The sequence below is a fragment of the Mesorhizobium sp. M0189 genome, from assembly GCF_040322135.1.
GTDB lineage: Bacteria > Pseudomonadota > Alphaproteobacteria > Rhizobiales > Rhizobiaceae > Mesorhizobium.
Genome location: NZ_JAMYSW010000016.1, coordinates 53,359 through 151,267, shown reverse-complemented (window position 1 = coordinate 151,267; position 97,909 = coordinate 53,359). Strand labels below are relative to the sequence as shown.

General features: G+C 63.2%; 94 protein-coding genes and 1 pseudogene (1 of these 95 cut by a window edge). 47 read left to right on the top strand and 48 right to left on the bottom strand.

Annotation, left to right across the window (positions count from 1 at the left end; genetic code table 11):
- The 4 genes from NKJ09_RS25375 to NKJ09_RS25360 all read right to left on the bottom strand — a co-directional run.
- The coding region (locus tag NKJ09_RS25375; RefSeq protein WP_352764030.1) for an ATP-binding cassette domain-containing protein at nt 1-340 on the bottom strand (340 nt) is incomplete at its 3' end.
- Complete coding sequence (locus tag NKJ09_RS25370; RefSeq protein ID WP_023722306.1) at nt 337-1,167, bottom strand: ABC transporter permease; 831 nt, start codon at nt 1,165-1,167, stop codon at nt 337-339. The genes NKJ09_RS25370 and NKJ09_RS25375, both read right to left, overlap by 4 nt.
- Nucleotides 1,164-2,150, bottom strand: a complete 987-nt coding sequence (locus tag NKJ09_RS25365) for an ABC transporter permease (RefSeq protein WP_352495530.1) — start codon at nt 2,148-2,150, stop codon at nt 1,164-1,166. Before NKJ09_RS25365 ends, NKJ09_RS25370 begins: the two co-directional genes overlap by 4 nt.
- Nucleotides 2,151-2,432: 282 nt before the next feature.
- Complete coding sequence (locus tag NKJ09_RS25360) at nt 2,433-4,043, bottom strand: ABC transporter substrate-binding protein (protein WP_352495529.1); 1,611 nt, start codon at nt 4,041-4,043, stop codon at nt 2,433-2,435.
- 364 nt (nt 4,044-4,407) lie between these two features.
- On the opposite strand from NKJ09_RS25360, the gene NKJ09_RS25355 reads away from it, so the two are divergent.
- Nucleotides 4,408-5,595, top strand: a complete 1,188-nt coding sequence (locus tag NKJ09_RS25355; protein ID WP_352484965.1) for a M24 family metallopeptidase — start codon at nt 4,408-4,410, stop codon at nt 5,593-5,595.
- 12 nt (nt 5,596-5,607) lie between these two features.
- On the opposite strand, the gene NKJ09_RS25350 is transcribed toward NKJ09_RS25355, so the two are convergent.
- The 3 genes from NKJ09_RS25350 to NKJ09_RS25340 are packed head-to-tail and all read right to left on the bottom strand — an operon-like array spanning nt 5,608 to nt 8,091.
- The gene (locus NKJ09_RS25350; protein WP_023722310.1) at nt 5,608-6,027 is read right to left on the bottom strand and encodes a cupin domain-containing protein; all 420 of its coding nucleotides are present in this window, start codon (nt 6,025-6,027) and stop codon (nt 5,608-5,610) included.
- 16 nt (nt 6,028-6,043) lie between these two features.
- Entirely contained in the window at nt 6,044-6,883 is an 840-nt protein-coding gene (locus NKJ09_RS25345) for a phosphoenolpyruvate hydrolase family protein (RefSeq protein WP_352495528.1), read from the bottom strand.
- An 11-nt stretch (nt 6,884-6,894) separates the two neighbouring features.
- Nucleotides 6,895-8,091, bottom strand: coding sequence for a Tm-1-like ATP-binding domain-containing protein (locus NKJ09_RS25340; protein WP_023722312.1), 1,197 nt, complete (start codon nt 8,089-8,091; stop codon nt 6,895-6,897).
- A gap of 107 nt (nt 8,092-8,198) precedes the next feature.
- On the opposite strand from NKJ09_RS25340, the gene NKJ09_RS25335 reads away from it, so the two are divergent.
- The 8 genes from NKJ09_RS25335 to NKJ09_RS25300 all read left to right on the top strand — a co-directional run bounded on the left by NKJ09_RS25335 (nt 8,199) and on the right by NKJ09_RS25300 (nt 15,458).
- Entirely contained in the window at nt 8,199-8,894 is a 696-nt protein-coding gene (locus NKJ09_RS25335) for a TetR/AcrR family transcriptional regulator (RefSeq protein ID WP_023722313.1), read from the top strand.
- A gap of 359 nt (nt 8,895-9,253) precedes the next feature.
- Nucleotides 9,254-10,570, top strand: a complete 1,317-nt coding sequence (locus NKJ09_RS25330; protein ID WP_023722314.1) for an ABC transporter substrate-binding protein — start codon at nt 9,254-9,256, stop codon at nt 10,568-10,570.
- Nucleotides 10,571-10,644: 74 nt separating this feature from the next.
- Complete coding sequence (locus tag NKJ09_RS25325; protein ID WP_023722315.1) at nt 10,645-11,550, top strand: carbohydrate ABC transporter permease; 906 nt, start codon at nt 10,645-10,647, stop codon at nt 11,548-11,550.
- A gap of 1 nt (nt 11,551) precedes the next feature.
- Nucleotides 11,552-12,511: a carbohydrate ABC transporter permease gene (locus tag NKJ09_RS25320; RefSeq protein ID WP_023722316.1), complete on the top strand. Its 960-nt coding sequence runs from the start codon at nt 11,552-11,554 to the stop codon at nt 12,509-12,511.
- Nucleotides 12,508-12,729 carry a hypothetical protein gene (locus tag NKJ09_RS25315; protein ID WP_023722317.1) on the top strand — a complete coding sequence of 74 codons (222 nt, stop codon included), beginning with the start codon at nt 12,508-12,510 and terminating at the stop codon, nt 12,727-12,729. The genes NKJ09_RS25320 and NKJ09_RS25315 overlap by 4 nt, the downstream gene beginning before the upstream one ends.
- Nucleotides 12,726-13,829: an ABC transporter ATP-binding protein gene (locus NKJ09_RS25310; protein WP_352495526.1), complete on the top strand. Its 1,104-nt coding sequence runs from the start codon at nt 12,726-12,728 to the stop codon at nt 13,827-13,829. The genes NKJ09_RS25315 and NKJ09_RS25310 overlap by 4 nt, the downstream gene beginning before the upstream one ends.
- Nucleotides 13,829-14,932 (top strand): ABC transporter ATP-binding protein, encoded by a 1,104-nt coding sequence (locus tag NKJ09_RS25305; protein WP_352495525.1) that lies wholly within the window; start codon nt 13,829-13,831, stop codon nt 14,930-14,932. The genes NKJ09_RS25310 and NKJ09_RS25305 overlap by 1 nt, the downstream gene beginning before the upstream one ends.
- 244 nt (nt 14,933-15,176) lie before the next feature.
- Nucleotides 15,177-15,458 carry a hypothetical protein gene (locus tag NKJ09_RS25300; protein ID WP_023721992.1) on the top strand — a complete coding sequence of 94 codons (282 nt, stop codon included), beginning with the start codon at nt 15,177-15,179 and terminating at the stop codon, nt 15,456-15,458.
- Between the two features lie 12 nt (nt 15,459-15,470).
- Here NKJ09_RS25300 and NKJ09_RS25295 read toward each other — a convergent pair whose 3' ends face one another.
- Nucleotides 15,471-16,451, bottom strand: coding sequence for an AraC family transcriptional regulator (locus tag NKJ09_RS25295; RefSeq protein ID WP_352495524.1), 981 nt, complete (start codon nt 16,449-16,451; stop codon nt 15,471-15,473).
- Between the two features lie 91 nt (nt 16,452-16,542).
- Here NKJ09_RS25295 and NKJ09_RS25290 point away from each other — a divergent pair, with 91 nt between their 5' ends.
- Nucleotides 16,543-17,766, top strand: a complete 1,224-nt coding sequence (locus tag NKJ09_RS25290; RefSeq protein ID WP_352515841.1) for an MFS transporter — start codon at nt 16,543-16,545, stop codon at nt 17,764-17,766.
- Here NKJ09_RS25290 and NKJ09_RS25285 read toward each other — a convergent pair.
- Nucleotides 17,763-18,110: a GFA family protein gene (locus NKJ09_RS25285; RefSeq protein ID WP_352495522.1), complete on the bottom strand. Its 348-nt coding sequence runs from the start codon at nt 18,108-18,110 to the stop codon at nt 17,763-17,765. The two genes, NKJ09_RS25290 and NKJ09_RS25285, sit on opposite strands and share 4 nt — an antisense overlap.
- Nucleotides 18,111-18,229: 119 nt before the next feature.
- On the opposite strand from NKJ09_RS25285, the gene NKJ09_RS25280 reads away from it, so the two are divergent.
- Nucleotides 18,230-19,525, top strand: coding sequence for an amidase (locus NKJ09_RS25280; RefSeq protein WP_352483635.1), 1,296 nt, complete (start codon nt 18,230-18,232; stop codon nt 19,523-19,525).
- Between the two features lie 14 nt (nt 19,526-19,539).
- Here NKJ09_RS25280 and NKJ09_RS25275 read toward each other — a convergent pair whose 3' ends face one another.
- From NKJ09_RS25275 to NKJ09_RS25255, 5 genes are read right to left on the bottom strand one after another with little or no spacing between them, the layout of a single operon-like run.
- Nucleotides 19,540-19,923 (bottom strand): hypothetical protein, encoded by a 384-nt coding sequence (locus NKJ09_RS25275; protein ID WP_023721986.1) that lies wholly within the window; start codon nt 19,921-19,923, stop codon nt 19,540-19,542.
- 49 nt (nt 19,924-19,972) lie between these two features.
- Nucleotides 19,973-20,953: a hydroxyacid dehydrogenase gene (locus tag NKJ09_RS25270; RefSeq protein ID WP_352483634.1), complete on the bottom strand. Its 981-nt coding sequence runs from the start codon at nt 20,951-20,953 to the stop codon at nt 19,973-19,975.
- Nucleotide 20,954: 1 nt separating this feature from the next.
- Nucleotides 20,955-21,671 carry a FadR/GntR family transcriptional regulator gene (locus NKJ09_RS25265; RefSeq protein ID WP_352483633.1) on the bottom strand — a complete coding sequence of 239 codons (717 nt, stop codon included), beginning with the start codon at nt 21,669-21,671 and terminating at the stop codon, nt 20,955-20,957.
- Nucleotide 21,672: 1 nt separating this feature from the next.
- Nucleotides 21,673-22,842 (bottom strand): mandelate racemase/muconate lactonizing enzyme family protein, encoded by a 1,170-nt coding sequence (locus tag NKJ09_RS25260; protein ID WP_352495521.1) that lies wholly within the window; start codon nt 22,840-22,842, stop codon nt 21,673-21,675.
- A gap of 55 nt (nt 22,843-22,897) precedes the next feature.
- Nucleotides 22,898-23,785: a sugar phosphate isomerase/epimerase family protein gene (locus NKJ09_RS25255; protein WP_352495520.1), complete on the bottom strand. Its 888-nt coding sequence runs from the start codon at nt 23,783-23,785 to the stop codon at nt 22,898-22,900.
- A gap of 395 nt (nt 23,786-24,180) precedes the next feature.
- On the opposite strand from NKJ09_RS25255, the gene NKJ09_RS25250 reads away from it, so the two are divergent.
- From NKJ09_RS25250 to NKJ09_RS25240, 3 genes are all read left to right on the top strand, one after another.
- Nucleotides 24,181-25,236, top strand: a complete 1,056-nt coding sequence (locus NKJ09_RS25250) for a sugar phosphate isomerase/epimerase family protein (RefSeq protein WP_031194931.1) — start codon at nt 24,181-24,183, stop codon at nt 25,234-25,236.
- 153 nt (nt 25,237-25,389) lie between these two features.
- Nucleotides 25,390-26,577 carry a Gfo/Idh/MocA family protein gene (locus NKJ09_RS25245; protein WP_352495519.1) on the top strand — a complete coding sequence of 396 codons (1,188 nt, stop codon included), beginning with the start codon at nt 25,390-25,392 and terminating at the stop codon, nt 26,575-26,577.
- Nucleotides 26,578-26,754: 177 nt separating this feature from the next.
- On the top strand, nt 26,755-27,606 hold the full coding sequence (locus NKJ09_RS25240; RefSeq protein WP_352495518.1) for a sugar phosphate isomerase/epimerase family protein: 852 nt from the start codon (nt 26,755-26,757) through the stop codon (nt 27,604-27,606).
- A gap of 23 nt (nt 27,607-27,629) precedes the next feature.
- Here NKJ09_RS25240 and phnE (NKJ09_RS25235) read toward each other — a convergent pair whose 3' ends face one another.
- From phnE (NKJ09_RS25235) to phnG, 11 genes are all read right to left on the bottom strand, one after another.
- On the bottom strand, nt 27,630-28,997 hold the full coding sequence (gene phnE, locus NKJ09_RS25235) for a phosphonate ABC transporter, permease protein PhnE (protein WP_352495517.1): 1,368 nt from the start codon (nt 28,995-28,997) through the stop codon (nt 27,630-27,632).
- A 2-nt stretch (nt 28,998-28,999) separates the two neighbouring features.
- Nucleotides 29,000-29,956 carry a phosphonate ABC transporter, permease protein PhnE gene (gene phnE, locus NKJ09_RS25230; protein ID WP_031194926.1) on the bottom strand — a complete coding sequence of 319 codons (957 nt, stop codon included), beginning with the start codon at nt 29,954-29,956 and terminating at the stop codon, nt 29,000-29,002.
- A gap of 52 nt (nt 29,957-30,008) precedes the next feature.
- Nucleotides 30,009-30,917: a phosphonate ABC transporter substrate-binding protein gene (gene phnD / locus NKJ09_RS25225; RefSeq protein ID WP_023721976.1), complete on the bottom strand. Its 909-nt coding sequence runs from the start codon at nt 30,915-30,917 to the stop codon at nt 30,009-30,011.
- A gap of 87 nt (nt 30,918-31,004) precedes the next feature.
- Nucleotides 31,005-31,853, bottom strand: coding sequence for a phosphonate ABC transporter ATP-binding protein (gene phnC / locus NKJ09_RS25220; RefSeq protein WP_023721975.1), 849 nt, complete (start codon nt 31,851-31,853; stop codon nt 31,005-31,007).
- A 221-nt stretch (nt 31,854-32,074) separates the two neighbouring features.
- Nucleotides 32,075-32,692 carry a DapH/DapD/GlmU-related protein gene (locus NKJ09_RS25215; RefSeq protein WP_352483629.1) on the bottom strand — a complete coding sequence of 206 codons (618 nt, stop codon included), beginning with the start codon at nt 32,690-32,692 and terminating at the stop codon, nt 32,075-32,077.
- The gene (phnL, locus tag NKJ09_RS25210) at nt 32,689-33,396 is read right to left on the bottom strand and encodes a phosphonate C-P lyase system protein PhnL (protein WP_023721973.1); all 708 of its coding nucleotides are present in this window, start codon (nt 33,394-33,396) and stop codon (nt 32,689-32,691) included. The genes NKJ09_RS25215 and phnL overlap by 4 nt, the downstream gene beginning before the upstream one ends.
- A 211-nt stretch (nt 33,397-33,607) precedes the next feature.
- Nucleotides 33,608-34,384 carry a phosphonate C-P lyase system protein PhnK gene (gene phnK, locus NKJ09_RS25205; RefSeq protein ID WP_352495516.1) on the bottom strand — a complete coding sequence of 259 codons (777 nt, stop codon included), beginning with the start codon at nt 34,382-34,384 and terminating at the stop codon, nt 33,608-33,610.
- Nucleotides 34,381-35,292, bottom strand: a complete 912-nt coding sequence (locus tag NKJ09_RS25200; RefSeq protein ID WP_352764021.1) for an alpha-D-ribose 1-methylphosphonate 5-phosphate C-P-lyase PhnJ — start codon at nt 35,290-35,292, stop codon at nt 34,381-34,383. Before NKJ09_RS25200 ends, phnK begins: the two co-directional genes overlap by 4 nt.
- Nucleotides 35,289-36,401, bottom strand: coding sequence for a carbon-phosphorus lyase complex subunit (locus tag NKJ09_RS25195; protein WP_352495515.1), 1,113 nt, complete (start codon nt 36,399-36,401; stop codon nt 35,289-35,291). The genes NKJ09_RS25200 and NKJ09_RS25195 overlap by 4 nt, the downstream gene beginning before the upstream one ends.
- Before the next feature lies 1 nt (nt 36,402).
- A complete protein-coding gene (gene phnH, locus NKJ09_RS25190; RefSeq protein WP_352495514.1) occupies nt 36,403-37,014 on the bottom strand; it encodes a phosphonate C-P lyase system protein PhnH in 612 nt (203 codons plus the stop codon).
- Nucleotides 37,014-37,475 (bottom strand): phosphonate C-P lyase system protein PhnG, encoded by a 462-nt coding sequence (gene phnG, locus NKJ09_RS25185; RefSeq protein WP_352495513.1) that lies wholly within the window; start codon nt 37,473-37,475, stop codon nt 37,014-37,016. The genes phnH and phnG overlap by 1 nt, the downstream gene beginning before the upstream one ends.
- 134 nt (nt 37,476-37,609) lie before the next feature.
- On the opposite strand from phnG, the gene phnF reads away from it, so the two are divergent.
- The gene (gene phnF, locus NKJ09_RS25180; protein ID WP_352483624.1) at nt 37,610-38,353 is read left to right on the top strand and encodes a phosphonate metabolism transcriptional regulator PhnF; all 744 of its coding nucleotides are present in this window, start codon (nt 37,610-37,612) and stop codon (nt 38,351-38,353) included.
- A gap of 18 nt (nt 38,354-38,371) precedes the next feature.
- On the opposite strand, the gene NKJ09_RS25175 is transcribed toward phnF, so the two are convergent.
- The 5 genes from NKJ09_RS25175 to NKJ09_RS25155 form a co-directional block, all read right to left on the bottom strand.
- The gene (locus tag NKJ09_RS25175) at nt 38,372-39,388 is read right to left on the bottom strand and encodes a zinc-binding alcohol dehydrogenase family protein (RefSeq protein WP_352764016.1); all 1,017 of its coding nucleotides are present in this window, start codon (nt 39,386-39,388) and stop codon (nt 38,372-38,374) included.
- A 70-nt stretch (nt 39,389-39,458) separates the two neighbouring features.
- The gene (locus NKJ09_RS25170) at nt 39,459-40,424 is read right to left on the bottom strand and encodes an ABC transporter permease (RefSeq protein ID WP_352483622.1); all 966 of its coding nucleotides are present in this window, start codon (nt 40,422-40,424) and stop codon (nt 39,459-39,461) included.
- Nucleotides 40,421-41,974 (bottom strand): sugar ABC transporter ATP-binding protein, encoded by a 1,554-nt coding sequence (locus NKJ09_RS25165; RefSeq protein WP_023721964.1) that lies wholly within the window; start codon nt 41,972-41,974, stop codon nt 40,421-40,423. Before NKJ09_RS25165 ends, NKJ09_RS25170 begins: the two co-directional genes overlap by 4 nt.
- A gap of 103 nt (nt 41,975-42,077) precedes the next feature.
- Complete coding sequence (locus NKJ09_RS25160) at nt 42,078-43,073, bottom strand: ABC transporter substrate-binding protein (RefSeq protein ID WP_352495511.1); 996 nt, start codon at nt 43,071-43,073, stop codon at nt 42,078-42,080.
- 333 nt (nt 43,074-43,406) lie between these two features.
- Nucleotides 43,407-44,912: a UxaA family hydrolase gene (locus NKJ09_RS25155; RefSeq protein ID WP_031194923.1), complete on the bottom strand. Its 1,506-nt coding sequence runs from the start codon at nt 44,910-44,912 to the stop codon at nt 43,407-43,409.
- Nucleotides 44,913-45,167: 255 nt separating this feature from the next.
- On the opposite strand from NKJ09_RS25155, the gene NKJ09_RS25150 reads away from it, so the two are divergent.
- The 6 genes from NKJ09_RS25150 to gnd all read left to right on the top strand — a co-directional run bounded on the left by NKJ09_RS25150 (nt 45,168) and on the right by gnd (nt 50,981).
- Nucleotides 45,168-46,070, top strand: coding sequence for a GntR family transcriptional regulator (locus tag NKJ09_RS25150; protein WP_352483619.1), 903 nt, complete (start codon nt 45,168-45,170; stop codon nt 46,068-46,070).
- 119 nt (nt 46,071-46,189) lie between these two features.
- A complete protein-coding gene (locus NKJ09_RS25145) occupies nt 46,190-46,546 on the top strand; it encodes a DUF2946 family protein (protein WP_352483618.1) in 357 nt (118 codons plus the stop codon).
- Between the two features lie 99 nt (nt 46,547-46,645).
- The gene (locus NKJ09_RS25140) at nt 46,646-47,182 is read left to right on the top strand and encodes a copper chaperone PCu(A)C (RefSeq protein ID WP_352483617.1); all 537 of its coding nucleotides are present in this window, start codon (nt 46,646-46,648) and stop codon (nt 47,180-47,182) included.
- A gap of 25 nt (nt 47,183-47,207) precedes the next feature.
- Nucleotides 47,208-47,726, top strand: coding sequence for a YcnI family copper-binding membrane protein (locus tag NKJ09_RS25135; protein WP_023721958.1), 519 nt, complete (start codon nt 47,208-47,210; stop codon nt 47,724-47,726).
- Nucleotides 47,727-47,778: 52 nt separating this feature from the next.
- A complete protein-coding gene (locus NKJ09_RS25130) occupies nt 47,779-49,416 on the top strand; it encodes a copper resistance CopC/CopD family protein (RefSeq protein WP_502901328.1) in 1,638 nt (545 codons plus the stop codon).
- Nucleotides 49,417-49,556: 140 nt separating this feature from the next.
- Nucleotides 49,557-50,981, top strand: coding sequence for an NADP-dependent phosphogluconate dehydrogenase (gene gnd / locus NKJ09_RS25125; RefSeq protein WP_352495509.1), 1,425 nt, complete (start codon nt 49,557-49,559; stop codon nt 50,979-50,981).
- Nucleotides 50,982-51,294: 313 nt separating this feature from the next.
- Here the strand turns inward: gnd and NKJ09_RS25120 are convergent, their stop codons facing one another.
- The 3 genes from NKJ09_RS25120 to NKJ09_RS25110 all read right to left on the bottom strand — a co-directional run bounded on the left by NKJ09_RS25120 (nt 51,295) and on the right by NKJ09_RS25110 (nt 54,459).
- Nucleotides 51,295-52,122: an SDR family NAD(P)-dependent oxidoreductase gene (locus NKJ09_RS25120; RefSeq protein WP_352495508.1), complete on the bottom strand. Its 828-nt coding sequence runs from the start codon at nt 52,120-52,122 to the stop codon at nt 51,295-51,297.
- Nucleotides 52,123-52,231: 109 nt separating this feature from the next.
- Nucleotides 52,232-53,254 (bottom strand): AraC family transcriptional regulator, encoded by a 1,023-nt coding sequence (locus NKJ09_RS25115; RefSeq protein WP_352495507.1) that lies wholly within the window; start codon nt 53,252-53,254, stop codon nt 52,232-52,234.
- A 122-nt stretch (nt 53,255-53,376) separates the two neighbouring features.
- Nucleotides 53,377-54,459, bottom strand: a complete 1,083-nt coding sequence (locus tag NKJ09_RS25110; RefSeq protein WP_352495506.1) for a type 1 glutamine amidotransferase family protein — start codon at nt 54,457-54,459, stop codon at nt 53,377-53,379.
- A 175-nt stretch (nt 54,460-54,634) separates the two neighbouring features.
- On the opposite strand from NKJ09_RS25110, the pseudogene NKJ09_RS25105 reads away from it, so the two are divergent.
- Nucleotides 54,635-54,820 (top strand): annotated as a pseudogene (locus NKJ09_RS25105) (tyrosine-type recombinase/integrase); the annotation flags it as partial.
- A 310-nt stretch (nt 54,821-55,130) separates the two neighbouring features.
- On the opposite strand, the gene NKJ09_RS25100 reads toward NKJ09_RS25105, so the two are convergent.
- Complete coding sequence (locus NKJ09_RS25100) at nt 55,131-56,201, bottom strand: LacI family transcriptional regulator (RefSeq protein ID WP_352495505.1); 1,071 nt, start codon at nt 56,199-56,201, stop codon at nt 55,131-55,133.
- A gap of 396 nt (nt 56,202-56,597) precedes the next feature.
- Here NKJ09_RS25100 and NKJ09_RS25095 point away from each other — a divergent pair, with 396 nt between their 5' ends.
- The 7 genes from NKJ09_RS25095 (at nt 56,598) to mgrA (ending at nt 64,072) form a co-directional block, all read left to right on the top strand.
- Nucleotides 56,598-57,836, top strand: coding sequence for an ABC transporter substrate-binding protein (locus NKJ09_RS25095; RefSeq protein ID WP_031194918.1), 1,239 nt, complete (start codon nt 56,598-56,600; stop codon nt 57,834-57,836).
- A gap of 107 nt (nt 57,837-57,943) precedes the next feature.
- A complete protein-coding gene (locus tag NKJ09_RS25090) occupies nt 57,944-58,837 on the top strand; it encodes a carbohydrate ABC transporter permease (protein ID WP_352495504.1) in 894 nt (297 codons plus the stop codon).
- A complete protein-coding gene (locus tag NKJ09_RS25085; protein WP_352495503.1) occupies nt 58,830-59,765 on the top strand; it encodes a carbohydrate ABC transporter permease in 936 nt (311 codons plus the stop codon). The genes NKJ09_RS25090 and NKJ09_RS25085 overlap by 8 nt, the downstream gene beginning before the upstream one ends.
- A gap of 5 nt (nt 59,766-59,770) precedes the next feature.
- On the top strand, nt 59,771-60,901 hold the full coding sequence (locus NKJ09_RS25080; protein ID WP_051409752.1) for an ABC transporter ATP-binding protein: 1,131 nt from the start codon (nt 59,771-59,773) through the stop codon (nt 60,899-60,901).
- Between the two features lie 87 nt (nt 60,902-60,988).
- Nucleotides 60,989-61,735: a sugar phosphate isomerase/epimerase family protein gene (locus NKJ09_RS25075; protein ID WP_352495502.1), complete on the top strand. Its 747-nt coding sequence runs from the start codon at nt 60,989-60,991 to the stop codon at nt 61,733-61,735.
- Between the two features lie 12 nt (nt 61,736-61,747).
- Entirely contained in the window at nt 61,748-62,896 is a 1,149-nt protein-coding gene (locus NKJ09_RS25070; protein WP_023721946.1) for a Gfo/Idh/MocA family protein, read from the top strand.
- A 129-nt stretch (nt 62,897-63,025) separates the two neighbouring features.
- Complete coding sequence (mgrA, locus tag NKJ09_RS25065; protein WP_352495501.1) at nt 63,026-64,072, top strand: L-glyceraldehyde 3-phosphate reductase; 1,047 nt, start codon at nt 63,026-63,028, stop codon at nt 64,070-64,072.
- An 81-nt stretch (nt 64,073-64,153) separates the two neighbouring features.
- Here the strand turns inward: mgrA and NKJ09_RS25060 are convergent, their stop codons facing one another.
- Nucleotides 64,154-64,453: a DUF2934 domain-containing protein gene (locus tag NKJ09_RS25060; protein ID WP_023721944.1), complete on the bottom strand. Its 300-nt coding sequence runs from the start codon at nt 64,451-64,453 to the stop codon at nt 64,154-64,156.
- A gap of 191 nt (nt 64,454-64,644) precedes the next feature.
- Between NKJ09_RS25060 and NKJ09_RS25055 the strand changes: the two genes are divergently transcribed.
- Nucleotides 64,645-64,995: a hypothetical protein gene (locus NKJ09_RS25055; RefSeq protein WP_023721943.1), complete on the top strand. Its 351-nt coding sequence runs from the start codon at nt 64,645-64,647 to the stop codon at nt 64,993-64,995.
- Between the two features lie 73 nt (nt 64,996-65,068).
- Here the strand turns inward: NKJ09_RS25055 and NKJ09_RS25050 are convergent, their stop codons facing one another.
- Nucleotides 65,069-66,202, bottom strand: coding sequence for a S1 family serine peptidase (locus NKJ09_RS25050; RefSeq protein WP_352495500.1), 1,134 nt, complete (start codon nt 66,200-66,202; stop codon nt 65,069-65,071).
- A gap of 351 nt (nt 66,203-66,553) precedes the next feature.
- Here NKJ09_RS25050 and NKJ09_RS25045 point away from each other — a divergent pair, with 351 nt between their 5' ends.
- Nucleotides 66,554-67,636, top strand: coding sequence for a trypsin-like serine peptidase (locus NKJ09_RS25045; RefSeq protein WP_031194911.1), 1,083 nt, complete (start codon nt 66,554-66,556; stop codon nt 67,634-67,636).
- A gap of 151 nt (nt 67,637-67,787) precedes the next feature.
- Here the strand turns inward: NKJ09_RS25045 and NKJ09_RS25040 are convergent, their stop codons facing one another.
- The 3 genes from NKJ09_RS25040 to NKJ09_RS25030 all read right to left on the bottom strand — a co-directional run bounded on the left by NKJ09_RS25040 (nt 67,788) and on the right by NKJ09_RS25030 (nt 71,173).
- Complete coding sequence (locus NKJ09_RS25040) at nt 67,788-68,492, bottom strand: DUF4760 domain-containing protein (protein WP_352483605.1); 705 nt, start codon at nt 68,490-68,492, stop codon at nt 67,788-67,790.
- Nucleotides 68,489-68,860 (bottom strand): hypothetical protein, encoded by a 372-nt coding sequence (locus NKJ09_RS25035; protein ID WP_352764033.1) that lies wholly within the window; start codon nt 68,858-68,860, stop codon nt 68,489-68,491. The genes NKJ09_RS25040 and NKJ09_RS25035 overlap by 4 nt, the downstream gene beginning before the upstream one ends.
- A gap of 111 nt (nt 68,861-68,971) precedes the next feature.
- Entirely contained in the window at nt 68,972-71,173 is a 2,202-nt protein-coding gene (locus NKJ09_RS25030; RefSeq protein ID WP_352483604.1) for a caspase family protein, read from the bottom strand.
- A 211-nt stretch (nt 71,174-71,384) separates the two neighbouring features.
- On the opposite strand from NKJ09_RS25030, the gene NKJ09_RS25025 reads away from it, so the two are divergent.
- The gene (locus NKJ09_RS25025) at nt 71,385-71,789 is read left to right on the top strand and encodes a Fur family transcriptional regulator (protein WP_023721937.1); all 405 of its coding nucleotides are present in this window, start codon (nt 71,385-71,387) and stop codon (nt 71,787-71,789) included.
- Nucleotides 71,790-72,017: 228 nt separating this feature from the next.
- Here the strand turns inward: NKJ09_RS25025 and polA are convergent, their stop codons facing one another.
- On the bottom strand, nt 72,018-74,966 hold the full coding sequence (gene polA / locus NKJ09_RS25020; RefSeq protein ID WP_352495499.1) for a DNA polymerase I: 2,949 nt from the start codon (nt 74,964-74,966) through the stop codon (nt 72,018-72,020).
- A gap of 445 nt (nt 74,967-75,411) precedes the next feature.
- Between polA and NKJ09_RS25015 the strand changes: the two genes are divergently transcribed.
- The 6 genes from NKJ09_RS25015 to NKJ09_RS24990 all read left to right on the top strand — a co-directional run bounded on the left by NKJ09_RS25015 (nt 75,412) and on the right by NKJ09_RS24990 (nt 81,748).
- Entirely contained in the window at nt 75,412-76,797 is a 1,386-nt protein-coding gene (locus NKJ09_RS25015) for a M20/M25/M40 family metallo-hydrolase (protein ID WP_352483602.1), read from the top strand.
- 103 nt (nt 76,798-76,900) lie between these two features.
- A complete protein-coding gene (locus tag NKJ09_RS25010; RefSeq protein ID WP_031193995.1) occupies nt 76,901-77,521 on the top strand; it encodes a ribonuclease D in 621 nt (206 codons plus the stop codon).
- 204 nt (nt 77,522-77,725) lie between these two features.
- Nucleotides 77,726-77,977: a hypothetical protein gene (locus NKJ09_RS25005; protein ID WP_352483601.1), complete on the top strand. Its 252-nt coding sequence runs from the start codon at nt 77,726-77,728 to the stop codon at nt 77,975-77,977.
- Between the two features lie 291 nt (nt 77,978-78,268).
- Complete coding sequence (locus NKJ09_RS25000) at nt 78,269-80,521, top strand: transglycosylase domain-containing protein (protein WP_352495498.1); 2,253 nt, start codon at nt 78,269-78,271, stop codon at nt 80,519-80,521.
- Between the two features lie 73 nt (nt 80,522-80,594).
- Nucleotides 80,595-80,909: a hypothetical protein gene (locus NKJ09_RS24995; protein ID WP_352495497.1), complete on the top strand. Its 315-nt coding sequence runs from the start codon at nt 80,595-80,597 to the stop codon at nt 80,907-80,909.
- Nucleotides 80,910-80,995: 86 nt separating this feature from the next.
- Entirely contained in the window at nt 80,996-81,748 is a 753-nt protein-coding gene (locus NKJ09_RS24990) for an SDR family NAD(P)-dependent oxidoreductase (protein ID WP_023675240.1), read from the top strand.
- A gap of 114 nt (nt 81,749-81,862) precedes the next feature.
- Here the strand turns inward: NKJ09_RS24990 and NKJ09_RS24985 are convergent, their stop codons facing one another.
- Nucleotides 81,863-83,635, bottom strand: a complete 1,773-nt coding sequence (locus NKJ09_RS24985; RefSeq protein ID WP_352495496.1) for a cation:proton antiporter domain-containing protein — start codon at nt 83,633-83,635, stop codon at nt 81,863-81,865.
- 451 nt (nt 83,636-84,086) lie between these two features.
- Here NKJ09_RS24985 and NKJ09_RS24980 point away from each other — a divergent pair, with 451 nt between their 5' ends.
- Nucleotides 84,087-84,584, top strand: a complete 498-nt coding sequence (locus tag NKJ09_RS24980) for a GNAT family N-acetyltransferase (RefSeq protein ID WP_023718935.1) — start codon at nt 84,087-84,089, stop codon at nt 84,582-84,584.
- 418 nt (nt 84,585-85,002) lie between these two features.
- Here NKJ09_RS24980 and NKJ09_RS24975 read toward each other — a convergent pair whose 3' ends face one another.
- Entirely contained in the window at nt 85,003-85,452 is a 450-nt protein-coding gene (locus NKJ09_RS24975; RefSeq protein ID WP_023718936.1) for a baeRF12 domain-containing protein, read from the bottom strand.
- Between the two features lie 440 nt (nt 85,453-85,892).
- On the opposite strand from NKJ09_RS24975, the gene cysG reads away from it, so the two are divergent.
- From cysG to NKJ09_RS24945, 6 genes are all read left to right on the top strand, one after another.
- Nucleotides 85,893-87,344 (top strand): siroheme synthase CysG, encoded by a 1,452-nt coding sequence (gene cysG, locus NKJ09_RS24970; protein WP_352495495.1) that lies wholly within the window; start codon nt 85,893-85,895, stop codon nt 87,342-87,344.
- Nucleotides 87,341-87,646, top strand: coding sequence for a DUF2849 domain-containing protein (locus NKJ09_RS24965; protein ID WP_023718938.1), 306 nt, complete (start codon nt 87,341-87,343; stop codon nt 87,644-87,646). The genes cysG and NKJ09_RS24965 overlap by 4 nt, the downstream gene beginning before the upstream one ends.
- 73 nt (nt 87,647-87,719) lie before the next feature.
- Nucleotides 87,720-89,390, top strand: a complete 1,671-nt coding sequence (locus NKJ09_RS24960) for a nitrite/sulfite reductase (protein ID WP_352495494.1) — start codon at nt 87,720-87,722, stop codon at nt 89,388-89,390.
- Entirely contained in the window at nt 89,365-90,129 is a 765-nt protein-coding gene (locus tag NKJ09_RS24955; RefSeq protein WP_023718940.1) for a phosphoadenylyl-sulfate reductase, read from the top strand. The genes NKJ09_RS24960 and NKJ09_RS24955 overlap by 26 nt, the downstream gene beginning before the upstream one ends.
- A gap of 216 nt (nt 90,130-90,345) precedes the next feature.
- Nucleotides 90,346-90,882 carry a DUF934 domain-containing protein gene (locus NKJ09_RS24950; RefSeq protein WP_023718941.1) on the top strand — a complete coding sequence of 179 codons (537 nt, stop codon included), beginning with the start codon at nt 90,346-90,348 and terminating at the stop codon, nt 90,880-90,882.
- Between the two features lie 137 nt (nt 90,883-91,019).
- On the top strand, nt 91,020-91,640 hold the full coding sequence (locus NKJ09_RS24945; protein WP_352483597.1) for a DJ-1/PfpI family protein: 621 nt from the start codon (nt 91,020-91,022) through the stop codon (nt 91,638-91,640).
- A gap of 146 nt (nt 91,641-91,786) precedes the next feature.
- On the opposite strand, the gene NKJ09_RS24940 is transcribed toward NKJ09_RS24945, so the two are convergent.
- Nucleotides 91,787-92,809 carry a fatty acid desaturase gene (locus NKJ09_RS24940; RefSeq protein ID WP_352495493.1) on the bottom strand — a complete coding sequence of 341 codons (1,023 nt, stop codon included), beginning with the start codon at nt 92,807-92,809 and terminating at the stop codon, nt 91,787-91,789.
- A gap of 121 nt (nt 92,810-92,930) precedes the next feature.
- Nucleotides 92,931-93,134 (bottom strand): hypothetical protein, encoded by a 204-nt coding sequence (locus NKJ09_RS24935; RefSeq protein ID WP_023718943.1) that lies wholly within the window; start codon nt 93,132-93,134, stop codon nt 92,931-92,933.
- 236 nt (nt 93,135-93,370) lie between these two features.
- Here NKJ09_RS24935 and grpE point away from each other — a divergent pair, with 236 nt between their 5' ends.
- Nucleotides 93,371-94,006 carry a nucleotide exchange factor GrpE gene (grpE, locus tag NKJ09_RS24930; RefSeq protein ID WP_352495492.1) on the top strand — a complete coding sequence of 212 codons (636 nt, stop codon included), beginning with the start codon at nt 93,371-93,373 and terminating at the stop codon, nt 94,004-94,006.
- Nucleotides 94,007-94,125: 119 nt separating this feature from the next.
- Here the strand turns inward: grpE and NKJ09_RS24925 are convergent, their stop codons facing one another.
- Together NKJ09_RS24925 and NKJ09_RS24920 are read right to left on the bottom strand one after the other, a co-directional pair.
- Nucleotides 94,126-94,905 (bottom strand): quercetin 2,3-dioxygenase, encoded by a 780-nt coding sequence (locus tag NKJ09_RS24925; protein WP_352495491.1) that lies wholly within the window; start codon nt 94,903-94,905, stop codon nt 94,126-94,128.
- Between the two features lie 53 nt (nt 94,906-94,958).
- Complete coding sequence (locus NKJ09_RS24920) at nt 94,959-95,609, bottom strand: TetR/AcrR family transcriptional regulator (protein ID WP_084642653.1); 651 nt, start codon at nt 95,607-95,609, stop codon at nt 94,959-94,961.
- Nucleotides 95,610-95,684: 75 nt separating this feature from the next.
- Between NKJ09_RS24920 and NKJ09_RS24915 the strand changes: the two genes are divergently transcribed.
- Nucleotides 95,685-96,317: a trimeric intracellular cation channel family protein gene (locus tag NKJ09_RS24915; protein ID WP_023718946.1), complete on the top strand. Its 633-nt coding sequence runs from the start codon at nt 95,685-95,687 to the stop codon at nt 96,315-96,317.
- Between the two features lie 9 nt (nt 96,318-96,326).
- Here the strand turns inward: NKJ09_RS24915 and olsB are convergent, their stop codons facing one another.
- Together olsB and NKJ09_RS24905 are read right to left on the bottom strand one after the other, a co-directional pair.
- A complete protein-coding gene (gene olsB, locus NKJ09_RS24910) occupies nt 96,327-97,202 on the bottom strand; it encodes a l-ornithine N(alpha)-acyltransferase (protein WP_023675251.1) in 876 nt (291 codons plus the stop codon).
- 149 nt (nt 97,203-97,351) lie between these two features.
- A protein-coding gene (locus tag NKJ09_RS24905) for a hybrid sensor histidine kinase/response regulator (RefSeq protein WP_352495489.1) crosses the window boundary here: on the bottom strand, nt 97,352-97,909 show its end. 1,731 nt of this gene lie beyond the right edge of the window; 558 of the gene's 2,289 nt are visible here — the last part of the coding sequence; its start codon lies off the right edge, out of view — the gene reads right to left on this strand; it ends in the stop codon at nt 97,352-97,354.

Below are 97,909 nucleotides of genomic sequence, written 5' to 3'. Positions count from 1 at the left end.
CCCGTCTCCCCGCTGGCCCCCCACCGCCGCCCCGCCCCCCCCCCCCCCCCCCCCCCCCTCCCCCCCCCCCCTGCCCCGCCCCCACAGAGGGGGGTGTCTTGGCACCAGACATTGGCGGCGGGCGCAAGAGCCAATCGATGCGGCCTTCGATCCTGGCAGAACCCGGCAGCAGCCCGGCAATGGCAAGCGCCAGCGTGCTCTTGCCCGAACCGCTCTCGCCGATGATGGCAAAGCGCTCGCCGGCGGGAATGTCGAGGCTGACACTCTTTAGTGCCGTCACCTCGGAGCCATCGCGGCGATAGGTCACCGTCAGATTGCGGATCGAAAGCAGCGCCGTCACGACAGGCCCCTCCTCACCGCCGTCGTCTCGACGACGCCTTCGCCGGCGAGATACACACCTAGCACCGTGAGCACGAGTGCTATTCCCGGAACGATCGACAGGAACGGCGCGGTGCGCAGCACGGCACGGCCTTCGGCGATCATGCCGCCCCAGGTAACGCGGTTGGGGTCGCCGAGGCCGAGAAAGGACAATGCCGCTTCGGTGAGAATCGCCGCGGCGACGATCACCGACGACAATGCCAGTACCGGCGGCAATGCGTTGGGCAGCACCTCGCGAAAGGCGATCTCCAGCGGATGCATGCCGATGACGCGGGCGCCCGCTACAAAATCGCGCTCGCGGATCGACAGCACTTCGGCTCGCGCCACGCGTGCCGGTCCGGTCCAGGCGCCCAGTGCGATCGCCGCGACGACGACGCCGAGCGACGGCCCGACGATGCTGACGAAAGCCAAAGCCAGCAGAAAAGCTGGCACGGTCTGGAAAGCGTCGGTGATGCGCATCAGCACTTCGTCGATAAGGCCGCCGGCAAAGCCGGCCAGCGTGCCGATCACTGCGCCGACGGCAAGGGCGGCGGCGGCGGCCGCCAGGCCGACCGCCAGCGAGGTGCGGGCGCCGTGGAAAAGCTCGGCCAGCATGTCACGGCCGAGGCGGTCGGTGCCTAGTGGTAGCGACCAGTCCTGGAACGGTGGCAGCAATGCCGGCCCGGCAATGGCCTGCGGATCGCCGGGAAAGAACAAAGGTGCGGCAAGCGCCACGGCAAACAGCGCCGCCAGGATGACAATGCCGGCGATCGCTTCCGGCGTCCGGAGAAAACGGCGAAGCGGGTTCACGCGCCGGCCTCATTGGCTCCGACGCGCGGATCGAGGACGGCGTAGGCGATGTCGACGAGAAGGTTGATGATGACGACCAGAACGGCGCTGACGAGAATGATGCCGAGCAGCAACGGCGTGTCGCGTGCCGCCACCGCTTCCTGCGCCAATCGGCCAAGGCCTGGCACCGAAAAGACGCTTTCGATGACGACGCTGCCGCCCAGCATTTGCGCGGACTGCAGGCCAAGCATGGTGACCAGCGGCAACAGCGCGTTGCGGGCGACATGGGCGAGCACGACGCGACGGCGGGAAAGTCCCCTGGCGCGAGCGGCGAGGACAAAATCCTGCCGCCAGACCTCGGCCATGCCGGCGCGCATCATGCGCAGATAGAGCGCGAGATAAATGAAGCCGAGCGCGGAGACCGGCAGGACGAGATGGCGGGCGATGTCGCCAGCGCGATCAAGGCCGGTCCTGGCCGAGGCGATGCTCTCGATGCCGCCGATCGGAAACCAGCGCAGGTCGACGGCAAAGACGATGATCAGCACCAGCCCGAGCCAGAAGCCCGGTATGGCATAGACCGCCAGCGAGCCGATAGACAGGAAGCGATCACGGACGCTGCCGGGTCTGGCGCCGGCATAGATGCCGAGCACCGAGCCGAGTCCGAAGGAGAGCGCGGTGGCGCTGCCCATCAACAGCAGCGTGTTGGGCAGGCGCTCGGTGATGACATCGCGGATCGGCCGCGAAAAGGTGACGGACAGGCCAAGGTCGAGATGGAGCAGCGCCCAAAGGTAATTGGCCAGCCGCGTCAGCTCAGATTGGTCGAGCCCCCAGCGGTGACGCAACAGCTCGATCATGCCGGCGTCGCCGCCGGTCGAGACGATGTAGGCATCGACCGCATCGCCGGGAGCGGCTTCGAGCAACAGGAAGGTGCCGATGACGACAATCAGCAACACGAAGATGCTGCCGACGAGGCGACGGCGAAGGAGGGTGAGGGCGCGGCTCATGGCGGCGCCGGGTGCTTGGCGCAGTGGCAATTAGGAGATGCGGTGTTTCTTCCCACCCCCCTCTGTCCTGCCGGACATCTCCCCCGCAAGGGGGGAGATCGGATGTCATTAGCGATTTCGCCAATCTTCAACGCAGCAGGCAAATAAGCCGACGTTGCGGCCAGCCAATCTCCCCCTTTGCGGGGGAGATGTCCGGCAGGACAGAGGGGGGTGTGAAGGAACTCGGTATTTGACCAAGTTTCCACACGGATTTCGGCGCGAATTTTCATCCGCCAGAATGTGTCACGATTCTAAATAGGTGTCCGCCCAGTTCGACACCGCCCAGCGCGGGGTGTTGGCGATGTTCTTGACCGTATCGCGGGCGACGCTGATGAAACTCCATTCGGCGACGTTGATCAGTGGCAGGTCGGCGGCAACTTTTCTCTGGAACTCCTTGTAGAGTTCGGTGCGGGCGGCGGTGTCAAGCGTCTCCGATGCCTTGGCGATCAGAGCGTCGAGATCGGCGTTCTTGTAGCCGCCCTGGTTGGAGAAAGGCACCCCGTCGGGAATGCCGCTCTGCACCAGGATGGTGGTCGAGATCGCCGGATCGCCGCGGAACACCGGCGGCCCGACCGCAAGGTCGAAGGCGTGGTCGGTGTAAACCGCCTTGATATGCGCGGCAGAGTCGTTGTTGACCAGCTGGGCGTCGATGCCGATGGCGGCGAGCGCCTGACGAAGATAGTCGCCGAACTGCTTGGTCTCGTTGAAATAGGGCGCCGGCAGCAGTTTCAGCGAAAAGCGCTTGCCATCATCGCCTCGGCTGTAGCCGGCCTCGTCGAGCAAGGCGTTGGCCTTGGCGACGTCGAAAGCATAGGTCGGCACGTCGGCGGTGTAGAATTGCGGGTCGTTTTTCGGCACCGGGCCAGTGGCGGTGGCGGCATAGCCGAGAAACACCGTCTTGACGACGAAATCCTTGTCGATAGCGTGAGCGATCGCCTGGCGCACTTTCAGGTCGGCCAGCTCCTTGCGGCGATGGTTGATCTCGACGACCAGTTGGTAAGTCAGCCCTTCGTATCCTTTGGTGATCACCTTGAGGCCGGGCACTTTGGAGATGCGGTCGAGATCGGCCAGGGGCACGGCGGAGAAGGCGGCGAGCTGGATCTCTTCGGCCTCGAGCGCGCTGGCCGCCGACGTGCGGTCCGGCAGCACCTGATAGATGATCTCATCGAGATAGGGCTCGTCCTTGCCCCAATAGTCGGTGTTCTTCTCCAGCCGGTAATATTCGCCGGGCTTGTATTCGGCAAATTTGAACGGTCCGGTGCCGACCGGGGCGTTGTTGGCCGGGTTGTCCTCGATCTTTCCGGTCTCGTAGATGTGCTTGGGCACCACGCTGCTCAGCGCCGGCAAGGCGTTGCGGATCAGCTGGAACGGGGTCGGCTTGGCGAATTTGAACACGGCGGTCGCCTCGTCCGGCGTGTCGACCGCCTCCAGATCCTTGAACACGGTGCGGCCGAGATTCTGCAGCGGTTTCCAGACCTGCAGCGCCGAGAAGGCGACATCGGCTGAGGTGAAGGGCTTCCCGTCATGCCATTTGACGGCCTCGCGCAGTTTGAACGTCACCGACAGGCCGTCGGCGGCGCCTTCCCAGCTGAGCGCCAGCCGTGGCTCGAGCCCGTCCTTGCCGCCGAAGGAGGCCTCGGCCAAGGTTTCCACGATCTTGCTCGAGATGAAGAAGACGCCGTTCGAGGCGACAATCGCCGGATTGAGATTGCGCGGCTCGGAATCAGCGGCGACAACCAGTCGTCCGCCCTTTTTCGGCGTCTGCGCCCAGCCGATCGTCGGCATGGCGGTGGAGGCCAGCAGCAATGCCGAACCCGCAAGCATCGTACGCCTGGAAATGGTGAACTCTGGCATGATCGAACTCCGTCCTCTCCGCGACCCGGCCGGGTGCGCCGTACCCCTCGGACGCTCGTGAGCATCCTGCAAAGCTGATTATGGCCCTTGTCCGGGGTTTCGCCAGAGACGGAATTGGCGCATCCTCACGTGGCTTTGAAATTTCCGTCCGCTGGACCAGTTACAGGGAAGCGGTCCAATGCGCTGATCTGGCCGGACCAGATTAGACCATGCCGGTAGCGGAATGAGCTTTTGGCGCCCGCTCGACCCATTCTGGCTGGACCAGACCGGGCAAAATGATGCAGATTTGAGGGGAGCCAAGGCTCTAAAACCAGAAAGGCCGGCGCCACGTGCGGTCGGTCATGGCACTTCAGGGAGAGAGACAATGAACGTTGCTCCGGGCAAGAATGTCGTCGGCAGCGTGCCGTTCGACCAGGCCAGGGTGGACGGGCTGATGGAGGAAGCCGGCATCGACGTGCTGCTCGCCACCTCCAAGCACAACACGCAATATCTGCTTGGCGGCTACAAGTTCATCTTCTTCGCCGCCATGGATGCGATCGGCCATAGCCGCTATCTGCCTGTCGTCGTCTACGAGAAAGGCGGGCCGGAGCATGCCGCCTATATCGGCAACCGCATGGAGGGCGGCGAGCACCAGAACCATCCGTTCTGGACGCCGACACTGCATGCCGCCTGCTGGGGCACGCTCGATGCCGCCAACCTGGCGGTCGAGCATTTGCGGAAGATCGGCAAGGGCAATGCCCGCATTGGCATCGAGCCCGCCTTCCTGCCGTCCGACGCCTATATGCTGATCCGCAACGCGCTGCCGGACGCCAAGCTGATCGACGCCACGCACATGCTGGAGCGCATGCGAGCAATCAAAACCGAAGCCGAGCTGGAGAAGCTGCGCATTGCTTCGGAGCTGATCACCGATTCCATGCTGGCGACCATCGGCTGGGCACGCGAAGGCACAACCAAGAGCGAGATCATCGAACAGCTCAGGCGCGAGGAGACCAATCGCGGCGCGCATTTCGAATATTGCCTGTTGACGCTAGGCTCCAGTCACAACCGCGCGGCCTCGCCGCAAACGTGGAAGAAGGGCGAGGTGATGTCGATCGATTCCGGCGGCAACTACCACGGCTATATCGGCGACCTTTGCCGCATGGGCGTGCTGGGTGAGCCTGACGCCGAACTCGAGGATCTGCTGGCCGAGATCGAGACGGTGCAGCAGGCGGCCTTCTCCAAGGTAAAGGCGGGCACGCTGGGCGGTGACATGATTTCTCATGCCGAAGGCGTGCTGAAGAAATCCAAGGTTGCGGCCTATACCGATTTCTTCGCGCATGGCATGGGGCTGATCACGCACGAAGCGCCGTTCCTGATGACCAACCATCCGGTGACCTATGAAGGCACCTATGCCGCAAAGCCGCTGGAGAAGAACATGGTGCTTTCGGTCGAGACGACCATGCTCCACCCGACGCGCGGCTTCATCAAGCTGGAGGACACGGTGGCGGTGACCGGCGCCGGTTACATTATGTTCGGCGATCGGGGTAGGGGCTGGAACAGGGGCGGGGCTTAGGCGCCGTCTATCTCAATTCCCACCTGACGGCAGCAGCCTGAAATCCGGCAGGTCGCGCAGTGCCAATTCCGGCCCGGCCGGCGAATAGACGACGAAAAGCTGCATCGGCGCGTCGCCGGTATTGAGCGTCGAATGGAAGCGGCTTTCCGGCACATAGATGGTGCAACCGGGGCCGACCTTCTCGACGACCGGATTGCCCTTCTCGTCTTCGACCATCTGCTCGCCATTGCCTGAGATGACGAAAATGATCTCCTCGGCACCCGGATGGTTATGACGCGTATGGCCCTTGCCCGACGGCAGGTCGACGACACCACCGGAAAAGCGCTTCGCGCCGTTCACTTCGGGAGCGACCGTCAGCGACAGCCTGCCCCAGTCGAAGCCGAAGGCGCTGACGTCTTTTGGGTATACGAACACCTTGCTGTTGTCGGTCATCGTCTCACCCCTTCTTCTACGCAGCGCCGAACGTGACGGCCTTGAAATCCGCCGTTTGCCTGGCGATCGAAGCTTCCGCCGGCAGCCGTTCCATCGAACTCGCGCCGTAGAAACCGTGCAGGCCCTTGCAGCGCTCGAGAATATATTTGGCGTCGTCCGGCATCGAGATCGGCCCGCCATGGCAAAGCAGGATGATATCCTCGCGCACTGAGCGTGCCGCTTCGGCAATGGCGTCGATCTCCTTCACACAATCGTCCAGCGATTTAGCCGAGGTCGCACCGATCGAACCGCCGGTGGTCACCCCCATATGGGCGACGACGATGTCGGCGCCGGCATGTGTCATGGCGCGAGCCTCGTCTGGATTGAAGACGTAGGGCGTGGTCAACAGGTCGAGTTTGTGAGCCTCGGCGATCATGTCGACCTCGAGCCCGAAGCCCATGCCGGTTTCTTCAAAACTCTGCCGCATCTGGCCGTCGAACAGGCCGATGGTCGGAAAGTTCTGCACACCGGAAAAGCCCATCGTCTTCAACTCGGCCAAAAGCAGCGGCATGATGACGAAGGGATCGGTGCCGTTGACGCCGGCCAGCACCGGCGTCTTCTTCACTACCGGCAGCACTTCGTAGGCCATCTCCTTGACGATCTCGTTGGCGTTGCCATAGGCGAGCAGGCCGGCGGCCGAGCCGCGCCCGGCCATGCGGTAGCGGCCGGAATTGTAGATGATGATCAGGTCGATGCCGCCAGCTTCCTCTGCCTTGGCCGACAGGCCGGTGCCGGCACCGCCGCCGACGATCGGAACGCCGTCCGCGATCATCTTGCGGAATTTCTCCAGGATTTTCTTGCGCGGTATGGCGGCCATATCTTGGTGTCTCACTGTCTGGCGATGTCGAGGAAGGCCGTTGTGGCGGCCCAGGCGAATTCGGGGTCGTTGATATGCAGCGGCAGGCGCAGAACGCGCCGCGTTTTGGCGGGTTTGATGGTGCGCTCGATCGCCTCGAACAAAGCTGCATCGGCTTCAGGGTCGAAGAAGGCGCCGCCTTCGATGTCGAGCGCCGACACGCCTTTCTCCGGAATGAGGAAACGAACCGGACCCTGGCAGAGGCTCAGCCTTGTACCGATCCATTCGCCGATCATTCTGCTTTCGTCGGCGGTGGTGCGCATCAGTGTGACGTTTGGATTGTGCTCATAGAATAGCCGGCCGCGATAGCGTTCCGGAATTGTTGGCGGCGCCCAGAAATTGACCATGTCGAGCGCGCCGACCGAGCCGACATAAGGCAGCCCGGTGCGGGCGATGGCACCAAAGCGATCGTCCGTCGCCGGCAGCACGCCGCCAAACAGCAAGTCGCAGACTTCGGTCGTGGTGATGTCGATGACGCCGGACAACAAGCCGCTGTCGGCCAATTTTTCCATGGTGCGGCCGCCGGTTCCAGTGGCATGAAATACCATACAGTCATAAGTCGAACGAAGTTCGTCGGCGATGGCGGTCACGCACGGCGTGGTGACGCCGAACATGGTGAGGCCTATCGAGGGTCTGCCGTCGGCCGGCGGCGCCGGCTTTGCCGCCATGCCTGATATCGCCTGGGCGGCATTGTGGAGCACGACACGGGAAAGCCGGTTGAGGCCGGCCATGTCGGTCACCGACGGCATCATGACGATGTCGGAGACGTCGACATAAGGCGCGGTGTCGCCGGAGGCCAAGGTCGAAACCATGATCTTGGGCAGGCCGAGCGGCAGCGTGCGCATGCCTGTGGTGATGATCGAGGTGCCGCCGCCACCGCCGATGCCGATAATCCCGGCAATATCGCTACGCGATTGAACAAATCGGGCAAAGGCGGCAGCCATCGCCGCCACTGCGGTGCCGTGGTCGTCGACGCCGAGCACGGCATTGCGACCCTCTGAATGGTGGCTGGCGACCTCGTCTGCCGAAACATCGACCGGCACGGTCGCGCCGCGTGTTCCGATGTCGACACGGGCAATCGAAGCGCCGGTTGCGGCGACCGCATCGGCCAGAAAAGCGAGTTCCTCGCCCTTGGTGTCGGCGGTGCCCACCACATAGATGCGCTTCATCGCGTTTCCCCGGTCCTGGGCGTGTTCGACGCTGCCGTCCCTTTGCCCGGCCATTCGACGGCGCGAAGGGCCATTGCAATTTTTTGAGACGCGCGTATCGTATTGACATGAATGTCTCACGTCAACAAGCGGCAACGGACGACGATGCCGGCCAGGGGCCGAACCCGCGGGTAGAGCGCGGGGCCCGCGCGCGCACCAGGCGGCTGATGCTGGAGACGGCGACAAAGCTGATGCAGGCGGGCGCCACGCCGTCGGTCAGCGAGGTGGCGGAGGCGGCGGAAGTCTCACGCGCCACCGCCTATCGGTATTTTCCGAGCCAGGCGGCGCTGGTGCAGGCGGTGGTCGATGAGGGGCTCGGACCGATCCTTACCTGGAAATCGAGCTCTGCCGATCCCGAGCGCCGGGTGGCCGAGCTGTTCGAGACCGCCATGCCGCGCATCGAGGCCTTCGAAGCGACGTTCAAGGCGGCGCTGAAACTGTCGCTCGACCAGTGGGCGCAGCGACAGGCAGGCACGTTTGACGGCGAACCGGCGTTCACGCGCGGCCATCGCGTCGATCTTTTGAAAGATGCGATTGCGCCACTCAAAGGCCGGTTGCCGCCGCGCGAATTCAAGCGGCTCGCGCAGGCGCTGTCATTGATCTTCGGTGTTGAGATGCTGATCGTACTGAAGGATATATGGGGATTGGACAGCCGCAGTATGATGTCGGTCGCGCAATGGGCCGCCAGCGCGCTGGTACGCGCAGCTGTGACGGAATCGATGATTGAAGGAGATGGGATCGCACCGATGACAGCCGCTAGATGACGCCAATCTGGTTCGACCAGATTTGCACCCTGCCTACTCATACTATTGGCGATGCAGCGGCCGAGGCAAGGCCCCTATGTATCAAGGAGTAGGAAAATTCAGGGAAAACAGGCAGATATCGCAGAAACCAACTTGTCTGCGTGTCCGCCACCGTCCAAGAAAGGGCTTGACGTTCGTCTGAAATTGGTAATACCAGATCAGGACAAATAAAGCGGATCAAAGGGTGAAGGCTAATATCCGTTTCGGTCGAACGAGGAGGCTCAAAAACCGGAACGGTGCCGTCACGGGAGGACTACCAGGGCCGGCCTCGCCGCCGGCTCGCATGACGCGGTAGAATGCGCACAAGGGAGGAAATCATTATGCGCAAGACAATGACCAGCTTGCTTGCTGGTATCGGCTTAGTGCTAGCCTGCGGAACGTCCGTCTACGCGCAGGAAAAGGAACTTACAATCTTCTGGGCGGAATGGGATCCGGCCAATTACCTGCAGGAACTCGGCAACGAGTACGAGAAGGAAACCGGCGTGAAAATCACGGTGGAAACCACACCGTGGCCCGACTTCCAGACCAAGGCCTTCACCGAGTTCAACGCCCATGGCGATGCCTATGATATGGTCGTCGGCGACTCGCAATGGCTCGGTGCCGGCTCGACTGGTGGCCACTATGTGGACCTGACCGACTTCTTCAACAAGCACAAGGTCGGCGACGTGATGGCACCGGCGACGGTGAAGTACTACGCCGAATATCCGGGCGGCAGCAGCAAGTACTGGGCCATCCCGCTTGAAGGCGACGCTGTCGGCTGGTCCTACCGCAAGGACTGGTTCGAGGATCCGAAGGAAAAGGAAGCCTTCAAGGCCAAGTATGGCTACGATCTCGACGTGCCGAAGGATTTCAAGGCGCTGCGCGACATCGCCGAGTTCTTCTACCGGCCGGACCAGAAAAAATACGGCATCGCCATCTACACCGACAATTCCTATGACGCGATGGCGATGGGCTTCGAAAACGCGCTGTTCTCCTTTGGCGGCGAGCTGGGTGACTATAAGACCTACAAGGTCGATGGCTTCATCAACTCCGACAAGGCGATCGCGGCGCTCGACGCCTACAAGGAACTCTACAAGTTCACGCCTCCGGGCTGGGCCAAGTCGTTCTTCGTCGAGGACAACCAGGCGATCACTGAAAACCTGGCGGCGATGAGCATGAACTACTTCGCGTTCTTCCCCTCGCTGATCAACGAGGCGTCGAACCCGAACGCCAAGAACACCGGCTTCTTCGCCAATCCTCCCGGCCCGAACGGGGACCAGTTCGCCGCACTCGGCGGTCAGGGCATCTCCATCGTTTCCTACTCGCAGAAGCAGGAAGAGGCGACCAAGTTCCTGGAATGGTTCATCAAGGACGAGACCCAGAAGAAATGGGCAGCGCTTGGCGGCTACACCTGCAGTGCCGCCGTGCTCAAGTCGCCCGAATTCCAGAACGCCACGCCCTACAACAAGGCGTTCTACGAGACCATGTTCAAGGTCAAGGACTTCTGGGCGGTTCCGGAATATGCCGAACTGCTGCAGCAGCTCAACCAGCGCATCTACCCCTACATGATCGGCGGCGAAGGCACCGCCAAGGAGACGCTGGACGCACTGGCAGCCGACTGGAACGCGACCTTCAAGAAATACGGCCGCGGCCAATAAGTATGAAGCTTCACGGAGGGGGCGTTCGTGCCTCCTCCGTTTCTTTTTCTGATTCTTGAACCGGGAGCAGGGTCTTGGCGACCACGATGATCACCACGCTGGACAGGTCCTCGCGGGCCGCTGCTCGCGGTCTAAGCGACATTTCGATCCGCAATCTCTTCATCATCCCGACGATCCTGTTTCTGATCGTCTTCAACATCTTCCCGCTGATCTATTCGCTGGGCTATTCGTTCACCGATTTCCGCGCCTCGACCAGCGCGGCGGCGAATTTCGTCGGGCTGCAAAACTATCGCGACCTGCTCAGCGATCCCTATGTCTGGTCCAACTTCGCCATCACCGCAAAATACGTCATCATCTCGGTCGCCGGCCAGCTGCTCGTCGGCTTCGGCGTGGCCATGCTGCTCAACCGCGACATTCCGCTCAAGGGCCTGCTGACGACGCTCCTGTTGTTGCCGATGATGCTGTCTATGGCCGTCGTCGGCCTGTTCTGGAAACTGCTCTACGATCCGTCCTTCGGCATCATCAATTATGCGCTGGGCCTCGGCACCTTCGAATGGCTGTCGGATCCGAAAATGGCGCTCTATGCGGTCGCGCTGACCGATATCTGGATGTGGTCGCCCTTCGTCATGCTGTTGTCGCTGGCCGGCCTGTCGGCCGTGCCCAAGCATCTCTACGAGGCCGCCGCGATCGACAGGGCCGGGCCGTTCTACACCTTCTTCCGCATCACGCTGCCGCTGGTCGCGCCGATCCTGATGATCGCGGTCATCTTCCGCACCATGGAAGCGTTCAAGACCTTCGACCTCGCCTATATCCTGACCAGCCAGCCGACGGCGGAGCTGATCTCGATCCGGCTCTACAAGATGGCGTTCCAGGAATGGCAGACCGGGCGCTCCTGCGCGCTCGCCTACATCGTGTTGATCATGGTGCTGGCGATCACCAACATCTATGTCAAATACCTCAACAAGGTGAAGGAGCGCTGAGATGGCCGCAGTCCGCACTTCTTCCGAAATCACCTTCAACCGGGTCGCCATCGTCGCCGTCCTGCTGGTGACGATCATCTTCCTGGCGCCGATCTACTGGATAGCCTCGACGGCGTTCAAGCCGCGCAACCTCGCCACCACCATTCCGCCGACGGTGGTTTTCCAGCCGGAGATATCGCCCTTCGTCAAGTTGTTCACCAAGCGTTCGCAGCTGCGCAGCCCGCCATCACCGGAGGAGTACGCGGCTGCGCCGTGGTGGGAGCGCGTCGTCTTCAATGGCGGCGAAAAGATCGTGCGCGACGGCAAGGGCCAGGTGCAGTGGTCGGGCTATCCGAGCCGTTTCATGAACTCGCTGATCGTTGCCATAACCTCGACCGTCCTGGCCGTCGGCATGGGCACCTTCACCGCCTATGGGTTCTCGCGCTTCAAGGTGAAAGGCGAGGCGGACCTGCTGTTCTTCATCCTGTCGACGCGCATGCTGCCGCCGGTGGTCGTCGCCATTCCGATGTTCCTGATGTACCGGGCGGTCGGCCTCAACGATTCCCATGTCGGCCTGATCATCCTTTACACCGCCTTCAACCTGTCCTTCTCGGTGTGGCTGATGAAAGGCTTCATGGACGAGATCCCCAAGGAGTATGAGGAGGCGGCCCTCGTCGACGGCTATACGCGCATGGAGGCCTTCTTCAAGATCGTGCTGCCCGAGGCCGCCACCGGCATCGCCGCCACCGCCGTGTTCTGCTTTATCACGGCGTGGAACGAATATGCCTTCGCACTGATCATGACCAGCCGCCGTGCCCAGACGGCGCCGCCTTTCATTCCCAGCCAGGTCGGCGCCGGCCTGCCGGACTGGACGGTGATTGCCGCCGGAACCTTCCTGTTCCTGCTGCCGGTTGCGATCTTCACCTTCCTGCTCCGCAACCACCTCTTGCGCGGCATGTCCTTCGGAGCGATCCGCAAATGAGTTTTCGCGACATCAATCAGAAATATCTTGAACCGGGCAGCCAGGTGCTGATGGTGCTCGGCATCATCGCGCTCTGCCAGCCATGGCACATGCTGCTGCACAGCTACGGCGTGACCATCATCCTGATCGGCCTGATCGGCTTCAACATCACCTCCAAGATCGCGCCGGAGGAGAAGGCCGGCACCGGGCAAGGGGCAAACCCGGGGGCACAGCATTGACCCAGATCGAGCTTCGCGGCGTCCAGAAATATTTCGGCGCCGTCCAGGTCATCAAGGACCTCAACCTGAAGATCGACGATAACGAGTTCATCGTGCTGCTCGGCCAGTCGGGCTGCGGCAAGACGACGACGCTCAGGGCCGTTGCCGGACTGGAGACGATCGACGGCGGCGACATCCTCATCGACGGCAAGCCGGTCCAGCACCTCAAGGCCGCCGACCGCGACATCGCCATGGTCTTCCAATCGTTCTCGCTCTATCCGCATATGAGCGTCTACGAGAACATCGCCTTTCCACTGAGGGCGACGCGCAAGAGCAAGGCCGAGATCGACAGCGAGGTGCGCTCGGTCGCCAAGACGCTGCAGATCAGCGATCTCCTCGCCAAGAAACCATCCGCCCTGTCGGGCGGCGACATGCAGCGCGTCGCGATCGGCCGAGCCTTGGTGCGGCGGCCGAAGGCGATGCTGATGGACGAGCCGATCGGCGCGCTCGATGCCAAGCTGCGCGAGGAGATGAGGGCCGAGATCAAGCGGCTGCACATCAAGCAGGGCTCGACCAGCATCTACGTCACTCACGACCAGATCGAGGCGATGAGCCTCGCCGACCGCATCGTCATCATGCATGAGGGCGTACTGCAGCAGGTCGGCTCGCCGGACGAGGTCTATTCGCATCCGGCGAATCTTTTCGTCGCGCAGTTTGTCGGCAGCCCGGTGATGAACGTCGCCGACGCTTCGGTGACCGAGAAAGCCTCGTCGGCCTCGGTCACGGTCGGCGATGCGGCCGCCGGCTTCGAATTCCCGCGCACCTTGCTGTCGAAGCTCAACGGCCATGTCGGCGGCCAGCTCGCGCTCGGCATCCGGCCGGAAGGCGTTCTCGTTCGCCGCGAAGCCGCCGAGGGGTTCTTGCCGGTGGAGACGCAGATCGTTGAGCCGCTCGGCTCCTTCGATATCGTCGACCTCAAGGTCGGCTCCAAGATGCTGCGTGCACGCACCAAGAGCGGCTTCATCGGCGGCCCCGGCGAAAGGGTCTTCGTCAGAATCGATCCCAGCCAGGCGCATTTCTTCGACACGGCGAGCGGCAAATCGCTGGGAGTGAGACTCTGATGGCCCACATCCAGCTCAAGAACATTTCGAAGAAATTCGGCAACCACACCGCTTTGACCGGGCTCGACCTCGACATCGCCGACGGCGAGTTCTTCGTCCTGCTCGGCGAGACCGGCGCCGGCAAGACGACGACGCTGCGCATGATTGCCGGCCTGGAAAAACCGAGCGAAGGCCAGGTCTTTATCGACGGCGTCGATGTCGCCGATTGGGGCGCGGCCGAGCGCGACGTGGCGCTGGTGCTGCAGCAATATTCGCTCTATCCGCGTTATACGGTGCGCGAAAACCTCGAATTTCCGCTGAAGCCGAAGATCCGCCGGTTGCCCGATGCCGAGATCAAGGATCGTGTCGACCGCGCTGCCAGGACACTGCGGATCGAGCATCTGCTCGACCGCAAGACCGACCGGCTTTCAGGCGGCGAGATGCAGCGCGTCTCGATCGGCCGCGCCATCGTGCGCAAGCCGCGGGTATTCCTGATGGACGAGCCGTTGTCGGCGCTCGACGCCAAATTGCGCGAGGCGCTGCGCACCGAATTGAAGAACCTGCAGATGCAGCTCGGCGCCACCTTCCTGTTCGTGACGCACGATCAGGTCGAGGCGATGTCGATGGGTGACAAGGTCGGCGTGCTCAACCATGGCCGCATCGTCCAGACCGGCACGCCGTACGAGATTTACAACAATCCGCGCGACACCTACGTGGCGAGCTTCGTCGGCTCGCCGCCGATGAATCTCATCGACGGCAAGCTTGTTAACGGGCGTGCGGTGATGGCACCGCTGAATTTCGAATTGCCGTTTGCGGGGGGTGCCAAGACTTCGGGGGGTGCCAAGACGGGCGCGGCGACCGACGGTCGCCCGCTCGTCTTCGGTATTCGTCCCGAGGACGTCTATCTCGAGACCGGCGCGCCGGTCGAGGCGCGGGTCCATGACGTCGAGAACCATGGCGTCGAGAAGATCCTGACGCTGCGGGTCGGCGACGCCATGCTGCGCGCCACTGTGCCGGCCAGGACCGACGTGCAGATAGAGCAGCCGGTGCGCTTTGCCTGGAACCCGGACAAGGTGGTGCTGTTCGATAAGGGCAGCGGAATAAGCCTGCGTCACGCCGGCTAAGTACAAGCCTCTTTACTGCAGCTAGAGCGGGATGCGTTCAAATTGACCGTGCATCCCGCTCTATCTATCTGTTTTAGTCGCATTTGTGCGACGCCGTGTGATTCCACTTGGCTGCGAAATGCTCGAGTCTTCCCGTCATCCCCCGTACGGGGGATGCGGATGCTTCGATTTGTCGAATAGGCTGGTCCTTTGGTCCCAAACGGGCTTTGAGCCCAATTTGGAGGCCCAAAATGGAGGGTTGGCTATGGGAAATCTGTTCCGCAGTTTTGCTGCGATCCTGCTTGTCGCCGGTATGGGATTGTCGGCCGCACATCTGGGCGAGGCGCAGGCAGCCAAGAAAGTTGTCGCCGGCGCGAAGGTCGACGCCAAGAAGATCAAGGATCTCAACGGCACGGTCAATCTGTCCACCAGTGACTGCAAGCTGTTGTTGAGCGGCACCGTTGTCGAAGTCTCGGATGGCAGGTGCGGGGCTTCCGGCAAATATTGCAAGAGCAGCGCCGGCTCGGCCTGCATCACCGAGCAATAACCCGGCCAACGTTTAGCCGGCCTGGCGGATCTCCGCCTGTTCCTCGGCCCGGAAATGGCTGGGCGGCGATCCGATTACCCGCTTGAAGGCGCGGCTGAAGGAGGCGTCGGATTCGTAGCCGAGGCGCGCCGCGACGACGGAAATCTTGAGCCGGTCGCGGACCAGCCATTGCCGCGCCTGGTGCATCCGTACCTGCGTGACGTACTTTGCCGGTGTTTCGCCGACAATGGTTGCGAAGCGCTCGGCGAAACCTGATCGCGAGGCGCCCATCATCTTCGCCAGAGCCACCACCGTCCAGTCGCGGCTCGGTTCCAGATGGATCGCGGCCAGCACCCGGCCGATCTCGCGGTCCCTCACCGCCGCGATCCATCCGGAAGAGTCGCCGCAGCCGCGCTCGACCCATGAGCGGATGACGGTCGCGGCGAGCACATCGGCCAGCCGCGCCAGGATGCCGCCGGAGCCGACGCGCTCCATCGTCACCTCGCGGGCCATCGCCTCCAGCAAATGCGGGATACCTGGCTCATAGGCTTCCAACTCATGCGCGCGCATCACGTCCGGCATCATGCCGAGCAAGGGGTGCAAGCCATCGAGATTGAAATACATGCTGCCGAAAAACAGCAAGGTGCCCGGACGGCAGCCGGGCACGCCGTCGTTCGACATGCAATAGACACCCTTGCAGATCTCCTCGACCTCATAGCCGTGGATCGGCGCCGCCTCGATACCCGGCTCGCTCGCCAGCGTGTGGGCTGAACCGCGCGGCAACAACACCGCGTCGCCCGCCTTGAGCTCGACCCATTCGCCGGGCGGCTGCAGCAACCAGCAGCCTTTGCGACCGATGAAATGAAACCGTGCCGCCGCCTGAGCCGGAAAATGGATGCCCCAGGGTTCCCTCATCTCGCAACGGCCGTAATCGACGCCTTCGAGGCGCAATCCGCGCAATATGTCTGTCAGCGGATCACCGGTGACAGGGATTTTGGACGAACGGTCAAGCATAATGGTGTTTCTAGCATGGAAACTCCGGACAGTCACTCCCTATGTTGCACTGCAGCCAGATGCTGCGCTGCAACCAGATCGGAGATCCCTCATGACCGAACCCGCGACAGGCGTCATGGACGCCGTTCTCGACCTGACGGAAACCGGCGAACGATCCGAGCCCGCATGGGGGGCGGTGGTCTCCTTGGCGCTCGGAGTCTTCGGCCTGGTGACCGCGGAATTTCTGCCTGCCAGCCTGCTGACGCCGCTTGCGCAGGATCTCGGCATCACCGAAGGCGCCGCAGGGCAGGCGGTAACGGCCACCGCCGTCATTGGCGCGATTGCGGCGCCGACAATGGCCATTGTCACCAAGCGGCTGGACCGCAGGCTGGTCATGTGGGCGCTGACGGTGCTGCTTGTGCTGTCAAATCTGGTAGCCGCGTTTGCGTCGTCGCTTCCCGTTCTTCTGATCGCCCGTATCATGCTTGGCATTAGTCTCGGTGGCTTCTGGTCGATGTCGGCAGCCATGGCGATGCGGCTCGTTCCGATGCGGCTGATGCCGCGCGCCATGTCGATCATCCTCACCGGCGTTTCGGTGGCGACGGTCTGTGCGGCTCCGGTCGGCGCCTATGTCGGCGACATCTGGGGATGGCGGACGGCCTTCATGATCGCCGCCGTGGTCGGCGCGCTAGCGCTGCTCGTGCAGGTGGCTACCATTCCGAAGCTGCCGCCGGCAGGTACGGCAGGTTTTCGCACGCTGCTGGAGGTGATGAAGCGGCCGATGATCAGGGTGGCACTGCTGGTGGTGCTGCTGGTCGCCTCGGGACACTTTGCCGGCTTCACCTATGTCCGCCCGTTTCTCGAGAAGGTGCCCGCGCTGGACATCGAGACGATCTCGCTTGTGCTGCTCGCCTACGGCATTGGTGGCTTCTTCGGCAATTTTGCCGGCGGCTTCATGGCGGAACGCAGCCTCAAGGCAGCCGTCAGCCTGGCGCCTCTGCTGATCGCGTTTTCGGCGCTCCTGCTGCTGGTGGTCGGAGGCTCACCCGTCGTGGCTGCAATAGCGGTGGCCAGCTGGGGCTTTGCCTTCGGCGCCGTCCCAGTCGGGCTGCAGACCTGGCTGGTGCGAGCCGCCCCCGATCAGGCGGAAAGCGCCGGCGGGCTGATGGTCATGACGTTCCAGGTCGCCATCGCGTTGGGCGCCGTCTTCGGCGGCCTGCTGGTCGACAATACCGGCGTTGCCAGCGCCTTCGCGTATTGCGCGGCGGCGACGTTGCTTGCGGCATTGGCGGCGTTCTTCCTTGGCCCCAAGCCGATCGACGACCCCAATTCCTAAACGGAACGGCCGTCGAAGTCGAAGACCGGCACGGCGGCGACGTCCAACGCCTCGATGCAATGAATGTTGATATAGGCACTTCGCCCGCTCCCTTCGCCGACATCCTCGGCGAAGGGGTGAATGCCGCAGCTGCGGCAGAAGCGGTGGGCGATGACATGGTTGCCGAAGCTGTAGCGGCCGAGATCATCGCCCCAGGCAAGCACCCGCATGCTCTCATGCGGCACTGCCCATAGCAGTGCACCCTTGCGCGTGCAGATCGAGCAATTACACCGTACGGCTCCGGTCAGCTCGCCTTCGACCTCGAACGCGACCTTGCCGCAGTGGCAGCTGCCTTCGTAGAGCATCGGGCCTTCCTCGTGCGGTTCGACAGGTGCAAACCTGACCGTGCCGGGCTATGTCTCCTGCGGCCAGTTTGTGGCTGCTACATTAAGACGTTGCAAGCGTGCGGAGTCCGACACCGAAAATGCAATCAGCCCGTGATCGCCTGGAAGCAATTGTTTCGCGTCTTGCTGCTCGCGTGGGCGATGAGAGCGTTTTCGCAAAGCTCTATCCTGAAGCAGCACGGGCGGCGGCCGACGCCGCCGATGCGCGGCGAAAAGCCGGCGTCACGCTCGGGCCGCTCGATGGGGCGATCACCTCGATCAAGGATCTGTTCGATGTCGCCGGCGAGCCGACGACGGCGGGCTCGCTGCTGCTCGCCACGGCAGCGCCGGCGTTGCGGGATGCCATTGTCGTGGAACGGTTGCGCCAGGCCGGTGCAGTCATCCTCGGCAAGACCAACATGACCGAGTTCGCCTTCACCGCGATCGGCGTCAATCCGCATTACGGCACGCCCGGCAATGCAAGTGATGCCCGCCGTATTCCGGGCGGCTCGTCCTCAGGCGCCGCGGTTTCGGTCGGCGAAGGCACCAGCGAAATCTCCATCGGTTCCGATACCGGCGGATCGGTGCGCATTCCGGCATCGTTGAATGGCGTCGTCGGTTTCAAGCCGACGGCGCGGCGCGTGCCGCTCGCGGGTGCGTTTCCGCTGTCGGCCACGCTGGACTCGATCGGTCCGCTGGCCCGCACCGTCGCCGAATGTGCGGCGGCCGACGCAGTGATGGCGGGCGAAAACCTGGCGGCACTGTTGCCGCTTCCGCTGGACGGCCTGCGCATCGGTATTCCGCGCGGCGTGCTGTTCGATGATACGGAGGAAGAGGTCGCGACGACGTTCGACCGGTGTCTTCGCAAGATGGAGCTTAGCGGCGCACGGCTTGTGGAGTTGTCGATCGACGACCTGCTTGTCGATCTGCGCGCGGCAACCAAACGCGCCTCGATCGCGGCAATGGAAGGGGCGGAGATCCATGCCGACTGGCTGGCGACGGGAGCGACGATGCCGGTCGACCCGCGGGTAAGCGGGCCATTGTCGCGCGCCGCCGCCATTCCGGCCACGGTCTATATCAGAGCAATGCGCCGTCGCGCAGCACTTGCCGCCGCGATGGATGACCGGCTGGCGTCGGTCGACGTGCTGGCCCTGCCGACCACGCCGATGACCGCGCCGACGATCGTCTCGATGACCGGCGACGAGGCCCTGTGCGACAGGACGGAAGGCCTTCTGCTGCGCAACACGCAGGTCGCCAACCAGTTCGATCTTTCAGCCATCTCGCTGCCGATGCCCGGGATGATGCGTCCGGCCGGGCTGATGCTGGTGGCGCGCAATGGCCATGACCACCACCTGCTGCGGATCGCCGCTGCGGTCGAGGCACTGCTTGCAAATTGATCCGATAGCGCGTGTCAGCGCGACGAGCAGTGGCCGCGCTCGTTGTCCTTGGCGGTGCGCTCGATGCTGGTGGCAACCAGCCAAGGCAGGGTGTATCGCTTGCCGTTGAAGGTCCGGGTGCGGTTCTCGATCGAGCCGACAACAACGACCTTGCCGGCATAGAGCTTGTCCGAAAGATCGAGGCCCTTGTCTTGCTGCGGCAGGCGATCGATGTCGATCGAAACGCCTTTGACGAACTTGCCGGTGTCGAGGTCGAGCGCGCTGTTCGATGGACAGGGTGCCATCACGCAGCGCAAGCCGTTGTCGCAGAACACGTAGCTGCCCTGTCCGTTGGCCAAGGCATGCGCCGCCGCCATGCAGACACTGGCGGTCAGCAGGAATTTTGTGGTGTTTCCCATACCGGCAACGTCGCTGGCGAATTCGGGAAAATTGAGGCGTAGCCTTTGCTTAGAAATCGGCAGGGAACCGCCGCCGGTAGTGCTCGACCACTTCGGGATTGCGCAGATTGACCGGCAATCTGTTGGCCAGCACCAGCAAGGCTTCGCCAGCCGCGCCGACGCCCATGCGCATCATCGACTGTTCGGTGATCCCGGCCATGTGCGGGGTGACGATGACGTTGTCGAAGCCGAAGTAGGGATGGTTGGGCGGCAGCGGTTGTGTCGCAAAAACGTCGAGCGCGGCGCCGCCGATGCGGCCCTTCTGCAAGGCCTCGATCAGCGCGTCGTCGTCGATCACCGGCCCGCGCGAAACATTGATTAGCAGCGCATCCGGCTTCATCCGGTCAATACGTTCCCGGCTAATCAGCCCCCGCGTTTCGGGCGTCAGCGGGCAGCACAGAACGATGATGTCGCTCTGCTCGATGAGCGCATCGATCGACAAGAAGCCGACGCTGTCCGGCGCCGGCTGCATGCTGCGCGTCGTTGCCACCACATTCAGATCGAAACCATGGGCGGCGATGTGGCCGACCGCCTGGCCGATTGCGCCGAGGCCGACAATGCCGATCGTCTTGCCGGCAAGCTCATTAGCCACGACGGTGTGTTCGCGGCCGGCCAGCCAGCCCTTCGCCCGCAAGTCGCGGTCCAACACACGAAAGCGCCGAAGCAGCGCCAGTGCCGCGAACATCACATATTCGGCGACCGAGCGCGCGTTCACTCCCGGAACGTTCGCCACCAGCACGCCCGCCGCGTTGGCCGCTTCCATCGGTACCATGTCGAGCCCGGCGCCGTGGCGGATCGCGGCCCTGAGCTTGGTCGCGCCTTCGAAAAGCGCCGCAGGCAAAGGAGCGCGAACGATGATGACATCGGCGTCCCTTGCCTCGGCGGCCAGCGTGGCCGCGTCGAGAGCGGAAGCAACGACGAGTTCGCCGGCCCCTGTCAGCATGGAAGAGGCACGGGGGTGCAGTCTGTGTGTCGACAGGATCTTGGGCATTTCAGGCCTTTTCGAGCGCTGGGCTTTGCGGTTCCGCCTCACGCCCCTCGATCAGCCCCTTCCAATAGCTTTCGGCGCCTTGCAGATGAGCGCTCATCAGCGCCTGGGCGAGGTTGCCGTCGCGGCGCAGCAGCGCCTCGTAGATCTGGATGTGCTCGGCATGCGAGCGCACGCTGCGTTCGGGATCGTTGAAATAGATCGGCAGGCGCATCTCGCCCATCATGTAGTAGACGCTGCAGACATTGTGGAACACACTGTTCTTGGTCGCCCGCACGATCTCGAGGTGGAACTCGCGGTCTTCCCTGGCAAGGCCTTCGCCGGCCGCTATGCGATCCTCTGAGGCCTTCAGGATCTCGCGCAGCCGCTCGAAATTCTCCTCGGTGGCGCGGGAACAGGCAAGTTCGGCGGCCTTGATCTCGTGGATCTTCCGCAACTCGACCGTCTCGTAGATCTGGACAGGATCGAGCGGCAGGCCGGCGCGGGCGAACAGCGCCATAGCCTCGACGCTCGCCTGCTTTGTATCGATGTAGATGCCGGACTTCGCCCGTCGTTCGACGATGCGCATGGCCTCGAGAATGGCCAGCGCCTCGCGGATCTGACCGCGGCTGACGCTGAAATGCTCTGCCAGTTCGCGCTCCGACGGCGTGCGGCCCGTCTCCTTGTCCGAATGGGAGAACAGGTAGGCGGCGAGTTCCGCGAGAAGGTTCTTTTCTTTCATGTCAGCCGTGTTGCGCGTGCGCCTCCAGGAACCGCTCCGAAATAGTGAATCCCAGCCCGGGTCTATCAGGGATCGCTACCATACCGTCCTTTGCTTCGACAGTCTCTTCGATCAGATCGTGGATCATCGGGTTGGCCCCGAGTGAATATTCGACGGTGAAGCTCGCCGGCGAAGCGGCGCAAACATGCAGCCCGGCAAAAAAGCAGGGCGCGCCCGCCCAAAGGTGCGGCGCAAAGCGCAGATTGAAGGCGCTGGCGATGGTTCCGATCTTCATCGCCTCGCTGATGCCGCCGCAAAAGGCCGGATCCGGCTGGAAGATATCGGCGGATTTGAGTACGGCGAGATCGCGGAAGGCGTAGCGCGTCGCCTCACTCTCGCCGGTGGCAATCGGGATCGAGCCGCAGGCGCGCACCTCAGCCATGCCGCGCTTGTCGTCGGCGATCACCGGCTCCTCGAACCAGGCGAGATCGAGGTCGCCGGCGAGATGGATGAAGCGCTTGGCTTCGGCCACCGTGTAGGTGCCGTGCGCGTCGACCATCAGGTCGATGTCGGGACCGAGCGCCTGTCTTGCAGCGCGGACGCGGGCGGCGGAGACGTGCGGGGCGCCGTCCATGGCGCCGACGCGCATCTTCAGCGCCTTGAAGCCGCCCTTGGCGACGTAGGATTGCAGCTGATCGCCGATGGCTTCCGCAGTGGCCCAGCCGCCGGAAGCATAGGCCGGCATGCGGTCCAGCTTGCGGCCGCCGAGCAGTCGCCAGACCGGAACGCCGAGTGATTTGCCGAGAATGTCCCACAATGCGATGTCGACGGCGCTGATAGCGGCGATGCTCATGCCGCGTCGCGCCAATTGCGGCATGGCGTGGCCGGCGCGGGCGGCGCTGTCGTGACGCGCGCCATTGTAGAGCATCTCCCAGATGACGCCGATGTCGGCCGGGTCGAGGCCGACCAGCTGCGGCCCGACCTCATGGTTCAGCAAATGGACAAGGGCGCCGTAGCTGCCGGCGCTGCCGGCGGCGTTCTTGCCTTCGCCCCAGCCGACAAGCCCGTCGTCGGTTTCGATGCGCAGGATGGCGGCGTCGAACGTCGCCACCTGACCGAAGTCGCTGCGGTGCTGCTTCGCGGCTTCGATCGGTATGCGAACCCACCAGGCTTGGACCGTCTTGATGCGCATGTTCATCCTCGGCCCGGCCGCGGTGAGGCGGAAGGGCTCTTTCCAAACGGCTTGGCTACTTGATCAGCGGCAGCAGCGTTTCCGCATTGATGCGCATCTGGTCAGTGTAGAATTTTTCCGTGAGCACGCTGGAGCCGTGGTCCTGAATGAATTTCAGCTGCTCTGGCGAGATGTCGACCGGATTGCGTTCGACCATGTCGGGATAGGGGGCTGCCGGCGTGCGGTCGACTGGGGCGACGAATTCATTGGTCAGCGCGCCGTCATAGCCGATCTCCTTCAGCGTGCCGACAATCTTCGGCCAGTCGATCTGCCCGAGGCCGGCAGCGAAGCGGTTGTTGTCGGCGACATGGAAGTCGTACAGGCGCTTGCCGACCTGCCGGATGGCGTCATAGACGTTAAATTCTTCCATGTGGATGTGGTAGGCGTCGAGGCAGACGCCGCATTCGGGGCTGACCGCATCGGCAAGGGCCAGTGCCTGGGCGCCGCGGTTGAACAGGTAGGTTTCGAAGCGGTTGAGCGGCTCGACCGCGATCTTGACGCCGACCTTCTTGGCGTGGGTGAAGCATTCCCGGGTGGCGTCGACCACCCATTTCCATTCCTCTTCCTCGGTGCCGTCCGGCACGACCTTGCCGACGGTGGCGGGAACCAGCGTGATGATCTCGCCGTCGAGCTCGCTGACCATGGTCAGCACGTCCTTGACATATTGCACCGAGCGCTCGCGCTGGCTCTGGTCCTTGGCGGCGAGATTGCGCTCGCCCAGCATCAGCGTCACCGCTCCCCAGCAACGGATGCCGTACTCGTTCAGCAGCGCGCGTGTTTCCTTGGTCTTGTACTGTTCGGGTTCGCCGGAAATCTCGATCGACTCATAGCCGAATTTCTTGATGCGCTTGAGCGTCGTTTCCAGCGGCTCCGCCCGCATCCAATTGTGCGTCGAAAGATGCATGGTCTATCCTTCCCAGAATCGCCTGTACCAGTTCGCCTGCGACGCACTCTGCCGAAGTGCGCTGCATGATTCCTCCCCAAAGGCCTCCCAGCATTTTTTTGGCAAACTGGTTCGACCAATTGGGCTTAATGGGAGGTCTACAGTAATTTCATCTGGACGGCAAGAAGTGCTACCATCAAGCGCCGTCTCTTGCTTACAGCATTGATTACGTTGAATTATGTTGGGCAGCTCGGCATGGTTGCAGGACTGCGGCCGCGCGTCAAATGGCTTGACCAGATTTCGGCATTTGGTAATACCAGAATAGCGGCGCCGAGCGCGCTGTGCAAAGAGACCAAAGAGGCTGGCCCTGTTTTCAATCGGCGCTATGCTTGGTCGCGAAACATAGGGAGATGCCGATGCCGACGACGATGAAGGGGCCTGGTCTGTTCCTGGCGCAGTTTGCGGGCGACGCCGCTCCGTTCAACTCGCTGGCCTCGATCACCAAATGGGCGGCCGGTCTGGGCTACAAGGGCGTGCAGATCCCGACATGGGACGCCCGGCTGTTCGATCTCGAGAAGGCAGCGTCGTCGAAGGCCTATTGCGACGAGGTGAAGGGCATCTGCGCCGATGCCGGCGTCGAGATCACTGAACTGTCGACGCATCTGCAGGGTCAGCTGGTGGCGGTGCATCCGGCCTACGACGCACAATTCGACGGCTTCGCTCCACCTGCGGTGCACAACAATCCAAAAGCCAGGCAGCAATGGGCGGTCGAGCAGATGAAGTTCGGCGCCAAGGCGTCGAAGAATCTCGGGCTCAAGGCGTCGGTGTCGTTTTGCGGGGCGTTGGCCTTCCCTTACCTCTACCCGTGGCCGCAGCGGCCGGCGGGATTGATCGAGGAAGCATTTGCCGAACTCGGCAAGCGCTGGAAGCCGATCCTCGACGTCTATGACGAGAACGGCGTCGATGTCGGCTACGAAATCCATCCGGGCGAGGACGTGTTCGACGGCGCGACATTCGAGATGTTCCTCGATGCGGTCGGCGGCCACAAGCGCTGCAACATCAACTACGACCCGTCGCACTTCCTGCTGCAGCAGCTCGATTATCTCGAATTCATCGACATCTACCACGAGCGGATCAAGGCGTTCCACGTCAAGGATGCCGAGTTCAATCCGACCGGGCGGCAAGGCGTCTATTCGGGCTACCAGAGCTGGACCAACCGTGCCGGGCGGTTCCGCTCGCTCGGCGACGGACAGGTGGATTTCGGCGGCATCTTCTCCAAGCTTACCCAATACAACTATGATTCATGGGCGGTGCTGGAATGGGAATGCTGCCTGAAGCACCCGGAGGATGGTGCTGCCGAGGGCGCTCCCTTCATCCAGCATCATATCATCAGGGTTACGGAAAAGGCATTCGACGATTTCGCCGGCGGCACGACCGACAAAAAGGTGCTGCGCGGGATGATGGGGATCTAACACAGCTTTCCCTCCCCCTTGAGGGGAGGGTCGATCCGCGCAGCGGATCGGGGTGGGGTCGCTGGGTTGAGCTCGGCATTGACCGACCCTCCCGGCCCTTCGGGCCACCCTCCCTCAAGGGGAGGGGTATCTCAGACAACGAGGGAGAAAATCATGGTCGGCGCATCGAAGGCGGAAACCGGGGGCGGTCCGATCCGCTACGGCATGGTTGGCGGCGGACAAGGCGCCTTTATCGGCGCGGTGCACCGCATCGCGGCGCGCATGGACAACGAGTTCGTGCTGGTCGCCGGCGCGCTGTCATCGAATCCGGAGCGCGCCAAGGCCTCGGCGGCCGAGCTTGGGCTCGATCCGGCACGCAGCTACGGCTCCTATGCCGAGATGGCCAAGGCGGAGGCCAAGCGGCCGGACGGCATCGAGGTGGTCGCCATCGTCACGCCGAACAATGTGCACGTGCCGGCTGCCAAGGCTTTTCTCGAGGCCGGCATCCACGTCATCTGCGACAAGCCGCTGGCGACGACGCTGGCCGAGGCAAAGAAGCTGGCGGCGCTGGTCGAAAAGACCGGCAAAGTGTTCGTGCTGACGCATAACTACACCGCCTATCCGATGGTGCGGCAGGCACGCGAGATGGTGGCCAAGGGGCAGCTCGGCGATATCCGCATCGTGCAGTTGGAATATCCGCAGGACTGGCTGACCGAGGACCTGGCCGCCACCGGCCAGAAGCAGGCTGCGTGGCGCTCAGACCCCAAGCAGGCGGGTGCGGGCGGTGCGCTGGGTGATATCGGCACCCATGCCTATAACCTTGCCCGTTTCGTCTCCGGGCTGGAGCTCGATTCGTTGTCGGCCGATCTCGATGCCTTCGTGCCGGGGAGGCTGCTCGACGACAACATCAATGTGCTGCTGCGCTTCAAGCCGGTCGGCGGGTCGCACCCGGCCAAGGGCATGGTCTGGGCCAGCCAGGTGGCGCCCGGCCACGAGAACGGGCTGAAATTGCGTATCTACGGCTCGAAGGGCGGGCTCGAATGGGTGCAGGCCGACCCGAACTATCTCTGGTACACGCCGTTCGGCGAGCCGAAGCAGTTGATTACCCGAAATGGCGCCGGCGCGCTCCCCGTCGCGGGGCGCGTCAGCCGCGTCCCGCCAGGGCATCCGGAAGGCTATCTCGAAGGTTTCGCCAACATCTACCAGGAAGCCGCGCGGGCTATTCGTGCGGCGCGCCGGACGGGCGGCAAGCCGGCTAAGGATGTCGTCTTCCCAACCGTGCAAGACGGCGTCGAAGGCATGGCCTTCATCGAAGCCTGCGTGAAGTCGTCTAAGAAGAATGGGGCGTGGACGAAGCTTTGAAGGGGTGGTGATATTCAGGTGAGGCCGGCCTGCAAATGGCAGTTTTCCTGCGCTTCCGGTGCTCACGTACCAAAAGTACGCTCCGCTCCGGTTCTCGGAACCTACCATTTTCGGCTCGGCCTGACCTGAATCTACCACTCCTCGGGCGCGATCGAGCGAATGAAGGGAGGGGCGTCGATGAAGATCGGCATGTGCATGCTGTTGTGGACGACGGCCGTGTCGAAAAAACACGAGCCGCTGTTGAGAGACATCAAGACGACCGGCTTCGACGGCGTCGAAATACCGGTCTTCTCCGGCGCGCCGGACGGCTACAAGAAGCTCGGTGATCTGCTCGACCGAATCGGGCTGCAACGCACCGCCGTCTCGGCCATGGGCGATCCGGCGATGAACCTGATCTCGCCGGATGCCTCGACGCGCAAGGCCGGTATCGACTACATGAAATGGGCGATCGACTGCGCGCAGGCGCTTGGCGCAGACACGTTGAGCGGCCCGTTGCATTCGACGCTCGGGGCCTTCTCGGGCAGCGGGCCGACGGCGGCCGAGAAAAAACGTTCGATCGCTTCGCAACGCGCTATTGGCGACCATGCCGGCAACAAGAGCGTCACCATCGGGCTGGAGGCGCTCAACCGCTTCGAATGCTATCTGCTCAACACGATGGACGATTTGTCGGAGCATATCGACGCGATCGACCGGCCGCACATCAATGCGATGTACGACACCTTCCATGCCAACATCGAAGAGGCCGACCCGATCGGCGCCTATACACGCAACCGCAAGAACGTCGTCCATATCCACATTTCGGAGAACGACCGCGGCGTGCCGGGCCGCGGTCACATCCCCTGGAAGGAGACTTTCTCCGCCATCCGCGAGAGCGACTATGACGATTGGCTGACGATCGAGGCGTTCGGCCGCTCGCTGAAGGATTTGGCCGCGGCCACCAAGGTGTGGCGCGACTTTTCCGAAGGCCCGGAAGCTGTTTACCGCGACGGCTACAGGCACATCAGGAGCGGCTGGAAGAAGGCGGCCTAACTGCCGCCGGCGCAACGCGGCCGTCACCCCTGGCCGGCCTGGATCCTGTTGTAGTCGTGGATCGTCCTGCTCAAGCGGCGGCGCAGGAAATTGGAAATGTTGTCGAAGATGAAAACGACGAGCAGGACCAAGAGCACCATGTAGAAGACATTGGCCCAGTTGGAGTTGGTGCGCATCGCTTCCCAAAGCTTCAGGCCGATACCGCCGGCACCGACAGCGCCGATGATCGTTGCGCCCCTGGTGTTGGATTCCCACTGGTAGAGCGTCTGGCTGATGAAGACCGGAATCACTTCCGGCAGCACGCCATAGCGCTGCACCAGCAAGCCGTTGGCGCCGGTCGACTGGATGCCCTCGCGCGGCTTGTCGTCGATGTTCTCGAGGCCTTCCGAATAGACTTTGCCGAGCGTGCCGATCTCGGTGAAGAAGATCGCGGCGCTGCCGGCAAGCGGGCCCGGGCCGAAGGCGCGGGTGAAGAACAGCGCCCAGATCAGCATGTCGACCGAACGCATGAAATCGAAGAAGCGCTTGAGCACCTGACTGATCACGCCGCTCGGGGTGATGTTGCGGGCGGCAAAGAAGGCGAGCGGGAAGGCGACGATGCCGCCGAGCAAGGTGCCGAGAAATGCCATTACGATGGTCTGGAACAGCTTCGTCCAGACATCGCCATGCTGCCACTGGGCGTTGTACCAGATATTGTCGGCGGCCAGCGTGATGTTAGATGTGCCCGGCTTGAGCTGGGGTCCGGACATCAGCAACGAGACCACCTCGCCGGGCGACTTGCCGAAGAAGGGCGAGCGTGTGTCGAAGACGAAATTCGCCCAGCCGAGGAAGCGCTTGCGGACCTTGACGCGATCGACGGTTATGCGGACCTCGCCGGCAAAGCCCATCCTGGCGACGATTTCGTCGTCGTGTGCGGTGATCCAGTCCGGCACCAGGCCGGATATCACCGGCTTGCCGCTGGCCAAGGACACCGGCACCGTCTGGCCATTGGCGACCAGCATCGCCTCGGTCTTGTCGAAGGTAACCGATTTGGCCCGGCCGTCGATCAGAATGGTGTAGGAGCCGTTCGCATTGGTGATAACCCAGTCGGGATGAGGATCTTCGCCCAGCGCGGAAAAACGCGGGTATTTGGGCGTGATCTGAGGCTGATCGAGACGGAATTCCGGCTGCAGATCGTAGCTGATCCATTGCGTCAGAAAGAGCGGCAGGCGCTCCCAGTGGGATTCCCTCAGAACTTGCGGCAGGCTGAAGAACCACAAGGTGTAGACGAGGTAGAGCAGGATGCCGGCGAACAGGACCAGCGGGCCGAAGCGTTTGTACAGGGGCCGCCGGAACACATGGGGGAAGCGCTCCTCGATCGACTGCATCTCATCGGCGGTCATTGCGGCCATGCTCAGGCGCCCATCATGAAAGCCTGCTCGCCGACGAGCTTGCGGCGAAGCCAGGCAGAGAACTGATCGACGAGGAAGATGGTGGTGAACAACAGCAGCACCAGAGCCAGCGTCTTGGCGCCGAAGCCGCGCGAGATGGAGAGCTTCAGCTCCTCGCCGATGCCACCACCCCCGACCGCGCCGATGATGGTCGAGATGCGGACATTGATCTCGATCCTGAGCAGCGTGTAGGACGTGAAATTGGGCAGCACCTGCGGCAGGGCAGCGAAGCGCATGCGCTCGAACCAGTTGGCGCCGACGGCGCGCAGGCCTTCTTCGGCGCGCATGTCGATGTTTTCGTTGATCTCGTAGAAGAGCTTGCCGAGGGCGCCGATCGAATGCAGGCCGATGGCGATGATGGCTGCGACCGGGCCGGTCGAGAGGATGGCTGCGAACAGGCCGGCAATGACGATCTCCGGGAAGGCGCGAAGCAGTTCCATGAAGCGCTTGACGACGAGCCTGAGCACCGGACTGGGCGTCAAGTTGCGCGCCGCGATGAAGGAGAAGGGCACCGCAAAGACGAAGCCGATGAAAGTGGAAACCAGCGCCACGTTGAGCGTAGTGAGCATCAGCTCGAAATATTCGGGTAGATAAAAGCCGCGCCAGAGATAGACGCGGCCAAGCGGGAAGTTGAACTCCTGGCTGCCTTTGTCGTGCGGCGATGCGATGTCGAACAGCGCGCGCCAGACGTCATTCCAGTCCTTGGGAACAAGCCAGCTAAGGAAATCCAGTATGTGCGGCAGCCGATCGAAGAAATGTCCGGCATTGGCCTCGTCGGCGAACCACATGGCTGTGCACATGGCAACAAGCAGCAAGCCGATGCCGAGCGCGGTGTAGAACCGGCGCAAGGACGTCTGGCGTCGCCAGGTGTCGGCCGTCCGCCGGGTCGCGTCTGAACGGATCGTGGCTGAGATGGTCATGATCGGCATGCAAAAAGGGCGGCGCTGGTAAGGCCGCCCTTTTCAATTGCATTCACCCGCCGATCGCGGCTTTGCGGGCTTCGACGATGACGCTGTAGAAGTCCGGCTTCACTGGAACGTAGCCAGTGAAATCGCCGCCTTCGATGGCTTCGAAGCAAGGCTTGTCCTTGGCCGGCAAGCTGGTGAAGAAGTTGGCGAGCTTGGCGCTCATATCGCCGCCGAGCGCGGTGCGCACGACCAGCGGGCCATTCGGGATCAGGCCGGAGCGCCAGACTTCGACGAAGTCGTTGGGGTCGACGGCGCCCTTGGCGACTTCCTTGTGGAAGGTGCCGGACGTGTAACCGTTCTTGAAGTCGCCGATGCCCGAGGAGTCGTCAACCGCCACGTCGACCTTGCCGTCGCGGACGGCGAGAAGGTTGTTCTCGTGGCCGCCATTGAACTGGGTCGAGGCGAAGAAGGTTTCGTTCGAAGCGCCGGTGTCCTTCGGGATCTGGGTCAGCGGGATCAGATAGCCCGACGTCGAATCCGGGTCGGCATAACCGAGCTTCTTGCCCTTGGCCGATTTGATGTCGGTGATGCCGGACGACTTCAGCGCCAGGCCTATCGAATAATAACCGGTCGCACCGTCGGTCTGCTGGGTGGTGAGGATCGGGGTCACCGCGTTCGGATCCTTGAGGTAGACGCTGGCATAGCCCGACGCACCAAGCTCGGCGAAATCGAGCGTGCCGCCGAGCAGGCCCTGGATGACGCCGTCGTAGTCGGCGGCCGGGAACAGCGAGACCTTCTCGAAGCCGAATTCGGACGTCAGGTGATCGGCGAGGCACTGAAAATTGCGCAGCCGGTCCGCTTCATTTTCACCGCCAAGGATACCGATGCGGAATTCCTTGATATCCTGGGCGTGAGCGGCACTGGCCGCGATGGCGAGCAATGAAACCGCGCCAAAAACCATCTTCCTGAACATTGGGTCTCTCTCCTTTGATCCGGCCTCGCGCCGGTTGCGATCGAATTTTGACGAGTGCCTTTGACGCGGGCGGCGATCAGGCCGTTCTCAATAACCAGGAAACGCTGGCTCGAGCGGTCCGGCGGATGCAGCGATTTTCTGTTTGATGGCGACACTGGTCGAGGTGATGGCCTCGGAGATTTCGCCGCCATTGCTGTCGGCGCCATAGACCATGCGCACCGCCTCGCGATTGAGGTCTTCGGGCGGGCCGTCGAAGACGACCTTGCCGGCGGCCATGCCGATGATGCGGTTGCAATAGTTGCGCGCCGTATCCAGCGTATGCAGATTGGTGATGACGGTGATACCCTCGCGCAAATTGATATCCTGCAGCGAATCCATCACCACTTTGGCGTTGAGCGGATCGAGCGAGGCAATCGGCTCGTCGGCGAGCAACACCTTCGGCTGCTGCATCATGGCACGCGCGATCGCAACGCGCTGCTGCTGGCCGCCGGAAAGCGTGCCGGCGGGCTGCAGCGCGGTGCGGGCGATGTCCAGGCGCTCGAGGGCTGCAACCGCCTCGGCGCATTCGTTGCGGGAGAACATGCCGAACAGGTTGGACAGGGTCGAGCGGTGGTTGAGCCGGCCGAGCAGCACATTGGTCAGCACATCGAGGCGCGGCACCAGATTGAACTGCTGGAAGATCATGGCACAGTCGCGTTGCCAACGCCGGAGCGGCGAGCCGCGCAACCCGGAAACCTCGACGCCGTCGAACAGGATGGATCCCTGGCTGGGATCGATGAGGCGGTTGATCATGCGCAGAAGGGTCGATTTGCCGGCGCCGGAGCGGCCGATGACGCCGACCATCTGTCCTTGCGGGATCGAGATGTGAACATTGCTGACGGCGGTGTTCTTGCCGAACCGGCGGGTGACGCCGCGGATTTCGAGCGTAGCTGACATGGTGCAGGCTCCAGTCCAATCGCAATTGAAGGTCTGTTAACCCTCGCTAGCGCAGCTACGTGAACCTGCGGTGTCTGATTGATGTCAGTTTTGTTACCGCCCACAGCCTGGAGCGGGGCGGGATCAACTCGGCGCGAGAAGCTCGAACGGTGAATGGTGATAAGAAAGGCTTTCCTGAGCCTCGAAATTTATTCGCTGCCCGCCATTACCATTCACGATCCTTAGCCACCATACTTCTCCAGAAAAGCCTCCGCCGACAGCTCCCGGAAATCGTCGAGCGCGGCGCGCAGCCTTGCATGATCCCAATCCCACCAGGCGAGCGCCTGATAGCGCTCCGCGGTGCGGCGGTCGAAGCGCTCGCGGATCGGCTTGGCCGGTACGCCGCCGACGATGGTGTAGGGAGCGACGTCCTTCGATACCACTGCGCCGGCACCGACCGCCGCACCGTCGCCAACGGTGACGCCGGGCAGGACGGTCGAGCCATGGCCGAGCCAGGTGTCGTGGCCGATGGTGACGCGTTTGGCGCGGCGCTGAGCGAAGAATTCGCTCTCGTGCTCGGCGTCGTCCCAATAGTCGGAGGCGCGATAGGTGAAATGGTGCAGCGTCGGCCGCCAGGTCGGATGATTGGTGGCATTGATGCGGACGCTGGCGGCGATGTTGGCGAATTTGCCGATTGTCGCGCACCAGACGCTGCAGTCCTGCATCATGTAGGAATAGTCGCCGATCATGCTTTCCGAAACCCGGCTTCGGTCGGCGATCTCGGTCCAGCGGCCGAGCGTCGAGTTCTCGATCTCCGCCGTCTCGTGGACCAGCGGGGCCTCCGACAATTTCCTGGTCATGCGGCGATTTTCCCAGCGGCGAAGGCGGTCACGTCTATGATGCGATCGGCGACGGCTTCGCGCACGTCGTAATCGTGGAAGATGCCGAGCAAAGCGACGCCCGCCGCCTTCTTGGCAGCGATCAGGGAAATCACCACGTCCCGGTTCTTCGCATCAAGCGAAGCGGTCGGCTCGTCGAGCAGCAGGATCGGATGCTCGGTGATGAAGCCGCGCGCGATGTTGACGCGCTGCTGTTCGCCGCCGGAGAACGTCGCCGGCGGCAGCGCCCAGAGTTTTTCCGGCAGGTTCAATTGGGCCAGCAAGTCGCGTGCCTTGCCGCGCGCGGCTTCGCGCTCCTCGCCGCGCTCGACCAGCGGTTCGGCGACGACATCGAGCGCCGAGACGCGCGGCACGGTGCGCAGGAACTGGCTGACATAGCCGATCGTGAGCCGGCGCACGGCTAGCACGGTGCGCGGGCTGGCCGTGGCGAGATCGATGAGCCCGTCCTCGTGCTGGACGATGATCTGGCCTGCGTCGACGGCATAATTGCCGTAGAGCATTTTCAGGATCGAGCTCTTGCCGGCGCCGGACGGGCCGCCGAGCACGGAGCATTCGCCGGCCCTGATCGCGAAAGAGACACCGGCGACGACAGGCAGTTTGATGCCGTCGCGCAGATGCATGGTGAAGCTCTTGGCGACATCGGAGACGACGAGCGGGGTTGCCATCAGAGGGTGCTCCATTCGCCAGTCGTTTGCGGGCCAACACCCCCCTCTGGCCTGCCGGCCATCTCCCCCTCAGGGGGGGAGATTGGCTGTCGCATTCGGTTTCGCCATTCTCCTGTGTCGCAGAACGGGCGGGACATAAAAGCTGCCGATCTCCCCCCTTGAGGGGGAGATGGTCGGCAGGCCAGAGGGGGGTACGCCGGAGCAATCATCGTCACACCTGCAGAATCGAGGAGACAAGCAACTGGGTGTAGGGCGCGCGCGGATCGTCGAGGACGCGGTCGGTGAGGCCGCTTTCGACAACACGGCCGTCCTTCATCACCATCATGCGCTGCGACAACAGCCGCGCCACGGCGAGATCGTGGGTGACGACGATGGCCGCCAGGCCGAGATCGGTGACCAGCCCCCACAGCAGATCGAGCAGGCGTGCCTGTACCGAAACGTCGAGGCCACCGGTCGGCTCGTCCATGAACACCAGCCGCGGCCCTGTGACCAGGTTGCGGGCGATCTGCAGGCGCTGGCGCATGCCGCCGGAGAAGGCGCGCGGCTCGTCGTCGATGCGGTCCTCGTCGATCTCGACGCGCGACAGCCAGTCGACCGCCGTCGCGCGGATCCTGCCATAGTGGCGGTCGCCGACCGCCATCAGCCGTTCGCCGACATTGGCGCCGGCCGACACCGTCATGCGCAGCCCGTCGGCGGGGTTCTGATGGACAAAGCCCCAGTCGGTGCGCATCAGGAAGCGGCGCTCGGCCTCGCTCATGCGGTAAAGCTCACGGAACTGGCCGTCGCGCATGCGGTAGCTGGCGGTGCCGGAAGAGGGCAGCAGCCGAGTCGACAGGCAGTTGAGCAAAGTCGTCTTGCCGGAACCGGATTCGCCGACCACCGCCAGCACTTCGCCCGGCCACAGATCAAAGGTGACGTTCTCGCAGCCGACGCGCGAGCCGTAGAATTTGGACAGCGCCGAAACGCGCAGCAGCGGTTCGTCGGTCATTCAGCCGGCTCCATTTTTCCTGGGGCAAGATGGGTCTCGGGCGCGAGATGGCCGCGGTGGCCTTCGGCGCGCCGCTTCTCGCAATAATCGGTGTCGGAGCAGACGAACATGTGGCCGCCATGGTCGTCGAGGATGACCTCGTCGAGATAGACGTTCTCGGCCGCGCACAGCGCGCAGGGCTGGTCGAAGGTCTGCACTTCGAAGGGATGATCCTCGAAGTCGAGGCTGACCACGTCGGTAAAGGGCGGCAGCGCATAGATGCGTTTTTCGCGGCCGGCGCCGAACAACTGCAGAGCCGGCGAACGGTGCATCTTGGGATTGTCGAATTTCGGCGTCGGCGACGGATCCATCACATAGCGGCCTTCGACCTTGACCGGGTAGGCATAGGTGGTGGCGATGCGGCCGTGCCTGGCGATGTCCTCGTAGAGCTTCACATGCATGAGGCCGTATTCCTCAAGCGCATGCATTTTGCGCGTCTCCGTTTCGCGCGGCTCGAGGAAGCGCAGCGGCTCGGGGATCGGCACCTGATAGACCAGCACCTGACCGGCACTCAGCGGATGTTCAGGGATGCGATGGCGGGTCTGGATGATGGTCGCCTTGGCCGTCTCGGTGGTGACCGCGACATTGGCGACCTTCTTGAAGAAGGCGCGGATCGAGACGGCATTGGTGGTGTCGTCGGCGCCCTGGTCGATGACCTTGAGAACATCGTCCGGTCCGATGATCGACGCCGTGACCTGGACGCCGCCGGTGCCCCAGCCATAGGGCATCGGCATCTCGCGCGAGGCGAACGGCACCTGATAGCCGGGGATGGCGATGCCCTTGAGGATGGCGCGGCGGATCATCCGCTTGGTCTGCTCGTCGAGATAGGCGAAGTTGTAGGTGGCGATGTCGGTCGGTTGTCCGGTCATTCCGCGGCCTGCCTTTTCTCGTCGGCCTTGCCGGCGTTTTCGCGGGCGTCGTGCGCGGCGCGCATGCGGCGCACGAGGTCGAGCTCGGCCTGAAAATCAACATAGTGTGGCAGCTTCAAATGCTCGACGAAGCCGGTCGCCTGGACATTGTCGGAATGCGAGATGACGAACTCTTCGTCTTGCGCGGCGGCGACGACATCTTCGCCGAATTCGGTTGCACGAAGAGCGCGGTCGCATAGCGCCATGGCCATCGCCTTGCGCTCGCTCTGGCCGAAGACGAGGCCGTACCCGCGGGTGAATTGCGGCGGCGCCTTGGCCGAGCCCTTGAACTGGTTGACCATCTGGCATTCGGTGACGCGGATGCTGCCGAGCGGCACGGCAAAGGGCAGTTCCGGCACGTCCAGTTCCAGTTCGACCTCGCCGATACGAACCTCGCCGACGAAAGGATGGTTGCGCGCATAGCCGCGCTGGGTGGAATAGCCGAGCGCCAGCAGAAACCCCTCGTCACCGCGCGACAGCGCCTGCAGGCGGATATCACGCGCCATCGGGAATTCGAGCGGCTCGCGGGTGATGTCGCCGGGGACATGATCCCCGGGCATGTCGCCGTCGGGCTCGATCAGGCCTTCGCGAGCGAGGATGGCCGAGACGCGCGGCATCGCCTCCGCTTCGCCTGCACGCTGCTCCGGTTTGGCGACTTCGCCGCCGGCGGCAAGCTCGGGATCGAGCAGCCGGTGGGTGTAGTCGAAAGTCGGGCCGAGCAACTGCCCGCCGGGCAGGTCCTTGTAGGTCGCCGACACGCGCCGTTCGACCAGCATCGAGCCGGTTTCGATCGCCCTGGTATAGCCGAAGCGCGGCAGCGTCGTGCGATAGGCGCGAACCAGGAAGATCGCCTCGATCATGTCGCCGCGCGCCTGGACGATGGCGAGTGCCGCCAATTCCCTGTCGTAGAGCGAACCTTCGCTCATCACCCGGTCGACGCCGAGCGCCAGCTGCTCGACGATCTGGTCGAGCCGAAGTGCGGGCACCGAGCGATCGCCGCGCCGGCGGTCGGCGAGCAATTTGTGGGCGTTGCGGATGGCCGCTTCACCGCCTTTTACCGCGACATACATCCTACGCCTCCATCGTCTTAATGCGCGTCGTGCGCGGCAGGCAGGCAATTGCGTCGGACGTGGCGAGGATGATGTCGACACCCCGCGGAAAGCGCTGATTGTTCTGCTTCCATTGCTCGACGAAATGACGCGGCATTTGCGCCGGCGCGATCGTCGCCGTCTTCTCGATGCCCGGGCCTTCGAGCAGCAGCGGAGCGCCGGAGACGAGATCGCCGACCTCAAGGATCAGCGTCGTCGAACGATCGGGATAATCCTGGGTGCCTTGCGAAAACCCGTCGAGCGCCATCATCTCGGCCGGCGTGGCAATCAGCGCGAAATGTGCGTCGGCCGGGGTGTTGGCCAGCGGCGCGCCGGTATGGAAGCCAAGCCAGGATTTCACCGCCGCCGACCCCTGCAAAGCCGGGTCGAGCCAGAGCGGCGTGTCGTTGTCGCACAGCGCCAGAGCAATGGCACCGGCGGTGGCCGACAGCGGCACGGGGGGGTGGGCGAGGGCCGGCAAGGGCTGCACGCTGCCCGGCCGCGCCATCGCGTCCATCACAGCGCGGAATACGGTCTGCGCGTTGAATACCGGATCGGCGAAGCCGCCTTCGATCGATTGAGTGGCGAGGTCCATCAGTCTTCTCCGCGCACCATTGTGAAGAAATCGACCTTGGTCGCCGCCGTCTCGGCGCGGCGCTGGTCACGGGCCTTGGCCAGTGCCGCCTGCAAGGGCGCGACGAGCCTGGTCTCGACCCCGTTGCGGTGGGCCGGGTCCTGCCACAGCGCATCGGCGATTGCTGCCAGCCTTGCCTTCTGCTTGTCGCGGCCGAGCGCATAGCAGTGGCCGACATGGCCGGACGCAAGCCGCACCGTGGCACGGGTGACCGTCGCCTCGCCGACATTGAACGGCGCGCCGCTGCCGCCGATGCGGCCGCGCACGGTAACCAGGCCGGTTTCGGGGCCACGCAGAAGTTCCGCTTCACAAGGCAGGCCGGCTTCGTCCCAGAGGCGGACAATGTCGTCCCCGGCCGATTGCGCCAGCGTCGCCATTACGGCCTTGCGCTCGGCCTGCTCTCGCGCTTCCCGTCCTCGCATGGCCGCTACTCCTCGTCTGCGTGCATTTGTCGATTGATATAGACAACTATACAAATTATATCTATTATCTAGCGCGTGTCTATGACGTGTACGTGACACGGGCCAAAAGGTCGGCGCAAAGATTGGGGCGGGAAATGATCGGGCAAGCAAACAGCATCGAGCGGCGCAGCGGTGTCGCGCTATGGCGGCAGATCGCCGACCAGATCCTGCACTCGATCGCCGTTGGCGATTTTCCCGAGAATGCCGCGCTGCCGCCGGAGGTGGCACTTGCCGAACGCTATGGCGTCAACCGCCATACGGTGCGCAGCGCTATCGCAGCCCTGGTGCAGGAGGGTGTGCTCAAGGCGGAGCAAGGGCGTGGCACCTTCGTGCTGTCGCGAAAGCGGCTGTCCTATCCGATCGGCGCCCGCACCCGCTTTTCCGAGGGATTGCAAGGACAGGCGTCCGAGCGGCATATCACCTTGCTCGCCTCATCGGTCGAGCCGGCCAACCGTCGTGTCGCAGAGGGCTTAGGCCTTGCGCAGGGGGCCGACGTGATACGCCTGGAAACGCGGGGCGAAGCCGATGGAATGCCGGTGTCCCGCGCTGCCGGCTGGTTCGATGCCAGGCGCTTTGCCGGCATCGATGCTGCCATGGCAGAAACCGGTTCGATCACGGCATCGCTGGCACGTTTCGGCATCGACGACTATCTCCGGCAATCGACCGTGCTGTCGGCGCGCCATGCCGATGCCGCCGACCTTGCCGACCTCGACCTGCAGCCCGGCGCCATCGTGCTGGTGACGGTCGCCGTCAACGTCACGCCCGACGGTCAGCCGATCCAGTTTTCGGAGTCGCGCTTCCCGGCCGAGCGCATCGAACTCAAACTGTCGGCGCTTTGAGACGCGGCTATCGTTGTGTCATCCGACCTGGATGACCGCCTTGATCAGCCCGGATTTCTCATGTGCCCAGCGGGCGAGGTCGCGCGGCGTCTCGCCAAGCGTGGTGCGGTGGGTGACTAGCTTTGCCAGCGGCACCGCACCGTTGCGGATTGAAGCGGCGACATGGTCGAAATCGGCGCGCAGAGCGTTGCGGCTGCCGATCAGAATCATCTCGCGCTTGTGGAATTCGGGATCGGAAAAGGCGATGTCGTCCTTGACGACGCTGACCAGCACCAGCGTGCCGCCATGCGCGACATGGGCGAAGGCCGACTGCACCGACTGGGTGTTGCCGGTGGCGTCGAAGACCGCGTCAAAACCATCGCCGTCGGTCGCCTGCCGCACCAGATCAGCGGCGGCGCCCTGCGAGCCGTTGAGGGTCGCGAAGCCGAGTTCGCTTTCGGCGAAACCCAGCCTCTCGGCACTCATGTCGAGCAGCGTCACGTCGAGCCCGGCGATGCGGGCGAACAGCGCCGTGCCGAGCCCGATCGGGCCGGCGCCGATGACCAGCGTGCGCGCACCTGGATCAGCCAGCGAGCGCCGCACGGCATGGGCGCCAATCGCTAGGAATTCGACGGCTGCCGCATCGCCCAGCGACAGGCCGTTTGCCGGATAAAGATTTTGCGCCGGCACCAGGATCTGCTCGCACATGGCGCCGTCGCGATGGACACCGAGCACCTCGATCCTGACGCAGCAATTCGGCTTGCCTTGCCGGCAGGCGATGCATTTGCCGCAGGCGAGATAGGGATTGACGATCACCGGCTCGCCGACGGTGAGATCGACGCCCTCGCCAACCTCGATCACGGTGCCCGAAACCTCGTGGCCCATGATGCGGGGATAGGCGAGGAACGGGTGCTTGCCGTCGAAAATGTGATAATCGGTGCCGCAGATGCCGACATGGTTGACCGCGACCAGCGCCCAGCCCGAGGGCGGCGCGCCAGGCGCCGGGCGATCTTCCAGGACAAGTTCGCCGGGCGAGCGGCAGACGACGGCTTTCATGCTTCAATCCAGTCGGTTCATGGCACCGCCGGCTCTGCTGTTGCGAGGCCGGCGGCTGTTAGGGGGCGATCTATTTGCCGCGGCGGCGCAGCCCGTCGAAATAGACGATGACGATGATCAGCACCCCGGTGATAATGCGCTGCCAGAAGGCGTTGACGTTGAGCAGATTGGCGCCGTTGTTGATGGTGGCAAGGATGAAGGCGCCGAGCAGCGGCCCGTGCACGGAGCCGACAGCGCCGAACAGCGACGTGCCGCCGATCACCGAAGAAGCGATCGCCTGCAATTCCCAGCCCTCGGCCTGCGTCGGATTGCCGATGCCGATGCGCGACGCGAGCAGCACGCCGACGAAGGCCGCACACAGCCCCGACAACGTATAGGCCATGTAGATTGTGCGCTGGACGTTGACGCCCGACAGACGCGATGCCTCGGCGTTGGAGCCGACCGAGAACAGGTAACGGCCCCAGCGGCTGTGGTGCAGGAAGATGTAGGCCGGAATGCCGACCAGGATCACCATCCAGAACAGATTGGGGACGCCGACGAAGGAACTGCGCGAGAACGTCTGAAAGGCGTCGTTGTTGATCGAGATCGAGTTGCCGTTGGTCATCAACAGGCCGATGCCGCGCAGCGAGGTCAGCGTCGCCAGGGTGATGATGAAGGGTGGCAAGCCCATCTTGACGATGCCGAAGCCATGGAACATGCCAATGGCGACGCCGACCAGCAAGGTAATCAGGATGGCTAGGAAAACCGGTGTGCCGGCGTTGATCAGCATCGCGACGATGACGGTGGCGAAGCCGACAACGGCGCCGACGGAAAGGTCGATGCCGCCGGTGATGATTACGAAGGTCTGGCCGACCGCCAGGATGGCGATCATCGACCCTTGCCGCAACAGGTTCGAGATGTTGTTGGCCGAGGCGAAGCTCGGCGTCGCCACCGACAAGATGATCCACAAAAGAACCAGCAGTGCCAGCAGTGTCAGCCCGAACAGGGCGTTGTAGTTGCGTTTCGGCCTTTCGGCAGCGATCGCCTCGGTGCTCATATCCGTCCTCCCGGTCTTTCTTGTTTCTCGGCCAGCGCCTGGGTGAGGATCTCCTCGTGATCAGCGGTATGAAACCCATGCGTGGCCACCAGCTTGCCGCGCCGGAACACGTGCAGCGTGTCGGCGAGCTCATAGACCTCGGGCAGGTAGGACGAGATCAGGATGATGCCGGCGCCCTTGGATAACAGCGCGCCAAACAGGCGGTAGATCTCGGCCTTGGTGCCGACATCGACGCCGACGGTCGGCTCGTCGAAGATGAACAGCTTGGCGCCGTGCGCGAGCCATTTGCCGATGACGATCTTCTGCTGATTGCCGCCGGACAGGCTGGAGGCCAGCGCACTTCGCGTCGGCGTCTTGATGCGCAGGTCGGCGATCTGGCGATCGGCCTGGGCTTTTTCCTGCGCGCGGGAGATCAGCAGATTGCTTGAGATGCGCTTGTAGATCGGCAGATTGAGGTTGAGCCCGACCGGCAGGTTGAGGCAGAGGCCCTGGTCGCGGCGGCTTTCCGGGGCCAGCGCCATGCCGAGCCTGATCGCGTCATGTTCTGAATTGACCTTGACCTCCTTGCCCTCCCAGAGGATCTGGCCGGCCGCCTTGCGGTGGCGGCCATAGAGCGTGGTGACGAACTCGCTGCGGCCGGCGCCGATCAGCCCGTAGAGGCCGACGATCTCGCCGGCGCGGACGGACATCGAGACATTTTCGAAACCCTTGCCGGACAGGTTCCTGGTTTCTACAAGCATCGCGCCCGGGGTGAAATGCTCCTTGTGGTAGACCTGCTCGATCGAGCGGTTGATCATCATCTTGACCAGCTCGGCGTCATTGGTCTCGGCGATATTCCTGGTGCCGACCAGCGTGCCGTCGCGCAGCACCGAGACGCGGTCGGCGAGCTCGAACACTTCTTCCATGCGATGGCTGATGTAGATGATGGTGACGCCTTCGCCCTTCAGCCGGCGGATCAGCGTGAACAGCTGGTCGGCCTCCTTGCGGGTGAGGTAGGCGGTCGGTTCGTCGAAGATCAGGAATTTGGTGCCGCGCACGGTGGCGCGGGCGGCGGCGATCAACTGCTGCTGACCGATGGTCAGGTCACCCAGCTTGACATGCGCCGGCAGGTCGAAGCCGAGATCGTCGATGATCTTCTGCGCCTGCCTGACCATCGCCCGCTGCTGCAGGATACCGAAACGGGAATCCTCCTCGCCGAGGAACATGTTGGCGGCGACGGTGAGATGGCGGCACAGGACGACTTCCTGATGCACGGCATTGATGCCGAGCGCCATCGCCTCATGCGGCGTCGCCAATGCGGCAGGCTTGCCCTCCCAGATGACGTCGCCGGAGGTGCGCGGCATGACGCCGGTCAGAAGCTTGATCAGGGTGGATTTGCCGGCGCCGTTCTCGCCGACGATGGCGTGGATCTCGCCGGCCTTGAAGGCGAGGTCGACCGGCTTCAGCGCGTGAGTGCCGGGATAGCGCTTTTCCAGCCCGCGGAGTTCGAGGATGGTCCTGCCCGGTTCAAGCGTTGGAGCCGGATGGAGTTCCTGCGCCGTCGACATCATGACAATCCTCCCAGATTGACCCCCAAAGATTGGCCTCGCGATTGGCACGAGTGGGATGTTTCCGGGGCGAAAAGGCCCCGGAAACAGTTCACAGCGGCGATGCTCAGTCGAGCTTCGGGTTGAGCAGCGCGTCGATCTTCGGATCCTTCATGTTGGCCTTGGTAACCAGGTTGGCGCCGGTGTCGACATTGGCTTCGACCTTCTCGCCCTTCGAGGCGGCAAGCGCCGTCTTGATGCCGTCATAGCCCATCCGGTACGGATCCTGGACGACGAGCGCCGAAATGACGCCGTCATTGAGGAACTTGATCAGCTTCTCGTCGCTGTCGAAGCCGACCAGCCCGACCTTGCCTGCGAGGCTGTTCTCGGCGATCGCCTGACCGACGCCCTGCGCCATGATCAGGTTGGAGGCGAAGATGCCCTTGAGGTTGGGGTTGGCGGTGATCAGGTCGGTGGCGATGTTGAGGCCGGTGGTGGCCTGGCCGTCGGCGTATTTGTCGGCGACCAGCTTGAGGCCGGGATATTTGGCGGCGAGCTGTTCCTTAAAACCCTGGGCGCGCTGTTCGAGCGAGCCGGCGCCCGGAAGCGCGGTGATCAGGGCGACGTCGCCCTCGACCTTGCCGCCATTGGCTTCGCCGATGGCTGCGGCAAGGCCGTCAGCGGCGACGCGGCCGCCCTGAATGTTGTCGGTGGTCAGGAACGAGGTGAAGGCCTTGGAGTCGGCACCGGAGTCGATACCGATGATCTTGACCTTGGTGGCGGCCTCGTCGATCGGCTTGCCGAGCGCCTTGGCTTCGGTCGGCGCGATGACGACGGCGGCCGGGTTGCCGGCGACGGCATTTTCGAGGATCGAGATCTGGCCGTTGACGTCGGTCTCGGCCTGGGCGCCGAGCTCCGGCACGTTGACGCCCAGGTCCTTGCCGGCCTTGCGGGCGCCGGCCAGAACGATCTGCCAGTAGAAGGACGTGGTGTCCTTGACGATGATCGGAATGGTCACGTCGGCCGCGGATGCCGGGGCCGAATGCATCACGCCGGCAAGCATCGAGGCGGCTGTGAGTGCCACGAAGGCGCGGCGATTGAGAATGCTGATCACGAATTTCATTAGGAGTCCTCCCTAAGTCGCCCGGTGAATGTTATGGAAGCTCCATTCGGATGGCGCGGCCGAAACGGAACTTTATCAATAAAAAACATTTACCGCATTTTTGATAATGCATCATCTTGGTAGGCGCAAGCGCTGTTTGATGCCTGCCTCGGATGGCTAGGCGGAAGAGTTTTTTCTGTCGGAACTCCGCTGCCAATCTCCTCCAATATGTCGCATGGAATATTAATTCCATCACTCAGTCAATATGGAATGTTCATTCTTTTTTCGGGGATGTACGAACTGCGACACCTGGCGATCACGTCAGGTGTTCGCGACTGTCGCGAGCGGTCCGGCTTAGAGCGTCGCACCGAGGTGCCACGGCACGAACTCGTTGTCGCCGTAGCCGAATTCCTCGCTCTTGGTCTTGCGGCCCGAAGCTGTCTCGACGATCAGTTCGAAGATCTCGCGGCCCATGCCGGCAATGGTCTTTTCGCCCGAGGCGATGACGCCGCAATTCACGTCCATGTCCTCTTCCATGGTGTGGTACATGGTCGAGTTGCTGGCGACCTTGATCGACGGCGTCGGCCGGCAGCCGAAGCAGGAGCCGCGGCCGGTGGTGAAGACGATGACGTTCGCGCCACCCGCCACCTGGCCGGTGGCCGAGACCGGGTCGTAGCCGGGCGTGTCCATGAACACCAGCCCGTGCCCGGTGACCTTTTCGGCATAGCCGAAGACGCCGTTGAGCGGCGTCTGGCCGCCCTTGGCGACCGCGCCGAGCGACTTTTCCAGGATGGTGGTCAGGCCGCCGCGCTTGTTGCCCGGCGAGGGATTGTTGTCGATGGATGCGCCATGCTTGGCGACATGGTCTTCCCACCATTTCACGTAGCCGTCGAGCTTGGCGGCGATCTCGGGAGTTGCGGCGCGATAGGCAAGCAGGTGCTCGGCGCCGTAGATCTCCGTCGTTTCGGAGAGGATGCCGACGCCGCCGACGCCGGCCAAAATGTCGACGGCCGCACCCAGCGCCGGGTTGGCAGTGATGCCGGACATGCCGTCGGAGCCGCCGCATTGCAGGCCGACGACGATCTCGCTGACCGGGATCGGCTCACGCTGAAGCTTGCCGACCTCTTCGGCGATCTCGGCCAGCACGACCAGCGCCTTCTCGACCGATTTGCGCGAGCCGCCGGCTTCCTGGATGTTGAAATGGCGTTTTCCCGCGGCGACGCCCTTCTGGCCATAGAGGGTGAGCTGGTTGACCTCGCAGCCGAGCCCGACCATCAGCACGCCGCCGAAATTCGGATGACGTGCATAGCCGGCCAGCGTGCGGTGCAGCACCATCATGCCATCGCCGGTGGCGCTCATGCCGCAGCCCTGGCCGTGGACGATCGGGACGAAGCCGTCGATGCCGGGATATTGCGGCAGAAGCGTGCGGTTCGCCGCGTCGGCGATGGCATGGCAGACGGTGGCCGAGCAATTGACGCTGGCGAGAATGCCGATGAAGTTGCGCGTGCCGGCACGGCCGTCGGCACGGCGGTAGCCCATGAAGGTGCGGGCGCGGTCGGCCTCGGTCGCGTGCACGGCCTCGCTCGGCGGCACCACCGGCAAACGCCCGCTTTCGAAGACCAGATTGTGCGAATGGACATGCTCGCCGGGCGCGATGTCCTGCGTGGCGCGGCCGATTGCCTGGGCGTATTTGACCACGGCTTCGCCGGCGGCAATCGGCTTGATCGCCACCTTGTGGCCCGGCTCGATCAGCGCGGCGGCGACGGCGCCACCCGGCAGTACGGTGCCGATCTCGATGCGGCCATTGGCGACCGCGACATTGTCGGCGGGAGACAGAAGAATGCTGTTTGCGGCGTTCACGGGAGCTTCCTGGGTATGTTCCTGGGTGCGCGAGCGGATTGACACGCCGCTCTTAACATATAATGTCTTTTATCGTGAAAAAACATTTTTGCGTCAATTGTTTTTTCGCCAGAGCGCGACGCGTCTTTTGGATGCGCGACGTAGGCTCTACAACCAAAACTAGCGTTGCGCATGATGTTTTCCGAAGCGATTCCGATTTCATGCGCGAGAAAAGCTTCACGCCGGCCGCAACGCCGGCGCGCCACGGGGCAGGGGATGTCGAAGAGCAACAACGTATACAAGGACGCCTATAATCGCGGTCTTAGGCTGCTCGACGAAACCAGGAGCCTGCCTTCGGAGCCGGAGCTGGGCACGCTGCTCGGCGTCAGCCGCACGACCGTCCGCACCATCCTTGCCCGCATGGAAGAGACCGGGCTGATCGATTGGAACAAGCGCAGCAAGACGGTTCTGCGCGAGCCGCGGCCGGACGATTTTTTTCCCGAGGAAGAGACCGACACGCTGGCCGAGATCATCGAACGCTCCTTCATGCGGCGGCTGCTTGCCGGTGGCGCCGAGGCCGGCATGCAGATCAACGAACTCGAACTGGCGCGCGAGATCGGCGTCGGCACCACCAGCGTGCGCGAATTCCTGATCCGCTTCTCGCGCTTCGGCCTGATCGAGAAGCGCCGCAACAGTCATTGGGTGCTGAAAGGCTTTACCCGCGCCTTCGCGCTGGAGCTGACCGAAATCCGCGAGATGTTCGAACTGCGCTCGGCCGCCGCCTTTGCCGCTCTGCCCGAGGACAGCCCGGTCTGGGCCGACCTCGACAGCCTGGAAGACGAGCATCGCCTGCTGGCGCGCGAGATCGCCGTGCGCTTCAACGCGTTCTCCGAGCTCGACGAGCGCTTTCACCGGCTGATCCACCGCGCCTCGCACAACCGCTTCATCGTCGATTTCTACGACGTCATCGCCATGATCTTCCACTACCACTACCAGTGGAACAAGGCGCAGGAGCGCGAGCGCAACGAAGTCGCGGTCCAGGAGCATCTCGCCTATATCGCCGCGCTCAAATCGCGCGATCTCGCCAAGGTCGACGCCGCCTGCCGCAAGCACCTGAAATCGGCCCGCCACACGCTGCTGACGTCGATCCCGGAGGGCAGGCAGCCGCTGCGCGCGTGATTGTGTTGCGTTGCCGCAGCAACGTTTTGGCGATTTTCCGGCCGCCGGCTCCGTGCTAGAGAGCTGACGTTGCTGCGTGAAGAGGCTGGTTCTTGACCATACGCCGGAGACGATGGAGCATGCCGGTCGCGTTCGCCGCGGCCTGGCTTTTCGTGCTCCAGTCGATGTTCGGCGCGTTTGCTTCCGGCATCGAGCCGAACGCCTCGCAATTCGATGCTTTCGGCAACACGATCTGCACCCATGACGGTGCGGCGCAACTCCCGGCCGGGGATCCGCATCAGCAGCACATGCCGGCTTGCTGCATGCTTGGCTGCAACCTCGTTTCGGCGGTCTACGCGCCGCCCGATGCCACCGGGAGCCTGTCTCGCAGCCCTTCCGTCGAAACCATCGCCTTTTTCCTGCCGGCCTTCCGGCATCGCGATTTCGCCCGCGCCCGCACTCCGTCCAATCCGCGCGCACCACCGGCGACGGCCTGATCCGTTCTGGTTTGCGCCGCGCACACCCTTGGCCGGCGCGTTTATCGACATCGTTCGCGACCGGCATCGGCGCGATCTCTTAAAATCCACGGAGCAATCATGTCTCACTCTTTTCGCGCTGCCGCATCCAGCCGCAGGCGCTTCTCACTGGGTAGTTTCGAGCAGCGTCTCGGCGTCGCCCTTTGCGTTCTTGCCCTCCTGTTCGCCAACGCCCAGACGGTGTTGGCACATGAGTTCAAGCTTGGCGGTCTCGAGATCGGGCACCCCTGGTCGCGCGCCACGCCAGCCGGCGCCAAGGTAGCCGGCGGCTACTTCACCATCACCAACACCGGCAGTGCGCCGGATCGCCTGCTGTCGATCACCTCCGACATTTCGGTTAAGGCCGAACTGCACGAGATGGGCGTCAGCAATGGCGTCATGACCATGCGGCCGGTCACCGGCGGCCTCGAAATCCCGGCCGGCGGCAAGGTCGCGCTGGCGCCTAAGGGCTATCATTTGATGTTCATGGATTTGAAGCGGCGGCCCAAGGAGGGCGAAATGTTCTCCGCCACGCTGACCTTCGAGAAAGCCGGGCCCGTGCAGATTGAATTCGCCGTGCAAGGCATCGGCAGTGCGGCACCCCAGGACGACGACTGACTTGGCCGCTTCGAGAGGTACCATCATGAAGAAATCTCTTTTGCCCGGCTGCGTGCTTCTTGTTCTCGGGACCAGCGCGGCCTTCGCCCACATCACGCTCGAAACGCCGGAGGCGGCGGTCGGCTCGACCTACAAGGCGGTTCTTCGGGTGCCGCATGGCTGCGAGGGCAAGGCAACGACCGCCTTGCGCGTGCAGATCCCGGAAGGGGTGCTCTCGGTCAAACCGATGCCGAAGCCGGGCTGGACGCTGCAGGTCAAGAACGGCAAATACGAGAAGTCCTACCAGCTCTACGGCCAGGCAGTGACCAGCGGCGTCAAGGAGGTCGACTGGAGCGCCGGCAGCCTGCCGGACGAATTCTACGACGAATTCGTCTTTCGCACGACACTGGCGTCCGACCTGCCGGCAGGCCAGACGCTGCATTTCCCGGTGGTGCAGGAATGTGACGGCGTCGCCGATCGCTGGATTGAAATTCCGGCGGTCGGGCAGGCTGAGGACGCGCTGGAATTTCCGGCGCCCGGCCTCAAGCTGCTGCCGAAGAAGTGAGCTCCAGCGGCGCGCTTTGGCGGATGAGCGCGCCGCTGCTCTTGGCGGTGAGATGAGCGCGGCATCCTTCCTGCGGCGAGCTTGCATGGCCGGCAACCATTCTGGCCGGCTTGTGGCTGGCCTGCTCGCCGCCATCGTGCTGCTCGCCGTAATTGCCATGCCTGATCCGGCCTTCGCCCATGCGGCGCTGATCAAGGCCGAGCCGGCTGACGGTGCGGTGCTGGCGCAGAGCCCGTCGCAGATGTCGCTGACCTTCAGCGAGCCGGTTTCGCCGCTGGTGCTGACGCTGGTGCGGCCCGACGGCACGGCGGTCCCGCTGAGCTCTTTCCAGCTCAGCGGCCAGACCGTCGAGATCGACAATCCGCAGGCGCTGACATCCGGCACGCATGTGCTGAGCTGGCGAGTGATCTCCGCCGACGGGCATCCGGTCGGCGGCTCGGTGCTGTTCTCGGTCGGCGCACCGAGTGCTGCGCCGGCCGCCTCCGAAGCCGTCGACCGGGTGCTTCGAACGGCGTTCTGGATCGGCAAGATTTTTCTATATATCGGCCTGTTTTTCGGCGTCGGGGGTGCCTTTGCGCTGGCCTGGCTGGCGCAAGGCGGGCGATCCGGCCAGCGCCTGATCGTCGCGGCAATCCTGTGCGGGCTGGCCGCCGCAACGCTGTCGCTCGGCCTGCAGGGGCTGGATGCGCTTGGCGCGCCGCTTGCCCGGCTGGCGCAGCCGGTCATCTGGCAGACCGGGCTGGGCACCAGCTTCGGCTGGACGGTGCTGATCGCGCTGATGGCGCTCGGCCTCAGCCTATTATCGCTGGTCGTGCCGCCCGCCGACGCAAAGCCGCTCGCCTTGGCCGGACTGGCTGGCGTCGGCGCAGCACTTGCCGCCAGCGGGCATGCCAGTGCCGCCGAGCCGCAATGGCTGACCAGGCCGATGGTGTTTCTGCACGGAACTGGTATCGCCGTCTGGGCCGGGGCGCTGGCGCCGCTTGGTCTTGCCTTGAAACGGCAGCCGGCCAAAGCCGGGCCATTGCTGCGACGGTTTTCGCGAGCGATCCTGTTCGTCGTGGCCGTGCTTGCGGCAGCCGGCATCGTGCTCGCCGTCATCCAGGTGCAAACGCCGTCGGCGCTGGTCCACACCGCTTATGGCCGGCTGCTGCTGCTCAAGCTCGTGCTGCTCGTCTTTCTGTTCACGCTCGCCGCCGTCAACCGCTTCAAGCTCACGGCCTCGGCCGAGGCAGGAAATACGGAAGTCCAGCGGCGGCTGGCCCGCTCGATCGCCATCGAGGTGCTGATCGTGGTGGCGATCTTCGGAGTTGGCGCCGGCTGGCGCTTCACGCCGCCGCCGCGGGCGCTGGCAATCGCCGCGGCACAGCCGGCATCGGTGCATATCCACACGCAGCAAGCGATGGCCGATCTCAGCATTGCGCCCGGCCACACCGGACCTGTTGCTGCTTCGATCTTCATCATGAGCGGCGATTTCGGCCCGCTCGACGCCAAGCAGGTGACGCTGGTGCTGTCAAAGCCCGATTCCGGCATCGAGCCGATAAAACGCCCTGCGACGAAGCCCGGCGACGGCACCTGGCGCGTCGACGATCTCGTCATTCCGGTCGCCGGCCGGTGGACAGCGCGGCTCGATATCCTGGTCTCGGATTTCGAGATGGTGAAGATCGAAGCGCCGATCGATATCCGGCCATGAAGACGGCGCTGGTCTGCGCAACACAATTCGGCGAGACGGTTGACGCGGCCTTGAAGGCCCGTCAATCATCGTCATCAAGAATGGGCATCCAACCCAATCGCGGGCTCAAACCAACAAGATCCGAAAGCAGGGAAGAAACGATGGAAAAAGCCGAAATCGGCCTGATCGGCCTTGGCACGATGGGCTCCAACCTGGCGCTCAATATCGCCGAGAAGGGGCACCGCATCGCCGTCTTCAACCGCACCGCGGCGCGCACCGATGCCTTTGTCGAAAATGCCGGCGCGCTCAGAGACAGGGTGGTGCCCTGCTATAGCCTCGAGGAACTGGCCGCCGCGATCCGGCCGCCGCGGCCGATCATCATCATGGTGCTGGCCGGCAAGCCGGTCGACGAGCAGATCACGGCATTGCGCGGCGTGCTGTCGGCCAACGACATCGTCATCGACGCCGGTAATGCCAATTTCCGCGATACGATGCGGCGCTTCTCGGAGCTTACCGATTCGGGCCTGACCTTCATCGGCATGGGCGTGTCCGGCGGCGAGGAGGGCGCACGCCACGGTCCCTCGATCATGGTCGGCGGCACCGAAGAGTCCTGGAGGCGCGTCGAAAGAGTGCTGACCGCAATCTCGGCCAAGTTCAAGGGCGAGCCTTGCGCGGCGTGGCTTGGCACCGACGGCGCCGGCCATTTCGTCAAGACCATCCACAACGGCATCGAATATGCCGATATGCAGATGATCGCCGAGATCTACGGCATCTTGCGTGACGGGCTAGGCATGGGGCCGAAAGAGATCACTGAGGTGTTTTCCCAGTGGAACACGGGCAGGCTCAACTCGTACCTGATCGAGATCACCGCCAAGGTGCTGGCCGCCGACGACCCCAAGACCGGCAAACCGGTGGTCGACATCATTCTCGACCGCGCCGGCCAGAAAGGCACCGGCAAATGGTCGGTGATCGAGGCGCAGCAGCTCGGCATCCCGGCCACCGCAATCGAAGCGGCGGTGGCGGCCCGCGTGCTGTCGTCGATCAAGGACGAGCGGCTTGCCGCCGAAAAGGTCTATGGCGGCGGCGTGAGCAAGATTTCTGGGGACAGGGACGCGCTGCTCGGCGATCTCGAGCTGGCGCTGTTTGCCGGCAAGATCGCCGCCTACGCGCAAGGCTTCGCGGTGATGAGCGGCGCGTCGAAGGAATTCAACTGGAACCTGCCGATGCCGGTCATCGCCAAGATCTGGCGGGCCGGCTGCATCATCCGCTCGCAATTGCTGGATACAATGGCGGAGGCCTTCGGCGCCGGCGGCGCAGCCACCAACCTGTTGATGGCGGCGGCTTTCGTTTCATTGATGCAGGAGGCACATCCGTCGCTTCGCCGTGTCGTGGCAAGGGCAGCCGAAGCCGGCTCGCCGGTGCCGGCCCTGTCATCGGCACTTGCCTATTTCGACAGTTACCGGCAGGGCCGCGGCACTTCGAACCTGATCCAGGCGCAACGCGATTTCTTCGGCGCGCACGGCTTCGAGCGCATCGACGGGCAGGGCGCTTTCCATGGCCCATGGGGGAGTGGGGCGGCGGGTTAGCGCCCTATTTCGGCCGTCCAAGCCGCCTCGGCGACTTCCCAATAGCTGCCGTTCTTTCGCCGGGGCAACGCCGCAACTGTCTGCTGCGCATCATAGCGCGTCCAAAAGCAAGGCACCCCGAGCCGATCCGACCAATGCTTGTGGCAGCTTCGGCGCGCGCCGCTATCCGACCACGAAAAAAGCGTGACCCGCGCAGGACGAAACGAAGCGGAGGCGAACGTTGGAGCTACCTCAATGCCCGATTGGAAGCGGTCAGTGGCGGTCGTTTGACCTGTGCGGGGCCGCCAATCGGCAGGCCCCGCAGGCTGCTGCTTCAGTGGCCGTTGGCCGCGATCGAAACCGCCTCCCAATCCTTCCAGGTCTGGAGGCGCTTGGCGTAGATATCCACGATGGTCTTGGTTGGGGTGAGCCCGAAAAAGATCCGGGTCGGGGGCTCGGCGGCATCGACGACCTGCAGGATCGCCGGACCCGTCGCCGTCGGTTCGCCAATGAACTCCGCGGGCAGGTTGGCCCAGATGTCTGCCTGGCCACGGCGCAGAGGGTCATACTGCGGCGCCGGGTTGGCGTGGACGGCCGAGCCCCTGCCCCAGTCGGTGGCATAGCCGCCCGGTTCCACCAAGGTCACTTTGATGCCGAACGGGGCAACCTCCTGCGCCAGCGACTCGGTGAGGCCTTCGACCGCCCACTTGGAGGCGTGATAGGCCCCCAGATTGGGGTAGGACATCAGGCCACCGATGCTGGACACCTGGATGATATGGCCATGCCCCTGCTTGCGCAGGATGGGCAAGACAGCCTGCGTGACGTTCAGCACACCGAAGAAATTCACTTCGAGCTGATCGCGCACCTGCTGCTCCGTGACTTCTTCGACCGCACCGAAAAGGCCGTAGCCCGCATTGTTGACGACAACGTCGAGACCACCAAATGTTTTGGCAGCCTGTCCGACAGCGGCAATTGCGGCGGCGCGATCGGTCACATCCAGCCGCAGGGGCAGGACCGCATCGCGGAATTGAGTGACGAGATCCTGCAAGGCCTCAGGCTGCCGGCTCGTCGCGGCAACCCTGTCGCCGCGCTCGAGTGCGGCTTCCGCCCACACTCGACCAAAGCCACGGTTGGCGCCTGTAATGAACCAGACTTTCGACATCGATCTACCTCATGGTTGCGTGCCATTGGGCACTTCTCTTGAGGTAGGCAGGCCCCCTGTCGAATTCATTTGCAGGTTGCGACAGAAAACTGGCGATGGGCGCCAATCTCTAGTTTAGGCGAGAGGCCTCGGTGTTCTGCTCGCGCCACCGTGCGGGGGTGACACCTTCCCATTCGCGGAAGGCGCGATAGAACGAGCTGGTATCCTGATACCCTAATAGATAGGCAATCTCATCAGCCGCGTTCGCGCCGCTGGCCAGCATTTCGCGACCGAGTTCCTGGCGGGAAGCCTCCAGTAGCAGCCTGAAACTTGTCCCAGATTCCGAAATACGGCGCTGCAGCGTGCGTTCGCTCATCCCCAGGACGTTGGCCACGTCCGATAGTTCGGGCTTGCCGCTGGCCAACCGCCGCTTCAGGACAATCTTCACTTGTTCTGGCGACGAGCTTTGCGCATCGATCTCGTCGAGCGAGGCCAACAGTGCCGGTGTAAGGATGGCGAGCAGCTCGGGGTTGTGCCCAGCGAACGGTCGATCCAGATCATCGGCACGCAGCACCAGCTGGTTCTTGGGCGCCCCGAAGGTTATTGGCGCTCCGAGGTACTCCTTGTGCGCTCGGGTCGTCGGGCCTTTTCGGGTCATGTCCACTCGCAGCGGGACGATGTGACGACCTGTTCCGCGTCGTCCCAGTTCAAGGATTGCTGCAAACGTCACATCGACCGCTACGTCAGGCTCCGTGCCAACGGCGTGGATCCAGTCGAAGCTGACAAAAGCCTCACCATCACGTTCTATCACGTGCAGCTCTTCCGGGGTGCAAAGCCGCTTGAACCTGGCAAGACGGTTGAGGCCGTCACGGAAATCCTTGGCGAAGAAGGCCGACATGGTCGCGGGGGGATGGACCGATGTATCTGCCGCAACTGTGATATGCAGCCCGATCGCAGGGTCGCCCGATAGCTCCTCCAGTGCTTGCCAGAGTTCGAAGTATTGAGCGGTATTGACCCAAGCGTCTTCGGAAATGTGGAGGGTCGCAGGCAACCGAGCTTGCCTCAACAATGCCGCTGGTGAGATGCCAGCCCGCTCTACAGCGCGCCAAAAGGCCTGTGGGACTTTGCATCTGTCGATTGGTAGCCGTGTCATGGCAGTCTTTCACTCACCCGTAATGGCGGCATATGAGCGCCGCTGTCCTATCGTCGTCTAGCCCGGCCCCAGTTCGATCACAGCGTACCCGAATCCGCCACCGATCCAGTCATCCATCTGCCCTACCGGGTCGTCCACTGTGTGACCGGCAGGGTGGACCGTAACGGTTGTATGCTCAACTGCGTGGCGCTAGCGCGTCGGGCGGCGCGAGTGCTGGTGAGGACACTGCGCAGCTTAGCGGCCTGCTGGTCGATGGCCTGCGGGCCGTTGCCGGTGAGCAGCCGCACGGACGGCTCGTAGGCCAGTAGCGGGGCGGCGATGTTGAGGGAGGTCGCGAGTGTGAAGCCAGCTTCCTTGATGGCCGCGTCGACGAAGTAGGAGGTTCGGGTCTTTTTGCCGGGGACGCGTGGGTAGAGGAACCGCAGCGCGAACAGCTCGCCGATCGTGGGGACGGTCGAGATGGTGGCGGCGAGGAACGGGTTGTCGCTGACGAGGTAGGGGTGGCCCTGAGCGTCGATGCGCTGCCGGGTGGAGGTCACCGCCACAGGCGCGTGGCAGATCAGCGAGATGATGACGCTGTTCTCCCGGGCTATGTGGAGGGTTTCGCCGAGCCACGGGTTGTCACGGAAGTCGACCATGGGGGCGTGACCGCCGGGGGTGTGGATGAAGTCAAAGTCGGCGAAAGTGAACGGGTCGGCCGAGTCGCGGTGACGCTGGACGAGTTCCTGTAGCGAGTGGAAGGTGCCCTCGGGCAGCTTTGCGAGGCGGCGAACCAGTTCGGGGCAGTACTCGGCGAGCTCCGGCTCGCTGTTAGGCAATAGTTCGGAGACCGGGATCCGGCCGATGTGTCGCTCCAGCAGCTGAACTTCCTGCTCGCGGCGGGCGACCAACGCGGGGTGGCGCTGCCGGAAGCTGTTGACGTCGAACGAGCGGCGGCGCTGCTGCATACGGAGGGGGATGGTCATGGCGCCGGTCTTCTCGATGGATTGCACGGACAGGGCCATGCCGTTGATGTCGAGTTGAGGGGCGTTGCCGTCGGGGGTAGCGAAGGTGAACTCGTAGTCGTTCTCGAACTCCTTGAGCACTTGAGCCATCTCGACCAGGAAGAACCCGGTCGAGATCGACTTGACGTCGGCCGGTTCGGCCAGCGGCAGCTGGCGGCCGGACGAGATGAGGATCAGTGCGCGGCGCTTGGTGGTGGGCATGACTTGTTCCTTTCAATGCTTTCGGCCGGGGTGAGGGTCAGGCCGTCCCTGCCATTCATCGGCGGATTTAGGCACGCCTCCTGTCGCATTCACTTACAGGATGCGACAGAAAACTTGCGATGGCCGCCAATCTCTCGGTGTTCTGCTCGCGCCACTGTGCGGGGGTGACGCCTGTCACCTGAGCACGCGTCAGTACGCGCGGCTGGTCGACGAGTGGGGGACCGCGATTGGGCTGACACCTGAGGACTACGGCACTCACTCGCTGCGCAGGACGAAAGCGTCGCTCATATACAAGGCGACCGGCAATCTACGAGCGATTCAGACTTTGCTCGGACATAGCAAGATCGAGAACACAGTTCGATGCCGGACGGGCGCAAAACTTTCCTGCGCCGGGCAACGTATAGCTTTCCGGCCCCTGCCAGATTGCCGAGGTCGAGACTACGCGTGTTGTAACCGCATCATAACACGAAAAAGCATCTGCGGATCGCCCGTTTCGCGAACCGTCTCGAGCGCCGCGGGTTCCTGAAGGTCCGCTTCTTAAGATCCGATCCTCGAAGCTGCCGGTCAACTACCGGCCCCAAGGTTGCCAGTCAGCAGCGCGCATTTTGCAACCAAGTGGAATCACTTGGCGCCGCAGAAATGCGGCTATGACAAATAGATGGAGCGGGAGTTCAATTTGAACGTATCCCGCTCTGGTCGGGAGGGCGATAAGCCTGGACTTCACCCGGCTCGCTCAGGCTTTGCAGGGTGCCGGGTGCGGCGCCGCCGATCCAGCCCAGCACCGAGCGGGCGAGTTCGGCTCCGGCCAGCCGGAAGTTCTCGTTGACGACCAGCAATTCGCTGCGAAACAGGTGCAGAAGCTCCGACGATTGTTTGGACACTACATCGACATCGCGGCCAAGCTTGAGGCCGGCGTCTTCGATGCCGGCGACGATGGCAAGCGTCGCGGCGGCGGCGCTGCTGATGAAACCGTCCGGCCTGACGTCGCGGCGCATCAGCTGCGCGGTCCGCATTCTGATCTGCTCGATCGAATGATCGATCGAAACGGTGTTGAACGGAATCTCGCTGGCACCGACCTCGCTCAGCGCATCGGCAAAGCCGTTCAGCGTGTGACCGTGATAGGTCAACTCGACCGGCGGCGCCAGCAGTGCCAGCCGGCGGCGGCCGATGCCGGCCAGATGGCGCACTGCCTCGGCTGCGAAAGCGTAATTGTCGAAATCATGGTAGGGATGGATCAGCCCCATGTCGGTGCGGCCATGCGTAGCAAAGGGGATGCCGCGCTCCAGCATATAACGTGCCCTCGGGTCGTTCGGCTGCGTGCGCGAAATGATGACGCCGTCGGCTGAACCGGTTTCCACGAGGTAACGGATCGGGTCGAGCGGATCCTGCGAGCGTGAATAGGGCGTCACGATCAAGTGATAGGGCGTATCGGCAATGACTTCCGAAACACCGTAGATGATGTCCGAGACAAAGCTCATGATCTCGTGCTCGGTGTTGAGCACCAGGCTGATGACATTGGTCTTGCCGGTGCGCAGGCGGACGCCGGCACGGTTGGGCCGATAGCCGATTTGTTTGGCGACAAGCTGGACGCGACGCCTGGTCTCGGCGCCGATCTCGGGCGCGTCCTTCAGCGCGCGCGACACGGTGGTGACGCCCAGCCCGGTCATGAAGGCGAGCGTCTTCAGTGTCGGCCGGCCCTGCCCCGACGCTTCGTCGGCCTTCTCTTTTTGATGCCTGTTCATTCGTCCCGCCCCGTCAGGCGCATAGCAGTTGCCGGGCAGGCCGGCAATCGGCGGGCCGCGGGTACGCCGCGGGCCTTCACCGAATGAGACCGCTATATACTGAAACGTTACAGATTGTCACTGCCGTCGCGATATCACTGGTGATAGGCGCAAAACGAGCGGTACTCCGGTCGGCGCAAAAAAGAACGATTGAAACGGGCTTTTCCGGGTTTCTGGCGTCGCAGCACCAATTTTTTGCAGTGCAACCTCTCTTGTTGCGATGCGGTAGCTCGACAGGCCAGGTGATTTTATTCGCGCTTCGAAAAAATTTGGCGCCGGATTTGCCTGAGGGGTTGCGCGTCCGAAGCAATTGCCGTATCCAAAATCTGTAACGTTTCAGATTCTGGGAGGAACGAAATGCGATACCAACTCATGACTGCTGCGCTGGCATTGACGACCGCGCTGCAATTCGCCGGCCCGGCGGCCGCGACGGATCTGGAAGTCACCCATTGGTGGACCTCCGGCGGCGAGGCGGCAGCGGTCGCCGAACTCGCCAAGGCTTTCGACGCAACCGGCAATCACTGGGTTGACGGCGCCATCGCCGGCTCCGGCGGCACAGCGCGGCCGATCATGATCAGCCGCATCACCGGCGGCGACCCGATGGGCGCGACCCAGTTCAATCACGGCCGGCAGGCGGAAGAATTGGTGCAGGCCGGGCTGATGCGCGACCTCACCGATCTCGCCACCAAGGAAAAGTGGACGGAAATCGTGCAGCCGAAGAGCCTGCTCGACGGCTGTACCCTCGATGGCAAAATCTATTGCGTGCCGGTCAATATCCACTCCTGGCAGTGGCTGTGGCTGTCGAACGCCGCCTTCGAAAAAGCCGGCGTGCCGGTGCCGAAGAACTGGAATGAATATGTCGCTGCGGCGCCCGCGCTTGAAAAAGCAGGCATCCAGCCGCTCGCGGTCGGCGGCCAGCCCTGGCAGGCCTCCGGCGCTTTCGACGTGCTGCTCGCGGCGGTCGGCGGCACCGATGCCTTCCTCAAGGTCTATAAGGACAAGGACGCGGAATTCGCCGCCGGGCCCGAAGTCGCCAAGGTCTTCAAGGCCGCGGACGACGCCCGCAAGATGGCGAAGAACACCAATGTGCAGGACTGGAACCAGGCCACCAACCTGGTCATCACCGGCAAGGCCGGCGGCCAGATCATGGGTGACTGGGCGCAGGGCGAGTTCCAGGTTGCCGGCCAGACCGCCGGCAAGGACTATACTTGCCTTCCGGGCCTCGGCCTCAACGAGATGATCGCCACCGGCGGCGACGCTTTTTACTTCCCGCTGCTGAAGGATCCCGAAAAATCGAAGGCGCAGGAAGTGCTGGCCCACACGCTGCTTGATCCCAAGACGCAGGTCGCCTTCAATCTCAAGAAGGGTTCGCTGCCGGTGCGCGGCGACGTCGACCTCAAGGCGGCGAACGACTGCATGAAGAAGGGCCTCGAAATCCTCGCCAAGGGCAATGTCATGCCTTGGACGGACCAGTTGCTTTCGCAGGATACGCAGAAGCAAAAGGAGGATCTGTTCTCCGAGTTCTTCGCCAAGCAGGACATGACCGTGGAAGATGCGCAGAAGCGCTTCGCCGCCATCGTCGGTTCGGCCGATTGAGCGATCGATCAAGCGCCTCACTCCCGCCCCTGCGAGCGCAGGGTCGGGAGCTCGGGTCAAGACCTCTTGACCCTCCCGCCCTTACCCGATCCAGCGCGGCTGTGCAGATGAGCAAGAGCGAACGCCCCAGCCAACTCTTTCGCAACCTCAATGCGAAAATCGCTTCGATCCCAATGATCTTCACCGCGCTGGTGATCTTCGTCGGCGGCACCGTCTGGACGGTGCTGTATTCCTTCACCAATTCCAAGCTGCTGCCGCGGCTGCATTTCGTCGGGATCGACCAGTATTACCGGCTGTGGGCGACGCCGCGCTGGCTGATCTCGATCGAGAACCTGCTGATCTACGGCGTGCTGTCGCTGGTGTTCTCGCTGGTGATCGGTTTCCTGCTTGCTGCCCTGCTCGACCAGAAGATCCGGTTCGAGGACACATTCCGGACCATTTTCCTCTATCCCTTCGCCCTGTCCTTCATCGTCACCGGTCTCGTCTGGCAGTGGCTGCTCAACCCCGAGTTCGGTGTCCAGGCAGTGGTGCGCAGCCTCGGCTGGACGAGCTTCAGCTTCAATCCGCTCTATGATTCCAGCATCGTCATCTACGGCATATTGATCGCTGCTCTCTGGCAAGGCACCGGGCTCATCATGTGTCTGATGCTGGCAGGCCTGCGCGGCATCGACGAGGATATCTGGAAGGCCGCGCGGGTCGACGGGATACCGACCTGGAAGACCTATCTGTTCATCATCATACCGATGATGCGGCCGGTCTTCATCACCACGCTGGTCATCGTCGCCTCCAACATCGTTCGCGTCTACGACCTTGTCGTCGCGCAGACCAGCGGCGGGCCTGGTATCGCCTCCGAAGTCCCGGCCAAATATGTCTATGATTACATGTTCTTCGCCCAGAACCTCGGCCAAGGGTTCGCCGCTTCGACGATGATGCTGCTGTCGGTGATCATCGTCATCGTGCCGTGGGCCTATCTCGAGTTCGGAGGCAAGAAGCGTGTCTGACCATGCCGTCTCATTGCCTGCCATTGGCGGCGCCGGCGGGCTCGAAGCCTACGGGCCGAGCGGACCGAAGCCGCGCCACACGTTCTCGCGCCGCAACATCTTCCTCTACGGCGCGCTGATCGTGGTGGCGCTCTACTATCTTTTGCCGCTCTACGTCATGGTGGTGACATCGCTTAAAGGCATGCCCGAGATACGCCTTGGCAACATCTTCTCGCCGCCGATGGAGATCACCTTCGAGCCCTGGGTCAAGGCCTGGTCGAGCGCCTGCACCGGGCTCAACTGCGACGGGCTGTCGCGTGGCTTCTGGAATTCGGTGCGCATCACCATCCCGTCGGTGATCCTGTCGATCGCGCTCGCCTCGGTGAACGGCTATGCGCTGGCCAACTGGCGCTTCAAAGGGGCCGACACTTTCTTCATCATCCTGATCGTCGGCGCCTTCATCCCGTATCAGGTGATGATCTATCCGATCGTCATTATCCTGCGCGAGGTCGGCCTCTACGGCAGCCTCAGCGGCCTGGTGATCGTCCATTCCATCTTCGGCATGCCGATCCTCACACTGTTGTTCCGCAACTACTTTACCTCCATGCCGGAGGAGCTGTTCCGGGCAGCGCGTGTCGACGGCGCCGGCTTCTGGGGCATCTATTTCCGCATCATGCTGCCGATGTCGCTGCCGATCTTCGTCGTCGCCATCATCCTGCAGGTGACCGGCATCTGGAACGACTTCCTGTTCGGCGTCGTCTACACCCGCCCCGACACCTATCCGATGACGGTGCAGCTCAACAACATCGTCAACTCGGTGCAAGGCGTGAAGGAATACAACGTCAACATGGCAGCCACCATCCTGACCGGCCTGGTGCCGCTGATCGTCTATTTCCTGTCCGGAAAATTGTTTGTGCGCGGCATCGCCGCCGGCGCGGTGAAAGGATGATGGCGATGAACGCAAACGGCAGTGTTGAGGTAAACGGCAGCAGCGGGGCAAACGGCACCAGCGTCTCGATCCAGAACCTGTCGCTGAATTTCGGCGCGATATCGGTGCTGCAGACGCTCAACCTCGATGTCGCAGAAGGCGAGTTCATCGTGCTGCTCGGCCCGTCCGGCTGCGGCAAGTCGACCCTGCTCAACTGCATTGCCGGGCTGCTGGACGTTTCCGAAGGCCGCATCTTCATCAAGGGCAAGAACGTCACCTGGGAAGAGCCCAAGGATCGCGGCATCGGCATGGTGTTCCAGTCCTACGCGCTCTATCCGCAGATGACGGTGGAGAAGAACCTGTCGTTTGGGCTGCGCGTTGCCGGCCTCGCCAAGGACGAGATCGCCAAGCGCATCGCCCGGGCCGCCGAGATCCTGCAGATCGAGCCGCTTTTGCATCGCAAGCCGGCGGCTCTGTCCGGTGGCCAGCGCCAGCGCGTGGCGATCGGGCGCGCACTTGTGCGTGACGTCGATGTCTTTCTGTTCGACGAGCCGCTCTCCAACCTCGACGCCAAGCTGCGCGCGGAATTGCGCGTCGAGATAAAGCTGCTGCATCGCAAGCTCGAGAACACCATGATCTACGTCACCCACGACCAGATCGAGGCGATGACGCTGGCCGACCGCATCGCGGTGATGAAGGGCGGCGTCATCCAGCAGCTCGATGCACCGCAGACCATCTATAACCGGCCGGTCAACCGGTTTGTCGCCGGCTTCCTCGGCTCGCCGGCGATGAACTTCCTTGACGGCAGGCTGGAGCAGGCGGACGGCGACTGGCACTTCGTCGCCGAGGATGTACGGATTCCGCTTGCCACCTATGCTTTCGAGAAGGACCCGGTGCCGGGGCCGGCCGTGTTCGGCATTCGCCCCGAGCACGTCGCGTTCAACAGCGGCACGGGATGGCCATTCGCAGCCACGGCAAGTGTCGAGGTCGTCGAGCCCATGGGTTCCGACACGCTGGTCTGGCTGAAGCTCGGCGGCCAGAATTTCACGGTACGGGTGACAGCCGAGCGCACGCCAAACAACGCCGAGGCGGTCGGCATCGGTTTTGATCCGATGCGCGCCTCGCTGTTCGACGCCGCCACAGGTAACCGCCTCTAGAGCAGATCTAGCCACCCAAGACTCTTCCATTCCCCCCAAGACTCATCCCCCCAAGACTAACCATCCACAAGAAAACGGACAGAGACGATGAACTGGTCATTCCAACTTTACAGTGCCCGCAATTTCCAGCCCTGGGAGGGCGTGCTCAAGATGCTGGGCGAGCTTGGTTACAGCCAAGTCGAAGGGTTCGGTGGTGTCTATGACGATCCCAAGGCATTCCGTGCGGAACTCGACAAGAACGGGCTTGCCATGCCGACCGGGCATTTCTCGATCGACGCGCTCGAGAAGGATTTCGATGGCGTGCGCAGGACGGCCGACGCGCTCGGCATCACGCTGCTCATCTGCCCGTTCCTGAACGCCGAGTTCAGGCCGGCCGACACAGCCGGCTGGCGCGGCTTCGGCGAACGCCTGGCCAAGGTCGGCGAGACGGCCAGGAAAGCCGGCTATGGCTTTACCTGGCACAACCATGATTTCGAGTTCAAGGCGCTTGCCGACGGCTCGGTGCCGCAGGACCATATTCTGTCCTCGGCGCCTGACATCGGCTGGGAGATGGACGTCGCCTGGGTGGTGCGCGGCGGCGTCGATCCGCTGCCCTGGATCGAGAAGCACGGCAAGCGCATCGTCGCCGTCCACGTCAAGGACATGGCCAAGGCGGGCGAGGGACTCGACGAGGACGGCTGGTCGGATGTCGGCCACGGCACCATCGACTGGCCCGGCCTGATCAAGGCGCTGCGCGCCAAAAGCGCCGCAAAATACTACGTCATGGAACAGGACAATCCCAACGATATCGCGCGCTTCGCCCGCCGCTCGATCGCAGCCGCCAAGACCTATTAGGAGCACACCAGCATGGCAACAAAACTTGGCATCGGCGTCATCGGCTGCGGCAACATCTCGAAGGCGTATTTCTCGCTGGCGCCGCTGTTCCGTGGCATCGAGATGCGCGCCTGCGCCGACATCAACATGGAAGCGGCGAAAGCGCGGGCAAAAGAGTTCAAGCTGCGCGCCGAGACCGTCGAGGGGCTACTCAAGGCCGACGATATCGACATCATCGTCAACCTGACCATTCCGGCGGTGCATTACGAGGTGTCGAAGCAGATTCTCGACGCCGGCAAGCATGTTTATTCGGAGAAGCCCTTCGTGCTCTCGGTCAAGGAAGGGCTCGACCTGAAGAAACGGGCCGAAAGCAAGGGGCTGCGCATCGGTTCGGCGCCCGACACCTTCCTCGGCGGCGCGCACCAGCTTGTCCGCGACCTGATCGACACCGGCAGGCTCGGCAGGATCACCAGCGGCACCTGTCATGTGATGAGCCATGGGATGGAACATTGGCACCCCAATCCGGACTTCTTCTTCCAGCCGGGCGCCGGGCCGGTGCTCGATATCGGACCGTATTACATCACCAACCTGATCCAGCTGATCGGGCCGGTGAAGCAGGTCGCGGCTTTTGCTTCGATCCCGATGACGGAACGCATCATCAGCTCGAAGCCGCGCGCCGGCGAAAAGATCCCGGTCTCCACGCCGACGACGATCCATGGCGTGCTGGAATTCGAGAACGGCGCCGTGGTGACGCTCAACACCAGCTGGGATGTCTGGAGCCATGGCCACGCGCCGATGGAGCTCTATGGCGAGGTAGGCACGGTGTTCGTGCCGGATCCGAATTTCTTCGGCGGCGAGGTGCGCTACACCGAGGCCGCCAAGCCGGTGAAGAAGCTGCCGAAATGGCGGCATCCGTTCGGCGTGCCCAACGAGATGCATTCGCATGGCATGATGGCCAACTACCGCACCGCCGGCCTTGCCGACATGGCGATCGCGATTACCGAAGGCCGGCCGCACCGCTGCTCGATGGAACTGGCGCTGCATGCCGTCGATGTCATGACCGGCCTGTTGCGTTCTGGCGAGACCGGAAAGTTCGTCGCCATGCAGACCAGCTGCGAGCGGCCCGCGGCACTCGGCGTCAAGGCAGCGAAGGAGCTGCTGGCGAAGAAGAAAACGAAGTAGGCGGCGCACCTCCCAAGCACCGTAAAAGCCTCTCCCCGTTTGCGCGGGGAGAGGCTAAAGGTGCGGAAGGCTCGGCTGCCGTGCGTCGCGGCGACAGCCGTCGGGCTCGTTTCGATATGAGGATTTCCCATGCCCTATGTTCCCGCCGAGAACCGCTACGAAAAGATGGTCTACAATCGCTGCGGGCGGTCCGGCCTGAAGCTGCCGGCGATCTCGCTCGGGCTGTGGCACAATTTCGGCGATGACACGCCGCATAGAACCAAGCAGGCAATCACGCGCAAGGCCTTCGATCTCGGCATCACGCATTTCGATCTCGCCAACAATTACGGCCCGCCGCCCGGCTCGGCGGAGCGGGCCTTTGGCGAGATCCTGCGGACGGACTTTGCCGGTTATCGCGACGAGCTGATCATCTCGACCAAGGCCGGCTACGAAATGTGGGCAGGACCTTACGGCGAATGGGGCGGCCGCAAATATGTGCTGGCCAGCCTCGACCAGAGCCTGAAGCGGATGGGGCTCGATTATGTCGACATCTTCTATTCCCATCGCTTCGACCCCGACACCCCTCTGGAAGAGACGATGGGCGCGCTCGATCACGCGGTGCGCTCGGGCAAGGCGCTCTATGCCGGCATTTCCTCCTATAATTCACAGCGCACCCGCGAAGCCGCCGACATTTTGAAGCAGCTCGGCACGCCTTGCGTGATCCATCAGCCGAGCTATTCGATGCTTAACCGCTGGGTCGAGGACGACGGCCTGCTCGATACACTCGAGGGGCTTGGCGTCGGTTCCATCGTGTTCTCGCCGCTGGCACAAGGCATGCTGACCGACAAATATCTCGGCGGCATCCCCGATGGCAGCCGCGCCAGCCAGGGCAAGTCGCTGCGCCCGGCATTCATCAACGACAAATCGATCGCAAATATCGAGGCGCTGAACGTCATCGCCCGTCGCCGCGGCCAGACGCTGGCGCAGATGGCGCTGGCCTGGGTGTTGCGCCGGGGCAGGGTGACGTCGGCGCTGATCGGCGCCAGCCGGCCGGAACAGGTCGTGGATTGCGTCGGCGCGCTCGAGACGCTCGACTTCAGCGATGCCGAGCTCGCCGAGATCGACACCTTTGCACGCGAGTCGGACATCAATCTCTGGGCGACGTCGGCCGAGCGCAAGGGGCCGCCAAGGAAGTAGGCGGAGACGGTCCGCGGTCCGTTTTCATCGAAAGACGCGGCAGCGCAAACTGATAGCTGTCTTCGACACGGTGGCCAGCGGCTAACTTTCGGCTGCCTTGAGGTTCCGCGCGGCTTCTTCGAGTGCGGCTCTGTCGTTGCCGAGCCTGTCGATCAGCTCTTGCGCCTGATCACCGGTTATCCCGGTGCGCATCGCCAGTGCCTCGACCGTCAGAACGTCGGAACTGGCGATCACTCCAGCCGGACCGCGATCCGCGTCGTCGAGGTCAAGCTCTCGCTTCGCCTGCTGCCAATGACGCTCATGTTCGCCGTGCGGGCGGCCTTCGCGCACCCAGATTTCATAGGCTCGCTGCCGAATTTTTTCATGTCGATCGTCATCCATGGCGGTTCCTCCCTTGTGGCGTTTTCACCAACGCGGGGAGCGCTGGAACGATCCGATGTTGATGCCGAATTCGCACACATGCCGAACAAATCCCGGGTTCTCACCGAACAAACACCGGACAGAATCGTTTTGCCGAGGAACCTGCACAGTGGGCCGACCGTTGAGCCGAGCCTTCCGCAAAGGAGATTACCATGGCCGACGACCCGAACGAATCCGCAGCACCCAAGATGACTCAACGTGAAGCTCAGGAAGCCCTGGAGAAGCAGGTCGCGCAGCTGAGGCGTGAGATCAGCAAGATCAATCGGACCTTGGCCGAACGCGCGGAAGAGGCGATCGAAGAGGCCGGCGACTGGTATGACAGCGCTGCTGACCGCGCGTCCCGGACGGCGCAAGCCCTGCGCAACAGGGCGCAGACGGTTTCCGGGGTCGTCCAGGAGAATCCCGGCACAGTATCGTCCGCATTCATACTCGGAGCGGCCGTAGGGGCGCTACTGGGCCTCGCCTTGGCCGCCACAGACCAGCGCCGCGATCGCTGGTTCTAGTTCCGACCAAAAGTTTCCGGGCAGAAGCGGCGGGATTGCTCGCGCCGTTCGTTCGTTCAGCGGGTGACGCCGGTCAGGGGGTCGCCGGCTTCTGCGCCGTGCCGAGGGCTTTGGGTGCTGCGGGCACGGGCGCTGCCGTTTTCATCTTCTCCTCGATCCAGCCGGTGTAATTGGCCAGCCGCGTGTAGATGCCGTAGGCGTTCTTGTGGCCGCAGGCGGTGCCGCCGTCGGCCGGACCTTCGCCCCAGCTGACGACGCCGACCTGCACCGGACCATCGGCGCCGGTCATGAACAGCGGTCCGCCGCTGTCGCCATTGCAGGCGTCGCGCTCGCCGCTGGCCGTTCCGGCGCAGATCATGTTGCCGGTCAGCGGATCCGCCATGTCGGCAGCAATCGCGTTGGCGGCCGCCTCGATGCCCCTTTCCGAATAACGCATGCGGCGGGCGAGCTCGCCGAGCGCTGCTTTCAAATCATGCGCATAAATCGCCTTGATGCCGCTGTTGCAGGTTGCGTTCGGCTGGAGGTCCAGGTCGGCGACCATCAGCGCGGTGGGAAATGTTCCGTCCTGCATCTTGCCCCAGCCGGTGACTGTCGTCTTGCCGGCGTCGGGGGTCGGCTCACTGGCAATTTTGATGGTCGGGGCATCGGCCGGCTCGGCCAGCCGGATCAGGCCGAGATCGTTGTCCAGCGTCTGCTCGCTGTAGCCCTCGTTGACGATGATCTCCACCGCCTTGTAGCGCTTGCCCTCGCTGAGATCGGTGGCGCCCGTGAGCACGGTGACCACATCAGGCGAAATCGGCTCGCCGTCGTCATTGAGGCAGTGCGCCGCGGTCAGCACCCATTGCGGCGCGATCAGGCTGCCGCCGCAGAACTGCGCATTCGCCTGCGAGGCCGGGCTTTTGTCCAGCTTGCCCGTGGTCAGCAATGCCACCTGGAACGGGTAGGCGCCCGTCTCGGCCTGCTTGCCGCCGTAGACGCGATCGGCGCCGTCGGGGTTCTCCGCCCTGGCCTTTGCCCTGGCCTCGGCCACGCGTTTCATCGGCGAGATCGCCGCCTCCGGCCGGGCGGCCGCGTCCGTGGCATGAACGGAATCAACGACCGGCAAGGCCGCCGCGATGCCGAGCAGCGCGGCGGCGGCAATCGGTCTGAACCTATGGATGATCTTCACCTCGAACCCCCTGAGACAATATTCCGACAGGTCAGCCACGGACGCATGATCCACTGAAATGGAACCGGCCGGTGAGATCATGCTCCAAGGCGGAGCGCGATCCGTCACAAAACCGAGCACCACTTTTGCTAATCGTGCTGTCGAACCAAGCCCGCCCAAATCCTATAGCCCCCCACGGGCTATGTGAAAGCAATTTGTCATTGCCAATGTTGGATTAATTTAGGCAGTATACCGTTGCGGGCATTTTTTGGCGGGGACCTAAACTGGCTGCACTGAATAATGGCCCGGTAAAGGCGCCGGCAACCAATTTCATTTTTCGTCACCACCACGATCTCGACAATATTTCTCTATCTTGATCCAGTCCTTGCTGACTTTTGGGAGAGTCTCACCATGACAAAACTGACACATAGCATTATTGCGTCCGCGTTGCTTTCCACCGCAATGTGGGCGGTTCCTGCCTTGGCTGCCGATCCAGGCTCCGCCAATGCTGGCAACGGCGAAAGCATGCGGGACGTGACATCGGGCGATTACAAGCCCGGCCGGGCGAAACCGATCGCCCCGCCGAAACTGACCGACGACGAGGCCAACCGCGCCGCGCCGCTCGCCGACGAAGCAACGGCAGTCAAATCTTATGGCATCGTCGGCCGCTCCGCCGATGGCAAGGACATCAAGATCGACCCGAACGAGACGCTGAAGGACCTTGTCATCAAGGAAATGAACGCGCCCGCCGACGGGCAGAAGTCCGATAATTCCGGACTAAGCGGAGGCGAAGAGGCCGGCCGCCAGGTGTTCGGGACGGACGACCGCGAGCAGATCAAGAATACCAAAACCTACCCGTTCACCGCGATCGGCTATCTCGAAGGCAAATCGAAGAGCGGCAGCTATGGCAGCTGCTCGGCGACACTGATCGGCCCGCGCACGGTGCTCACCGCGGCGCACTGCCTCTACAGCCACGAGGACAAGGCCTGGCTCGACGATATCCTGTTCGTGCCGGCTCTCAATGGCAAGACCGCCGACGACGCTCCGTTCGGCGCCTTCACCTATGAAAGCGCCTATATCGTCCAGGGCTTCATCGACAATTACCAAGGCTTTTACGGCTCTGTCGTGCCGTGGGATCTCGGCATCGTCACTCTCAAGCAGGATGTCGGCACCAATCTCGGCTGGCTGGGCTATGCCAACTATGTGGATCTCGGCGATTTCACCGCCAACATCATCGGCTATCCCGGCGACAAGCCGATGGGCACGATGTGGAAGGCGACCTGCGAAGTGCACGCCGAAAACATCGCCACCGAGTATTTCCAGTACGACTGCGACACGTATCCAGGTTCGAGCGGCAGCTCGGTCTATGCCTATGACAATGGCTCCAAGCAGCGCGTCATCACCGGCGTGAACGTGGCCGAGAGCCCGGATGCCAATACCGCCGTGCGCCTGAACGCCATCAACGTCCAGTGGATCAACAGCCTGTACAAATAGGCCTGCAGAGTGCGCGCCGCGATCATCGGGGCGGGTTATCTATTTTAGCGGCATTTCTGCGACGCCAAATATGATCACACTTGGCTGCAAAATGCTCCAATCAAAGCCGGCGGCGGAGCATTTCCGTTGCCGGCTTTCGCATTTTCGGGGATTATCTGGATTGGGCCGGGGGTGGCGCCTGGCGGACATAGTTCTCGATTGGCAGGGCGAAGGTCGGCGAACCGGCCTTGCGCTCCTTGTCGATATAGCCGGCAAAATAGCTCCAGAACGAGGCGGCATAGTCGCGGAAATACGAGTCGGCGACCTGACGCGAGCAAAGCCTGCCTTCGACGCAGAAGGAAAGACGGTTGAGGAAATAGACGATACGGTCGAAATTGTCGCTGAACTCGGCAAGCGGCATGTCGCCGCCGGTTGCGCTCATCGCCTCGATGCCGATGCGTTGCCGATAGACCTGTTCCTCGGTCGGCGTGGGATTGGCGCTGAGCAGATTGCCGTATTTGGCATTGAGCGTCGCCAGGCGTTGCTTGAGGGCCCGTTGCGCCTGCTGGTAATCCTTGCTTTCCCAGAGCTCGACCAGCGACATCGTCTGTTCGACACGCTTCTGCTCCTGGTTTGCCAGGAACTGGTAGACCGAAAAGATCAAGGTGAAGATGATCGCCAGCCGTACCAGCAATCCGGACCAGGCATAGACAAGCATGCGCCAGTCGCGATCGGTGAACGGGTTCGCCTCCTTCTTGACCTCGTGATTGCTCACCCAAGGCAGGCCTTCGACGGTTTCCGGCAGTGACGCCGGCTTCTTTTGCGGTACCGGCGCCGCCCCTGCCTGCTGCGTTGCGTCGCTCCCTGCTTTCGTCATCCGCAGATGTCCAGTTCGATGATAGCTGACGGATCGAGCACGATGCCCGGCGTCTCCAGCTTCTTCTTCAGGCAATCCAGCTGCGCCCGCGAAACGATGAACTGCACGTCAGGCTCCACCTGCGGCTTGCCAGGCGACGGCAACGGCTCGACCACGCCGCGTGAGGTGCAGCTGCTGAGATCGACGACGACGGCGGTGTTGCCGGTTTTGGCGATCTGGTCGTACTGATCGAGAAAGCAACTCGCCAGTTCGGAGTTGATGACGACCTCCTTGGCGCAAAGGCCGCAGATCTCGTCCGCCGAGGCATTGGCGGCCAGCAACAGCCCGGCGACAAGGCCGGCGGTTGTTGCGCGCCACGAAAATACCATCCTGTTCACGAACGCCCTCATCCGTTCCGTTCGGCCGCCGACAGCGGCGGTCGAAGAATGTTCATTATCAGCCGATCAGGCAAGAGGCCTGGCCGGGCGCTTGATCCCGCCTCAGGCGCGCGGCACCGTCTCCATCGGGAAGATCATCACGGCGCCCTTCGATGCCTTGTCGTCGGTGAGCCGCATGGCCGACCGCGTCGCCGGCGCCATGCCGATATCGGCCAGCATATCGGAGAAACTTGGCTGTCCCAGTCCGCGCGTTACCGAGACAACCCCCGCTTGCGCCAGGAAGCTCAGGTCCTGCTTCTCGCTCTGCGGCGGCGCCTCGGTCAAGACGGCGATCATCTGCTCCATGCCGAAGCTGGTGTCGGTGAATTTGAACAGGCCTTCCTCGAGCACGGCGCCCTCGGTCAGGCGCTCGGCAAGAAAATGCTGGATGGAATAGTCGGAGCCGACATAGAGCACGTTGATGTCAACCAGGTTGGTCGAGCCGTTCCAGACCAGCACATGCACCTGATCGTCGGGCGAAACACGCGGCACCGTCGACGGCTCGATAGGCTGCAGCGCGTCACTGTCCAGACGCTTGATCCGGAACTCGACGTCGACCTCTTCCGGCCGATAATCCGAAGCGGCGGCCAGCCTCGACAGGCCGATGGCGCGGAAGATTTTCGTCAGGTTCCTGGCCGCGGCGTCGATCAGCTTTTCGCGGCCGTCCGGATGAATGACGATCAGCGGCGGCTTGCTGCCATCCTTGAGCGTCATGTCGCCCGAAGCTGGCAGGAACCACAGCGCCGGCGCGTCGGTGGCGTCTTCTGCGGCGCCGGCAATGGCATTCTCGCGCAGCACGGCGAGACGCAGATCTGCGCTCTTGCCCGGCTCGACCAGCGCGATGTGGAACCCTGAGTTCTCCCTGGCCGCCAGATCGTCGAGAACCGAGTTCGCCAGCGCAGCCTCTTTCTCGAGGCCTTTGGCCGCTGCCGGCCGCGCGACCACGAGCTTGTAGTCGACGGCGAGCTCGGCGAGCCGGGCATAGGCATTGGCGGGGATGTCAGCCAGCTTGAGCGCCGGCTTGCCGCCGAACTCGACCGGCTGGACCCGGCTCTCCAGGTTCTTTGCCGATCGCACCTGGAGATAACCAAGCGCCTCGGACAGCGGCGACAGCGCCGACGGCAAGATTGCCAGCTTGCTGCCGGGGGTGAGGCGATGCAGCAGTCCGGCGCCGATGGTGGCTTTGTCGTCCTTGACGACGATCGGCCATTGCATGACCGCATCGGTCTTGTCGGTGCCGAAGACGCGTGCGTCGAGTTCTCCCTCGAACAGCGGCGTTGGCCGGGTGCGGCCGTCCGCCGAATATTGCTGCAGCACCGACTGACCGAGCTGGCGGTAGGTGATGTTGGGGTTCTCGGCCAGTTTCGACAGGATGGTGAAGGTGAACAGCCCGAAACGCGGCGCATCGGCCGTGCCCCTGGGCAGCGGCATCTCAGGCGTCGTCTCCACCGTCTGCGCCGCGTAGAAGGCGACCAATTTACCCTTGGTGGTCGGCTCGGCGCCGGTCGGCGCCAGCTTGAAGGCCGGCTTGCGCTGCCCGTCCTCGCCAAAGCCGCGCGGCGCGGCCGACGCAATCCCGTCATAGGCTTTCACCGCAGCCGCCCTGGCAGCATCGTCGCCGCCGACCAGATCGGCGAACTCGACCTTGCGTTCCAGTTCGTCGTCGACCTCGGCGGCGCGCGTCGCCGTGCCGGAATGGCAGCAGTCGAACACGGCCCAGATAAAGGCGCCCTTGTCGCGAATGGCGTCGAGTGCGGTGCCGATCTCGTTGTCGACCAGCGCATTGGGCACGCCCTGTTCGTGGTTGACCCATTTGTCGATGTCGGACGGCAAGAAAATTTCGTCGAGGCCGTCGGTCTCGTCGCCCTTGGTCGCCGCGGGCTGTTGCGCGCCGTGACCGGACAAATGCAGATAGACGAAATCATCACGCTGGACCTTGGCGGCAAGGTCGGCGAGTGCTGCCTTGATCGCCGCATGTGTCGGCGGTCCGTTGGCGCCTTCGACATCCTTGGCGAGCAGCGTGACGTTTTCGGCCAGGAATTTTACCGGCGCGGGCGTGTTCCCCAGGAGGTAATCGCGCACCAGGCCGGCATCGTTTTTCGGTCCGATCAGCCAGTTTTTCTTCGGCAGGTTCGGGTAATCGGTGCAGGCAACAAGCAGCGCATGGTAGGTGCGCGCCGCTGCGAATGCCCGAAACGGCACCAGGCCGGCAGCGGCCAGCGCAGACGTGCCGGCAAGCAGCGTCCGCCGCGTCACTTTGATCATGGTTGCTTCCCCAAGCCCGATCGAATTTCCAAGCACGGCCAGCCTGGCTGACGATTTTGTCAGTATTTTGAATATGGCGCCGCCGGCCAGCCGACCACCGGCTGCGAATAGAAACAGTAGCAAAAATAGCAGTTCGTCGCTATCTCAGTGCAAGAGGTCGAATTGCATGCGAACTGGCAGTGATCGGCACGGAGCGGCTTGGAACGGGATCATGGCGGCAAGGGATGTACTGACGAAGAACCAGCTTTGCGTTCTCGAGAAACTCGAGGCCGCCAGCGGGCCGCTCAGCGCCTATACGTTGCTCGACCAATTGCGCGAGCGCGGTTTTCGCGCACCGCTGCAGGTCTATCGGGCGCTCGACACGCTGGTGAAGTCCGGCTTCGTGCACAGGCTCGAAAGCCTCAATTCCTTCGTCGCCTGTGCCGAGCCGCACGACCACAGCCATTCGATGACGGCGTTTGCCATCTGCGACAGCTGCGGCCAGGTGACCGAGTTCTCCGACCACGATGTCGGCCACCGGCTCGACGAATGGGTGCGCTCGACCGGCTTCGCCGCCAAGAAGGCGGTGATCGAGTTTCGTGGGACTTGTGCGAAGTGTTTGGCTGAAGCGGCTTGAGGGCTTACTAAGCCGCGAGATGCTGGCGGGACAGCGCCCCCCTCTGTCCTGCCGGACATCTCCCCCGCAAGGGGGGAGATTGGCAGCTTCAATTTCACCGCCCATTTTTGCAACGCCGACGGTTGGCGAAAGCCGGGGCGACATCCGATCTCCCCCTTGCGGGGGAGATGTCCGGCAGGACAGAGGGGGGTGGGAAGGATCGCGACTTAGCCGGCTGCAGACGGGACGTTAATGCGCCTCTTCCCAGTTGTTGGCGGCGCGGGCGTCGACGTGCAGCGGCACCGACATCGATACCGCCGGCATGGCGGCGTTCTCCATGACGTGGCAGACGACGGGAATCGTCGCCTCGACCTCGGCTTCGGCCGTCTCGAAGACCAGTTCGTCATGCACCTGCAGCAGCATGCGGGCGGAAAGCTTCGCCTTCTCCAGCGCCTCGTCCATGCGGATCATGGCGCGACGGATGATGTCGGCGGCGGTGCCCTGCAGGCGTGCGTTGATCGAGGCGCGCTCGTTGAACGCCCGGATCGAGGGGTTTGACGATCTGATCTCCGGGTAGTGGATGCGGCGGCCGAAGATGGTCTCGACGAAGCCGTGCTCGCGCGCATAGGCCTTGGTGGCGTCGATATAGTCGCGGATGCCGGGGAAGCGCTCGAAATATTTCTTGATGTAGTCACCGGCTTCTTCGCGTGCGATCGACAGCTGGTTGGCGAGGCCAAAGGCCGAAATGCCGTAGATGATGCCGAAATTGATCGCCTTGGCACGGCGGCGCACTTCCGAAGGCATGCCCTCGACCGGCACGTTGAACATTTCCGAGGCGGTGATGGCGTGGATGTCGGCGCCGTCGGCGAAGGCCTGCTTTAGCTGCGGGATTTCGGCGACATGGGCGAGCACGCGCAATTCGATCTGGCTGTAGTCGGCGGAAACCAGCTTGTTGCCCTTGTCGGCGATGAAGGCCGTCCTGATCTTTCGCCCCTCGACGGTGCGCACCGGGATGTTCTGCAGATTGGGATCCGAGGACGACAGCCGGCCGGTCGTCGTCGCGGCAAGCGCGTAGGAGGTGTGGACGCGCTTGGTGTCGGGATGGATGAAGCCGGGCAGGGCATCGGTATAGGTCGATTTCAGCTTGGTCAGCTGGCGCCAATCGACGATCTTGCGCGGCAATTCGTGGCCTTCGGCGGCGAGGTCTTCGAGAAGCTGCGCCGAGGTCGACCATTGGCCGGTCTTGGTTTTCGAACCGCCGGGCAGGCCCATCCTGCCGAACAGGATGTCGCCGAGCTGTTTTGGCGAGCCGATGTTGATGCGCTCGCCGACCAGCTGGTAGATCTCGTCCTCGAGCCGCGCCGCACCTTGTGCCAGTTCGCCGGAGAGCCGCGACAGGATCTGCCGGTCGACGGAGATGCCGCGTTGTTCCATCCGTGACAGGACTGGCACCAGCGGCCGTTCCAGCCGTTCATAGACCGAGACCAGGCCCTTGGCGGCAAGGCGTGGCTTCAGCACCTGCCAGAGCCTGAGCGCGACGTCGGCGTGCTCGGCGCCGTAAGCCGTCGCCTTGCCGAGGTCGGCCTGATCGAGGCCGACGAAGTTTCTTCCCGAACCGGCCAGTTCCTTCAGCGGAATGGTCGCGTGGCCGAGCCATTTATCGGCCAGCGCCTCCAGGCCATGGCCACCATGGGTGCCGGCCTCGAGCACGTAGGAGATCAGCATGGTGTCGTCATAGGGGCCGATCTCGATGCCATGACGGCTCATGACGACGAGGCGGTATTTCATGTCGTGCACGATCTTGAGGACAGATTTGTCCTCGAGCAGCGGCTTGAGCAACGCTAGTGCGTCGCGGATCGAGATCTGGTTGTCGACCGCGCCGCCGCCGAGCAGGTCGCCATTGCCGTTTTTATGGGCAAGCGGCACGTAGGCGGCATGGCCAGGCGCGACGGCCATGGCAAGGCCGATCAGTTCGGCCCGCATCGGATCGGGCGAGGAGGCCTTAACGTCGAAGGCGACGATGCCTCTCTCCATCGCCTCGGCGATCCAGGCCTTCAGCGTCGCGGCGTCGCGGATGCAGGCGTAGGCGCCGGTGTCGATCTTGCGGGCGGTCGCAGCCTCCAGGCGAAGCGCCGAAAGCAGCGATGGGGTGTCGCCTTGCTTGGCTTCGGCCGGGACTTCGGAAGCCGCTTCGTCCGACGGGGGTGCGCTCTCGGCGGCCGCGGGCACGCCAAAACCCATATCGGGGCCATGCGCGGTATCGGCACGCTCTATCGTGACGGCAGTGGCCGCAACGTCGCCCGCGTCGGTTCCGGTCGCTTCGGCGACGCGGCGGGTCAGCGTCGAGAATTCCATGGTCTTGAGAAAGCCGATCAGCCTGGGACCGTCCGGCGCGTGCAACACGAATTCGTCAAGCCCTTCGGTCACCGGCACGTCGTTCTTCAGCGTCACCAGATCACGCGAAATGCGCGCCTTGTCGGCGTTGGCGATGATCGATTCGCGCCGCTTGTCCTGCTTGATCTCCCCGGCGCGGGCGAGCAGCGTATCGAGGTCGCCGAACTGTTCGAGCAATTGCGCCGCCGTCTTCGGCCCGATGCCGGGCACGCCTGGCACATTGTCGACCGAATCGCCGGTCAGCGCCTGCAGGTCGATCATTTTCTCCGGCGGCACGCCCCACTTCTCGATCACCTCGGGAACGCCGATCTGGCGGTCCTTCATCGGGTCGTACATGGCAACCGTTGGGCCAACCAGTTGCATCAAATCCTTGTCGGAAGAGATGATGGTGGTGTCGGCGCCGGCTTCGCAGGCAAGCCGGCAATAGGTGGCGATCAGGTCGTCGGCCTCGTAGCCTTCCGTTTCGATGCATGGCAGGTTGAAGGCCCTGGTCGCCTGACGAATCAGGCCGAATTGCGGGATCAAATCTTCCGGCGGCGCCGAGCGGTTGGCCTTGTATTCGGGGTAGAGGTCGTTGCGGAAGGTTTTCGACGAATAGTCGAAGATCACGGCGAAATGCGTCGGCACGATGCCGACATCGGTGTTGCGGGCGTCCTGCGTCAGCTTCCAGACCATGTTGCAGAAGCCGAGCACGGCACTGGTCGGCAGCCCGTCGGACTTGCGCGTCAGCGGCGGCAGTGCGTGATAGGCGCGGAAGATGTAGCCGGAGCCGTCGATAAGGAAGAGATGATCGCCTTTTTTCATGGCACGAGGGATAGCGCGGCGCAGCGCCGCGGTCCATGCCAAAGGCGGCTTGTGGCAAGCGTTCCGGCAACACCCTGACAAATGGCGCGAGATCGGCCGACCCATGAGGGCTTGGCCGGAGCTTTGTTCGCTCACGCCTATGTTACGAAAGTGTAATTTTTGTGCCCTTGAATCGCCACGTTCGCAGACACAGATAAACGCCATCGGCAGTTTTCGCCGAAGTCCGGAGCAAGGCCCGTCCCCCGCCTATCCCGGACACTTGCGGCAGCCTATCCCCCCTCTCCGGGCTGCCGCATCGTTTCGAGTAAGGCCGCCGTGGTTCCCCCTCCACCACGGCGGCATTTTTTTGCCTTTCGACCCGATCCTGCCCGTGGCCCAACGTTCGCGGGCTTTCCGTTTGGCCGCATGGGCTCTAGATTCGCCGCCAGAATCGAAAGGCCCGCCTATGTCCGCAGTTTCCCCTGTCCTCGACCGCCTCGACAAGAACTTCGACCAGAGCCTGGAACGCCTGTTCGGCCTGCTCAGTATCAAGTCGATCTCCACCGATCCGGACTACGCGGCCTACTGCCGCAAGGCCGCCGAATGGCTGGTCGCCGAACTCAAGTTGATCGGCTTCGACGCCAGCGTGCGCGACACGCCAGGGCATCCGATGGTGGTCGCGCATCACGACGGGCCAGCCGGCGCGCCGCATCTGTTGTTTTACGGCCATTACGACGTGCAGCCGATCGATCCGATCGAGTTGTGGGAAAGCGACCCGTTCGCGCCGGCGGTCAAGGAGATCGAGCCCGGCCACAAGGTGATCACCGGCCGCGGCGCGGCCGACGACAAGGGTCAGCTGATGACCTTCGTCGAGGCCTGCCGCGCGTGGAAGCAGGTGCATGGCGGATTGCCGTGCCGAATCACGATCCTGTTCGAGGGCGAGGAGGAGTCCGGATCGCCGTCGCTGAAACCGTTTCTCGAGGCGAATGCGGACGAGCTCAAGGCCGATTTCGCGCTGGTCTGCGACACCGGCATGTGGGACCGCGATACGCCGTCGATCTGCGTCTCGCTGCGCGGGCTGGTCGGCGAGGAGATCACGGTGACGGCCGCCGACCGCGACCTGCATTCCGGGCTGTATGGCGGTGCGGCCGCCAATCCGATCCGCATCCTGGCAAAAATCCTGGCCGACATCCACGATGAGGATGGTCACGTCACCATTCCGGGTTTCTATGACGGCGTCGAGGAAACGCCCTCGCAGATATTGCAGTCGTGGCTGTCGCTGGGCGAGACCGCCGAGACCTTCCTCGGCCCGATCGGCCTGTCGATTCCGTCCGGCGAAAAGGGCCGCTCGGTGCTCGAACTGACCTGGGCGCGCCCGACGGCCGAGTTCAACGGCATCATCGGCGGCTATACCGGCAAGGGCTTCAAGACGGTGATCGCCGCGCAAGCCTCGGCAAAAGTCTCCTTCCGCCTCGTCCACAAACAGGATCCGGCAAAAATCCGCGCCGCCTTCCAGGCATTCGTCAGGCAGCGCGTTCCGGCCGACTGCTCGGTTGAATTCCATCCGCACGGCGCCTCGCCGGCGATCCAGCTTTCCTACGACTCGCCCTTTCTCGCCAAGGCCAAGCAGGCGCTGTCCGACGAGTGGCCGAAGCCGGCGGTGGTGACCGGCAGCGGCGGCTCGATCCCGGTGGTCGGCGATTTCCAGACCTATCTCGGCATGGAATCGCTGCTGGTCGGTTTCGGTCTTGACGACGACCGCATCCACTCGCCGAACGAGAAGTACGAGATGAGCTCTTTCCACAAGGGCCAGCGCTCCTGGGCGCGCATTCTCGAGGCGCTGACACGCTGAAATTGCGTCACAATCAACTTTGTGTTGATTTTTCACCGGATCACGGCAAGGACGGGCACGGCCCGTCGCGTATCGCTGCACGGGGCCGCGACCGGAGAAGACGATGAGCGACATACGTTTCCACAAAAACGATTTGCCCGGCCTGCTGCATTACGATGTCGGGGCGGTCGCTATCGACACCGAGACGCTCGGGCTGAACCCGCATCGCGACCGGCTCTGCGTCGTGCAGATCTCACCGGGCGACGGCTCGGCCGACGTCATCCAGATCGCGCCCGGCCAGAGGAAGGCGCCGAACCTCGTCAGCCTGCTGAAGAATCGCAGCATCACCAAGCTCTTCCACTACGGCCGCTTCGATCTCGCCGTACTCTACAACGCCTTTGGCGTCATGCCGGAGCCGGTGTTCTGCACCAAGATCGCGTCGCGGCTGACGCGCACCTACACCGACCGGCACGGGCTGAAGGACATCTGCTTCGAGCTTCTCGGGGTCGGCCTGTCGAAGGCGCAGCAATCCTCGGACTGGGCGGCCGAGACGCTGTCGCCCGAGCAGCTCGAATATGCCGCCTCCGACGTGCTCTACCTGCACCGGCTGCGCGACGTGCTGAGCGCGCGGCTGGCGCGCGACAACCGGACCAGGGAGGCCGATGCCTGCTTCCGCTTCCTGCCGACGCGTGCGAAACTCGACCTGATGGGCTGGGATGAGGAGGATATCTTCGCCCACAGCTAATGGCCTTCATGATAATTCTACTCCGGCGGCCATCTGGCGCAGTTTTCTCCGCTTCCGGTGCTCACGGACCCAAATGTCCGCTGCGCTCCGGTTCTCGAAAACCACGCCATATGTCTCGCCGGAGCGAATTCTCATAAAGGCCATCGGCCAGGAACCGAGGGCGCTTGTCCCGGCGCTCCGTTCGCTTCACCGGGAGGAATGGAAATGGCTGCGCGAAAACCGATCGAAACGGCACCCAAGGACGGTTCCAAGGTCACCGTCTACTGGCAGGATAGGGACGGCGTGATGAACGAAAGCATCGCGCAATACCGTTCGCTCGACCGGCTGAAGGCGGCCGGCGGCGACTGGGACGAAAGCGACGCCGGCTGGTGGGCCTATACGGACGGCCATACGCAAAAGAAGATCGAACCGATCAGCTGGCGGCCCGCCTCCGACGACCCGGACGCGGACGACTGAGGGTGGTCGCAACCGTCGAACTGAAGTGATTATTCTGAGGCGAAGCGTATTTTGTTCTTGCTTTGTGCCGGCAGCTATGCTATTAATCCCGCTATGGTGCTTATTGGCGCCAACGACCCGCCTGCCGAGGCGGGTTTTTTCGTTTCGGCTTTGGCACTGTCGCGAGCCGGGCGTGCTTCGCAAGTGATTGAATACAGTTTACTTCGATTTTTCCCGACTTAACCCGCCCTTAAATCGCCGCATCTAGTCTTCAACCCGAACGCCATAGGCATGGGGAAGACAGCACAGCGCATGGCGAACCGGAAAGACAGTCGCATCGAACCCAGCTTCGAGACATCGCCGGGGGCGAGATCCTCGGCCGGTTTTTCGGTGAGCGAGGAGGACCGCGTCGTGCCGAACAACCGCAAAGCCGCCGCAAAGCGCAAATCGACCAAGGCCAAGCCGTCACGCGGCGGGCGCGGCAAAGGCCGGCGCGGCGCGTTCGGCGTGCTTGGCCGGCTGTTCTACTGGTGCTTCGTGCTGGCCATCTGGGGCGGTATCGCCACTGCCGGCATCGTCGTCTATTACGGCGCGAAAATGCCGGCGGCCACCACCTGGGCCATTCCCGACCGCGCCCCCAACATCAAGATCGTCTCGGTCGACGGCCAGCTGCTTGGCAATCGCGGCATGAGCGGCGGCGAGGCCGTCGGCCTGCACGAAATGTCGCCCTATATTCCCGAGGCCGTCATCGCCATCGAAGACCGCCGCTTCTATTCGCATTTCGGCATCGACCCGATCGGCCTTTCCCGGGCAATGATGACCAATGTGCTCGGCGGGCATTTTTCGCAGGGCGGCTCGACGCTGACCCAGCAGCTGGCCAAGAACCTGTTCCTGACGCCGGACCGCACGCTGGAGCGCAAGGTGCAGGAAGTGCTTTTGGCGCTGTGGCTCGAGCACAAGCATACGAAGGACCAGATCCTCGAAATGTACCTCAACCGGGTCTATTTCGGCTCGGGCGCCTATGGCGTCGAAGCGGCCTCGCGCCGCTATTTCGGCAAGAGCGCGCGCGACGTCACGCTGTCGGAGGCGGCACTTCTCGCCGGTCTGCTCAAGGCGCCGTCGCGGCTGTCGCCGGCACGCGACCCAAAGGCGGCCGAGCAGCGCTCGCAGCTGGTGCTCGCCGCGATGCGCGACGAGGGCAAGATAAGCGCCAAGGAGATGACCACGGCGATGAGCGCGCCGGCGACGCGCGCGCCGTCCTACTGGACCGGCTCGGAAAACTATGTCGCCGATACGATCATGGAAGAACTGCCCGACCTGATCGGTGACGTGCGCCGCGACATCGTCGTCGACACGACCGTCGATCTGACGCTGCAGAAGCTCGCCGAGCAATCGATCCGCCGGCTGATCGACCAGAGCGGCAAGAAGCTCAATGTCAGCCAGGGCGCGCTGGTGTCGATCGACAATTCCGGCGCGGTGCGCGCCATGGTCGGCGGCTATGATTATTCGACCAGCCAGTTCGACCGCGCCTCGGAAGCGCGCCGCCAGCCGGGCTCGGCGTTCAAGCCGTTCGTCTATATGGCGGCGCTGGAATCCGGCCGTACGCCGGACAGCGTGCGCAATGACGCGCCGATCAAGATCGGCAACTGGACGCCCGACAATTACGGCGGCAAATATTTCGGCAAGGTGACGCTGGCGACGGCGCTGGCAAAATCGCTGAACTCGGTGGCCGCGCAGCTGACCATGGAAGTCGGACCGAATGCGGTGGTCGAGGCGGCGCACCGCATGGGCATCCAGTCCGAGCTGACGGCCAACACTTCGATCGCGCTGGGCACCTCGGAAGTGACGCCGCTGGAACTGACCTCGGCCTATGTTCCCTTCGCCAATGGCGGCTATAAGCCCGACATCCATTTCATCCGCCGCGTCACGACGAGCGACGGCAAGGTGCTCTACGAAAACAATGGCGGCGGTGCGCCGCGCGTCGTCAAGCCCGATGTCGTCGGCATGATGAACTCGATGATGACAGGCACGGTCGAGATCGGCACGGCCAGGAAGGCGGCGTTCGCCTGGCCGGCGGCCGGCAAGACCGGCACCAGCCAGAATTCGCGCGATGCCTGGTTCATCGGCTATACCGCCAATCTGACCACCGGCGTCTGGTTCGGCAATGATGACGGCAGCGCGATGAAGAAGGTCACCGGCGGCGCACTGCCGGCGCAGGCCTGGCACGAGTTCATGGTCGCCGCGCATGAGGGCGTGCCGGTGCGGCCGCTGCCTGGAACCTGGAAGTCGACGCCACCCGACACCATCGTCCCGGATGACATACCGTCCGACACGGCGCCGCCGGCGCCGGTCGCTTCCGTTGGCCAATCGGCGCCGCCTGCGGCAGCTACCCAGTCGGCTTCGCGTCCAGTGCGTCCTGCCGAGACGGTCGATGTCGGCGGCCTGGCCATGCCGGGGGTCGACGGCGCCACCGGATCGATCAAGCACCCGGTGCCGCCCGGTAATGTCGGCGGCCCGGTCAAGAAGCGGCAGACCTCGATCCTCGATATTCTGACAGGCGGCTGACTTTGTCGTTGTTCGCGGCAAAAAACGTGCTCACCCTTAGATCAAGCAAGGATTGACCGGAGAAGCTTGAGCAATGGAAGCCGTTGGTAGGTTTAACCGTCTGAGCTTTGAACAATGGTCGCTGCTGATTGCCATGACAGCAAGCGCTATCTTGTTCCGACAAGCACCCAACCTCAGAACTGATCCGGCATATCTTCTCGACGAGAGGATCGGCGGAATGGTAGGCGCTTTCGTTGCCGGGCTTCTTATACCGTATGGTCTGGCGTGGCTTTTTGGACGCTTGATGCGAAGAAATCGTATCGTGTTCTTGACTGTTCTTTGGGTGCTGGCGCTCCTCATGTTCGTCGTAAATCTCAAACTGCGCTACGAATGCCCCACCTGCTATTGAAGATATCGTCTGTCATTTGGCATCGGTCGGCACGGCCCTCGCCACCGTAACGATATTCGGGTAGATCACGTCACTGGAGACGCGACATGGCCGAAACCGACACCAGAAAAACCATCGTGCTGACCGGCGCCAGCCGCGGCATCGGCCATGCCACGGTCAAGCGCTTTTCACGTGAAGGCTGGCGCGTCATCACCTGCTCGCGCCAGGCTTTTGCCGAGGACTGCCCGTGGCCGGCCGGCCCGGAAGACCACATCAAGGTCGATCTCGCCGACCAGGAGGATGTCGGCATCGCCATCTCCGAGATCCGCCACCGGCTGGAGGCGCATGGCGGCCAGTTGCACGCGCTGGTCAACAATGCCGGCATCTCGCCGAAGCTCAAGGACGGCAACAGCCGCATGAACTCGATCGACACGCCGATGCATGTCTGGCGGGACGTCTTCCAGGTGAATTTCTTCGCCCCGATCATGCTGGCGCGGGGACTGTTCAAGGAGCTGGCCTCGGCCAAGGGTTCGATCGTCAACGTCACCTCGATCGCCGGCACCCGCGTGCATCCTTTCGCCGGCACCGCTTACGCGACCTCGAAGGCGGCACTCGGCTCGCTGACGCGCGAGATGGCGCATGATTTCGGCCCGCACGGCATTCGCGTCAACGCCATTGCGCCGGGCGAGATCGACACCGCGATCCTGTCGCCGGGCACTGAAAAGATCGTCGAGACAATTCCGCTGAGACGGCTGGGCACTACGGCGGAAGTTGCCGACATCATTTTCTTCCTGTGCTCGCAGCAGGCGTCTTACGTGACCGGTTCGGAAATCCACATCAATGGCGGCCAGCACGTTTGAGCGGTTGGTTTTGATCAATCGTTGACGCTGCCCCTCATCCCCCTGCCGGGACCTTCTCCCCGTGAAGAACGGGGAGAAGGGGCTTGACCGCTACGCTGGCGGGGCAGCGCAGGCTTAGGCTGCCGTGGGCGCTTTCGGTGCTGCCAAAACCTCCTCGACGATCCCGCGGGCGATCTCGCGTTCACCCATGATGACGGTGTCGGCACCAAGGCCCTTGAGGTGCTCGACCTCGGCATCGGAATGGGCGCGGGCGATGATCTCGATTGTCGGATTGGCGGCGCGGGCGCGCAGCACGAGCTGCCCGGCCTCGAAGGCGTTGGGGATGGCCAGGATCAGCCGCTTCGCGTCCTCAGGATTGGATGCGGCGAACACGTCGCCATTCGCCGCGTTGCCGGCCACGGTTTCGACGCCTTCGGCCTTGAGCTTCGCCAACGTCTTGTCGGCATCCTCGATGACGAGGAAGGGCAGGGCGGCCTGCCTCAGCGACGCGCCGACGAGGCTGCCGACGCGGCCGTAGCCGATCAGGATGGTGTGGCCGGTCAGCCTCGTCCTGGGCGGCGGGCCATCCTCCTTCGCGGGCGCCGCGACCGAAGCCACCTGGCCGGGTTCGGTCGCCGGGCCGATCGGCCTTGCTTCGCCGGACGGCGCCGTCCTGCCGGCGCGTGCTGCCAGCCAGGGTTTCATCCGGTCGGCGGCAAGAAACATCAGCGGATTGAGGACGATCGACAGGATGGCGCCGGCGAGGATGAGGTCGCGGCCTTGTTCGGGCAGCAGTTTCAGCCCGACGCCGAGTTCGGCCAGGATGAACGAGAATTCGCCGATCTGGGCAAGGCTTGCCGAAATCATCAACGCGGTTGCGACCGGATAGCGGAAAACGACGACGATGACGAAGGCTGCCAGCGACTTGCCGATAACGATGATGGCCAGCGTCGCCAGGATCGGCCAGCCATTGCTGATCAGGCTGAACGGGTCGAACAGCATGCCGACCGAAACGAAGAACAGCACGGAAAAGGCGTCGCGCAGCGGCAGCGATTCCTCGGCCGCCCGATGGCTGAGCTCGGATTCGCTCATGATCATGCCGGCGAAGAAAGCGCCGAGAGCCAGCGACACGCCGAACAGCTTGGCCGCGCCGAAGGCGACGCCAAGCGCAATCGCAAGCACCGCCAGCCGGAACAGTTCGCGCGATCCGGTATGGGCGACGTAGTGCAGGATCCAGGGGATAAGCCGGCGGCCGACCACCAGCATGACCACGACAAAGGCCGCGACCTTGGCCAGTGTGATGCCGACGACGCCCCAGACGCCGTAGCTCGCCGGCAGCGACAGCAGACCGCCGGAGTGCACCTCCACCTGCTCTTGGCCGCCGAGCACGCCGGCCAATGCCGGCAAAAGCACCAGCGCCAGCACCATCGCCAGATCCTCGACGATCAGCCAGCCGACAGCGATGCGGCCACGCTCGGTCTCGATCAGCCGCCGCTCCTGCAGCGCGCGCAACAGCACCACGGTCGAGGCCACGGAAAGCGCCAGGCCGAAGACCAGCCCGGCGCCCATCGACCAGCCGAGCATCCAGGCGAGGCCGGCGCCAAGGGCTGTCGCGAAGCCGATCTGCACGATGGCGCCGGGCACGGCGATGGCGCGGACCGACAACAGGTCCTTCAGCGAGAAATGCAGGCCGACGCCGAACATCAGCAGGATGACGCCGATCTCGGCCAGTTCATTGGCGAGGCCGGCATCGGCAACGAAACCCGGCGTGTTCGGTCCAACCAGAACGCCGGCGATGAGATAGCCTACCAGCGGCGGCACGCGAAAACGGTTGGCAAGTGCGCCGAAGACGAAAGCCAGCCCCAGACCGGCAACGATGGTGGCGATAAGGGGCGTGTCATGCGGCATTGTCTATGGAGCGCCTTCAGGAATTGCCATGTCGGACGTGCGCCGCCCGAAAGCCGCCGCCTCGGCAGTATGGGGGCTCGGACAGTCGCGAGACAACCCGCAATCCCCATGAAATCGATGGCAAAGAAGCAAAAGGCAGAGAGCCGGTAAGCGTTGCCACCCGGCGCGGCCTGCTCTAGGCAGGCGATTGATACGGAAAAGGGCTTATCCCGTTCGCGCAGGCAGACGCTGCTAATTGTGCATTGATAGAACTGGGATTCATCCGTTAGCAGACCGAAGCGGTCCTCGGGATGGAAGATGGGTGCGACGCATCAGGCACGATTCGCCAACCCGTGTCCTGTCAGATCGTGGCAGCCTCCTACTGCGCCACAGGCGTTTTTGAAGCCGGGCGCTTGCGGATGAGACAATCTTCGACAAAGACTTTGGGAAAGCGGAGAACCTTGGAGGAAGTATGGTTGAAATCGCCAATACAGCCGCAGAGCACATTGAGAGTTTCCATGCGGCTCTCGACGTTGTCGCGCGGGAGCGAAAATACCTGACCATGCTTGAAGCGTTCCCGCTTCCTGAGACACGCGATTTCGTTTTGAATATGATTAAGCAGCGAAACCCGCATATCGTGGCGACGGAAGGAGACCGCGTTGTGGGATGGTGCGACATCACCCGCCATTTCTTTCCATCTCACGCTCATCGCGGAAGTTTAGCGATAGGAATCATACCCGATTATCGTGGACAAGGATTGGGCCGTCGCCTTATCACCGCCGCCTTAGAAAAGGCTCGGCAAGAAAACTTCGTTCGCGTTGAACTCTCGGTGCACGCCGATAATAGCCGGGCCATAACGCTGTATGAGAAAACTGGTTTCGTTACGGAAGGTGTCCTCAGGCGTAGTGTTTGCATTGATGGTCGCTATGTCGACACCATCTGCATGGCCGTGATGCTCGACGGTCAATGACGATAGGCGCATCCCGACCGACAGTACGTTTTGTCGCCGTGATCCGGCCCCCGGTCAGCTTTGAACCGATTGGAACGTGGCGAAGGAGGCCCATTTCGACATCTTCCGGAGCGAGGCTTGGAGGGTGAACGTGCCGCCTTGTGTTTCTCTCCTCACCCTTGCGTCGGGGTGGGAGGGCGGAACGCTGCCCCTCATCCGCCTACCGGCACCTTCTCCCCGTAAGTGACAGGGAGAAGGGGCTTGGACGCAACGCTGGCAACCCCCTCTCCCCGTCTTTCACGGGGGTCCGAAGGACGGGCGAGACAAGCGGCTCGCCCCGGAATGGGTAAGGGTGAGGGGCAGCACAAACCTGATGCGATTGCCCTGGGCTGCTTCAGCCTCACGATCAATAAGGAATGTACGCACCGCCGATGCCCGATCAGGTCGCCTGCAGCAGGCTCTCGATATCGGGTATGCTGTGGTTGGTCAGCGTCTTTGGAATTTCGGCCGTTATCTTGTCGGTGACCTCCTTGTGCAGTTTCCGGCGCATGTCGCCCAGCACTGGCGGCGGTGCGATCAGCACGATCTCCTTGAAGGTGCCGCGATGCGCGAGCTTGTAGAGCCGGTCGGCAATCTCGTCGGCAAAACGCTCCTTGCCAAGGCGGTGCCAATCGGTGTCCTCGACCGCACTGCGGTGGACGGAAGGGCCGTCGCTGTAGCGGCCGGGGCGGTCCGTGCCTTGCTCTCGGGTTGCCGGATTTTCCTGCTCCATCTCGTGCACGACCTGAAGGTCGGGATATTGGACGTCTCCACGGTTCTCGAGGAACAGCGCCTTTTCGCCATCTGCCACCACGATCCACAGTCCGCGTTTCAGTCTGACGTTGCTCATGGGGCGCTCCTTTTTGATTTTTCAAGCCCATCGCCGGGCCTTTGCCGCAGGGGCATGACCGGGCTTGAGCCTATAGAGCAAACGCGTGCCGAGGCGTGAATGTTCCGGTACTCTGACCCGGTATCTCCGACAGGAGCCGGCGAGAGTGCGGGGCTGCCGTCGATCGCTCGGTCGGCATCCGGCGGCTTAATCTACTAAATTGATAGAATTTAGAAAAATCTGTTTTGTGGTTAGCTCCTCCGGCCGCTGAAAAGGCAGCGGATCAAGGGCTGCAACAGCAGCTTCAATCTGCTCCGCATTTGAATGTGGAATATTTTTCTCTTGGCCTTCGTGCTTGCAGAAAAGAGATTGCCTGCTACGAAGCGATGCGCGAGTGGGTGCCTTCTGGTTTTTCGCGCCCCCGCGTAGAACTGGCAAACGGTTCCAGGATTCCGCTCGTCATGCCGCAAGCCAAGCCCAAGCTCAATGCCTTTCCCGTCTTCATGCGGGTCGAGGGCGAAGCCATAGCCATCGTCGGCGGCGCAGAGGAAGCGCTGGCCAAGGCGCGGCTGCTCGCTCAGTCGAGCGCTGTGCTGCGCATCGTCAGCGATGCCGCAAGCGCCGATCTGCTGGCCTGCATCGCCGAGACGGGCGCCACCCACATTGCCGACGCCTATGATGCAGCACATCTCAATGGTGCGGTGATGGTGTTTGCCGCCAGCGGCGATGAGGCGCTCGACCGCCGCGTTGCCGGGGATGCGCGCCGGCTGGGCATTCCGGTCAATGCCGTCGACCGGCCGGAGCTCTGCGATTTCTTCACGCCGGCACTGGTCAACCGCGCGCCGGTCGCCATTGCCATCGGCACGGAAGGTGCCGGCCCGGTGCTTGCGCAGATGCTGCGCAGCCGCATCGACCGCATGCTGTCGCCCTCGCTCGGGCCGCTCGCGGCACTTGCCGCTTCGTTTCGCGGCGCTGCCGAAAAACTGCTGCCGAAAGGCAATGCCCGCCGCCGCTTCTGGAGCGATTTCTTTGGCGGCGCGCCGGCCCGTGCCGTGGAGGCCGGCGAGCTTTCGCAGGCGCATGATGCGGCCGTCGGCCTGCTGCTTTCGAACGAACCGGCATCGGGCCATATCGCGCTTGTAGGCGCCGGTCCCGGCGCCGAGGACCTTTTGACGCTGCGCGCCCATCGCCTGCTGATGGAAGCCGACGTGATCGTCCATGACGCGCTGGTGCCGGAGGCCATCGTCGCCATGGGCCGCCGCGATGCCGAACGCCTGCCGGTCGGCAAGCGCAAGGGCTGCCATTCCAAGAGCCAGGCCGAGATCAATGCGCTGCTGGTCGAGCTTGGCCACGCCGGCAAGCGCGTCGTGCGGCTGAAGTCCGGCGACCCGCTGGTGTTCGGCCGGGCCGGCGAGGAGATGGCGGCACTTCGCGATGCCGGCGTCGCCTACGAAGTGGTTCCGGGCGTCACCGCGGCCTTCGCCGCCGCCGCCGATTTCGAACTGCCGCTGACGCTGCGCGGCGTGTCGTCGTCGATGGTGTTCACCACCGGCCACGACCTCAAGGGAAATTCGCTGCCCGATTGGGCAAAGCTCGCCATTTCGGGCGCGACGGTCGCCGTCTATATGGGGCGCTCGGTCGCCGCCGAGGTCGCCGGCCGGCTGATCGAAGCCGGCCTGTCGCCGGACACGGCCGTCGCCGTGGTCGAGAATGCCAGTCTTGCCAACCGCCGCCGTTTCCACGGCACGCTCGCCGACCTGCCGTCGCTGGAGGCGCGCGCCGACCTCAGCGGCCCGGTGATGACGATCATCGGCGACGCCGTCGCCGGCGCCAATTTCGAACGGTCCGAGCCGCTGGCCGCACACAGGCAGGACAGCGTGGCCCGTGCTGCCGCGGAAGGAGTGAACCAATGAAAGTGCTGACCGCGAACCGTCTCGCCGACGGCATAGCCGTCTGGTACGCCAATGGCGGCTGGGCCGAGATCATCGACCATGCCGACATCGCCCATGACAAGGCGGCCGAGGACCGGCTGGAGGCGATCGGCGCCAAGGCCTCCGCCGACAACGAGGTGGTCGACGTCAATCTGATCGACGTGACTGTGGTCAACGGCACTGTCGAGGCGGTCCGGCTGCGCGAAAAGATCCGTGCCGCCGGCCCGACCACCCGCCACGATCTGGGCAAGCAGGCCCGTCCGCAGGCCGCACGCGCGGCATAGATGACACAAGCATGATCCCGATCGTGCTCGAACGAAGAAAATAACGGGCGGACGCGCCCGGAAAGACCTGAAAATGTACCGTTACGATGAGTTCGACCACGATTTCGTCAAGGCCCGCGTCGCCGAGTTCAGCGACCAGGTCGCACGGCGGCTTGCCGGCGAGATCACCGAGGACCAGTTCCGGCCGCTTCGGCTGATGAACGGCGTCTATCTACAGCTGCATGCCTATATGCTGCGCATCGCCGTGCCCTACGGCACGCTGAACAGCAAGCAGCTGCGCATGCTCGGCCACATCGCCCGCAAATACGACAAGGGTTATGGCCATTTCACGACGCGCCAGAACATCCAGTTCAACTGGCCGGCGCTGTCGGACATTCCGGCGATCCTGGCGGATCTGGCAAGCGTCGAGATGCACGCCATCCAGACCAGCGGCAACTGCATTCGCAACGTCACCGCCGACCACTTCGCCGGCGCCGCCGCCGACGAGGTTGCCGATCCGCGCCCCTATGCCGAAATCCTGCGGCAATGGTCGTCGGTGCATCCGGAGTTCTCGTTCCTGCCGCGAAAGTTTAAGATCGCAGTGACCGGCGCCGAGCGCGACCGCGCCGCCATCCAGACGCACGACATCGGCCTGCATCTGAAGAAGAACGCCGCCGGCGACCTCGGTTTCGCCGTCTATGTCGGCGGCGGCCAGGGCCGCACGCCGATGGTCGCCAAGAAGATCCGCGACTTCCTGCCCGAAGCGGATCTGTTGTCCTACTGCACGGCGATCCTGCGCGTTTATAACCTCTATGGCCGGCGCGACAACAAGTTCAAGGCGCGCATCAAGATCCTGGTCCACGAGACCGGCGTCGAGGAGATCACCCGTCAGGTCGAGGCCGAATGGCAGGAGTTGAAAGACGCCGAGCTGAGGCTGCCGGAAGAAGACATCCGCGCCATCGACGCCTATTTCGCGCCGCCGGCGCTTGTCGACCGGCCGGAAGGCGACGAGGCGGTCAAGCTTGCCCGGCTCGACTCGAAGAGCTTTTCCGAATGGCTTGACCAGAATGTGGTCACCCATCGCCATCCCGACTATGCGGCGGTGACCATCTCGCTCAAGGGCATCGGCGAGACGCCGGGCGACGCGTCCGACAGCCAGATGGAAGCGGTCGCAGACATTGCCGAAAAATATTCCTTCGACGAGCTGCGCGTCAGTCACGAGCAGAACCTGATCCTGCCGCATGTGGCGCGTGCCGACCTCAAGGCGGTCTATGACACGCTTGTCGATATCGGGCTGGCGACGGCCAATTCCAACCTGATCAGCGACATCATCTCCTGCCCCGGCCTCGATTATTGCGCGCTGGCAACCGCGCGTTCCATTCCCGTGGCGCAGGAAATCTCGCGGCGCTTCGCCTCGCTGGAGCGCCAGCGCGAGATCGGCGAATTGAAGCTGAAGATTTCCGGGTGCATCAATGCCTGCGGCCATCACCATGTCGGCCATATCGGCATCCTCGGCGTCGAGAAGAAAGGCGCCGAGCTCTACCAGGTGACGCTCGGCGGCTCGGCCGACGAGAACACCTCGGTCGGCGAGATCATCGGCCGCGGCTTCAGTTCGGAAGAGATCACCGATGCCATCGAGCAGATCGTCGAGACCTATCTCGGGCTTCGGCTGGACAGAAACGAAAGATTTATCGACGCCTACCGCCGTGTCGGTCCCGCGCCGTTCAAGGAGGCGCTCTATGCTGGCGAAACCAAGGCCGCTTGACCGGATCATCGACGTCGAGGCCGGCATCGCCGCCGAAGCGGCGGGTCTCGACGCGCTCTATGGCCATCTAAAGCCGCTGGAGATTATCGAGCGGTCGGCCCGGGAATTCTTTCACGGCGAAATCGCCGCCGTCTCGTCCTTCGGCGCGGATTCGGCGGTGCTGCTGCACATGATCGCGGAGATCGACCGCACGCTGCCGGTGATCTTTCTCGACACCGGCAAGCATTTCGAGGAAACGCTCGGCTATCGTGACGCGCTGGTCGCCGATTTCGGGTTGACCGATATCCGGGTGATCAGGCCCGACGATGCGGCGCTGGCAAGGATCGACCCGACCGGCAATCTGAACGAGACCGATACCGACGCCTGCTGCGACGTGCGCAAGGTCGAGCCGCTGGCGCGCGGCGTCGAGCCGTTCCGCGCCTGGTTCACCGGACGCAAGCGCTTCCAGGCCGCGACCCGGGCAGCGCTTCCGGTGTTCGAGGCGGTCGGCTCGCGCATCCGCATCAATCCGCTGGCGCACTGGACGACATCAGACCAGGCCAGCTACATGCGCGCACATGCGCTGCGTGAAAACCCGCTCGTCGCCTATGGCTATCTGTCGATCGGCTGTTTCCCTTGCACGCAGCCGGTGCAGCCGGGCGACGACGCGCGCAGTGGCCGCTGGGCCGGGCACGCCAAGACCGAATGCGGCATCCATTTGTCGGGGCTGGAGAAGTCGCTGACCGATGCCTCACTTTAGGGTATATTGATATTCAGGTGATGCCGGCCTGCAAACGGCGGCTTCCTGCGCTTCCGGCGCTCACGTACCCAAAAGTACGCTCCGCTCCGGTTCTCGGAAGCCACGCAGTTTGGTCGCTTCGCGCCCGCCTTCGGCTCCGGCTCGGCCTGACCTGAATCTCAACACACCCCTGAGGTGTTTTGCACTTTAGAACCTTGTGGACTTGGGAATTTCTTGATGAGCGAATTGATAGCGGAAAACGCCACCCGGCTGTGGACGCCGAATGGTTTTTGCGAGGACGAGTGGGTTCATGCCGAAAGCGCCGAGGCGCTGGTCGGCAATGGCCGCTTCATCCTGCCGCTGCAGGCGTTTCTCGGCCTCGATCGGGAGGTGCGGCGGTCGGCGAAGGAACGCATCGGCGTGCTGCTGCAGCCCGGCGATCAGCTCGAGAAGATCGCCGGCCTGCTCGACCAGCTGTCGCTGGTGGCGCTGGCCTTCCCGGCGTTCAATGACGGCCGCTCGTTCTCCAAGGGCGAATTGCTGCGCAGCCGTTACCATTTCACCGGCGCCATGCGCGCCACCGGGCAGGTGCTTATCGACCAGCTGCCGCACATGCTGCGCCTCGGCTTCGACGAATTCGAGATCTCGCACCCGGTGCTGCTGAAGCGGCTCGAGCAAGGCCGCACCGGCGGACTGCCGCTGTTCTACCAGCCGGCGGTGAAGCCGGAGGCCAAAGGCCCGAAATATTCCTGGCGGCGGGTGCGCGCCAGCTGATCTGCTCCAGGGGACCAGAAGCACGATCTGGTCGGACCACATTGCCGATTCGATCTTTTATTTTGCCCGTCCCCGTCTTAGGATAGGTCCATTATTTCGCGATCCGAATAAATGTGGCCACAAGGGAGGAACCGGGTATGGCTGGCAAGAAGATATTGATGCTCGTTGGCGAGTTCAGCGAGGAATACGAGATTTTCGTCTTTGAACAGGCCATGCATGCGGTGGGCCATACGGTCCATGTCGTTTGCCCCGACAAGAAGGCCGGCGACATCCTGAAGACCTCGTTGCACGACTTCGAAGGCCACCAGACCTATACGGAAAAGCTCGGCCACGACTACATCCTCAACAAGACGTTTTCCGAGGTCAACCCGGCCGAATACGACGCCGTCTACGCGGCGGGCGGGCGCGGGCCGGAATATATCCGCATCGACAAGCGCGTGCAGGCGCTGGTGCGGCATTTCCATGAGGCCGGCAAGCCGATCTTCACCATCTGCCACGGCGTGCAGATCCTGATCGCGGTCGACGGCGTGGTGCGCGGCAGGGAAGTCGCGGCGCTGCAATATTGCGAGCCGGAAGTCACGCTGGCCGGGGGCATCTATATCGATGTTGCGCCGACCGGTGCCCATGTCGACGGCAATCTGGTGTCGGCCAAGGGCTGGCCGGGCCTTGCCGCCTTCATGCGCGAATGTCTGAAAGTGCTGGGCACCGAGATCCGCCAGGGAGAGATCCTGATGCGCGACCAACGCCAGGCGGCTTAAGCTCGGAATTTGGAGCCGCCGCGCCCCTAATGCATGTCGCGCAAAAGTGTGCAGCGGTTTTGCGATAACGGCATGCATAAACAAGAACTTAAAGCGCGTCGCATGAGGCCGGTCGAGCGCGACGCGCTTTAGGTGCGGCGGTGCGTCTACACGGCCATCCGCGCTTCGCGGAACGAGACCAGCTTGCTGCGGCTCTCGTCCCATAGCGCCAGCTTGACGCAGCGCAGGCTGTCGAGAAGCGTGACGCGGCCGATCTCACGCAACTCCGGATAGTCCCTCAGCACTTCCGGAAGCCGGTAACACGGCACTTTGGCCGAGAGGTGGTGCACATGGTGGACGCCGATATTGCCGGTGATCCAGTTCAGAACCGGCGGCAGGTCGTAATAGGACGAGCCGTGCAGGGCAGCGTGCTGGAATTCCCACTCGGAGTCCTTTGTCCACTCCGTTTCCTCGAACTGATGCTGGACGTAGAACAGCCAGATGCCGGCCGATCCGGCGAGAATGACGATCGGCAGATGCACGACCAGGAACGCGCCGGGGCCGACGAACCAGATGAGCAGAGCGGCGATGACGGCGATGGCGAGGTTGGTGGACATCGACGACACCCAAGGGGTGAGGCCGCCCCGCATCATGCCCAAGGGCAGTCTCTGCTCGAAAATGAAAATCCATATCGGGCCAAGGCCGAACATCACCAGCGGATGGCGATAGAGGCGATAGGCGAGCCGGCCCCGCCACGACAGTTGCCGGTATTCGGCGACGGTCAGTGTCTTGATGTCGCCGGTGCCGCGCTCGTCGAGATTGCCGGCGCTGGCGTGATGGGTTGCGTGGGCGCGGCGCCAGCAATCGTAGGGCGTCAGCGTCAGCACGCCAAGGACGCGGCCGATCCAGTCGTCGGCATAGCGATTGGCAAAGAAGGAGCCGTGACCGCAATCGTGCTGGATCATAAAGATCCGCACCAGAAAGCCGGCGGCCGGAAGGATGAGGACCAGACCCCACCAATGGCCATAGGCATAGGCGGCCGAGGACAGCGTCCATAACGTGGCGAAAGGGATGAGGGTGATGGCGAGTTCGACAGCGCTGCGACGTCTGTCGGGCTTTTTATAGCGCGACAGGATTTTCAACCAGGCGCGCTTGCTGTTTGCCACAGCTTCGGGGGAAATCATGTTCATCATGAAACATAGGCGGAGCAGGGCGCTGCCGCAAGACGGAGATCACGCAAAGTTACTGCGCGTAAACGTCGCGCGATGGCAACCGGCCACAATTGCCGGTCGCGTCCCTGGCAACGGCGCGCTACCGACGGCGCCCGCCTGCGACCACCTTGGCTTCCACGCCGTCCAGGCGGTCGAGCAATTCCTTCAGACGGTCGGGAATATCGGACTCGGTGCGGAAGGCCGGCAAGGTGCGCAGAAAGCGCTTGGTCGCTTCGGTGCCGAGCTGGCGCCGGATATCGGCGGCGAGCCCGTTGCGTTTTTCGCCGTTCCTGCGGGGCATCATCTCAAAATCCTGTGTCGGCTTCGAAACTCTTCCAAGGGAGGAATGGTTCCCGCATTGTAGTAGCCTGGCAAGCAAAGCCGGCGGTTACGGTAAAGTTTGAATTAAATCGAAAGGTTTGCGCCGTCCGCCATCGAGCCGCAACAGCGGCTGCAGTATCGCTTGCCCCTTGATTTTTGGCCGCTAAACCTCGATATCGGGCGCAAATCCACACCATTTGAAAATGACGGGAAACGGCGATGAGCGACCAGGCAAAAGACGAACGCGCGCCCGATGAAGCCGAGAAGACCGAGGCTGCCGCGGAGCCAAGGGAAGGCGGCGTCGACGGCGACTATGAAGCGCTTGTGCGGCTTCTGAAGGAAAACGAAGAGCTGAAGGATCGCGCGCTGCGCGTGGCGGCCGACATGGAGAATTTGCGCCGCCGCACCGCCCGAGACGTCCACGATGCGCGCGCCTATGCGGTCGCCAATTTTGCCCGCGACATGCTGTCGGTATCAGACAATCTGCGCCGTGCGCTGGATGCCATCCCGGAGGAGGCCAAGGCGTCGGGTGATGCCGGCTTCAAGGCGCTGATCGACGGCGTCGAGATCACCGAGCGCGCCATGCTGTCGGCGCTGGAGCGCCACGGCGTGAAGAAGCTCGAGCCCGAGGGGGAGAAATTCGATCCGAATTTCCACCAGGCGATTTTCGAGGTGCCCAATCCCGACGTGCCGGCCAACACGGTCGTCCAGGTCGTGCAGCCCGGCTATTCGATCGGCGAGCGCGTGCTGCGGCCGGCCATGGTCGGCGTCGCCAAGGGCGGCCCCAAGCATGTGGCAAGCGAAGCGCCGGTGGAGCCGGGGCCGGTGAACGAGCAGGCTGAGAAGGATGCGTGAACTGGGAGTAGGGCTCCGTTAGCCAGCAACCGCCATCAAAGCGTGAGGGATGATCGACCGCCCCCAACCTATCCGATTTCAGGGCGATCAAACAGTTCGCCGTGCAGGCTTTCCTGCCCTCAGCTCAGCAGTTCACAGCCATAGCGGCGGACCACGTCGGGGAATGTCTCCATGTCCGGCATTCCTTCGCCGTCCGGAGGAATGCGCCTGTCGGCGGTGGGCACACTGGTCGCCCTCAGAAGTTCCTCGAAACCGCCAGGCGTGAAGAAGAACAGCATCCGGGCCGGCCCACGCTTGACCGTATAGCGGTGCGGCACATCGCGTGGCCCAAAGAGAAACGAACCGGGTCCAGCCATAATCGCCTTACCGCCGATCTCGAACTCGATCTCGCCTTCCATCACCAGGAATGACTCGTCCTCGCGATGGTGCACATGCAGCGGCGCCTCACCTTCGCTCTCGAGCACTTCGATCAGCGTGAACTGGCCCGCGGTCTGGACCGCTGTCGCCTTGATCACCGCTAGCGAGCCAAGCCACCAGCGCGCCTCTCCTTCCAAGGCGTGACTGCAAAAGGCGTGGGGAGTGCTCCTGCCAGCTTCGCCGCCAGCCACGGCCGCCACAGAATGGTAGCCGACCTTGATCGAGGCGGAATTCACCATCGAGCAATAGTTTTTGATGCCGGGCAGGGAGGACCAGACCTCGCCAGCCGCCTTGGCGCTGTCCATGTCCGCCCATTCGAATATCTCCGTCCAGCCGCCTGCGGATTTGAGCAGGCGACGGTTGAGGAAACCCCTGAGCTTTCGCACCTCGTCATTCACTTCATCCCTAGTCTGCAGGAACATCTGCTCGGTGAATCCGGGCTTCAATGCAAATTCAGTGATTTCAACGACATTCGTGTCCATGACTTCCTCCCTTTGCCATCTGACCTTTGTTTCGCCTCCCGCATTCTGTTCGCTCAAGACGTGCTCGTCCGGCCTCTGCCTTTGAGCCAGCAGAGCGCCATTGTCGTTGCCGTTTCGACGGCGAGGTCCACCGTCATACCGCGTATCCGCATGGCGTTGAACGTCGGAAAGTCGAATAGAAAGCTGATTGCCTGCACGACATCATCGCCCGGACCGTCGTGCGCCAGTGCCTCACGCACGAATCCGGCCACCATGTGTCGCAGGTATTCCTCCCATTCCCGCATGGCCGGAAGCTCGCGCTCGCGCAGGTCGCTTTCGAGATGCCGTCCGCCACGTTGGTAGAAGGCGAACAGCTCGTTGGCGACCCGGCGTAGCCGTTCTTCAGGATCGGTCGCGTCGCCGATTATCTCCCTCACTGCTTCGGGCGACGGAGGACGCAGGCGCTCCATCAGCAATTCGCCGCACGCCGGCACCAGGTCATCCAGAGTAGGAAAATGCTTGTAGACGGTGCCAACGGCGACATCGGCTTCCGTAGCGATATCCTTCCAAGTCGTGCCAAAGATGCCGTTCTGGGTGTGCAGCTTGATTGTCGCGTCGAGAATGCGCTGCCTCGTCTTGGCGAAGGCGGCAGTCCGGGAAGCCATGCTGTAGCGGCGAGGGGACATAGACGTCCACCCAAATAATTGAATGAACAATTCAATCATTTAATTTATCTGGAGTCAATCCAGATTCGCAGGAGCCACTCGCTATTCCCCACTCGGTATTTCATTATTCCCTCCATGAACCCGATCGAGCTTCTCGACTATGCCGGCGTCGCCGTCTTCGCGGCGACCGGGGCGCTGGCCGCCTCGCGCAAACAGCTCGACATTATCGGTTACCTGTTTCTGGCTAGCGTTGCCGGCATCGGGGGCGGAACGTTTCGCGACGTCATCCTCAACGTGCCCGTGTTCTGGGTGGGAAACCGCGACTATGTGCTAATCTGTGCGGCGGTGGCGGTCGTCGTCTTCTTCAGCGCACATCGTTTCGAGTCGCGCTACAAATTGCTGCTCTGGCTCGACGCCATAGGTCTTGCCGCATTTTCGGTGATTGGCGCGGCCAAGGGGCTGACGATCACCGGGTCACCTGCAGTTTCGATCGTCACCGGCATGCTCACCGCAACCCTTGGCGGCATTCTGCGCGATCTGTTGACAGGCGAGCCTTCGGTGCTCCTGAGACCGGAAATCTACGTTACCGCAGCGCTTGCCGGCGCCGGCCTCTACACACTTGGCGATTTCGCCGGACTGCCGCCGCTTGCGTCGGGCCTGGCAGGTTTCATGGCGGCTTTCTGCGTACGCGGCGGCGCGCTGAAATTCGGCTGGGCCTTTCCGTCCTACAAAAGCAAGCCTGGCCGGCGTCCGGAAGATATTCCCTGATTTAAGGTGTCAGGCTGCAAACCGCTGCGCTTCCCCGCCATAATAATTGACGTAGCGGGCACCGATCTCCTTGACCGGCATCACCACGAACACGTCGACCGTCGAGAATTCACGGTCGATGACGCAACCGTCGCCGATGCGCGCGCCGACGCGCAGATAGCCCTTGACCAGCGGCGGCATCGCGGCGATCGCCGCCTTGGTGTTAACGGCTTCGATCGGCATCAGATCCATCGAACAATAGCGCCCGGCGACGGCACGCACGTCCCACGATGAATTCGTCCGGCAGTGGTGGGCAAGATAGGTCAGCGCCTCTGCATGTGCCGCCGGCACGGTGCCGTGGAACGACGCGCAGCCGGTCATCACGCCAATGCCGTAATGATTGATATAGGCCCAGATGCCTTGCCACAGCGCCTCGATGGTGCGCTTGGAGCGGTATTCCGGCAGAACGCAGGAGCGGCCGAGCTCGAGGAAGCGCTGGCCGGGATGTCGCGCGATCAGCTTGGTCAACTCGAATTCGCCTTCGGAATAGAAGCCGCCCGCCGCCGCGGCAATCTCCTGCCGCAGCAGGCGGTAGGTGCCGACGATGCGGCGATGCTCGGGACCGGAAAGCGAAGTATCGAAGACCAGCAGATGGTCGCAGAGGGGATCGAAGCGGTCGGCATCGCGGCGGTCCTGCATCTGGAACAGGTCCTTCCTGGCACCAAGCTCGTCGTAGAACACCCGGTAGCGCACTTCCTGCGCGGCGGCGATCTCGGCCTCGTTGCGGGCGAGCCGCACTTCGAGATTGCCGATGCGGCCGAGCGATGCGCCTTTTATGACGGCATCGGCGTTCCGGCCGACGAGCAAAGGCCCGCTGGCGTTCGGCCGAGCATCACATTCCGGCATGACTGTATGCACGAGTGATTCTCCTTCGAGCCATCCCTCTTGGCACGGGGATACGGTGTAGGTGCAACAGGATTGTGACAGTACCGTGATACGGCTCTGCGGGCAATACTTCGTCGGCTGGGTAATCTATCGACCGTCTATGTTGTGCCTCAAGCGGCCACTTGCCCTTCAACCGCATGAACCAGGGCATCAGGGTCGAGCGGCTTGGTGACGAAGCCGCTCGCACCGTGGGCGAGCACGGCGTGGCGGGTCTTTTCCTGGCTGTCGGCCGACAGCACCATGATCGGCACCGGCGGAACCGCGGTCTCCTCCTCATGGCGGCGGATGGCGGCGATGGCGTCCAGCCCGTCCATGACAGGCATATGCAGGTCCATCAGCACCACGTCGTAGCGGTGCTTATGGCCGGTGCTGATGACCGCCTCGACCGCGGCCTTGCCGTTGCCGACCACTTTCACCCGATGCCCGGCCTTCAGGAGGGTGGCGCGGGCCAGCATGGCGTTGATGTCGTTGTCCTCGGCGATCAGCACCGACAGGCCCTGCTGGCGGCCGCCAATGGCGTGCCCAGCCTGCGCGCCGCGCTTTTGCGGTTGCGGCTCGGCGATGACCGGTGCGTGGCTGGTCAAAAGCACGCGCAGCAATGTCTCGCCGCGCACCGGCCTCGCCAGGAAGGTGGCGTAACCGTTGGCACGGAACTCGCCAAGCATGCC

Excerpts from the sequence above, each read along its gene's own strand:
- NKJ09_RS25365 (WP_352495530.1), bottom strand. The coding sequence starts at position 2,150 with ATGAGCCGCGCCCTCACCCTCCTTCGCCGTCGCCTCGTCGGCAGCATC.
- NKJ09_RS25360 (WP_352495529.1), bottom strand. The coding sequence starts at position 4,043 with ATGCCAGAGTTCACCATTTCCAGGCGTACGATGCTTGCGGGTTCGGCA.
- NKJ09_RS25355 (WP_352484965.1), top strand. The coding sequence starts at position 4,408 with ATGAACGTTGCTCCGGGCAAGAATGTCGTCGGCAGCGTGCCGTTCGAC.
- NKJ09_RS25350 (WP_023722310.1), bottom strand. The coding sequence starts at position 6,027 with ATGACCGACAACAGCAAGGTGTTCGTATACCCAAAAGACGTCAGCGCC.
- NKJ09_RS25345 (WP_352495528.1), bottom strand. The coding sequence starts at position 6,883 with ATGGCCGCCATACCGCGCAAGAAAATCCTGGAGAAATTCCGCAAGATG.
- NKJ09_RS25340 (WP_023722312.1), bottom strand. The coding sequence starts at position 8,091 with ATGAAGCGCATCTATGTGGTGGGCACCGCCGACACCAAGGGCGAGGAA.
- NKJ09_RS25335 (WP_023722313.1), top strand. The coding sequence starts at position 8,199 with ATGAATGTCTCACGTCAACAAGCGGCAACGGACGACGATGCCGGCCAG.
- NKJ09_RS25330 (WP_023722314.1), top strand. The coding sequence starts at position 9,254 with ATGCGCAAGACAATGACCAGCTTGCTTGCTGGTATCGGCTTAGTGCTA.
- NKJ09_RS25320 (WP_023722316.1), top strand. The coding sequence starts at position 11,552 with ATGGCCGCAGTCCGCACTTCTTCCGAAATCACCTTCAACCGGGTCGCC.
- NKJ09_RS25315 (WP_023722317.1), top strand. The coding sequence starts at position 12,508 with ATGAGTTTTCGCGACATCAATCAGAAATATCTTGAACCGGGCAGCCAG.
- NKJ09_RS25305 (WP_352495525.1), top strand. The coding sequence starts at position 13,829 with ATGGCCCACATCCAGCTCAAGAACATTTCGAAGAAATTCGGCAACCAC.
- NKJ09_RS25300 (WP_023721992.1), top strand. The coding sequence starts at position 15,177 with ATGGGAAATCTGTTCCGCAGTTTTGCTGCGATCCTGCTTGTCGCCGGT.
- NKJ09_RS25295 (WP_352495524.1), bottom strand. The coding sequence starts at position 16,451 with ATGCTTGACCGTTCGTCCAAAATCCCTGTCACCGGTGATCCGCTGACA.
- NKJ09_RS25290 (WP_352515841.1), top strand. The coding sequence starts at position 16,543 with ATGACCGAACCCGCGACAGGCGTCATGGACGCCGTTCTCGACCTGACG.
- NKJ09_RS25285 (WP_352495522.1), bottom strand. The coding sequence starts at position 18,110 with ATGCTCTACGAAGGCAGCTGCCACTGCGGCAAGGTCGCGTTCGAGGTC.
- NKJ09_RS25280 (WP_352483635.1), top strand. The coding sequence starts at position 18,230 with ATGCAATCAGCCCGTGATCGCCTGGAAGCAATTGTTTCGCGTCTTGCT.
- NKJ09_RS25275 (WP_023721986.1), bottom strand. The coding sequence starts at position 19,923 with ATGGGAAACACCACAAAATTCCTGCTGACCGCCAGTGTCTGCATGGCG.
- NKJ09_RS25270 (WP_352483634.1), bottom strand. The coding sequence starts at position 20,953 with ATGCCCAAGATCCTGTCGACACACAGACTGCACCCCCGTGCCTCTTCC.
- NKJ09_RS25265 (WP_352483633.1), bottom strand. The coding sequence starts at position 21,671 with ATGAAAGAAAAGAACCTTCTCGCGGAACTCGCCGCCTACCTGTTCTCC.
- NKJ09_RS25260 (WP_352495521.1), bottom strand. The coding sequence starts at position 22,842 with ATGCGCATCAAGACGGTCCAAGCCTGGTGGGTTCGCATACCGATCGAA.
- NKJ09_RS25255 (WP_352495520.1), bottom strand. The coding sequence starts at position 23,785 with ATGCATCTTTCGACGCACAATTGGATGCGGGCGGAGCCGCTGGAAACG.
- NKJ09_RS25250 (WP_031194931.1), top strand. The coding sequence starts at position 24,181 with ATGCCGACGACGATGAAGGGGCCTGGTCTGTTCCTGGCGCAGTTTGCG.
- NKJ09_RS25245 (WP_352495519.1), top strand. The coding sequence starts at position 25,390 with ATGGTCGGCGCATCGAAGGCGGAAACCGGGGGCGGTCCGATCCGCTAC.
- NKJ09_RS25240 (WP_352495518.1), top strand. The coding sequence starts at position 26,755 with ATGAAGATCGGCATGTGCATGCTGTTGTGGACGACGGCCGTGTCGAAA.
- phnE (WP_352495517.1), bottom strand. The coding sequence starts at position 28,997 with ATGGCCGCAATGACCGCCGATGAGATGCAGTCGATCGAGGAGCGCTTC.
- phnE (WP_031194926.1), bottom strand. The coding sequence starts at position 29,956 with ATGACCATCTCAGCCACGATCCGTTCAGACGCGACCCGGCGGACGGCC.
- phnD (WP_023721976.1), bottom strand. The coding sequence starts at position 30,917 with ATGTTCAGGAAGATGGTTTTTGGCGCGGTTTCATTGCTCGCCATCGCG.
- phnC (WP_023721975.1), bottom strand. The coding sequence starts at position 31,853 with ATGTCAGCTACGCTCGAAATCCGCGGCGTCACCCGCCGGTTCGGCAAG.
- NKJ09_RS25215 (WP_352483629.1), bottom strand. The coding sequence starts at position 32,692 with ATGACCAGGAAATTGTCGGAGGCCCCGCTGGTCCACGAGACGGCGGAG.
- phnL (WP_023721973.1), bottom strand. The coding sequence starts at position 33,396 with ATGGCAACCCCGCTCGTCGTCTCCGATGTCGCCAAGAGCTTCACCATG.
- phnK (WP_352495516.1), bottom strand. The coding sequence starts at position 34,384 with ATGACCGACGAACCGCTGCTGCGCGTTTCGGCGCTGTCCAAATTCTAC.
- NKJ09_RS25200 (WP_352764021.1), bottom strand. The coding sequence starts at position 35,292 with ATGACCGGACAACCGACCGACATCGCCACCTACAACTTCGCCTATCTC.
- NKJ09_RS25195 (WP_352495515.1), bottom strand. The coding sequence starts at position 36,401 with ATGTATGTCGCGGTAAAAGGCGGTGAAGCGGCCATCCGCAACGCCCAC.
- phnH (WP_352495514.1), bottom strand. The coding sequence starts at position 37,014 with ATGGACCTCGCCACTCAATCGATCGAAGGCGGCTTCGCCGATCCGGTA.
- phnG (WP_352495513.1), bottom strand. The coding sequence starts at position 37,475 with ATGCGAGGACGGGAAGCGCGAGAGCAGGCCGAGCGCAAGGCCGTAATG.
- phnF (WP_352483624.1), top strand. The coding sequence starts at position 37,610 with ATGATCGGGCAAGCAAACAGCATCGAGCGGCGCAGCGGTGTCGCGCTA.
- NKJ09_RS25175 (WP_352764016.1), bottom strand. The coding sequence starts at position 39,388 with ATGAAAGCCGTCGTCTGCCGCTCGCCCGGCGAACTTGTCCTGGAAGAT.
- NKJ09_RS25170 (WP_352483622.1), bottom strand. The coding sequence starts at position 40,424 with ATGAGCACCGAGGCGATCGCTGCCGAAAGGCCGAAACGCAACTACAAC.
- NKJ09_RS25165 (WP_023721964.1), bottom strand. The coding sequence starts at position 41,974 with ATGATGTCGACGGCGCAGGAACTCCATCCGGCTCCAACGCTTGAACCG.
- NKJ09_RS25160 (WP_352495511.1), bottom strand. The coding sequence starts at position 43,073 with ATGAAATTCGTGATCAGCATTCTCAATCGCCGCGCCTTCGTGGCACTC.
- NKJ09_RS25150 (WP_352483619.1), top strand. The coding sequence starts at position 45,168 with ATGTCGAAGAGCAACAACGTATACAAGGACGCCTATAATCGCGGTCTT.
- NKJ09_RS25145 (WP_352483618.1), top strand. The coding sequence starts at position 46,190 with ATGCCGGTCGCGTTCGCCGCGGCCTGGCTTTTCGTGCTCCAGTCGATG.
- NKJ09_RS25140 (WP_352483617.1), top strand. The coding sequence starts at position 46,646 with ATGTCTCACTCTTTTCGCGCTGCCGCATCCAGCCGCAGGCGCTTCTCA.
- NKJ09_RS25135 (WP_023721958.1), top strand. The coding sequence starts at position 47,208 with ATGAAGAAATCTCTTTTGCCCGGCTGCGTGCTTCTTGTTCTCGGGACC.
- NKJ09_RS25130 (WP_502901328.1), top strand. The coding sequence starts at position 47,779 with ATGAGCGCGGCATCCTTCCTGCGGCGAGCTTGCATGGCCGGCAACCAT.
- gnd (WP_352495509.1), top strand. The coding sequence starts at position 49,557 with ATGGAAAAAGCCGAAATCGGCCTGATCGGCCTTGGCACGATGGGCTCC.
- NKJ09_RS25120 (WP_352495508.1), bottom strand. The coding sequence starts at position 52,122 with ATGTCGAAAGTCTGGTTCATTACAGGCGCCAACCGTGGCTTTGGTCGA.
- NKJ09_RS25115 (WP_352495507.1), bottom strand. The coding sequence starts at position 53,254 with ATGACACGGCTACCAATCGACAGATGCAAAGTCCCACAGGCCTTTTGG.
- NKJ09_RS25110 (WP_352495506.1), bottom strand. The coding sequence starts at position 54,459 with ATGCCCACCACCAAGCGCCGCGCACTGATCCTCATCTCGTCCGGCCGC.
- NKJ09_RS25100 (WP_352495505.1), bottom strand. The coding sequence starts at position 56,201 with ATGAACAGGCATCAAAAAGAGAAGGCCGACGAAGCGTCGGGGCAGGGC.
- NKJ09_RS25095 (WP_031194918.1), top strand. The coding sequence starts at position 56,598 with ATGCGATACCAACTCATGACTGCTGCGCTGGCATTGACGACCGCGCTG.
- NKJ09_RS25090 (WP_352495504.1), top strand. The coding sequence starts at position 57,944 with ATGAGCAAGAGCGAACGCCCCAGCCAACTCTTTCGCAACCTCAATGCG.
- NKJ09_RS25080 (WP_051409752.1), top strand. The coding sequence starts at position 59,771 with ATGAACGCAAACGGCAGTGTTGAGGTAAACGGCAGCAGCGGGGCAAAC.
- NKJ09_RS25075 (WP_352495502.1), top strand. The coding sequence starts at position 60,989 with ATGAACTGGTCATTCCAACTTTACAGTGCCCGCAATTTCCAGCCCTGG.
- NKJ09_RS25070 (WP_023721946.1), top strand. The coding sequence starts at position 61,748 with ATGGCAACAAAACTTGGCATCGGCGTCATCGGCTGCGGCAACATCTCG.
- mgrA (WP_352495501.1), top strand. The coding sequence starts at position 63,026 with ATGCCCTATGTTCCCGCCGAGAACCGCTACGAAAAGATGGTCTACAAT.
- NKJ09_RS25060 (WP_023721944.1), bottom strand. The coding sequence starts at position 64,453 with ATGGATGACGATCGACATGAAAAAATTCGGCAGCGAGCCTATGAAATC.
- NKJ09_RS25055 (WP_023721943.1), top strand. The coding sequence starts at position 64,645 with ATGGCCGACGACCCGAACGAATCCGCAGCACCCAAGATGACTCAACGT.
- NKJ09_RS25045 (WP_031194911.1), top strand. The coding sequence starts at position 66,554 with ATGACAAAACTGACACATAGCATTATTGCGTCCGCGTTGCTTTCCACC.
- NKJ09_RS25040 (WP_352483605.1), bottom strand. The coding sequence starts at position 68,492 with ATGACGAAAGCAGGGAGCGACGCAACGCAGCAGGCAGGGGCGGCGCCG.
- NKJ09_RS25035 (WP_352764033.1), bottom strand. The coding sequence starts at position 68,860 with ATGGTATTTTCGTGGCGCGCAACAACCGCCGGCCTTGTCGCCGGGCTG.
- NKJ09_RS25030 (WP_352483604.1), bottom strand. The coding sequence starts at position 71,173 with ATGATCAAAGTGACGCGGCGGACGCTGCTTGCCGGCACGTCTGCGCTG.
- NKJ09_RS25025 (WP_023721937.1), top strand. The coding sequence starts at position 71,385 with ATGGCGGCAAGGGATGTACTGACGAAGAACCAGCTTTGCGTTCTCGAG.
- polA (WP_352495499.1), bottom strand. The coding sequence starts at position 74,966 with ATGAAAAAAGGCGATCATCTCTTCCTTATCGACGGCTCCGGCTACATC.
- NKJ09_RS25015 (WP_352483602.1), top strand. The coding sequence starts at position 75,412 with ATGTCCGCAGTTTCCCCTGTCCTCGACCGCCTCGACAAGAACTTCGAC.
- NKJ09_RS25010 (WP_031193995.1), top strand. The coding sequence starts at position 76,901 with ATGAGCGACATACGTTTCCACAAAAACGATTTGCCCGGCCTGCTGCAT.
- NKJ09_RS25005 (WP_352483601.1), top strand. The coding sequence starts at position 77,726 with ATGGCTGCGCGAAAACCGATCGAAACGGCACCCAAGGACGGTTCCAAG.
- NKJ09_RS25000 (WP_352495498.1), top strand. The coding sequence starts at position 78,269 with ATGGCGAACCGGAAAGACAGTCGCATCGAACCCAGCTTCGAGACATCG.
- NKJ09_RS24995 (WP_352495497.1), top strand. The coding sequence starts at position 80,595 with ATGGAAGCCGTTGGTAGGTTTAACCGTCTGAGCTTTGAACAATGGTCG.
- NKJ09_RS24990 (WP_023675240.1), top strand. The coding sequence starts at position 80,996 with ATGGCCGAAACCGACACCAGAAAAACCATCGTGCTGACCGGCGCCAGC.
- NKJ09_RS24985 (WP_352495496.1), bottom strand. The coding sequence starts at position 83,635 with ATGCCGCATGACACGCCCCTTATCGCCACCATCGTTGCCGGTCTGGGG.
- NKJ09_RS24980 (WP_023718935.1), top strand. The coding sequence starts at position 84,087 with ATGGTTGAAATCGCCAATACAGCCGCAGAGCACATTGAGAGTTTCCAT.
- NKJ09_RS24975 (WP_023718936.1), bottom strand. The coding sequence starts at position 85,452 with ATGAGCAACGTCAGACTGAAACGCGGACTGTGGATCGTGGTGGCAGAT.
- cysG (WP_352495495.1), top strand. The coding sequence starts at position 85,893 with ATGCCGCAAGCCAAGCCCAAGCTCAATGCCTTTCCCGTCTTCATGCGG.
- NKJ09_RS24965 (WP_023718938.1), top strand. The coding sequence starts at position 87,341 with ATGAAAGTGCTGACCGCGAACCGTCTCGCCGACGGCATAGCCGTCTGG.
- NKJ09_RS24960 (WP_352495494.1), top strand. The coding sequence starts at position 87,720 with ATGTACCGTTACGATGAGTTCGACCACGATTTCGTCAAGGCCCGCGTC.
- NKJ09_RS24955 (WP_023718940.1), top strand. The coding sequence starts at position 89,365 with ATGCTGGCGAAACCAAGGCCGCTTGACCGGATCATCGACGTCGAGGCC.
- NKJ09_RS24950 (WP_023718941.1), top strand. The coding sequence starts at position 90,346 with ATGAGCGAATTGATAGCGGAAAACGCCACCCGGCTGTGGACGCCGAAT.
- NKJ09_RS24945 (WP_352483597.1), top strand. The coding sequence starts at position 91,020 with ATGGCTGGCAAGAAGATATTGATGCTCGTTGGCGAGTTCAGCGAGGAA.
- NKJ09_RS24940 (WP_352495493.1), bottom strand. The coding sequence starts at position 92,809 with ATGAACATGATTTCCCCCGAAGCTGTGGCAAACAGCAAGCGCGCCTGG.
- NKJ09_RS24935 (WP_023718943.1), bottom strand. The coding sequence starts at position 93,134 with ATGATGCCCCGCAGGAACGGCGAAAAACGCAACGGGCTCGCCGCCGAT.
- grpE (WP_352495492.1), top strand. The coding sequence starts at position 93,371 with ATGAGCGACCAGGCAAAAGACGAACGCGCGCCCGATGAAGCCGAGAAG.
- NKJ09_RS24925 (WP_352495491.1), bottom strand. The coding sequence starts at position 94,905 with ATGGACACGAATGTCGTTGAAATCACTGAATTTGCATTGAAGCCCGGA.
- NKJ09_RS24920 (WP_084642653.1), bottom strand. The coding sequence starts at position 95,609 with ATGATTGAATTGTTCATTCAATTATTTGGGTGGACGTCTATGTCCCCT.
- NKJ09_RS24915 (WP_023718946.1), top strand. The coding sequence starts at position 95,685 with ATGAACCCGATCGAGCTTCTCGACTATGCCGGCGTCGCCGTCTTCGCG.
- olsB (WP_023675251.1), bottom strand. The coding sequence starts at position 97,202 with ATGCCGGAATGTGATGCTCGGCCGAACGCCAGCGGGCCTTTGCTCGTC.